At 72.8% G+C, this 96295-nt stretch carries 78 protein-coding genes, 1 tRNA gene, 1 rRNA gene and 2 pseudogenes; 29 read left to right on the top strand and 53 right to left on the bottom strand.

All coding sequences use genetic code 11. The features are described 5' to 3' along the window. The 5 genes from IE311_RS28775 to IE311_RS28755 form a co-directional block, all read right to left on the bottom strand. Window positions 1–1485: condensation domain-containing protein (locus IE311_RS28775; RefSeq protein WP_229902228.1), on the bottom strand; the 1485-nt coding region annotated here is incomplete at its 3' end. A 157-nt stretch (window positions 1486–1642) separates the two neighbouring features. Next, entirely contained in the window at window positions 1643–1960 is a 318-nt protein-coding gene (locus IE311_RS28770) for an acyl carrier protein (RefSeq protein WP_189834761.1), read from the bottom strand. Between the two features lie 51 nt (window positions 1961–2011). Next, window positions 2012–2863, bottom strand: a complete 852-nt coding sequence (locus tag IE311_RS28765) for an acyl-CoA dehydrogenase family protein (protein ID WP_189834760.1) — start codon at window positions 2861–2863, stop codon at window positions 2012–2014. After that, window positions 2860–4743, bottom strand: a complete 1884-nt coding sequence (locus IE311_RS28760; RefSeq protein ID WP_189834759.1) for an acyl-CoA dehydrogenase family protein — start codon at window positions 4741–4743, stop codon at window positions 2860–2862. Before IE311_RS28760 ends, IE311_RS28765 begins: the two co-directional genes overlap by 4 nt. Further along, the gene (locus tag IE311_RS28755; protein ID WP_189834758.1) at window positions 4740–6542 is read right to left on the bottom strand and encodes a fatty acyl-AMP ligase; all 1803 of its coding nucleotides are present in this window, start codon (window positions 6540–6542) and stop codon (window positions 4740–4742) included. Before IE311_RS28755 ends, IE311_RS28760 begins: the two co-directional genes overlap by 4 nt. Between IE311_RS28755 and IE311_RS28750 the strand changes: the two genes are divergently transcribed. From IE311_RS28750 to IE311_RS28735, 5 genes are all read left to right on the top strand, one after another. Further along, window positions 6526–6687 (top strand): hypothetical protein, encoded by a 162-nt coding sequence (locus IE311_RS28750; protein WP_189834757.1) that lies wholly within the window; start codon window positions 6526–6528, stop codon window positions 6685–6687. The two genes, IE311_RS28755 and IE311_RS28750, sit on opposite strands and share 17 nt — an antisense overlap. Before the next feature lie 337 nt (window positions 6688–7024). Continuing rightward, window positions 7025–7462, top strand: a complete 438-nt coding sequence (locus tag IE311_RS36900) for a cobalamin B12-binding domain-containing protein (RefSeq protein WP_229902227.1) — start codon at window positions 7025–7027, stop codon at window positions 7460–7462. After that, window positions 7459–8868, top strand: a complete 1410-nt coding sequence (locus IE311_RS28745; RefSeq protein WP_268257214.1) for a methylaspartate mutase — start codon at window positions 7459–7461, stop codon at window positions 8866–8868. The genes IE311_RS36900 and IE311_RS28745 overlap by 4 nt, the downstream gene beginning before the upstream one ends. Further along, window positions 8865–9692 carry an ABC transporter permease gene (locus tag IE311_RS28740; protein ID WP_189834755.1) on the top strand — a complete coding sequence of 276 codons (828 nt, stop codon included), beginning with the start codon at window positions 8865–8867 and terminating at the stop codon, window positions 9690–9692. Before IE311_RS28745 ends, IE311_RS28740 begins: the two co-directional genes overlap by 4 nt. Window positions 9693–9773: 81 nt before the next feature. After that, window positions 9774–10724: a TauD/TfdA family dioxygenase gene (locus IE311_RS28735; RefSeq protein ID WP_189834754.1), complete on the top strand. Its 951-nt coding sequence runs from the start codon at window positions 9774–9776 to the stop codon at window positions 10722–10724. Between the two features lie 77 nt (window positions 10725–10801). Here IE311_RS28735 and IE311_RS28730 read toward each other — a convergent pair whose 3' ends face one another. The 9 genes from IE311_RS28730 to IE311_RS28690 form a co-directional block, all read right to left on the bottom strand. Further along, window positions 10802–11806, bottom strand: a complete 1005-nt coding sequence (locus tag IE311_RS28730; RefSeq protein WP_229902226.1) for a GHMP family kinase ATP-binding protein — start codon at window positions 11804–11806, stop codon at window positions 10802–10804. 11 nt (window positions 11807–11817) lie between these two features. Next, on the bottom strand, window positions 11818–15147 hold the full coding sequence (locus tag IE311_RS28725) for a non-ribosomal peptide synthetase family protein (RefSeq protein ID WP_189834753.1): 3330 nt from the start codon (window positions 15145–15147) through the stop codon (window positions 11818–11820). Continuing rightward, the gene (locus tag IE311_RS28720) at window positions 15144–16526 is read right to left on the bottom strand and encodes an ATP-grasp domain-containing protein (protein WP_189834752.1); all 1383 of its coding nucleotides are present in this window, start codon (window positions 16524–16526) and stop codon (window positions 15144–15146) included. Before IE311_RS28720 ends, IE311_RS28725 begins: the two co-directional genes overlap by 4 nt. Then, a complete protein-coding gene (argH, locus tag IE311_RS28715) occupies window positions 16523–18145 on the bottom strand; it encodes an argininosuccinate lyase (protein ID WP_189834751.1) in 1623 nt (540 codons plus the stop codon). Before argH ends, IE311_RS28720 begins: the two co-directional genes overlap by 4 nt. Beyond that, on the bottom strand, window positions 18142–19218 hold the full coding sequence (locus tag IE311_RS28710; protein ID WP_189834750.1) for a cysteine synthase family protein: 1077 nt from the start codon (window positions 19216–19218) through the stop codon (window positions 18142–18144). Before IE311_RS28710 ends, argH begins: the two co-directional genes overlap by 4 nt. 141 nt (window positions 19219–19359) lie before the next feature. Continuing rightward, on the bottom strand, window positions 19360–20313 hold the full coding sequence (locus IE311_RS28705; RefSeq protein ID WP_189834764.1) for an ATP-binding cassette domain-containing protein: 954 nt from the start codon (window positions 20311–20313) through the stop codon (window positions 19360–19362). A gap of 132 nt (window positions 20314–20445) precedes the next feature. Next, window positions 20446–21177, bottom strand: a complete 732-nt coding sequence (locus tag IE311_RS28700; protein WP_189834749.1) for a response regulator transcription factor — start codon at window positions 21175–21177, stop codon at window positions 20446–20448. A 304-nt stretch (window positions 21178–21481) separates the two neighbouring features. Beyond that, entirely contained in the window at window positions 21482–22111 is a 630-nt protein-coding gene (locus tag IE311_RS28695; protein WP_189834748.1) for an HAD family acid phosphatase, read from the bottom strand. A gap of 211 nt (window positions 22112–22322) precedes the next feature. After that, a complete protein-coding gene (locus tag IE311_RS28690) occupies window positions 22323–23435 on the bottom strand; it encodes a CaiB/BaiF CoA transferase family protein (RefSeq protein ID WP_189834747.1) in 1113 nt (370 codons plus the stop codon). A gap of 156 nt (window positions 23436–23591) precedes the next feature. Between IE311_RS28690 and IE311_RS28685 the strand changes: the two genes are divergently transcribed. After that, window positions 23592–24008, top strand: a complete 417-nt coding sequence (locus tag IE311_RS28685) for an organic hydroperoxide resistance protein (RefSeq protein ID WP_189834746.1) — start codon at window positions 23592–23594, stop codon at window positions 24006–24008. 246 nt (window positions 24009–24254) lie between these two features. Here IE311_RS28685 and hemL read toward each other — a convergent pair whose 3' ends face one another. The 13 genes from hemL to IE311_RS28620 all read right to left on the bottom strand — a co-directional run bounded on the left by hemL (window position 24255) and on the right by IE311_RS28620 (window position 38834). Beyond that, window positions 24255–25556, bottom strand: coding sequence for a glutamate-1-semialdehyde 2,1-aminomutase (gene hemL, locus IE311_RS28680; protein WP_189834745.1), 1302 nt, complete (start codon window positions 25554–25556; stop codon window positions 24255–24257). After that, a complete protein-coding gene (locus tag IE311_RS28675; protein ID WP_189834744.1) occupies window positions 25553–27607 on the bottom strand; it encodes an acetate--CoA ligase family protein in 2055 nt (684 codons plus the stop codon). Before IE311_RS28675 ends, hemL begins: the two co-directional genes overlap by 4 nt. Further along, complete coding sequence (hemA, locus tag IE311_RS28670; RefSeq protein ID WP_189834743.1) at window positions 27604–28965, bottom strand: glutamyl-tRNA reductase; 1362 nt, start codon at window positions 28963–28965, stop codon at window positions 27604–27606. The genes IE311_RS28675 and hemA overlap by 4 nt, the downstream gene beginning before the upstream one ends. Before the next feature lie 4 nt (window positions 28966–28969). Continuing rightward, window positions 28970–29989 (bottom strand): porphobilinogen synthase, encoded by a 1020-nt coding sequence (gene hemB, locus IE311_RS28665; RefSeq protein WP_189834742.1) that lies wholly within the window; start codon window positions 29987–29989, stop codon window positions 28970–28972. A gap of 97 nt (window positions 29990–30086) precedes the next feature. Beyond that, entirely contained in the window at window positions 30087–30887 is an 801-nt protein-coding gene (locus tag IE311_RS28660; RefSeq protein ID WP_189834741.1) for an aspartate/glutamate racemase family protein, read from the bottom strand. After that, entirely contained in the window at window positions 30856–32106 is a 1251-nt protein-coding gene (locus tag IE311_RS28655; RefSeq protein ID WP_189834740.1) for an FAD-dependent monooxygenase, read from the bottom strand. The genes IE311_RS28660 and IE311_RS28655 overlap by 32 nt, the downstream gene beginning before the upstream one ends. Beyond that, window positions 32103–32924, bottom strand: coding sequence for a maleate cis-trans isomerase family protein (locus IE311_RS28650; RefSeq protein ID WP_229902225.1), 822 nt, complete (start codon window positions 32922–32924; stop codon window positions 32103–32105). The genes IE311_RS28655 and IE311_RS28650 overlap by 4 nt, the downstream gene beginning before the upstream one ends. A 193-nt stretch (window positions 32925–33117) precedes the next feature. Continuing rightward, window positions 33118–33600, bottom strand: a complete 483-nt coding sequence (locus IE311_RS28645) for a tautomerase family protein (RefSeq protein WP_229902224.1) — start codon at window positions 33598–33600, stop codon at window positions 33118–33120. 92 nt (window positions 33601–33692) lie between these two features. Then, complete coding sequence (locus IE311_RS28640; RefSeq protein WP_229902223.1) at window positions 33693–34250, bottom strand: LuxR C-terminal-related transcriptional regulator; 558 nt, start codon at window positions 34248–34250, stop codon at window positions 33693–33695. A gap of 235 nt (window positions 34251–34485) precedes the next feature. Further along, on the bottom strand, window positions 34486–35511 hold the full coding sequence (locus IE311_RS28635; protein WP_229902222.1) for a DMT family transporter: 1026 nt from the start codon (window positions 35509–35511) through the stop codon (window positions 34486–34488). 194 nt (window positions 35512–35705) lie between these two features. Then, window positions 35706–36641, bottom strand: coding sequence for a LysR family transcriptional regulator (locus tag IE311_RS28630; protein ID WP_189834738.1), 936 nt, complete (start codon window positions 36639–36641; stop codon window positions 35706–35708). A gap of 31 nt (window positions 36642–36672) precedes the next feature. Continuing rightward, window positions 36673–37590 carry a TIGR03619 family F420-dependent LLM class oxidoreductase gene (locus tag IE311_RS28625; RefSeq protein ID WP_189834737.1) on the bottom strand — a complete coding sequence of 306 codons (918 nt, stop codon included), beginning with the start codon at window positions 37588–37590 and terminating at the stop codon, window positions 36673–36675. Next, window positions 37587–38834 carry an MFS transporter gene (locus IE311_RS28620; protein ID WP_189834736.1) on the bottom strand — a complete coding sequence of 416 codons (1248 nt, stop codon included), beginning with the start codon at window positions 38832–38834 and terminating at the stop codon, window positions 37587–37589. The genes IE311_RS28625 and IE311_RS28620 overlap by 4 nt, the downstream gene beginning before the upstream one ends. Window positions 38835–39029: 195 nt before the next feature. Between IE311_RS28620 and IE311_RS28615 the strand changes: the two genes are divergently transcribed. Beyond that, the gene (locus IE311_RS28615) at window positions 39030–40679 is read left to right on the top strand and encodes a glutamate--tRNA ligase (RefSeq protein ID WP_189834735.1); all 1650 of its coding nucleotides are present in this window, start codon (window positions 39030–39032) and stop codon (window positions 40677–40679) included. Between the two features lie 59 nt (window positions 40680–40738). Here the strand turns inward: IE311_RS28615 and IE311_RS28610 are convergent, their stop codons facing one another. The 3 genes from IE311_RS28610 to IE311_RS28600 form a co-directional block, all read right to left on the bottom strand. After that, a complete protein-coding gene (locus IE311_RS28610; protein WP_189834734.1) occupies window positions 40739–42124 on the bottom strand; it encodes a hypothetical protein in 1386 nt (461 codons plus the stop codon). Between the two features lie 18 nt (window positions 42125–42142). Beyond that, window positions 42143–43105 carry a hypothetical protein gene (locus tag IE311_RS28605; RefSeq protein WP_189834733.1) on the bottom strand — a complete coding sequence of 321 codons (963 nt, stop codon included), beginning with the start codon at window positions 43103–43105 and terminating at the stop codon, window positions 42143–42145. A gap of 69 nt (window positions 43106–43174) precedes the next feature. Beyond that, window positions 43175–43660, bottom strand: coding sequence for a hypothetical protein (locus IE311_RS28600; RefSeq protein WP_189834732.1), 486 nt, complete (start codon window positions 43658–43660; stop codon window positions 43175–43177). 663 nt (window positions 43661–44323) lie between these two features. On the opposite strand from IE311_RS28600, the gene IE311_RS28595 reads away from it, so the two are divergent. The 4 genes from IE311_RS28595 to IE311_RS28580 all read left to right on the top strand — a co-directional run bounded on the left by IE311_RS28595 (window position 44324) and on the right by IE311_RS28580 (window position 49222). Continuing rightward, window positions 44324–45550 (top strand): RCC1-like domain-containing protein, encoded by a 1227-nt coding sequence (locus IE311_RS28595; protein ID WP_189834731.1) that lies wholly within the window; start codon window positions 44324–44326, stop codon window positions 45548–45550. 14 nt (window positions 45551–45564) lie between these two features. Continuing rightward, on the top strand, window positions 45565–46752 hold the full coding sequence (locus IE311_RS28590; RefSeq protein WP_189834730.1) for an RCC1 domain-containing protein: 1188 nt from the start codon (window positions 45565–45567) through the stop codon (window positions 46750–46752). 44 nt (window positions 46753–46796) lie between these two features. Continuing rightward, a complete protein-coding gene (locus tag IE311_RS28585) occupies window positions 46797–47972 on the top strand; it encodes an RCC1 domain-containing protein (RefSeq protein ID WP_189834729.1) in 1176 nt (391 codons plus the stop codon). Between the two features lie 251 nt (window positions 47973–48223). Further along, complete coding sequence (locus tag IE311_RS28580; RefSeq protein ID WP_189834728.1) at window positions 48224–49222, top strand: TAXI family TRAP transporter solute-binding subunit; 999 nt, start codon at window positions 48224–48226, stop codon at window positions 49220–49222. Window positions 49223–49475: 253 nt separating this feature from the next. Here the strand turns inward: IE311_RS28580 and IE311_RS28575 are convergent, their stop codons facing one another. Together IE311_RS28575 and IE311_RS28570 are read right to left on the bottom strand one after the other, a co-directional pair. Further along, window positions 49476–50939: a sensor histidine kinase gene (locus IE311_RS28575; RefSeq protein WP_189834727.1), complete on the bottom strand. Its 1464-nt coding sequence runs from the start codon at window positions 50937–50939 to the stop codon at window positions 49476–49478. 18 nt (window positions 50940–50957) lie between these two features. Beyond that, window positions 50958–51671 (bottom strand): response regulator transcription factor, encoded by a 714-nt coding sequence (locus IE311_RS28570; RefSeq protein ID WP_189834726.1) that lies wholly within the window; start codon window positions 51669–51671, stop codon window positions 50958–50960. A gap of 284 nt (window positions 51672–51955) precedes the next feature. On the opposite strand from IE311_RS28570, the gene IE311_RS28565 reads away from it, so the two are divergent. From IE311_RS28565 to IE311_RS28535, 8 genes are all read left to right on the top strand, one after another. Then, on the top strand, window positions 51956–52741 hold the full coding sequence (locus IE311_RS28565) for an amino acid ABC transporter ATP-binding protein (RefSeq protein ID WP_189834725.1): 786 nt from the start codon (window positions 51956–51958) through the stop codon (window positions 52739–52741). Window positions 52742–52795: 54 nt separating this feature from the next. Then, entirely contained in the window at window positions 52796–53617 is an 822-nt protein-coding gene (locus tag IE311_RS28560) for a glutamate ABC transporter substrate-binding protein (protein WP_189834724.1), read from the top strand. 120 nt (window positions 53618–53737) lie between these two features. Then, entirely contained in the window at window positions 53738–54412 is a 675-nt protein-coding gene (locus IE311_RS28555; RefSeq protein ID WP_189834723.1) for an amino acid ABC transporter permease, read from the top strand. Next, on the top strand, window positions 54409–55299 hold the full coding sequence (locus IE311_RS28550; protein ID WP_189834722.1) for an amino acid ABC transporter permease: 891 nt from the start codon (window positions 54409–54411) through the stop codon (window positions 55297–55299). The genes IE311_RS28555 and IE311_RS28550 overlap by 4 nt, the downstream gene beginning before the upstream one ends. Window positions 55300–55525: 226 nt before the next feature. Next, a complete protein-coding gene (locus IE311_RS28545; protein WP_189834721.1) occupies window positions 55526–57235 on the top strand; it encodes an FAD-dependent monooxygenase in 1710 nt (569 codons plus the stop codon). 32 nt (window positions 57236–57267) lie between these two features. Then, window positions 57268–57354: a putative leader peptide gene (locus IE311_RS37385; protein ID WP_311605579.1), complete on the top strand. Its 87-nt coding sequence runs from the start codon at window positions 57268–57270 to the stop codon at window positions 57352–57354. A gap of 92 nt (window positions 57355–57446) precedes the next feature. Further along, window positions 57447–58034 carry a cupin domain-containing protein gene (locus IE311_RS28540; protein WP_189834720.1) on the top strand — a complete coding sequence of 196 codons (588 nt, stop codon included), beginning with the start codon at window positions 57447–57449 and terminating at the stop codon, window positions 58032–58034. A 71-nt stretch (window positions 58035–58105) separates the two neighbouring features. Beyond that, window positions 58106–58498, top strand: a complete 393-nt coding sequence (locus IE311_RS28535; protein ID WP_189834763.1) for a rhodanese-like domain-containing protein — start codon at window positions 58106–58108, stop codon at window positions 58496–58498. Between the two features lie 80 nt (window positions 58499–58578). Here the strand turns inward: IE311_RS28535 and recX are convergent. Both recX and recA read right to left on the bottom strand, forming a co-directional pair. Beyond that, a pseudogene (recX, locus tag IE311_RS28530) lies at window positions 58579–59223 on the bottom strand (recombination regulator RecX); the annotation flags it as partial. After that, window positions 59150–60249, bottom strand: a pseudogene (gene recA / locus IE311_RS28525) (recombinase RecA). The pseudogenes recA and recX, both read right to left, overlap by 74 nt. Before the next feature lie 313 nt (window positions 60250–60562). Between recA and IE311_RS28520 the strand changes: the two are divergent. Continuing rightward, window positions 60563–61252: an SMI1/KNR4 family protein gene (locus IE311_RS28520; RefSeq protein WP_189834718.1), complete on the top strand. Its 690-nt coding sequence runs from the start codon at window positions 60563–60565 to the stop codon at window positions 61250–61252. A 180-nt stretch (window positions 61253–61432) separates the two neighbouring features. Here IE311_RS28520 and IE311_RS28515 read toward each other — a convergent pair whose 3' ends face one another. The 3 genes from IE311_RS28515 to IE311_RS28505 form a co-directional block, all read right to left on the bottom strand. Beyond that, entirely contained in the window at window positions 61433–61987 is a 555-nt protein-coding gene (locus IE311_RS28515) for a Clp protease N-terminal domain-containing protein (RefSeq protein WP_189834717.1), read from the bottom strand. Continuing rightward, window positions 61987–62196, bottom strand: coding sequence for a helix-turn-helix domain-containing protein (locus tag IE311_RS28510; RefSeq protein ID WP_189834716.1), 210 nt, complete (start codon window positions 62194–62196; stop codon window positions 61987–61989). The genes IE311_RS28515 and IE311_RS28510 overlap by 1 nt, the downstream gene beginning before the upstream one ends. A gap of 118 nt (window positions 62197–62314) precedes the next feature. Continuing rightward, the gene (locus IE311_RS28505) at window positions 62315–62725 is read right to left on the bottom strand and encodes a hypothetical protein (protein WP_229902221.1); all 411 of its coding nucleotides are present in this window, start codon (window positions 62723–62725) and stop codon (window positions 62315–62317) included. A gap of 199 nt (window positions 62726–62924) precedes the next feature. Between IE311_RS28505 and IE311_RS28500 the strand changes: the two genes are divergently transcribed. The 4 genes from IE311_RS28500 to IE311_RS28485 all read left to right on the top strand — a co-directional run bounded on the left by IE311_RS28500 (window position 62925) and on the right by IE311_RS28485 (window position 67299). After that, on the top strand, window positions 62925–64226 hold the full coding sequence (locus IE311_RS28500; protein ID WP_189834715.1) for a sensor histidine kinase: 1302 nt from the start codon (window positions 62925–62927) through the stop codon (window positions 64224–64226). Next, entirely contained in the window at window positions 64223–64891 is a 669-nt protein-coding gene (locus IE311_RS28495) for a response regulator (RefSeq protein WP_189834714.1), read from the top strand. The genes IE311_RS28500 and IE311_RS28495 overlap by 4 nt, the downstream gene beginning before the upstream one ends. A 161-nt stretch (window positions 64892–65052) precedes the next feature. Then, window positions 65053–66351, top strand: coding sequence for a cytochrome ubiquinol oxidase subunit I (locus IE311_RS28490; protein ID WP_189834713.1), 1299 nt, complete (start codon window positions 65053–65055; stop codon window positions 66349–66351). A gap of 168 nt (window positions 66352–66519) precedes the next feature. Beyond that, window positions 66520–67299, top strand: a complete 780-nt coding sequence (locus IE311_RS28485) for a cytochrome d ubiquinol oxidase subunit II (protein WP_189834712.1) — start codon at window positions 66520–66522, stop codon at window positions 67297–67299. A gap of 64 nt (window positions 67300–67363) precedes the next feature. On the opposite strand, the gene IE311_RS28480 is transcribed toward IE311_RS28485, so the two are convergent. Together IE311_RS28480 and IE311_RS28475 are read right to left on the bottom strand one after the other, a co-directional pair. Next, a complete protein-coding gene (locus tag IE311_RS28480) occupies window positions 67364–68539 on the bottom strand; it encodes an AI-2E family transporter (protein WP_189834762.1) in 1176 nt (391 codons plus the stop codon). Window positions 68540–68925: 386 nt separating this feature from the next. Then, window positions 68926–69120 carry a DUF3046 domain-containing protein gene (locus IE311_RS28475; protein ID WP_189834711.1) on the bottom strand — a complete coding sequence of 65 codons (195 nt, stop codon included), beginning with the start codon at window positions 69118–69120 and terminating at the stop codon, window positions 68926–68928. A 79-nt stretch (window positions 69121–69199) separates the two neighbouring features. On the opposite strand from IE311_RS28475, the gene IE311_RS28470 reads away from it, so the two are divergent. Then, a complete protein-coding gene (locus IE311_RS28470) occupies window positions 69200–70129 on the top strand; it encodes a hypothetical protein (protein ID WP_189834710.1) in 930 nt (309 codons plus the stop codon). A 9-nt stretch (window positions 70130–70138) separates the two neighbouring features. Here the strand turns inward: IE311_RS28470 and IE311_RS28465 are convergent, their stop codons facing one another. Genes IE311_RS28465 through IE311_RS28455 form a run of 3 tightly spaced genes read right to left on the bottom strand, consistent with a single transcriptional unit; the run spans window position 70139 to window position 72076 of the window. Beyond that, complete coding sequence (locus IE311_RS28465) at window positions 70139–70447, bottom strand: AzlD domain-containing protein (RefSeq protein ID WP_189834709.1); 309 nt, start codon at window positions 70445–70447, stop codon at window positions 70139–70141. Further along, the gene (locus IE311_RS28460; RefSeq protein ID WP_189834708.1) at window positions 70444–71196 is read right to left on the bottom strand and encodes an AzlC family ABC transporter permease; all 753 of its coding nucleotides are present in this window, start codon (window positions 71194–71196) and stop codon (window positions 70444–70446) included. The genes IE311_RS28465 and IE311_RS28460 overlap by 4 nt, the downstream gene beginning before the upstream one ends. Window positions 71197–71206: 10 nt before the next feature. Beyond that, window positions 71207–72076 (bottom strand): AraC family transcriptional regulator, encoded by an 870-nt coding sequence (locus IE311_RS28455; protein ID WP_189834707.1) that lies wholly within the window; start codon window positions 72074–72076, stop codon window positions 71207–71209. A gap of 214 nt (window positions 72077–72290) precedes the next feature. On the opposite strand from IE311_RS28455, the gene IE311_RS28450 reads away from it, so the two are divergent. The 3 genes from IE311_RS28450 to IE311_RS28440 all read left to right on the top strand — a co-directional run bounded on the left by IE311_RS28450 (window position 72291) and on the right by IE311_RS28440 (window position 78792). Continuing rightward, window positions 72291–76940, top strand: coding sequence for an Lhr family ATP-dependent helicase (locus IE311_RS28450; RefSeq protein ID WP_189834706.1), 4650 nt, complete (start codon window positions 72291–72293; stop codon window positions 76938–76940). A gap of 95 nt (window positions 76941–77035) precedes the next feature. Next, window positions 77036–77857 carry an Fpg/Nei family DNA glycosylase gene (locus IE311_RS28445; protein WP_189834705.1) on the top strand — a complete coding sequence of 274 codons (822 nt, stop codon included), beginning with the start codon at window positions 77036–77038 and terminating at the stop codon, window positions 77855–77857. A 32-nt stretch (window positions 77858–77889) separates the two neighbouring features. Continuing rightward, the gene (locus IE311_RS28440; protein ID WP_229902219.1) at window positions 77890–78792 is read left to right on the top strand and encodes an SDR family NAD(P)-dependent oxidoreductase; all 903 of its coding nucleotides are present in this window, start codon (window positions 77890–77892) and stop codon (window positions 78790–78792) included. Here the strand turns inward: IE311_RS28440 and IE311_RS28435 are convergent. The 9 genes from IE311_RS28435 to IE311_RS28395 all read right to left on the bottom strand — a co-directional run bounded on the left by IE311_RS28435 (window position 78740) and on the right by IE311_RS28395 (window position 93109). Beyond that, window positions 78740–79009 carry a hypothetical protein gene (locus tag IE311_RS28435; protein ID WP_189834704.1) on the bottom strand — a complete coding sequence of 90 codons (270 nt, stop codon included), beginning with the start codon at window positions 79007–79009 and terminating at the stop codon, window positions 78740–78742. The two genes, IE311_RS28440 and IE311_RS28435, sit on opposite strands and share 53 nt — an antisense overlap. 237 nt (window positions 79010–79246) lie before the next feature. Further along, window positions 79247–79633, bottom strand: coding sequence for a helix-turn-helix domain-containing protein (locus IE311_RS28430; protein WP_189834703.1), 387 nt, complete (start codon window positions 79631–79633; stop codon window positions 79247–79249). Window positions 79634–79742: 109 nt separating this feature from the next. Then, window positions 79743–80264, bottom strand: coding sequence for a CinA family protein (locus tag IE311_RS28425; RefSeq protein ID WP_189834702.1), 522 nt, complete (start codon window positions 80262–80264; stop codon window positions 79743–79745). Continuing rightward, window positions 80261–80935 (bottom strand): CDP-diacylglycerol--glycerol-3-phosphate 3-phosphatidyltransferase, encoded by a 675-nt coding sequence (pgsA, locus tag IE311_RS28420; RefSeq protein ID WP_189834701.1) that lies wholly within the window; start codon window positions 80933–80935, stop codon window positions 80261–80263. Before pgsA ends, IE311_RS28425 begins: the two co-directional genes overlap by 4 nt. Further along, complete coding sequence (gene rimO, locus IE311_RS28415) at window positions 80932–82422, bottom strand: 30S ribosomal protein S12 methylthiotransferase RimO (protein ID WP_189834700.1); 1491 nt, start codon at window positions 82420–82422, stop codon at window positions 80932–80934. The genes pgsA and rimO overlap by 4 nt, the downstream gene beginning before the upstream one ends. A 114-nt stretch (window positions 82423–82536) precedes the next feature. Further along, the gene (locus IE311_RS28410) at window positions 82537–83364 is read right to left on the bottom strand and encodes a helix-turn-helix domain-containing protein (protein WP_189834699.1); all 828 of its coding nucleotides are present in this window, start codon (window positions 83362–83364) and stop codon (window positions 82537–82539) included. A gap of 290 nt (window positions 83365–83654) precedes the next feature. Next, complete coding sequence (locus IE311_RS28405; protein ID WP_189834698.1) at window positions 83655–86489, bottom strand: DNA translocase FtsK; 2835 nt, start codon at window positions 86487–86489, stop codon at window positions 83655–83657. Window positions 86490–86625: 136 nt separating this feature from the next. Next, complete coding sequence (locus tag IE311_RS28400; protein WP_189834697.1) at window positions 86626–87300, bottom strand: response regulator; 675 nt, start codon at window positions 87298–87300, stop codon at window positions 86626–86628. A gap of 325 nt (window positions 87301–87625) precedes the next feature. Further along, a complete protein-coding gene (locus IE311_RS28395) occupies window positions 87626–93109 on the bottom strand; it encodes a HAMP domain-containing protein (RefSeq protein WP_189834696.1) in 5484 nt (1827 codons plus the stop codon). 269 nt (window positions 93110–93378) lie between these two features. Between IE311_RS28395 and IE311_RS28390 the strand changes: the two genes are divergently transcribed. Further along, entirely contained in the window at window positions 93379–96024 is a 2646-nt protein-coding gene (locus tag IE311_RS28390) for a SpoIIE family protein phosphatase (protein ID WP_189834695.1), read from the top strand. 95 nt (window positions 96025–96119) lie between these two features. Here the strand turns inward: IE311_RS28390 and IE311_RS28385 are convergent. Together IE311_RS28385 and rrf are read right to left on the bottom strand one after the other, a co-directional pair. After that, window positions 96120–96195 (bottom strand) — tRNA-Thr (locus IE311_RS28385). Between the two features lie 4 nt (window positions 96196–96199). Continuing rightward, a 5S ribosomal RNA gene (gene rrf / locus IE311_RS28380) occupies window positions 96200–96295 on the bottom strand; the annotation flags it as partial.

Here is a 96295-nt window from a genome sequence, read left to right as displayed (position 1 = left end):
CGTCCGCGCCACCTGCTCCGCGAACAACACCGGCAGCGACACGTCCCGCACATCACGGACCTCACCGTTCCACCCCACCAACACCCGCTCCCGCTCCTCCGGAGCCAGAACGTCCACGTCCCCCACCCGTTCGGCGGGGTCGGCGGCTATCCGCTCCAGGACGCGCACCAGGCGGTCCTGGTGGGCCTCGATCTCGCGGGCGTCGTAGAGGGCGGGGTCGGCGTCGAACTCGACGCGGATGCCCCCGCGCGAGGTGGCGGTGCCGTAGAAGTTGATCTTGAGGTCGTTGACGGGACCCGTGGAGAGCGGGTGCACATGGGCGGGGCTGTCGCCGAAGGCGAGTTCGCCGGCGAAGGCCATGACGTTCACGGTGGGGCCGAGACGGGCCTGACGGCCGCCGGACATGCCCAGCTCCCGGACGAGGTCCTCGCCGCGGAAGCGCTGGTGGCGGATGACGCCGGCGAGAGAGCGGGAGACCTCCGCGGTCAGTTCCGCGACCGTGCGGTCCGGGTCCGGCTGGACGCGGATGGGCAGCACATTGACGAGGGCGCTGGGCGTGGTCAGGCCGGTCCGTCCGGTGCGGCCCGCCAGCGGCAGCGCGAACGTGACGTCCGTACGGCCGGTCATGCGGTGGTAGAAGACGGCCGTGGCCGCGATGGCAAGGGCCGGCCACGGGACGCCGAGCCGCTCCGCGAGCGCGGTGAGCCGTTCGGCCAGGTCCTGCGGCAGCGCCCGGATCCGACGCAGGCTGCTGTGGGTGCTGCCGGCGGCGCGGTCCGCGAGGGAGAGAGGCTCCGGAACGTCCTGGAAGAGGTCGAGCCAGTGGGCGCGGTCCCGTTCCCTGCGACGCGAGCCCGCGTAGGAGCTCTCGTCGGCGACCAGTCGGTCGAGGGAGACGAAGGGCGTGGGGGCCGGGGTCTCCCCGGCCAGGAAGGCCCGGTAGAGGGCGGCGACCCTGGCCGTGTAGACGGTGTGGCCGAAACCGTCCAGGACCGCGTGGTGGTAGCGGTGGACGTAGAAGGAGCGGTCGTCGGCGAGGAGCAGCAGGGTCTGGGCGCTGAGCGGGCCCCGGGAGAGGTCGAAGGGCCGGGCCATCTCGGTGGCGGCCCAGCGGTGCGCCTCGGCCTCCGGGTCCGCCGTGCCGCGCAGGTCGACGACGCTCAGCGGCCGGTCCTCGGCCGGGGTGACCACCTGCCAGAGCTCCGGTCCTTCGCCGTCCCCGTCCCCGTCCCCGTCGGCGCCGGTGCCGTGGTCGGCGTCCGCGCCGGTGCCGTGGCCTTCGGCGAAGTACGACCGGAGGGCCTCGGTCTCCTCGACGCCCCGGTGGACCGCGCGGGCGAGGACGTCGACGTCCACGGGGCCGTCGATCTCGTAGTAGCCGCCGCAGTTGTAGAGGGGGCTGTCCGGCTGCAGTTGCTGGGCGACCCAGATGCCCAGCTGGGCGGCGGTGGTGGGTCGACGGAGCGTACGGGCGTCGTCGGACATGGACGAGCGGTCCTCTCGGGTCTGCGGAGTGGCGGCCTGCGGGGGGCGGGGGGGGCGGGGCCGGGCGGGAGATCAGGTGGAGGCTCAGGTGGGGGGGGATCGAGTGACGGGCCGGTGGGGCGCGGCCGGCGGCGGCCGGCGGGGCCCCGCGGCCCGGTCAGGCGTCCTGCACGGCCAGTTCTTCGATCAGTGCCTCGCTCAGCGCGTCGATCGTGGGGTTGTCCCACATGACGGTCGGGTCGAGGGAGATGTCGAGGTAGTCCTCCAGCTCGGCGGCGACGGCGAGCACGTAGAGGGAGTCGAGGCCGTAGTCGGAGAGCTTGACGGCGGGGTCGACGGTGTCGGCGGGCCGCTCCAGGTGGGCGGCGACACAGTCGACGAGCCAGGTGCGGAGGCTGTCGACGGTGTGGGTGTCGATGCCGAGACCGGCGTCGGCGACGTCGGTGGTGGCGGTGGCGATGTCTGTACCGGACATGGGTGCTCCTCGGGGAAGGTCGGAAGGGGGCCGCACAGGGGCGGGCGCGGCTCAGGGGCGGTCGGGGAGGGGCCTGCGCGTGTGGTCGAACGTCGTGCCCGCCTCGTAGCGGGCGACGAGCTCCTCGTACAGGCGTTCCTGTACGGCTCCGCCGGGCTGCGGGACCCGCCGGGAGCTGCCGGTGAGGGCGAGCCCGGGGGCGGCGGCGAGCAGGACCGGGTCGGCGGACCCGACGACGGCCGGGGCCGCGAGGAGCGCGGCGAGCGGGACGGGCTCCGGGTCCAGAACGGGCCGGTCGGCTCCGAAGAGCGCGCGCTGGGTCTCGTACAGGAGCCGCTGGAAGGAGGAGTGGGCGCCCTCGCGGATGTAGAAGCGCGAGCCCATCACGACCGACAGACGGTCCATGGCGCCCTGCAGGGCCCGGGGGGCGAGCGCCTCGGCCGCGTGGGCGAGGGCTCCGGGGCGGTCGGGCAGCGGCTCGGTGCCGCGTACGGCGAGGGTGGTGAGGGTGTCGCAGAGGAGGAGGTCGGCGTAGGCGCCGGCGAGCAGGGTGCGCAGGGCGGGCAGGTCGCTCGCCGGGGCACCGTAGAGGTGACGGCTCCGCAGGTGGCGCAGGGTGATCCGAAGCGCGGAGTCGAGGGCGCCGACGCTCGCGCCGACGACGGTGGCGGCCGGGGCGCCGGCCGGGGGCGCCGGGGCGAGGGCGGGCGAGCGGCGGTGGAGGGCGCGCAGTGCGTGCAGCACGGACTCCGGGTCGCCGTCGGGGAGGTGCCAGGGGGCCGCGTCGAAGGGGCGGCGGCCCTCGGCCGTGTCGACCAGGGCGTGGAAGCCGTGCGGGTTGGTGGCGTCGAAGGGGTCGCCGAGGGTCTCTTCCACGGTGTCGGCGAGGGTGGTGGTGATCACGAGGCGTTCGCCTCCAGGTGGTCGAGCAGCGAGACGAAGGTCCCGGGCGGGCCGTCGAGGAGCAGGTCGGTGAGCTCGTCGAGGACGTCGGTCTCGGCGGCGGTGACGGGTTCGCCGAGGTCGGTGAGGGCCTTGACGAGGCAGCCGCGCAGCCAGGTGGTGTCCGCCGCGGTGGTGGTCGTGCCGTGCAGCCAGAGGTGCAGGGCGCCGGCGGCGGCGAAGCAGAGTTCGTACCGTTCGGCGAGGTCGAAGGCCTCCCCCGGGACGGCCCGGGGGGTGAACCGGACGGTCGCCATGGCCTCGTGGAGGCGGTCGGTGGCGTCGAGGAGCCGTTCGGCGAGGGACAGCAGCGGGGCGAGGCTCCGGGCCGGGACCTCGTCCGCGGCCCGTGCCCGCAGTGCCTCGACGGCCGCCGGGAGGCCCGCGAGGACCGAGCAGCCGCTCGTGGAGAGGAGGCTGAGTCCGGCTGGGCGGAAGGGGCGCGGCGCGGTGTGCGGGGACGCGGCCTCGGCCAGTGCCTCCGCGTCGGCGCGGCCCTTGCGGTAGCCGCGGGCGATGCGCGGGAACTGCTCGATCAGGGCGTTGCGGTTGACCAGGCTGCTGCCGTCGAAGATGCCGATGATGCGGTGGTCGCGTTCGGCCTTGGCGAACTGTCCGTGCGGGTCGCCGGGGCCGAGGAGCCCGTGCGGGCCGAGCAGCTGCAGCAGCCGGGCGACGAGGGCGTCGACCTGGGCGGGGACGTACGCCTTGGCGACGGCGGAGATGACGCTCATCTCGCCGGTGAGGGAGTGCAGGGAGCGTACGGCGATCAGTCCGGTGGCCTCGGCGAGGAGGAGCCCGGCGGTGGCCTCGCCGAGTTCGCGCCGGATGTGCGGCTGTCGGGCGAGCGGGGCGTCGTGAGCACTCCCCGGGGCGTCACCGGGCCCGGCGTCGTGGTGCGTCGCCGCGAAGTCGGCCGCGAGGCGCAGGGCGTGGTCCCCCGCGCCGAGCGACATCGCGGCGCAGCAGGTGCGGGTGATGTGCAGGGCTTTGACGATGATCTCGACGCCCTGTCCGACGGCGCCGATGAGGGCGTCCTCGGGGAGGTGGGCCGCGTCGAAGGAGATGCCGCTGATGTCGGCGCCCCGGATGCCGTACGTGGGCACCTTGGGCAGGGAGGTCCAGGTGCCGGGTTCGAGGCGGGCCTTGTCGACGAGGAAGAGGCTGAAGCCGCGCGGGCCGCCCTCCTCGTCGGTGCGGGCGAGGACGGTCACGAGGCCGGCCCGGGTGACGTTGTTGATGAGCCACTTCTCGCCGTCGAGGAGCCAGCCGCCGCCGGGGGCGGGGCGGGCGGTGACCTCGCCGGAGAGCAGGTCGCTGCCGTGGTCGCGTTCGGTCAGGGCGCAGGAGACCACCTCGCCGTCGGCGATACGGCCGCCGAGCCGCCGGGCGGCCTCGTCGTCCCCGGCGATCCAGGTGGAGACGGCGCCGAGGTAGGTCTTGCCGTGGGCGGCGGCGACGGTGAGGTCGATGCGTGAGACGGCGCGGAGCAACCGCAGGACGACGGTGAAGTCGGCGAGGTCGCCGCCGTGTTCGGCGGGTACGTACGAGCGGGGCAGTCCGGCCTCGTCGAGGGCGCGGCAGGCCGCGGTGGGGAAGGCGTCGGCGGCGTCGAGGGCGGCGAGCTCCTCTGCGCCGAACGGGAGAGCGGGGCCGGTGAGTTCGCGCAGTCGCCGGGTGAACGCGTTCACGGAGCGGGTGGGGAGGTCCTGACCGGCCGCGGGGCCGGTGGCGGGGCCGCGACCGTCCGCGGGGCCGTCGGTGACGCGCTGCCCGTCGGCCGCTCCGGCACCGGCGTCCTGCCCGTCGACCGCTCCGGTCGGGAGTGCCGCGGTGGTCATACCGAGGCCTTTCCGGTGCCGGCGAGGGCCTCCTGGCCGACGGCGGGGGCCGGGCGCAGCAGGTTCTCCTGGTAGTCCGCGTAGGTGGGTTCCAGGGCGCCCGCGCGGAACAGTTCGCGCATCGCGGAGCGCTGGATCTTGCCGCTGGTGGTGCGGCGCACGCCGCCGGGCCGCAGCAGGAGGACGGCGCCGACGGGGGCGCCGAACTCGCGGGCGACGGTGAGGCGCATGTCGGCGGCGAGCGCGCGCAGCCGCTCCTCCTCCTTGATGCCGCGGACCTCGTGGGTGACGACGAGGACGTCCTCGTGGCCCGGGTCCTGTCCGGGGACGGCGAAGCAGGCGCCGACGAGGCTGCCCAGTTCGGTCTGCTGGGCGCGGAGTTCGTGCTCGATGTCCTGGGGGTAGAGGTTGCGGCCGCGGAGGATGAGGACGTCCTTGATGCGGCCGGTGATGAAGAGCTCGCCCTCGTGGAGGGTGCCGAGGTCGCCGGTGCGCAGGTGGCCGGTGATGCCGTCGGCGGTGGTCGCGCCGAACTCGGCGGCGTTGGTGGCCTCGCGGTTCCAGTAGCCGTGGCCGATGACGGGGCCGCGCAGCCAGATCTCGCCGACGCCGCCGTCCGGCAGGACGCGGTGGGTGTGGGGGTCGACGACGCGGAGTTCGGCACCGGTGACGACACCGCAGGAGGCGACGGGGCGGCCGGGCTCGCCGTCGGCGACGGGCCGGAACTCGTTGCGTTCGAGGGCTTCCACGTCGACCCGGCGGGCGCTGTGCGGGACGTCGAGGGCGCCGGAGACGAAGAGGGTGGCCTCGGCCATGCCGTAGCAGGGACTGAGGGTGTCCTGTCGCAGGCCGTACGCGGTGAAGCGCTCGCGGAAGGCGTCGAGGACGGAGGCGCGGACCGGCTCGGAGCCGTCGACGCCGAACCGCCAGCGCGAGAGGTCGAGGCCCGCGATCTGCTCGTCGGTGACGCGGCGGGTGCACAGTTCGTACGCGAAGTCGGGGGCGGCGGAGGTGTGGATGCCGAACCGGTCGATCATGTGCAGCCACAGATGGGGCCGCTTCAGGAAGGTGGAGGGGCTCATCAGGACGGTGCCGGCGCCGCTGAGGACGGGCGGCAGGATGATGCCCATCAGGCCCATGTCGTGGAAGTGCGGGATCCAGCCGCCGAGCGGGGTGTGCTCGTCGAGTCCGAGGACGCCGACGAGGTTCTCGCTGTTGTGCAGCAGGTTGCCGTGGGTGATCACGACACCCTTGGGGTCGCCTGTGGAGCCGGAGGTGTACTGGAGGACGGCGAGGGTGTCGTGGTCGGTGGCCGGCATGGTCCAGCCGTCGGGGGCGGGCCCGGCGCCGTCGTCGGTGACCAGCAGGGGAAGTCGGTCGAGTCCCTCCTCCCGGATCCAGCTCTCGACGTCGCCGCGGGTGACGGTGTCGGTGAGGATCGCGGCCGCGCCGGCGTCGTCGGCGATGCGCACGACCCGGTGCCGCTCGTGGCGGTACCGGCCGGGGAGCGAGGAGGGGACGGCGACGGCGCCGGCGTAGAGGCAGCCGAAGAAGGCGGTCAGGAAGGCGAGTCCGGCGGGGTAGAGCAGGACGACCCGGTCGCCCTGGCCGATGCCGGCGGCTCGCAGCCGCACGGCGATGCTCCGGGCCTCGGCGTCGAGTTCCGCGTAGCTGAGCCGGCTCGCGCCGTCCTCGCGGAGCGGGTCGGTGACGAAGGTCGCGGCGGTCCGGTCCGGGTCGCTCTGCGACCGCCCGACGAGAACTGCCGTGACACTGGGGGCGGTGACGATTGCCGCCATATTCGATGCCCTGCCCTTCGCGTTCGCTGATTCGTGCGCCGAATCGCTTGCCGAATCGCTTGCCGATTCGAAATTCCTGCCGCACCTGTCCGGCACGGCGGGATTCTTTCTAGCGATGTCGGCGAGGTGCGGGGAAGGCGCCTGACAGCAAACTGCACGGTGCGGCCACCGGGTCCGCGGCAGGGCCCGGATTGACCGCCCGGGCTCCGTCACGACCCCTCGCGGGGGTCCAGTACCGGCCATCCGGAGGCCCGTTGGGGCAGGCCCACGGCCAGTAGAGTCGGTGCGCGGGGGTCTGTCCGTGGCTGATCCACCGGACAGGGCCCCGGGCCGGCGGGCCGCTTCGCGGGCGAATTCCCGGGGCCCTGCCGCCGTTTCCCGTATTCCTTCCAATCCGCCGAGCGATCGGCGTACCGGTCCTGACGCCGGAATACGCCGGCGCTCCAGAGACCGGATGTCCCATGAATTCCACACCTGGCCCCATGAATTTCTCACATGCCGGTGCGGCGCCTTCCGTGCTGCTGACCGGAACGTCATCCGACGCCCACACCTGGAATCTGGTCTATCTCCAGCTCGTCCTGGAGGAGATCGGCCACACCGTGGCGAACCTCGGGCCCTGCCCACCGGACGAGCTCGTGGTGCGCTCCTGCCTCGACCTGCGTCCCGGACTCGTGGTGGTGAGCAGTGTCAACGGACACGGCTTCAACGACGGGCTGCGGCTGATCCGCGCGCTGCGGGCGGATCCCGAGCTGGCCGGTACGACCGTCGTCATCGGCGGGAAGCTGGTGACCGACGGTCTGCGCAACGTGGGCATGGTCCGCCGGCTGACCGCCGCCGGATACGACCGGGTCTTCGACGACGGGGAGCTCGCCGACTTCCGGGCGATGGCGGCCCGGTCGCCGTACCGAGCCGTGTCGTGACGACGGCGCCCCCGTCCGCGGGGTCACCCGGCGCCCCGGCCGCAGGCTCCGCGAGTTTCGGCGCGTTCGTCGCCCGGGCGTACGCGCGGGGCGAGCTGGTCGTGCAGCCGAGGATGGGGTTCGGCGACCCCGGGCTCATGCGTGAGGGGCTCGAACGCACCCGGGCCGCCGAGGCCGTGACCGTCGGCACCCTGACCCTCGACAGCTACACCCGGGTCAACGACCTTCCCGCCGCCCGGCGGGCCGTCGCGGAGGGGGTGCCGCTCAACGGCTATCCCCTCTGCACCCACTCCCCCGCCGTGTCCCGGGACCTCCTGGACGGGGTCCACGGCCCCCGCTTCCCCGTGCAGGTCCGGCACGGTTCGCCGAAGCCCGAGCACATCGTGGCGGCCCTGCTGTCGGTGGGGCTCGACGCGACCGAGGGCGGCCCCGTCTCGTACTGCCTGCCCTACGGCCGTACCCGGCTCGACGAGGCGGTCGCCAGCTGGCGCACCGCCTGCGCGATGCTCGCCGCGGCGGGCGGAACGACGCCGGACGGAAGGACGGCCGGCGGAGGGACCGCCGCCGGGAGAGCGGCGGACCGGTGGCGGGCGGACCCGAGGCCGGCGGACGACGAGCCGGCCTCCCCGGGCGACCCGGTCCGGCTGCCGCACCTCGAAAGCTTCGGCGGCTGCATGCTGGGGCAGCTGTGCCCGCCGTCGATGCTGGTGGCGATCAGTGTCCTGGAGGGCGTCTTCTTCGCCCGGCACGGGCTGCGCAGCATCTCCCTGAGCTACGCCCAGCAGACCAGCCCGGCCCAGGACCTGGAGGCGATGGCGGCGCTGCGGGCGCTCTCCGACGAGCTGCTCCCGGACATCGACCGCCATCTCGTCGTCTACGCCTACATGGGCGTGTACCCCACGACCCGCTCCGGGGCGCTGTCGCTCCTGGAGGCCGCCGCGCGGCTGGCGGTGGAGTCGGGCGCGGCACGGCTCATCGTGAAGACGGCCGCCGAGGCGCACCGTATCCCGACGATCGCCGACAACGTCGAGGCCCTGGAGACGGCGGCGCGGGCCGCGCGGTCGGCCGTCCGCAGGCCGCCCGTCGCGTCCGACCTCGACACCGAGGTGTACGCGGAGGCCCGCGCGCTCGTCCACACCGTGCTCGGGCTCCACGAGGACATCGGCGAGGCGCTGTTGCTCGCCTTCCGGCAGGGGCTGCTCGACATCCCGTTCTGTCTGCACCCGGACAACGCCGGCCTGGCCCGGAGCTTCATCGACTCCGACGGGCGGCTGCGCTGGTCGGACACCGGGCGGCTGCCGCTGCCCGTCACGGCGGTGGCGGCCGCCCGGAAGCTGACCTCCGCCGATCTGCTGACCGCGCTGACCCGTGTCCAGAGGACCTACGACCCAGGAGGCATCCGATGACCGTCCCGACCCCGCTGCCGCACCGCCCGGCCGGCGCGCTCTGGCAGGGCAGCAGCGCTCCGGCGCAGCTGTTCATCCTCACCGGCCGTTCGGTGCGCGCGCATCTGACCCATCGCAGGGCGATGGTGCTCAGCATGCTCCAGCCGGTGTTCATGCTGCTGCTGCTCAGCCAGGTCTTCGGCAGCATCGTCGACCGGGGGCATCTTCCGGCGGGCGTGGGCTACATCGACTATCTGCTTCCGGCGCTGCTGGTGACCACCGGCATCGGTCCCGCGGTGGCCTCGGGCATCGGTCTGGTGCGGGACATGGACAACGGGGCGGTGGCCCGGCTGCGTACGCTGCCGATCCACGCCCCGCTGCTGCTCATCGCCCGCAGCTTCGCCGATCTGCTGCGTACGGCCGTCCAGTTGGTGATCCTGCTGGTGGTGGCCGTGGTGCTGCTCGACGCCGATCCGGCGGGCGGGCCGCTCGGTCTGCTGGCGGCGCTGCTGCTCACCTGCGCGGTGGTCTGGGCGATGACGTGGATCTTCCTGGCGCTCGCGGCCTGGCTGCGGAACGCCGAGGCGATGCAGAGCGCCGGGTATCTGGTGACGTTCCCGCTGATGTTCGCGTCCAGCGCGTTCGTGCCGGTGGACCGGCTGCCGGGCTGGCTCCAGCTGCTCGCGCGGCTCAACCCGCTGTCGTACGCGATGGACGCGGCGCGGGCGCTCGCCCTGGATCTGCCGCTGGGCACCCAGGTGTGGGCGGCGCTCGGCACGAGTCTGCTGGTGGCGGTCGTCGGTTCGGCCGCGGCCGTCCGGGCGTTCCAACGCCCGGTGGTCTGACCCGCCCCCGTCCCGGCGGCCGCCCACCCTTCCCCTTCCGTTCCCCCGCATCCGAACCCTTCACGAAACGGAGAGCACACCATGACCGAAGTGCGCACCGACTCCCCCACCCGTCCGGACCTGGCGCCCCCGCCCGGCGCCGACCCCGCCGCATGGGCGGCGGAGCACCGCGGCGAGATCCGGGAGCTGGTGGCCGTGCACGGTTCCGTCCTCGTCCGGGGGCTGGGACTGGACGGGCGCGAGCGGGCCGCCGCGACCGTCGCCGCCGTCCTCGGCGAGGAGGGCATGGCGGAGCGGGAGGGCTTCGCCCCGCGCGACGCCCTCGGGCCGACGGGTGTCTACTCGTCCTCGCACTGGCCGGCGGACCAGCCCATGTGCATGCACCACGAACTGAGTTACGCGGCCCGCGCCCCCCGGCTGCTCGCCTTCGCCTGTGTCACGCCTCCCGCCTCCGGCGGGGTGACGGCTCTCGCGGACGCGCGCGCCGTGCTGGCGGATCTGCCGGCCGAGCTGGTGGAGCGGTTCGAGCGGGAGGGCTGGCGGCTGACCCGTCACTACAACCCGTTCGTCGGCATCGGCTGGCAGGACGCCTTCGGCGGCGCGGACCGCGACGAGGTCGAGCGGTACTGCGCCGAGAACGGCGTCGAGACCCACTGGGACGCGGACGGGGGGCTGCGGACGGTGCAGACCCGGCCGGCGGTCGTCGCCCATCCCGGGACGGGCGAGCGCTGCTGGTTCAACCAGATCGCGTTCCTCAACGAGTGGACGATGGCCCCCGAGGTACGGGAGTTCCTGACGGCCGAGTTCGGGCCCGAGGGGCTGCCGTTCAACACCTTCTACGGCGACGGCACCCCGCTGGACCGGGCGACGGTGGACCTGGTGAACGAGGTGTACGAGCGGCACACGGTCCGTGAGCCGTGGCGGCGCGGTGATCTGCTGGTGGTCGACAACGTGCGTACGGCGCACAGCCGTGAGCCGTACCGCGGCGAGCGGGAGATCGTCGTCGGCCTCGGCGAACCGTTCCGCCCCTGACGCCCGCGGCTCCGCACGAGGAAGGGCCGCACCCGGTGTCCGGGTGCGGCCCTTCCTCGTTGCTGTGCCGGGGACGGTCAGTCGAAGCTCAGCGTGCGGTACACGGTGACGTTGCCGACGAGTTCCTGGCAGGCCTGGGCGGCCGCGGCGAGCTGCGCCGGGCAGTCCGGCGACGCCGTGTCGAGCAGGATGCCGAGCGTGGTGCCGCTGTGGCCGACGACGACGCCGAGCCCGCCGACCTCACGGCAGATGTCCGTCATGCCGTCCAGGGACCACTTGTGGCGCAGGACCTGGTTCATCCGGGCGCTGGCGGTCGCGACCCGGCCGACCTCGGCGAGGTCGCGGCGGGCGATCGCGTCGGTGATCCGGTCGAGGAGCCGGGCGTACTCCCGCTTGTCGGCGACCGTGAACGGCTTGGGGATGCTGTTGAAGGCGACCGTGTCCACGGCGCCGCCCTCGTCGGCGCTCACCACCGCCATGGACGGCAGCGAGCCGAGCACGGCCCGCAGCCGCACGGTGCGGTGGTGGAAGGCGACGATCGAGGAGTAGAGCACCCCGTCCGTCGGTTCGATCCTGGCGAGGTACGCCTCGATCCGGCGCGGCGGCATGGCCTCGTCCAGGGCGTTGGCGACGGCCCGGGCGGTGGCCACGAGGTCGGCCGAGGAGCTGGCGAGGCCCTTGCCCTCGGGCAGGCTGCTGTGGATCTTCAGGAGGCCGCCGGCGGGCAGCCCCGCGTCCTCCATGATCATCGAGGTGAGGGCGAGGGCCTTCTTCTTGTGCGGCGGCCAGACCTGGAGCACGTCGGTGCCGGGGTCGGGTTCGAAGCGGGCCATGGCCCAGCGGGCGACGGGCAGGGTGACGAGGAAGTCCCCGTTCTCCTCGGGGAGGACCCCCTGGAGCAGCTCGCCGAAGGTCCCGAAGGCCGTACTGACCCCGGTGGTGACCGCCCCGCGGCCGAGCCGGGAGCCGATCGCCCCGGGTGCGACGATCGCGGACACGGCCCCGGCGGCTCCGGGGCCCTCCTCCTCGGTGACCGTCGCGGGGTGCGCGGCCGGGGTGAGCAGGTCGGTTGTGGTCGTCACGTGACTCCCTCCTAGTCCTGTCGCCCGGACGGCGTGCAGGCGGCGCGCACCACGTCGGCGGTCTCGGCAGGGCGGGTGCTGATGAAGTAGTGGCCGCCCTGGGCGAGTTCGCGCAGGGTGATCCGGTCGGACACGGCCTTCCAGTCGCCGTGCGTGGCGGCGTACCCGTCGGTGGTGGGGTCGTCGACGGCGACGACGACCTCCACCGGCGCGTCGATCCGGTACCGCTCGCCGTCCTCGCGGATGCGGGCGAGATGGCGGTCGGAGGTGACGACGTCGTGCCGGTAGGCGCGGCCGACGACCTCGGCGCGCTCGGGCTTGAGGGCGTCGAGTTCCACGTACGCGTTGTCGGCGCGCAGCCGGGCGAGCAGCGTGGCGGTGTCGGCCGCCGAGGTCTCGGCGATCTCGGCGCGCAGCTCCTCGGTGTCGGGGAGCAGCAGCGCCCCGAGGAAGACCCGCTCGGCGGGGCGGCCGGCCTCCTCCAGGAGGCGGGCGGTCTCCAGGGCCGCGGCGGCGCCCGCGCAGTGGCCCCAGATGAGGACGGGAGTGTTCACGCGTTCGATGATCTCGTCCGTGATCCGCCGGGCGAGCTCGGGGACGTCCGGCATCTCCTCCGCGGCGCCGCTGAAGTCGTGGCCGGGGAGTTCGACGGCCTCGACGGCGAAGCCGTCCCGTTCCAGTTCGGCGGCGAGGGAACGGTAGTTGACCGCGTTGCCGCCGGCGTAGGGGAAGCAGACGAGGGTGTGGTGGGGGGCGCGGGCGGCGGACAGCGGCTGGAGGAGGCCGGTGGCCGCCGGGGCCGCGCCGCCGCGGCCGCGCTCGTCGAGGGCCGCGGCCAGGTCGGCGAGGGCGGGCCTGGCGACGAGGTCCTTGAGGGACAGGGCACGGTCGAGGCGGACCAGGAGCCGTACGGCGGCGAGGGAGGTGCCGCCGAGGTCGAAGAAGTTGTCGGAGCGCCCGATGCGTTCGAGGGGAACGCCGAGGACCTCGGCCCAGAGCATGGCGAGGCGCTGCTCGGCGGGGGTGACGGGGGCGGTGTACGGGGCGCCGCCGTGGCCGAGGGTCCCGGCGAGCCGGACGAGGGACTTCTTGTCGATCTTGCCGTTCTCGGTGAGCGGCAGGCGCTCCATCTGGTGGAAGTAGGTGGGCACCATGTAGTCGGGGAGCAGGGTGGCGAGGAAGTCCCGGACGCGGCCGGCCGGCAGGTCCTCCTGGCCCGCGAAGAAGGCGACGAGGTTGCGCAGGTCGCCCGCCCCGCCGTCGATGACGACGGCGGCCTCGTGGACCCCGGGCATGCTGAGGAGCTTGTTCTCGATCTCCCCGATCTCGATGCGGAAGCCGCGGATCTTGACCTGCTCGTCCCGGCGGCCCAGGTACTCGATGCGGCCCTCGGGCAGCCAGCGTCCGAAGTCGCCGGTGCGGTACATGCGGGTGTTGGCCCGGAACGGGTCGGCGACGAAGGCCTGGCGGGTGCGTTCCTCGTCGTTGATGTAGCCGCGTCCGACGCAGATGCCGGAGAAGGCGATCTCGCCGGGCGAGCCGAGCGGCACGAGCGCCAGGTTCTCGTCGAGGATGTAGGTGTTGACGTTGCGCAGGGAGCGGCCGACGGTCACGAAGTCCCGTTCGGGCAGCCCGTCGAGGACCTCGTGCATGGTGTCGTCGGAGACCTCGGTGGCACCGTAGGCGTTGACGAGCTTGACGTCCGGGTGGGCGGCGAACCAGCGCTGCACCAGCTCGTACTTGAGCGCCTCGCCGGTGACCGAGATGGTGCGCAGGCCGCCGAGCGGACGCGGGTGGTGCTCCAGATGGGTCAGGAGCACCTCCAGGTAGGAGGGGACGATCTGGACGACGGCGACCGCGCCGTCGGTGATCTCGTCGAGGAAGGCGTCGACGTCGAGCTGGGTGTCGGTGTCGATGATCCGTACCGCGCCGCCGACGAGCAGGGGCGCGGTGAACTGCCACAGGGAGATGTCGAAGCACTGGGAGGCGGTCTGGGTGACGACCTCCCCGGCGGCGATCTCCATGTCCTCGATCTTCATGTACAGGTGGTTGAGCATGCCGACGTGCTCGCACAGGGCGCCCTTGGGGGCGCCGGTGGAGCCGGAGGTGAAGTAGATGTACGCGGCCTGCCCGGGGTCCACGGTGACGGCGACCGGGCCGGTGGCTGCTCCCGGCCGGCTCAGGATCTCCGGTACGGAGAGGGCGACGGGCGCGTCCGTGACGGCGTCGGACGCCTCGCGTACGAGGGTTTCGGCGCCGGGCGCGAGGAGCGCGAAACGGCAGGCGCTGCGCTCGAACTGGGTCGCGACCCGCTCGGTGGGGAAGTCGGGGCGGACCGGCAGGTAGACGGCGCCGGCCTTGAACACGCCCAGGGCGGCGGCGATCCAGTCGAGGGTGCGGTCCATGACGACGGCGACGACGTCCTCGGCGGCGGCGCCCGCCTCGACGAGGGCGTGCGCCACACGGTCGGCGCGCTCGTCGAGCTCCCGGTACGTCCACCGCACCCCGCCGTGCTCGGCGGCGAGCGCGTCGGGGGTGGCCCGCGCCTGCTCCTCGAAGAGCTCGTGGAAGGTGCGGTCGGGCAGCTCCGCGCGGGGTCCCGCGAGGCCGTACAGCTGCTTCTCGGTCTCGCGCTCCGAGAGGAGGCTCTGCCGGTCGTGCCGGTCGGCGGGGTCGGCGGCGAGGTGCCGCAGCGCGGCGAGGTGGTATCCGGCGAGGCGGTGGGCGTGGTACTCGTCGAGCGCGGCCCGGTCGTGGAGGATCCGCAGGGCGAGTCCGTACTCGTCGCGGCTCCAGACGACGCGCAGGACGGTGCCGTCGGCGAACACGGGGGCGGCGCCGGGGTCGTCGGTCCCCTCGGCGGTGCGGGTGCTCGCGCCCTCCGTGGTCCGTGTGCCGTCCGTGTCCTCCGGGGCGTCGGTGAGTCCCGACAGGTCCAGGACGACCTCGGGGCGCGCGTCGGCGGGCGGGGCCGACCGCGTCTCCGGGTCCGCCGGGTTCCGGGTGGCCTCCGGCGCGGCGGCGGCGTGCTCCACCAGTTCCGCCCAGGTCGAGTTCGCCACGTGCAGTCGCAGCGGCAGGACCTCGCCGGTGCCGTCGTGCGCGACGTGGCCGACGAGCAGGTCCCGCTCGGCCGTCACCGTGGCGAGGACCCGGGCGTGGGCGGCGGTCAGGAGGGCCGCCAGGTCCGTGCCGAGCTCGGCGGCCCGGCGGGCGAGGGCCCGGCCGAGGTCCTCGGCGAGCCGCGTGCCGTGCACGTCGGTGCCGGTCTCCCCGGCGGACGGCGCGGTCCACCGCGGAATCCTGGTGTACGCCTGCTGGTTGTTCGCGTGCTCGGTCATCGGCCCCCGACTCCTTCTTCCGGCTCTGCCGGCTCCTCCAGCTCGATCCTGATGAGGCGTGCGGCCGCTGCCGCGCGCTGTGCGGCCTGCGCCGCGTCCGCTCCGGTGGCGACCACACAGGCCAGCCGGTCCTGGAACGAGTGCGTGATGCCGACGGTCCGCCCGGGGGCGGTGGCGACGGTGGCCGCGACCACCCCGTCGGCCGCCCGGGCGTCGGCGAGCCCGTCGACCGCGGTGACCAGTCCTTCGCGTGCGGCGGGCAGGAACCGGATGGCGGCGTGTCCGCCGCGGTCCGTCCGCCCGCCGTCCGTCCGGTCCGTGGCGCCCCCGGCCGGGGGCGCCGCACCGTCCGCCGGGGCCGTGGCACCCACCGTGGTGCGGGGCGGCAGCCCGGCCGCGCGCGCGACGACCGCGTCGACGAGGTCGGTGCCGAGGGCGGCCCGGACGGCGACGGGGATCATGCCGCCGGCCAGCCGCGGGTTGACCTCGATGATCACCGGTCCGGTGTCGGTGAGGCGCAGTTCGGTGTGGGCGGCGCCCCAGCCGAGGCCGAGGGCGGCCAGCGCCCGGAGCGCGACCGCGCCCAGCGCCGCCGTGTCGGCGGCCGGGACCGGCGCCGGTACGTCGTGTCCGGTCTCGACGAAGTACGGCTCGGGTCCGGTGTGTTTGGCGACGACGGTCACCACGGTGTCGTCGAAGGTCTCCACGGAGAACTCGGGGCCCTGGACGGCCGCCTCGACGAGAAGCCGGGCGGTGACGGGGCTGCCGCGCTCGTCGGTGCCCCGGTCGAGCAGCCGCTCGGCCCAGGCCCGGGTCTCGGCGGCGTCCCGGCAGAGCCGTACCCCGATCGATCCGGAGCCGCTGACGGGCTTGAGGACGACGGGGTGACCGATCGCCTCGGCCGCCCGTACGGCCTCCTCCGGCAGGCCGGCGGAGGCGAAGGCGGGCACGGGCACGCCGCCGGCGGCGAGGAGCTCGCGCTGCCGCTCCTTGTCGCGGCAGCGGGCGACGGCGTCGCCGTCGGCCGCGGGGAGTCCGAGCTTGGCGGCGACGCGGGCGGCGGCGGCCACGAAGTACTCGGAGCTGGACGCGATGCCCGCGAGACCGGCCTCGCCGTCGGCGAGTTCGGCGCAGCGGTCGAGGACGGCGACCGGGTCGGCGCTGTCGAGGACCAGGGTGTCGATGCCGTCCTCGACCACATAGGGGTAGCGGTCGGGGTCCCGGGTCAGCAGGACGGGACGGAGTCCGCGGGCGCGAGCCGCCGCACAGAACTCCCGCCCCGTGCCTGTGGTGTTGCTCTCCAGAAAGGCGAACCAAGCCCCGGTCGGGGCCTGTTCGTCATGCCCGTCCGGAGGATCGGGTCTGCGGGTCGCGCTCACGGCGCACTCTCCGTTCTCTCGAATACGGCATGCACATCGGCGGGGACGGAGACGACGGCGGAGAGGGCGCTCTCGGCGGCGGCGTCGCCCGGGACGGCCTCCTCGGCAGCGGCGCCGGTGCCGGCATCCGCCGTGGCGGCGGCGCCCACGGCCCCGCCCGTGGCGACGAGGGCGCCGACGGCCTCGTCGAGGAGCCGGTCCGCCCGGGCCGCCCGGTCGCGGTGGGCCGCGAGCCGCCGACCGTGCGCGGTCAGCCGGTCGGTGAGGACATGGACGGTCCGGTCGCACTCGCCGGGCCCGCCGCCCCGGTCGTGGGAGTCGACGACCTCTCCCAGCGTGGGGAGTTCGGTGGCCGACGGGCCCGCCCCGGCGACCTCGCCGAGATCCGGCGCGGAGATCGTGGTGAGTTCGGTGGCCCCGGATTCGACCGCCACCCGGACGGCCTCGCCGACGACGTGGTGGGCGGTGCGGAACGGTACCCCCTGGGCCACCAGCCGGTTGGCGATGACGGTGGCGGTGACGAAGCCCTCTCTGGCCCGCTGCTCCATGCGCGCCGGAACCGGCCGGGCCCCGCTGACGAGCGGCTGGGTGAGCAGGACGGAGTCCCGTACGGCGGCGAGCGCGGGCCAGCCCGCGCCGACGGCCTCGGTGCCGACCTCGATGGAGTTGGTGAACGGCGTCGACTTCATGGCGGCCGCCGAGGCCGTCCAGGCGCCGACCGCGAGCGCGGCCTTCGCCTTGACGTGCTCCAGGAGGAAGGCGTTGCGCTTCTGCGGCATCGCGGAGCTGCCGCCGACGAGCCGCTCGGGGAACTCCACGAACCCGAACTCCTGGGTGCTCCACAGCTGGAGGTCGGTCGCGAGTCGGCTGAGCGTGAGGGCCGCCGACGCGGCCGCCGCCACGGCCCGCAGCATCGTGTCGCGGGCGGCCACGGCGTCGGTGGCGTGCAGCGGGCCGTGCGGGAAGCCGAGGAGGGCGGCGGTGCGGTCCGGGTCGATGGGCAGGTCGGTGCCGGCCACCGCGCCGGCGCCGAGGGGGCACCGGTCGAGGTGGTCGAGGACGTGCCCGAGGGCGTCGATGTCCCGGTCGAGGGCGGTGGCGATGCCGGCCAGGTAGTAGCCGTAGCTGACGGGCATCGCGGGCTGGAAGTGGGTGTAGACGGGCATGACGACGGAGCGGTGGGCTCGGGCCCGGGAGAGCAGCACCGCCTGGAGCCGCAGCACCTCGCCGAGGAGGTCGGTGAGTTCGGCGCGGAGCCGGAGCGCGGTGATGGTGGCCTTGATGTCGTTGCGGGAGCGGCCGGTGTGGAGCTTTCCGCCGATCTCCGCGCCGAGTTCGGCGACCAGATGGCCCTCGTACATGAGGTAGAGGCCGCGAGGGGCCGGCAGGTCGTGGAGGGCTCCGAAGCCGTCGGCCCGCAGCGCGGTGATGCGGCGCAGCAGGGCGGCGGCCGCCTCGCGGGGCAGCAGTCCGCGTTCGGTGAGCATCACCACGTGGGCCAGGTCGACGGTGGTGGTGGCGCCGAGTTCCTGGCGGATGTCCTCGGGGCCGGACTCGCCGTACACGACCCGCCGGGTGCGGGGGCCGAGGGTGCCGGTGAGGCGTCCGGTGCCGCTCACGAGAGGGCCCGCTCGGGGAGCGCCCTGTCGGTGCGCGGGACGGCGCCGGACACGTCGTCGTAGGCGCGGCGGTCCCAGGCGAAGCGGGCCCAGCGCTCTCCCGCGTCGGCGGGGGAGGTGACGGTGACCGGCTCGGTGGGCGGGCCGTCGAGGCGCAGGCCGTTGTCGGTGAGCCAGGCGTCGTCGTAGACGGTGGCCTGGTAGCGGTAGCCCTCGTCGGGCAGCATCACGACGCACAGCTCGTCGGGGTGCTGATCGGCCCACCACTGGGCGACGAGGTGGGCGGCGCCGCTGGTCGGTCCCTGGAAGAGGGCGTGGCGGGCGTGCAGCGAGCGGGTCTGGGCGTAGGCCTCGGCGGCCGAGCACCAGTGGATCTCGTCGAAGACCCCGTGGTCGAGGTTGGCGGGCCAGAGGCTGTTGCCGAGGCCGCGCAGCCCGCGGGGCCCGTCGGGCTGGCCGAAGAGGACGCTGCGGTGGCTGTCGACGCCGATGGCACGGGTGCCGGGGGTGTGTTCGCGCAACCCGCGGACGGTGCCGCACATGGAGCCGCCGGAGCCGACGGGTCCGACGAGGCAGTCGACGTCCCCGAGGGTGCGGTGGAGCATCTCGGCGACGACGCCGTAGGAGCGCGGGTTGTCGGGGTTGCTGTACTGCTCCGGGCAGAAGGTGTCGGGGAGTTCGGCGCGGATCTCGGCGAGGCGGCGCAGCCGCGCCTCCTGGAAGCCGCCGACGGCCGCGGGCTCGTGGCAGATCTCGACGCGGGCGCCGAGGTCGGTGAGCCGGCGGTACAGGTTGGGGTCGATCGCCGGGTCGCTGACCAGGATCAGCTCCCGTTCCATGAGGGCGCACTGCATCGCGAGGGCGAGGCCGAAGGTGCCGGAGGTGGTCTCGACGACGACGGTGTCGTCGCCGAGTTCACCGCGCCGGTCGGCGCTCTGGAGGATGTAGTGGGCCGGGAGCAGCTTCATCAGGGTGAAGACGGCTCCGTAGAGGTTGGGGCCGAGGCGGACGAGGCGCGGGATCATCTGCGCCTCCGTGATCGAGGGGTACGTCGCGGTGGTCACCGTCGTCATGGGAGCTCCCAGGGGATGTGGCGCGGGCCGGCGTGCCAGGTCCCGAATCCGGGGGCGGGCCGACGTGGCCGGGGGGTCGGGTCGAGATCTGGTAGAGGATCCAGAGGTTCATGGGGCGGCGGCCTCCCGGCCGTGGCGGCGTCAGGAAGGAACGGGGACGCCGGGCCGGGGAGCCGTGGTGTGTTCGGCCAGGGCGAGGTACACGTCGTCGAGGGTCGGCTCGATGAGGGAGATCTCCGTGATGCCGACGCCCGCCTCGTCGAGGGCGCGGACGACCTCGGCGAGGGCGGCGGAGGCCCGTACGGGCACGAGGACCGTGCCGTCGGGTTCGCCGGTACGGCAGTCGAGACCGGCCCGGCGCAGTGCCTCGGTGGCGGCCGCCTGATGTCCGGGGTCGGCGAGCTGGGCGCGGACGCTGGCGCCGCCGAGCCGTGCCTTGAGCTCGGCCACGGTTCCGTCGGCGATGGTCCGGCCCTGCCCGAGCACGATGACCCGGTCGGCGAGCTGTTCGGCCTCCTCCAGGTACTGCGTGGTGAGCAGGACCGTGGTGCCCTCGGCGACCCGGGCGCGGACGAGGTCCCAGAGGGCGCCGCGGCTCACCGGGTCGAGTCCGGTGGTGGGTTCGTCGAGGAAGAGCACCTGGGGGTCGCCGACGAAGCTGCTGGCGAGGTCGAGACGGCGGCGCATGCCTCCGGAGTACGTGCCGGCGGGGCGGCCGCCGGCGGCGGTGAGGCTGAACGCGTCGAGGAGTTCGTCGGCCCGGCGGCGGGCCTCGGCACGGTTGGCGCCGAGGAGCCGGGCGACGAGGATCAGGTTGTCCCGGCCGGTGAGGCCCTCGTCGACGGCGGCGAACTGACCGGTGAGGCCGATGCGCCGGCGTACTTCGCGGGCCTCGCGCACCACGTCGTGCCCGGCGACGCGGGCGGTGCCCGAGGTGGGGGGCAGGGCGGTCGCGAGAATGCTCACCAGGGTGCTCTTTCCCGCGCCGTTGTGCCCGAGGAGACAGAGCACCTCCCCTTTTCCAATACGGAAGCTGACTCCTCCGAGTGCCTGCGTGCTGCCAAAGGACCGGCTGATTTCCATCGCTTCGATCATCACGCTGTTCACCGGATGTCATTCCTCGCAGAGAGCGGTTGGATACGGAATGGAGATGCCTCCGAATTCCTACATTCCCCGGCCTTTGCGCGGCAAGGAGCGTTACAGCAAGCTGCCATTCGGCCCGTGGGTTCAGCCGGCGGCGCGGGCCGGGCGTTCCGCCGTGACGGGCGGCAGCAGTCCGAGTTCGACGGCGCGGGCGCCCGCCTGGAAGCGCGAGTTCGCGCCGAGCTCGCGGGTGATCTCGGCGACGTTCCTCCGGTAGGTGCGCACGGACATGCCGAGCTCCCGGGCGGCGACCTCGTCGGTCCGTCCGGAGCTGAGGGCGAGCAGGATGCGGCGGGCGACGTCACTGCGGGTGCGGTCGCTCAGCCGGCGGTGGTCGGAGAGCGGCGCGCTGCCGTTCCAGGAGGCCGTGAAGAGGGTGCGCAGATTGCGCAGGACGGCCGGGGAACGCATCAGGACGGCCTCGCGGGTCGGCCCGTTGGTGCGCGACCACACCACGCTGACCAGGCCGTCCGAGAGAACGGTGTCCTGGAGGGGCGCGCCGACGAGCCGGACGTCGACCCCGGGCGCGTACTTGTCGAGGCGCTCCAGGAGCAGGCGGTTCTCGAGGATGCTGATCCGGGCGAGGAGTTTGACGTCGACACCGCGGGCGGCGGCCCGGCCGAGGGCGGCGACGAGCCGTGCGGTCTCCTCGTCGTGGTGGCCGGAGAGGGCGACGGCGAGGGACCGGGCGGCGGAGCCGACCACGCGCTCGGCGGTCTCGGTGCCCTCGTCGGGTTCGAGGGCGGTCAGCAGCCGGCCTTCGGTGCGGTGCCGGTCGACGGCGGTCTCGACGAGGCGGCGCGCTTCGAGAAGCATGCGCTCTATCTCACCGTCGGACATTCCGCGGCCGGTGACGTCACCGCCGGGTATCTGGTTGCCGCCGATTCCCCTGGGTGCGGGAATGACAGCCTTGGGATCATTGACAGAAATACTCGGCACAGCTCCCCCTGATGTTTGAGTTCATCCGCAACGAGGGCCACATTAGGAGTGGCTTTCCCGGCGGGTCAAACAGTTGCAGGACGGAGCAAACGACTGGTGCGGGAGGGCGCGGGGCGCCGGGTGTCGTGGCGAGGAGGGGCCGGCGCGGGGCGGGGGGACGTCGCCCGCGCCGACACCGGTCTCAGGAGAGCTGGCCGTCGTAGTTCGGCAGCTTGACGTCGCGCTCGGAGTGCCCGCCCTCGAAGTCCGTGGCGTTGTTCCCGATGTTCGCGATGATCGTGTAGCCCTTGGCCTCGATGTCGGCCCGCTTCGCCGCCTTGTACTCGCCGGTGCTGCCGAACAGGTCGGAGAGCGACCGCTGGTACAGGCCCGTCACCGGGTAGCCGGCGTGGGTGAGGTTCGCCTTGGTGACGAGCTCGATGATCCCGGGCCGGGCGGTGACGAAGAAGACGGCGACACCGCGGTCGTGGGCGTAGCGCGCGAGGTCCAGCACGGGCGCGACGGCCGGGGTCGGCGGGAACGGGTGGAAGTGCGTCTCCAGGGACGTGTTGTCGATGTCCAGGACGATGGCCTGCTTCTGGCCGCCCTGGGCTATGCGGTTCTCGATGTGGGGACGGGCCTCACCGACGACGGCGCGGACATCGGCGTCCCAGGTGGCGTAGTCGACGCCGGCGGCGGCCGTCACGGCCACCGTGCGCTGCTCGGCGCCCGCCGGGGCCTGGGCGACCGCCGTGCCGGTCGCTCCGAGCACCGTCAGTGCCGCCGCCGCCAGAACGGTGCCCAGACGCGTCTTCCGTGTTGCCGCAGTCATGCTTCCTCCGTGTTTCGGGCCACGGCCGGGCGGCCGTGGTCACGGCAGGACGCTAGGACGGGAGCGGCGGGCGGGGCGACGCCCGTGACCACAAGCGGTGACGGTCCGTCGTCCCAAAGGCTGAGATGGTGCGGGCGGGTGTCCGGTTGTGCTCCGGATGGGCGTCCGCTGACAGCTAGCTGCCAGGTGGCGGGGCGCGGTGGCGGGCTCGTCACCGCCACTCGGCGAGGACCTCTTCGGTGTGCTCGCCGGGGAGCGGGGCGCGGCCCGGGGTGCCTGCGGGGGTGCGGCCGAAGCGGGAGGGCGGGGCGGCCTGGCGGGTGCCGCCGATCGTCACGAAGGCCTCACGGTCGGCGAGTTGGTGGTGCTCGGCGGCCTCGGCGGCGCTGAGGACCGGGGCCACTCCGGCGTCCACGGCGTCGAAGAGCTTCACCCAGTGGTCGCGGTCCCGGCTCGCGAACCGGGCGGCGATCAGTGCGCGCAGCGCGGGCCAGGCCGCCGGGTCGGCGCGGTCGGGGAGGGGGTCGCCGTCGGTTCCGGCGTCGGCGCCCGTGTCGGCGCCGGCGAGGCCGAGCTGCTCCAGGAGGTTGCGGTAGAGCCGGGGTTCGATGGCGGCGACCGCGAGGTGGCGGCCGTCGGCGGCCCGGTAGAGCGCGTAGTGCGGGGCGTCGGTGACGGTGTGGTTGCCGGGGACCTCGCGCCACTGGTGGATCAGGGTGGAGATCAGGGCGGCGCCGTCGGCGAGGGCGGTGTCGACGACCTGGCCGCGGCCCGAGCGCTCCCGCTCGTGGAGCGCGGCGAGCAGTCCGTGGACATGGGCGTTGGCACCGCCGGCGAAGCTGGAGAGGTACGCGGTCGGCGGCGGCACCGGGTCTCCGGTTGCCGGGTCGGTGTCGAGGGCTCCGGTGAGGGCGAGTACCGCCAGGTCGTGGGCGGCGCGTCCGGCCCACTCGCCCTGCTGGCCCCAGCCGCTGACCCGTCCGTACACCAGGCGGGGATTGCGGGCGAGAGCGGCCTCGGGGCCGATGCCGAGGCGGTCGGCGACGCCGGGGCGGAAGCCCTCGACCAGGATGTCGGCGTGCTCGGCGAGCGCGAGGGCCTGCTCGACGCCCTCGGGGCTCTTGAGGTCGAGGGCGACGGAGCGACGGCCTCGGGAGAGCGGGTTCTCCGCCGGGCGCGGGTCGTCGGGGCCGGGGGCCGCGCCGGGCGTCCGGTCGATCCGTACGACATCGGCGCCGAGCCCGGACAGGACGGTGCCGACGAACGCGGTGGGCGCCGAGCCCGCGAATTCCAGTACACGCACTCCGGTCAGCGGTCCGGGCATGGCCAACTCCCTTGATCTGCATGGTCTACGACGCGTTCCACGCTATTGCGGGCGCGGGTGGAAGGGACTGCGGAGATCCGTAGCGCCCGGAATTCGGCGGCGCCCGAGACTGGGGGAATTCCCTTTCTCCTTCTCCGATTCCGAAAGGCATGACACATGGCCGTCGTCTACACCGCCGAGGTCACCTCCACCGGAGACGGGCGCAACGGCGCCGTGCGTTCCTCCGACGGGCTGCTCGACCTTCCGCTGTCGAGCCCCAAGGCCGTGGGAGGGTCCGGCACCGCCACCAACCCCGAGCAGCTCTTCGCCGCCGGCTATGCCGCCTGCTTCCACAGCGCGCTCCGGGTCTCCGCGCGCGAGTCGCGGACCGCGCTCACCGACGACACGGTGGTCGCCGAGGTGGCGCTGCACAAGGAGGAGAGCGGATTCCGTCTGTCGGTCGTGCTCACCGTCGGACTTCCCGGTCTCGACGCCGCGGAGGCGCGTCGGCTCGCCGAGGCGGCGCACGGACGGTGCCCGTACTCGAAGGCGATCCGGGGGAATGTGGAGGTGCGGGTGAACCTCGCCGCGTAGTCCTCGCGGAAGAACGCAGAAAAGCCCCCGTGGTCCGGCACGGGGGCTTTTCTGCTTTTCCGTTGTGTACGCCCCGGGGCCGGATCGCGGACCCCGGGCTGCCGGAGAAACGGGTGAGTGTCCCCGGGCCTGGGCCCTGGGCCCCGGGTCGGGACCCAGGGCTCAGGGATCGGGGCTCAGGGATCGGGGCTCAGGGATCGGGGCTCAGGGATCGGGGCTCAGGGATCGGGGCTCAGGGATCGGGGCTCAGGGTGTCGCCGCCGCCGCGGCGGCCGCCGCGGCGGGCAGCGCCTCGACCACCCGGCCGACCGCCCGGTCGTCGTGGGAGGCCGAGACGAACCAGGCCTCGAAGGGCGAGGGCGGCAGATAGACACCGCGGCGCAGCAGCTCGTGGAAGAAGGGCGTGTAGCGGTACGACTCCGTGGCGCGGACCCCGTCGAAGTCGACGACCTCGTCCTCGGTGAAGAAGACCGAGAACATGGTGCCGGAGTACTGGACCCGGTGCGCCACACCCTCCTTGGTCAGGGCGGCCGAGACCTCGCGGCCGAGGGTGGCCGAGACCTCGTCGAGCCGCTCGTACACCTCGGAGGTGCTGTGCCGGAGGGTGGCGAGGCCGGCGGCCGTGGCGACCGGGTTCCCCGAGAGGGTGCCCGCCTGGTAGACGGGTCCGGCGGGGGCGAGGTGCGCCATGACGTCGGCCCGTCCGCCGAAGGCCGCCGCGGGGAAGCCGCCGCCCATCACCTTGCCGAAGGTCAGCAGGTCGGGGGCGACACCGTCCCGCCCGTACCAGCCGGAGCGGGTGGCCCGGAAGCCGGTCATCACCTCGTCGGAGACGAAGAGCGCGCCGTGGCGGGCGGTGATCTCCTTGAGGCCCGCGTTGAAGCCGGGCAGCGGCGGGACGGCGCCCATGTTGCCGGGGGCGGCCTCCGTGATGACGGCGGCGATCTCGTCGCCGATCTCCGCGAAGACCTTCTCGACGGAGGCCAGGTCGTTGTACGGCAGGACGATCGTGTCGCTCGCCTGGGCGCCGGTCACCCCCGGGGTGTCGGGCAGGGCGAAGGTGGCGAGGCCGGAGCCGGCCGAGGCCAGCAGCGCGTCCACATGGCCGTGGTAGCAGCCGGCGAACTTCACGACCTTGCCGCGTCCGGTGAAGCCCCGCGCAAGCCGGATCGCCGACATCGTCGCCTCGGTCCCGGAGCTGACGAGGCGGACCTGCTCGACGGGGGCGACCCGCTCGACGATCTCCTCGGCGAGTTCGACCTCTCCGGTGGACGGCGCCCCGAAGGAGGTGCCGTGCTCCAGGGCCCCGGTGACCGCCTCGACGACGGCCGGGTGGCGGTGGCCGAGGATCATCGGGCCCCAGGAGCAGATCAGGTCGACGTACTCGTTGCCGTCGCTGTCGGTGAGGTACGGGCCCTGGGCGGAGGCCATGAAGGGCGGGGTGCCGCCGACGGCGCCGAAGGCGCGGACCGGGGAGTTGACGCCGCCGGGGGTGACCCGGCGGGCCCGCTCGAAGAGTGCCTTGCTGGCCGTTCCTCCGCCGCTCATCGGCCGGCCTCCTCGGGGGTCTCGAAGCCGAGGGCGGCGTCCAGGACGACGGCGCCGCGCGGCAGGACACGGACCGGGTTGAGGTCGAGGGCGAAGCCCGCGGGCCAGTCCTGGACCAGCTCGCCGACCCTGTGGAGGAGTTCGGCGGCGGCCTCGACGTCCACGGCGGGGCGCCCCCGCGTCCCGGCGAGTATCTTCGCGCCGCGCAGCCCGGCGAGGAGTTCGGCCCCCTCGCCGGGGGCGAGCGGCAGGAGCCGGTGGCCGACGTCGTCCAGGACCTCGGTGAAGATCCCGCCGAGTCCGGCGGTGAGCACGGGGCCGAGGTCGGTGGTGTGGACGCCGACGATCAACTCGACCCCCTCCCGGACCAGTTCCTCGACGAGCACCTGGCCGCCGAGCGCGGCGAGCCGGGCGAACGCCTCGGGCGCGCCGTCGGCGGTGACGCCGATCTCCACGCCACCGGCCTCCGTCTTGTGGAGCAGGCCCGGTACGACGGCCTTGAGCACCGCCGTGCCGCCGGCCTCCGTCACGGCCCGTGCCGCGTCCTCGGCGTCCTCGGCGATCCGCCCCTTCGGCACGGCGATCCCGGCCTCGGCGAGGAGCCGCTTGAGCTCCGGCTCGGTCGTCCCGGCGCCGGGGCCGGGCACGGTCCCGGGACGGGGGGCGTCCGGCAGGGTCCGGGGCCGGCTGACCTCCCAGAGGGCGGCGGCGGCCCGCAGGGCGCGGGCCGGCGTCGGGTATTCGGGGAGTCCGGCCTCGCGCAGGTCGCGCGGGGCGTCGGGGGCGAGGAAGTCGGCGCCGGTCCGGGCGACGAGGATGGGCTTGCCGCCCTTCACGGCGGCCCGGGAGAGGGCGTTGACGGCCTTCTCGACGTCCGGTCCCGCCATGACGCAGAAGGCGGCGACGATGATGTCGACGGTCTCGTCGGCGATGAGGACGTCGAGGGAGCGGTCGAAGAGCGAGGGGTCGCTGAGGACGGTGGCCGTGATGTCGACGGGGTTGTCGATGGCCCCGAAGGCGGGGACGATCTCGGCGAGCGCCTCCTTGCTGCGCGGTTCCAGGGCGCTGAGCTCCAGGCCGTGGGCCTCGACGGCGTCGGCGGCGAGGATGCCGGAGCCGCCGGAGGTGGTGACGACGGCGACACGGTTGCCGGCGGGGCGCCGCTCGGACTCGAAGACCCGTGCCACGTCGAGGAGTTCGTCGATGTCGTCGACCCGGACGATGCCGAGGCCGCGCAGGGCCGCGTCGAGGACGCGGTCGTCGGTGGCGAGGGCGCCGGTGTGCGAGGCGGCGGCCCGGCCGCCCGCCTCCGTACGGCCCGACTTGAGCAGCGCGACGGGCTTGCCCGAGCCGGCCAGCTCACGGAGGGTCCCGATGTCCGGGGTGTCCTCCAGGTAGCCGAGGAGACCGCTGACTTCGGGGACGGCGGCGAGTTCGCGCAGGACCTCCAGCGCGGTGACATCGGCGTCGTTGCCGGTGCTGACCACCCAGCCGGGTCGCAGCCCCCGCTCCAGGGCGAGGCTGGCGGCGCCGAAGCCGAGGGCGCCGCTCTGGCTGACGAAGGCGAGGGTGCCGGGCTCGAAGGGCACGGACTCGGCGCCGAAGAGGGGGCTGAAGGTGGCGAGGACCCGGTTCTCGTAGGCGACGGCGCCGATGCAGTTGGGGCCGATGATCCGCAGGCCCCCGGCGCGGGCCCTGGCGACGACCTCCGCCTGGAGGCGGGCGCCCTCCTCCCCGGTCTCGGCGAAGCCGGAGGAGGCGATGACGGCGAGCTTGACCCCGGCGGCGACGCAGTCGTCGACGGCGCCGGGGACCCGCTCGGCGGAGACCATGATCAGCGCCAGGTCGACGGGGCCGGGGGCGTCCTTCACGCTGGGGTACGCGGGAACGCCGAGGATCTCCGGGGAGCGCGGGTTGACCGGCAGGACGCGGCCCTTGTAGCCGTAGCGGAGCAGGTAGTCGAGCGGCTTGCGGCCCAGGGCGCCGGGGCGCTCGCTGGCGCCGATGACGGCGATGGATCCGGCTTCCCAGAGAGCCGAGATGTCACTCATGCGATGGCCTCGATCTTCTTCTCGTTCGGGTCGTGCTCGTGGGGTTTCTGCGGGGTGTCGCCCTCGGCCTCCGCCGCCGCGAAGAGGCGGGTGAAGGCGGCGATGTGCCGGGCGCCGTCCGGGTCCGCCGCCAGCTCCCGCACCAGGACGGTGGGCTGGTGCAGCGCCTTGTCGACGATGCGCCGTACGCTGCGGTCGATCTCCCGCCGTACCGCGCCGTCGACGCCCTCCAACCGGCGCGCCAGCCGGTCGAGTTCGGCTTCGGCCGCCTCGGTCGCCGCGGTCCGCAGCGCGGTGAGCACCGGCTTGGCCCCGGCGAGGCGCAGTCCGGTGCGGAACTGTTCGACCTCCGCGTCGATCAGCTCGTGCGCGGCCTGGACGCTGGCCGCCGAGATCTCGTCCTCCTGGCCCTCCTCCGCGATCCGGCGCAGGTCGACGAAGGTGACGCCGGGCAGCTCCGCCGCGCCGGGCGCGATGTTGTGCGGCAGCGACAGGTCGAGCAGGAACAGTTCGCGGCCGTTCCGGGCGGCGAGCGCCTCCTCCACCTGCCGGGCGGTGACGAGATGGCCGGTGGCGGCCGTCGCGCCGACCACCACGTCCACCTCGGTGAGCAGCCGGGGCAGATCCGTCAGGTCGTACCCCACTCCCCCGGTGGTCTCGGCGAGCCGCTGCGCCTTCTCCGGCGTGCGGTTGGCGACGTGCACCCGGTCGAGGCCGGAGCGGCGCAGCGCGGCCACGACGACCCCGGCGAAGGCGCCGGCGCCGATGACCAGGGCCGTCTTGCCGTGCAGGGAGCCGACGCGGCGTTCGAAGAAGCCGAGTCCGGCGGTGGCGAGCGAGCGGCCCGCCTCGTTGAGTCCGGTCTCGTTGCGGGCCCGCTTGCCGACCCGCAGGGCGGTCTGCACGGCCTTGGCGAGGACCCGGCCGGTCCGGTCGAGCCGCTGGGAGCGTTCGAGGCCGAGTTTCACCTGCCCGAGGATCTGGTCCTCGCCGACCACGACCGATTCGAGTCCGGAGGCCACGGCGAAGAGGTGGCGCACGGCCCCGTCCGCGTGGTGGCTGTAGAGGTGCGGGGCGATCTCCTCGTGGTCCACGCCGGTGTGCTGGGCGAACAGCTCGCCCAGGCCGGTGAGGCCACCCGGGTCGCCGGCGCCGTCGGGGCCGCCCCGGGTCTCGGCGTAGATCTCCAGTCGGTTGCAGGTGGAGACGACGACGGCGGCGTCGATGCCGTCGACGGAGGTCACGTCGGAGACGAGGTCCTCGGCCGGCCGGTCGGTGCCGGCGAGTCTCTCCAGGAGGTCGAGCGGGGCGCTGGCATGGCTGATGCCGAGGACCAGCATGGTGGAGGAGGGGCTCACCGGGTCACCGGTCCAGCGTCTGGGCGAACTCGGAGGCCCAGTAGGTGATGATCTGGGTGGCGCCCGCCCGGTGGATGGAGGCGAGGCTCTCGCGGACGACCTGGTCGCGGTCGATCCAGCCCTTGGCGGCGGCCGCCTCGACCATCGAGTACTCGCCGGAGACCTGGTAGGCGGAGACGGGCACCTGCACGTGGTCGGCGATCAGCCTCACGATGTCGAGGTAGGCGAGCGCGGGTTTCACCATCACCAGGTCGGCGCCCTCGGCGACGTCCAGCGAGACCTCCAGGAGGGATTCGCGGATGTTGCCGGGGAACTGCTGGTAGCCCTTGCGGTCGCCGCGCAGGGTGGACTCGACGGCGTCCCGGAAGGGGCCGTAGAAATGCGAGGCGTACTTGGCGGAGTAGCCGAGGATGGCGACGTTCTGGTGGCCGGCCCGGTCGAGTGCCTCGCGGATGCGGCGCACCTGGCCGTCCATCATGCCGCTGGGGGCGACGATCTGGGCGCCCGCGTCGGCCTGGACGACGGCGGCCCGGGCGTACAGCTCGATGCTGGCGTCGTTGTCGACGTCGCCGTTCGCGTCGAGGACTCCGGTGTGGCCGTGGTCGGTGTACTCGTCGAGGTTGATGTCGCCGATGATCACGGTGGAGTCGCCGACCTCGGCGACGACGTCGCGCAGGGCGACCTGGAGGATTCCGTCGGGGTCGACGGCGCCGGTGCCGGTGGGGTCCTTGTGCTCGGGGATGCCGAAGAGGATGAGTCCGCCGACCCCGTTCGCGACCGCTTCGGCGGCGGCCTTGCGGAGGGTGTCGCGGGTGTGCTGGAAGACGCCCGGCATGGAGGGGATCTCCCGCGCCTCGGTGAGGCCCTCGCGGAGGAAGAGGGGCTGGACGAGGTTGGCGGGGCCGACGCGGGTCTCGGCGGCGAAGCGGCGCAGCGCGGGCGTGCGGCGCAGCCTGCGGGGGCGGTAGTAGGGGGCGGCGGGGTCGGTGGCGGCGGTGTTGCGGCCGTAGGCGTCGTACGTCATGGGCGTGACTCCTTCGAGGGCGTGGCGGCGTGCGGGCGCGCGTGGGGGTGCGGGTGCGGGACGGCGAGGGCGCACAGGGCGGCGGACACGGCATCTCCTAGAGGGCCTCGCCGAGGAAGACCTGTTCCAGGTGCTTGGCGACGGGCTCCTCGGGGCGGCTGAACCAGTAGCCGTGTCCGCTGCGCTGGAAGAGCTTCAGCTCCCCGAGCTGGACGAGGGTCTCGGCGAGCTTGACGGCGAGCCCGGCCGGGTCGATCACGGGCAGGCCGTGCAGCTCGTGGATGCCGAGGTGCCAGAGGATCTCGTTGGGGATGCCCTCGGCGGGGATGATGACCTCGGCCCCGGCCCGGGCGGCCCGCTCGGCGGCGGCCGAGTACACCTCGACGAACTGGTCGAAGTCCCCCTCCAGGGAGCGGTGCACGGAGTCCCAGCCGCCGGGGACGACCTCGTAGGAGCTGAGCGAGGACTCCAGGCGGTACTGCCGGATGTTGGCCCGGATGGGCTCCTCCAGCGGCGGCATGAAGCCGAGGACGCCGAAGCGCTGCCCGGTGAGCGCCGACAGGAAGAAGGCCGTCTCGCCGTACCCGAGGGTCGGGATGGAGGCGAGGTGACGGGCGTCGCGCAGCCCGGGGTCCTGGCCCGCGGCGATCACCCAGGCGTCGTAGCCCTCCCGCTCGGCGACGAGCGCGGACTCGGAGAAGTGCCGGCTGAAGAGCACCTGGGCGGAGTGGTGGCCGACGAGCCCGAAGGGTGTGGCGTCGGGGTAGGTGTCGGCCGGCAGGGTCTTGATGTCGACGGTGGTGCCGGGTGCGGCGATCGCGTCCAGGTGCGTGCGATACCACTCGTCGAGCAGCGGCAGGCGTCCCTCAACGGTGTGCTTGTGAAACCAGATCCGCATGTGCCTCACCTTTCAGTGGTCGTGGTGCGACGTCGAGAAGTGATGCCTTGAACAGGTAGTCGGCGGCCGCGTGGGGGTCTTCGGCGGTGCGCCGCAAGGAGGCCAGCCGGGACGGGAGTTCGGCCGCCCTGTCCAGTCCGGCCGTACGGGCCTCGCTGCGCGGGATGACGGCCGTCTCCACGACGGAGCGGCGGCGTTCGAGGGCCGCGTCGAGCGCCGTCTCGCCCTGGGCGTCGCCCCGCAGGACGGCGGCGAGCGCCCGGCCGGTCTCCACGGCGTCGTGCAGCCCGCAGTTCATGTTCAGGCCGCCGGCGGTGGAGGTCAGATGGGCCGCGTCCCCGGCGAACAGCACCCGACCCGCCCGGTAGCGGGGCAGCAGGAACCGGGCGAGCCGGTAGGTGTGCGCGTCGGCGACGCGCACGGCGCGCCCCGCCGCGCCCGGCAGCGCCTGCTCGACCCTGGCCCGTACGGCGTCCGGTGCGAGCACGGCGTCACGGTCCGTGCCGCGCGGGATCCGGAAGATCAGCCGCCAGTGGTCGGGCATCCCGAGCGCGCTGAACGAGGCCCGCGCGTCCCGGACGTACGCGAGGGCGGCGAGCCCGGGGACCAGCTCGTCGAGCGGTGTCCCGGTGACCACGCGGAGCGCGTAGTCCGGGTACTCCTCGGCCGTGCCGGGGAGTCCGGCGAGCTCGCGCAGCCTGCTGCGGCTGCCGTCGGCCGCCAGGACGTACGGGTGGCGGGTGACGGTGGTCCGCCCCGCCGCGTCCCGGGTGCGCAGCCGCACCCCGTCTCCGCCGTCCTCGGCCCCGGTGACGGTGGCCCCGAACCGGATGTCGGCGAGACCGGTCGCGTGCAGCTCGGCGAGCAGCAGCGGGGTGAGCCGGGCCTGTTCGACATGGAGCCGGTACGGGTGGCCGGTGTGCCCGGAGAGCACGGAGTAGTCCAGCTCGGCATGGACGAGGCCGTCCAGGTCGCGCCACTGGACGCGGTCGACGGTACGGCCCTGGCGGCGCAGGGCCGCGGCGACGCCGAGTTCGTCGAGGAGGTCGAGGGTGGAGGGGTGGAAGGTGGACGCCCGGGACTCGGTGGCCAGGGTCTCCCGGGACTCCAGGAGGGTCACCGGCACGCCGGTTCTGGCGAGGACGAGCGCGGCGGTCAGTCCCACGGGGCCGGCGCCGACAACGGCGACGGGTCCGCGGGAGGCGGAATCGCCGCTCACGACACGGCCACGGCATCGAGGCCGGAGGCCGGAGCGCCTTCCCGGGCGGCGGCCGGCCCGCCGGTCCGCGTGCCGGCCCGGGCACCGGTGCGCTCGGCCAGCCGGCGCAGCAGCGGGTGGGCGTCCGGGCCCTCGGCCGGCAGACCGAGGGTGTCCCGGGCCCACCAGGCGCTCGCCAGGTTGGAGGTGAGCAGGACACGTCCGCTGTCGCGCCCGAGTTCGGCCAGCGCGTCGAAGGTGAACATCCCGGTGCCGGTGAACAACAGCGTCGCGTCCTCCGGGAGTTCGGCCTCCCGGACCTGCGCGACGAGCTCCTCGGTGGTCACGTCGTACGGGGAGAAGCGGGCACCGGCCCGGATCTTGACCACCCGGTCGACCGTGAGGCCGGCCGACTCCCAGTAGGCCTCGGACAGTTCGGTGAGCCAGGGCTCGTACGGCGAGATCAGGACCAGCCGCTCGGCGCCCACCGCCCGCGCCGTGTCGAGGATGGCCAGCGCCGCCGACCGTACGGGGGCTCCGGCGCGCTCGGAGAGCTCCGCGCAGAGGGCGCGGTCGCCGTCCGGGGTCAGCAGGTAGTGCGATCCGGTGCAGGAGACGACGGCCGCGTCGAGGCGCAGCCCGCCGAAGTTCCCCAGCACCTCGGGGAGCACGTCGTTGTACTTCTCGAGCCGGCCTCGCAGGTCTTCACCGGGAAGTACCGGGAATCGCGAGGTGTGGACATTGAATGCGGGACTGACGAGGCTGCCGATCTCGGGTTCGGCGGCGGCATTTCCCGAAGGAACCACCACACCGAGTCGCGGCGCCGAATGCAGAGCCATGAACGAGTCTCTCCCATCCGTCGGTGCCATTGACATCACCGTATGGCCGGAACGGCTCGCACATCGATACGGGAATCCGCACCCGCGGCCGGATCCCGATCCGGCCGTGGAAATACGAACGGCGTCGCACCGTGAATTACGGTGCGACGCCGTGCGTCCGGAATGGGGAATCCCCGGGAATACCGAAACGAATTCAGTCGGCCTGTACGGCGGCGACCCCGGAGGCTTCGGCGGCCCCGGCAGGCCCGGAGGCCCCGGCAGCCTCGGCGGCCTCGGCGATGAACTCGTCGATCTTCGCGCGGCGGGTGAGGCCTCCGTTCACGGCCCAGTTCCCCTCCGGGATCTCGTTCACGACGAGCCAGACGACGGTGTCGGGACCGGTCGCGTCCCGCACGTGCCGGGTCACCTCGACGGAGAGGGCCTCGTTGCGCTCCGGAGTGAGGAAGCCCTTCAGGGGGGTGACGACGACCAGGACGCCCGGGCCCGTGCCGGCCGCCGCGGTGGTCGCGAGCCCCTTGGCGGCCTCCCGGACGTACACCCAGGTCGCGGCGGCGAAGAAGTCGGTGCGAGGCAGCCCCATGGCCGTCAGTACGGACTCGGCGACCTGCTGCTGCAGGACCTCCGCGGCGGCCTCGGAGAGGGTGCCCTCGGGAACGGTTATCTCGACCAGCGGCATGACGACTCCCCAACATGTGTGCGTACGGATACGGGTGCGCGTGCGGTGTGGGCGCGCGCGAGTGCGGGTGCGGGCGCGGGTGCTGCGGAGAGTCAGCAGGCGAGCGCGGCCTCGAAGCGGTCGATGGCGGCGGCCAGCTGGGCACGCCGGCGGATGTCGAGCTTCCGGTAGATCCGGGTGATGTGCAGCTCCACGGCCCGCGTCGACACCGTGAAGGACTCGGCGATCTGCTTGTTGGTCAGTCCGTCGAGCATCATCGTGGCGATGCGCCGCTCGTGGGCGGTCAGTTCCTCACGGACGGCGGCCTCCTCACGGACGACCGGCGGGGCGGGCGCGGTGACGGCCGGCGGGACGAGGGCCGTGACGCCCCCGCGTATTCGCTCATGGGTCCCGGCCCCTCCGGTGGTCCGCTCCAGGCCGGCGAGCACCACGTGCCCCATGACCGCGTTCCACTCCCGGACCCGTAACTCGCCGAAGACCTGGGCCTGTGCGTACGGGTCGGCGTAGAGGACCCGTAAGAGCGTGCGGCGGTCCGGTGCCTCACAGACCAGGAGTTCCCCGGTGCCGTCCCGCCAGGGGCCGCCACCGAGCAGGATGCCGCGCGCCGCCATCCTTTTCCAGTAGGTCCGGTGAGCCTCTCCGAAACTCAACCGGTCCGTCTCATTGCCACGGAAAACGAGTTCGACCACAAAAGCCACGTACGACTCCCCCATAAAGGCCGGGTGTTTCCACTTCTGACGCTACCATCCACCACCCGTCCCATTAATGAACACAATGTTGCGGGTGGTGGCCCGGTATTTCCTGAGGGAATGACGCCGGCCCGGCCGCCGAGGACGGCCGGGTGGCGCACTGCGCACTGCTGTGCCGGTGTTCGGCGCGGGCCCGCTATTCGGCCGCCGCCGCACTCGATACGGAGGCGGCCCCGGACTTCGACGCGGACCCGTCCCCGGGCGCCGGCCCGGACCCGTCCCCGTGCTCCGCCCCGGCCGCCGGCTCGGGCGTCCGATCGGGCGTCGCCGCGGCCGCCGGCTCGGCCGCCGGCCGCGGCTTGCGTCGCAGCAGACCGGTGGCCGCGAGCACCGCCACCGCCCCGAGCCACACGGTCCAGCCGAGCGGCTCGCTCAGCACCACGGCCCCCAGGACGACGGCGACCGCGGTCATCAGATAGGTGACGGTGGAGGCCACGGTGGGCCCGTCCTTGATGATCAGCTCGAAGTTGAGCAGCGCGGCGAAGCCGGTGCAGACCACACCGAGGACCAGGACGGAGATCACCGAGTCGGTGCGCCAGGTGACGGCCTGGAGCCCCAGGAACGGGAAGGCGACGAGCAGCAGCACGGTGGCCGCGCCGAGCTGTCCGCCCGCGAGCATCAGCGGCGGAATGCCCCTGCCCACCAGGTACTTGCCCATGTACGCGAAACTGGCGCCGAAGCTGATGGAGCCGAGGACGAAGCAGAGGATGCTCCAACCGGTCCCGGCCGAGGTCGAGTTCCACGGTGAGGCGATCAGCGCGGTGCCGCCGAGGCCGAGCAGCACACCGCCCGCCTTGAAGCCGGAGACCTTCTTCTCCTGGCCGAGCAGCAGGGCGGCGGCCAGGGTCCAGATCGGCGCGCTGCCGTTGACCACGGCGGCGACGCTGCTCGATCCGGCGATCTCCCCCTCGGCGTAGAGGGTCCACGGGACGGCGTTGCCGAGCAGCGCGGCGACGGTCAGATGGCCCCAGGTGGCGGCTTCCCTGGGGAGCCGGAGCCCCTTCGCGTAACCGATGGCGAGGATGACGACGGCGCCCAGCGCGAGCCGGATCAGCACCATCTGCACGGGTGAGAAGCCGTACCCGGCGATCTTGATCCACAGGAAGACGGAGCCCCAGATGAGGCTCAAAGCGGCGAGCCGCGTGTAGGTGGCTTTGGACATGGGTGATTCCCGCTCTCCGAAGACAGGGCTCGGCCGGCTCGGCCAGGAGTTGGAAGAAGAAGTGAGGGGACGCGCGGAGCTCTCCGCGGCACGGGAACGAGCCTCGCAGCGGCGGTCGGACGGGTCCAGCAACGTCTGGTGGACGGTACCGTCCACGAGCCGTGGCGGATCGGGGACTCTCCCCCGGCCGCGGGTCAGCCCGCGACGGCCGCCCTGGCCGCCGTGCGGAGCGCGTCCAGGACGGCGGCGATCTCCGGGGAGGTCTGGCTGCCCTCCCGGACGGCCGCGAAGACCGTACGGGAGGGTGCCCGCTCGCTGAACGCGCGGATCGTCACCTCGGGCCGCGGGACCGGCTTGGCCAGCCGCGGCACCAGCGCGACCCCGAGGCCGAGCCGCACCGCCGCGAGCGTGGCGTCCCAGTCGCCGATGGCGTGGGAGGCCTGCGGGGTGAACCCGGCCGCGGTACACGCGGCGACGCCGATGTCGTGACAGAGGCCCGTGGTGGCGAAGATCCAGGTCTCGTCGGCGAGGTCGGCGAGGAGGAGCCGCTCGCTGCCGAGCAGCCGGTGGCCGGCGGGCAGGGCGATGTCGAAGGGGTCGTCGCAGAGCGCGATCCGGTGGAAGCGGCCGTCGGAGCGGCCGTCCTCGCCCGCCGCGCCCGGGGTGCGGGTGGTGTCGGCGGAGATGACCACATCGGTCTCCCCGCGCTGGAGCAGGGAGAAGCTCTCCGGCGGGTCGACCTCGGTCAGTGAGGTCCGCAGCAGCGGCCGGGTCTCCCTCAGCCGGGCCACGGCGGGCAGGATGAGCGCCGACAGGGTGGTGGAGAAGCCGGCGACGGCCACTTCCGCGTGGTCGCCGCTCCGGTGGGCGGCGAGCTCCGCGCGCATCTGCTCGACCTGGGTGAAGACGGCGTCGGCGTGCCGGAGCACGATCCGTGCCGCGCCCGTGAGCCGCAGCCGGCGCCCGGACGGTTCGGTGAGCGGCACGCCCAACTCCCGCCCCAGGGCGCTGATCTGCTGCGAGACGGCCTGCGGGGTGAGGTGGAGTGCCTGGGCGGCCGCGCTGACGGTGCCGCGTTCGCTGAGTTCCCTCAGCACCCGCAGCTTCCTCAGGTCCGGATAGTCGGTCACGCCCGCACCTCCTCCCGCCGCCGCCGTCCGGTCATCGTACGCAGCCGGCGTCCACGTCGATGACCTCCTTGGCCAGTGTCTCCAGGACGTCGAGGTCCCGGGCGGTGCGGCCCGCCTCGCGCCGGTCGCCGGGGTAGGTGGGGTCGAGGACGACGGACCGCGCACCCAGGTCCTGGAGGAGTCCGAGGTCGTCGGCGATCTGTGCCGGGGTGCCCTCGCCGAGGAGCCGTCCGGGGCCGAGGGGCCGGGAGGTGACGCGGAGTTTGATGCGGGGGCAGAGGTCGGGCACGGGCCGCTCGTGTTCCTCGGCGACCTGCCGGAGCGTGGGCAGCCCGACGCCGAGGAGCCAGTCGCCGGAGACGGAGGTGGGGTGCCAGGCGTCGCCGAGGCGGACGGCCCGGCGGAGCGCTCCGTAGCTGTGGCCGCCGACCCAGACGGGCGGCCCGGGTCGTTGCACGGGCAGCGGCCCGGTGTGGACCTCGCGGAAGGAGACATGGGCGCCGTCGAAGGAGGCGACCTCGTCCGCCCAGCAGGCCTTGATGGCGGCGAGGTACTCGTCGCTGATGGCGCCGCGCTTGCGGTAGGGGACGTCGAGGACGGCGAACTCGCGTGCGGCCCAGCCGGCGGCCGCGCCGAAGACGAGGCGCCCGTTGCTGAACCGGTCGATGTTGGCGGCGACGCGGGCGGTGTGCACGGGATGCCGGTACGGGAGGATCGTCACCGTCGTACCGAGGCCCACGGTCCTGGTGATCCCGGCGAGCCAGGCGAGGGTCGCGAAGGGGTCGTAGAACGGGGCGGGGAAGAGGTGCTGCACGTCGGGGGTGAGCGCCACGTGGTCGGAGACCATGGCGTAGTGGTACCCGATCGACTCGACCCGCAGCGCCCAGTCGGCGAGGGCGTCGGGGGTGGCCTCGGGCCCGTAGTTGGGCAGATTGACGCCGAATTTCATGGGGCGTTCCTTTCCGGGGCCCCGGCCGCGGTCGCGCCGCCCGCGGCTCCGGTCCCGTTGGCGTGGTCCGTGGTGCGGCGGCCGGTCCGGGCGTCGCGCCGGGCGGGGCCGCGCACCGCGGTGAGATGGAAGAGGACTCCCGCGAGCGCGACCCCGGCGGCCGGGAGCGGAAGCCAGCGGGCGTCGAGCCCGTGGGCGAGGGCGAGGCCGCCGAGCGCGGAGCCGACGGCGCCGCCGAGGTAGGTGGCGGAGCTGTTGAGGCCGACGGCGGCGGCCCCGTTCCCGCCGTCCCGGGCGAGCAGCCGGTGCTGCTGGGGGACCACGAAGGCCCAGCCGACGGCGCCCCAGACGAGGAGGGGCACCAGGACGAGGCCGGGGACGGATCCGGTCCACGGGAGCAGGGCCAGCGCGCAGCCGAGGGTGCCGAGGAGGGCGACGGCGAGGGCGGCGGGTTTCCCGGTCCGGTCGACGAGGGTTCCGGCGAGGAGGCTGCCGCAGACGCCGCCGATGCCCCAGACCCAGAGGTACGGCACGGCGCTGCCGACGCCGGCGGTCCGGTGCAGGACCGGTTCGAGGTAGGTGTAGAGCCCGAGGCTGGCGACGGTCTGGGTGAAGGTGACGGTGACGACCACGGCGACCCGGGGCCGGGCGAGGGCGCCGAGCCGGGCCCGCAGGGAGGGCGCGGCGGCCCCCTCGACCGGGGGGAGCGCGGCGGCGACGCCGGTCAGGGCGACGACGCCGAGGCCGGTGATCAGCCAGAGGGTCGTCCGCCAGCCGGAGTCGGCGGCGACGAGCAGTCCGAGCGGCACGCCGAGGACGGTGCCGGCGCTCATCCCGCCGAGGACCAGCCCGAGGGCGCGTCCGCGCCGCTCGGGCGGGACGAGGGCGACGGCCGCGGTGGCCGCGGCCGGGACGAACAGTCCCGCTCCGGCTCCGGCCAGGGCGCGGGTGCCGAGGAGTCCGGCGTACGAACCGGTGAGCGCGGTACCGGCGTTGGCGAGGACGAAGACGACGAGTGCGGTGACGAGGACGGTACGGGTCCCCCAGCGGGCGAGAACGGCGGAGAGGAGCGGCGCGGCCAGGGCGTAGCAGAGCGTGAAGGCGGTGACGGACTGGCCGGCGAGGGAGACGGAGACATCGAGGTCGGCGCCCATGCCCGGGAGCAGTCCCGCCATCGCGTAGGCGTCGGTCCCCACGGCGAAGGAGCCGAGTGCGAGCAGGGCCACCCCGCGTGTGCCGCCCATCGCGCCTCTCCTTCTCCGGGTCCGTCCGAGCCGTTCGGAACGCTCCTGGGGACGCTACTGACCGCGCGTCCCGCTCGGGGCGCCCGACGCCGAAGAGGGTTCGGGGTTCCGCAGCCTCGCGTCTCCGCTCCTCTCGAATCGGCCGGTCACGGCCCTACGGTGGATCGATCGAGGAACCCCAGGAGGGAGTCCACCGTGCTCGACCTGTCCGTCATCAACGCGATGTTCCCGCCCGATCTCCCGGAACCGGCCGACTGGGAGCGCCGCTTCGCCCCGCGTGACCTGCCGGCGGGTGCCGAGGTGACGCGCTTCGCCCCGAGCCCCACCGGTCATCTGCACATCGGCGGTCTGTACACGGCGGCCGTCGCGCGCGCCCTGGCCCACCAGTCGGGCGGCGTGCACGTGCTGCGCGTCGAGGACACCGACCGGTCGCGGCGGGTGGCGGGGGCGGCGGAGGCGTTCTCCCGGCTGCTCGGCGCGTTCGGGCTCGCCCCGGACGAGGGCGGGGCCGCCGGGGACGGCGCGTGGGGCCCGTACCTCCAGTCGGAGCGGCGGGACGTCTATCTCAGCCATGTGCGCGAACTGCTGCGGCGGGACCGCGCGTACCCCTGCTTCTGCGACAAGGACCGGCTGGCCCGGAGCGCGGTGGAGCAGCGGGCGGGGCGCTCCCCGCTCGGCTACTACGGCCGGTGGGCGCCGTGCCGGACGCTCGCCCCGGAGGAGGCCGCGCGGCGGCTGGCCGCGGGCGAGCCGTACGTGGTGCGGTTCCGCTGCCCGTACGAGTTCCCCGGGCGGGTCCGTTTCACGGACCGCATCCGTGCCTCGGTGACCATGCAGGACAACGGCAACGACATCGTGCTGCTCAAGTCCTCGCGGGAGGAACTCCCGCTGCCCACCTATCACTTCGCGCATGTCGTGGACGACCGTCTGATGCGGGTGTCACTGGTGGTGCGGGGCGAGGAGTGGCTGTCCTCGACGCCGGTCCATCTCCAGCTGCACGCGGCCCTGGGCTTCGAGCCGCCCGCGTACGCGCATCTCGCGCCGCTGATGAAGGCGGAGGGGCCCTCGCGCCGCAAGCTCAGCAAGCGCAAGGACCCCGAGGCGTCGGTGGACTACTACCTGGCCGCCGGGTATCCGCCGGCCGCCGTCCAGCACTATCTGCGCGGTCTCGCCAACATCCGGCTCATGGACGTGCCCACGGCCGAGGCGCTCGCCGCCACCGTCCGGCTCGACGGCATGCGCCCGTCGGGCCCCCTGCTCGACCTTCCCAAACTGCACTCCCTGAGCCGGGAGTTCATCGCCTCGCTCGGCCCGGACGAGCTGTACGCGCAGCTCCTCGCCTGGGCGGAGACCCACGACCCGGAGCTCGCCTCGGTTCTCGCCCGCCACCGGGCCCTGGCCCTGGCGGCGGTGGCCGTGGGCCGCCCTGAGGGCGCGCCCGCCCGGAAGGACCTGGACCGCTGGTCCTGCTTCCGCGACCGCTACGGCTTCTTCTTCGCCGAGCTCTTCGGCCCGGCGCCGGGCGCCGACGACGACCGTTACGGCGGCCTGGACCCGCGGCTGGTGCGCCGGATCGCCGCCGAGTTCGCCGCGGAGGCGGCCGGGGCGGCCACCCCGCAGGAGTGGTACGGCACGCTCCGGACGCTCGCCGCGCGGCACGGCCACGCCCCGGACACGGCCTCCTGGCGGCGGGACCCCGGGCGCTGGGCGGGACCGCCGAGGGAGATCGCGAACGTGGTGCGGGTCGCGCTCACCGGCGCCACCCGCAGCCCCGACCTGTTCGCGGTGGCCCGCGCCCTGGGCCCGGACGAGGTGCTGCGCCGCCTCACCGCCGTGGCGGGGTGAGGCGGCCGGATCCGCGGGCGCGGGTCGGTCCGGCCTCATGCTCCGGTCCGAGGCGCGGGTCAGTTCAGCGGCATGCTCCGGTCCGAGGAGCGGGCCCCGGGCGCGGCCGGCGCCGGGATCTTGAGGAGCCCCTTGTCGCTGGAGCTCGCGGGCGCGTCCGCGCCCACCGGGGTGGTCGTCATGGGCCGGGCGGCGGCGCAGCGCTGCTTCTCGGCCTCCGACATGGGCCCGGTGCGCTGGAGCAGCCGGTCGGGCACGGCCCGCGAGGGTCCGTCGACGACGGCGTGCAGCCGGTAGTCGTCCTTCTTACTGACGAACCAGCCCTCGACGCGCTCGCGGCTCGGCTGCATCTCGACCCAGCTGACCTCACCGGGCTGGATCTTCTCGACGACGGTCCGCTGGTCGCTGCTGAACCACTGCCAGGGCCGCTGCCAGCCCTTCTCGTACGCGAGGGCGAACTGGGCGGCCATGGGCCGCTCCTTGGCCCGCTTCTCGTCCTCCGTCCGGTCTCCCGAAGTGGGCAGCCTGGCCACCTCGTTGAGCGCGAGGCCCGCGTCGGCGTACGTCTGGGAGATGCTGTCGTGCGCGCGCTCGGAGTACGAGAGGAGCCGGGAGTGCTCCAGGGCGTTGCGGGTGCAGTTGACGAAGGCCTCGCCGACGACCCGGGCCCGGTCGTAGTAGCGGAAGGACATTCGGCTGTCCGGCCGGAAGACGCAGGCGTTCTCGCCGTTGCAGGCGGCGGCCGCGTTGTGGAGGGTGCTCTCGCGGTCGTTGCCCTTGTACGCCTCCGAGGTCCCGAGCGCGGTCTTGCTCACGGTCCTGTCGAGTTCCGGCGGCACCTCGACCGCGCGGACGCGGGCGATCATCGGTGAACAGGTCACATGGGTACGGGAGTCGGTGACCCGGGAGGTGAAGGTGAGCAGCGGCTCGTTCTCGCTCGCGGTGAAGACGTAGGCGCGTCCGGTCCAACGACCCTTGCCCGGCGTGCCCTTCACCCGGTCCGGATCGCCGGCGGTGGTGACCTCCTGGACCGCCCCGCCGGAGGCGACGACGGCGTACGGCTGGCCGGCGACGACCTGTTCGCCGGTGCACTCCTTGGAGACGGCGGGGCTGTCCTCGTATCTCACGGTGACCCTGGCCCCCGCGCGGACTCCGCGCAGCCGCTGCTGAAGGGTGTTGCCGTCCTTCTGGAGGGCGACGCCGTGGGAGGCGTCGGTGCGTCCCGAAGCGGTGGGCGAGTAACGCTGGTTGAGGCCGGTCCAGTGGTCGATCCCGACGGTGGTGGGACCGTCGCCCTTCATGACGGGGTCGGCGAAGTCGCCGTTGAGGACGGGGACGGCCTGCTCGGCGGCGGCGGCCGAGGCGAGGGAGGAGAGGGGGGCGAGGGGGAGCAGTAGCCCGGCGGCGCCGAGGACGGCGAGGGCCGGGAGCACGGTGCGGTTCATGGTGGCGCTTCTCCCGGTTCAGTGGGCGGCGGGCAGGACGACGACGCTCTTCGGCTCGGCGCCCGGGGGCACCGCCCGCGCGGCGGGGACCTCGGCGGCGGAGACCGGGCCGGGGCCGGGAGCGGGAGGGACGCCCGGGCCGGGAGCCGGGGTGGGTGCGGTGTTTCCGGTGGGCCGCGTACCGCCGCAGACGCCGCTGGCCGCGGCGTACGTCTGGGCGATGAACGTGCTGCTGGTGACCGTCGAGGGGCTGTCCACGACGATGCCGATGATCCGTTGCCCGGTGTCGGCGACGAGGCTGCCGGCCACGCGTCGCATGGCGGCGCTCGCGCCGAAGACGAGCATGTCGTGCGGCTTGACGGTGGTCTTGTAGGCGGTCACCTCGGTGGTCTCGACCGTCCACGACTTGGAGTACGTGGCCTTGAAGGCGGCCTGGAAGGCGAGGCGCGCGCTCAGCGAACCCGAGGCCGTGGCGCCGCCGGCGACCGAGGTCTTGGCGGTGTTGGTCGACGTGGGGCCCTTGGAGAGGTCGGGCGTCTTGTTCTCGCTGGAGACCTCGCCCGTGAGGTTGGTGCTGACCGTGCCGGTGGCGCCGACGGTTCCCTCGGCGGTGATCTGACCGGAGATCTCGCCGCCGATGTTGTCGGTGGTGCCGGTCCTGAGGGTGACGGTCCGCTCGACGGCCATGTCGCTCTGGGTGCAGTTGATCACCGCGTTGCCGAGGGACTTCACGGTGGTGACGTACTCGCGGCCCAGCTTGCGGTCGATGGCGAAGGTGCAGGCGTCGCGCTTGGTTCCGCAGTACTTCAGGACGTCGCCGATCTCGGCCGGGCGTCCGTCGGCGGTGAGGGCACGGGGTACGGGGGTCTCGCCGGGCCCCTCCTCGGCGGCACCGGCGGGCGGTGCGAGGGAGACGGCGGCGAGGCCGAGGAGGACGGAGAGGGCGGGCAGCAGGGCGGCGCGGCGATGGCACGCGGGCATGACGGGGAATCCCTTCGGGACGGAGGGGAGGGAGGGGAGAAAGGAGCGGGGACGCGCGCGGGGAGCGGCTCAGTCGCCGAGGAGGCTGCAGAGCTGGTCGACCGGGAAGGGGGACTGTCCCGGGTCGGTGGACCCCTGCGGCAGCGAGCCGGGGAAGGACTCGCAGGTGGAGGTCACGGCCTGGGCCGCGTTGTTCGTCGGCTCGGGCTCGTTCGCGGAGATGGTGTCGGTCATGTCCTTGACGCCCTGCTCCTCGGCGGCGCCCTTGCCGCCGGTCAGCTTGCCCATGCAGGAGGACGAGCCGGGCGGGCACTCCTTGAGCTTCTCCCCGGCCGCCTTGATGTCCTTGTCGGCCTGGCCGGCGGCCTCCTGGGTCTTCTTCTGCTGCTCCTCGATCTCCTTGGCCTCCTTGGCGTTGGCCTCCTTGTCCAGGCAGGCCTGGTCCTCGGGCTTGCACTCCTCCGCGTACGCGAGGGGGGCCAGGGGCAGCGCGAGGGCGGCGACGAGGACTCCGGCGCCCAGCAGTCGGCGCGCGAAGGTCTTCCGTTCGGGCATGGGAACTCCCTTGGGACAGGGGTGATTTGGTGGGCTCGGCAGGGGATGCCAGGGGCGGACAGGGGACTGTCCTCAAGATCACCGAGCGCAACCAGACGCTAGCCGCCGGGGCCCCGGCGCCCCGGCAGGACACACGGTGCGGCGCGCTCCCCGGGGGCCGCTCACCACTTCGGCGGAGCGCACTCGGAGCCGCCCGGACCGGCCCCGGCGGAGGCTTCGCGGGGTGGGCCGCGCCACGCCTCCGTACACCCGTGGGCATGGAATCCGGCGCGGAGCCGAGACGGTCGGCGGCCGTGCGCGGCAGGGTTCCTCACTCCCCCGGCCGCCGCCGTTCGGCGGCCCGCCGCGGGCGCCGTCCGCGGCTCGTCCCGGGGCTTGTGGAGGGGCGAATGCGCCCCTGCGGCGGCGCCCCGAACGGAGGTCCGGCAAACGGGTGTTTCAGTGATTCCGGCTCGCCTCGGTGATCATTCTCGGACAGTCTGCTGATGTGCCCGGCGGCCCGTCCCGGCCGCCGCACCCGGCCGTGGGCGCCCCATGCCCAAGGGCCCGGCACGACGTGTTCGCATGACCCGCGACCGGCCCGTGCACGCCTCCGCGCTCCCCGCGGACGCCACCGGCCGGACGCAGCCCTCCCGTATGTCCCCGTCGAAGGAGAGCAGAGCCATGTCCCGTTCACGACGCAGTCCCTCGCGCACGACGCCGCGCGCCCGGCGCTTCGCCGCCGCCGCCGTCACCGCGGCGGCCCTCACCGCCCTGCCGGCCCTCGCCCCCGCGGCGAACGCCAACGAGGGCAATCCGACCGTGCTGAGCTGGGGTGCCGGCCGCACCGGCCAGCTCGGCAACGGCACCCTCGCCGACAGCCTCAGCCCGTCCTCGGTCACCAGTCTCTTCCGCGGCGACGTCGACCAGCTGTCGGGCGGCGGCACCTCGTCCGCCGACTCGTTCGCCCTGGCCCGTACCGACAAGACGGTGAAGTCCTGGGGCCACAACTCCTCCGGCCAGCTCGGCAACGGAGGCAACACCAACCAGACCGTGCCCACCACCGTCCCCCGCCTCACCAACATCAAGGACATCGCGGCCGGCGGGAAGCACGCCCTCGCCCTCGACACCGGCGGCCAGGTCTACTCCTGGGGCGACAACGCCTACGGCCAGCTCGGCAACAACCGCACCGGCGACAGCCGTACGGTCCCCGACCGCGTCCAGGGCATGCCCAAGGTCAAGCAGATCTCGGCCGGCTGCGACTTCAGCCTCGCGCTCCTGGAGAACGGCAAGGTGTACGCCTGGGGCCGCGGCATCCACGGCCAGCTCGGCAACGGCACCCGCGCCACCAGCTCCGTACCCCGGCAGGTCCTCGGCCTGGAGAACATCGTGGAGATCGACGCCGGCTGCCACCACGCCCTCGCGCTGACCGCCGACGACACGGTCAAGTCCTGGGGCTACAACCTCTACGGCCAGCTCGGCAACTCCTCCACCAAGTCCGCCACCCTCCCCGTCGACGTGGACTGGATCGAAGGCGTCTCCGACATCGAGGCGGGCGCGTTCCACAACTACGTCAAGACGAGCGACAGCCATGTCTGGGGCTGGGGCAACAACCAGTACGGCCAGCTCCTGGAGGGCGACGAGGCCTTCGACTCCAACGTCTCCCGCACCAACCGCACCGCCCCCGTCGAGATCCCCCGCCTCGAAGGCGTCCAGCACCTCGCGGCCGGCGCCCGGCACGGCGTCGCCGTCACGGCTGACGAGGTCTTCACCTGGGGCCACAACGGAGAGGGCCAGCTCGGCAACGGCACCACCGTCGCCCGCTACGAGTCGGTGAAGATCCTCAACGAGGGCTCGGCGATCAAGGCGGTGGCGGTCTCCCTGGGCGGCAACACGACGTACGCGTACTGAGGCCGGTGAACGGCATGTCGCACCTGTCGTACGTACGGGCCGCGGTCGCCGCGGCCCTCGCCCTGACCGCCCTGGCGGCCTCGCACGCACCCGCACACGCCGAACCACGTGATCCGTGGGTACGGGCCTGGGGGCTGAACGTCGGCGCCCAACTGGGCAACGGCACCACCCTCGACCAGACCACCCCGGGCTCCGTCGCCGGGGTCGCCCGAGGCGACGTGCGCGAGCTCTCCGCCGGAGGCTTCAACAGCAACCTCTCCTTCGCCCTCGCCCTTCTCCAGGACGGCACGGTCCTGTCCTGGGGCGGCAACACCTCCGGCCAGCTCGGCAACGGCACCACCACCGGCCAGGGCTTCCCCGCGAAGGTCGCCGGTCTCTCGGGCGTGACCTCGATCTCCGCCGCCGGGGGCCCCTTCGCCCTCGCGGTGCGCGGCGGACGCGTCCTGGCCTGGGGCACCAACGCCTACGGTCAGCTCGGCAACGGCCTCACCACCCCCGACGCCTCCGGCCCCGCGACCCGCCCCGTCGCCGTCCAGAGCCTGAACAGGGTCAAGGACGTCTCGGGCGGCTGCGAGCACTCCGTCGCACTCCGGGAGGACGGCACCGTCTGGACCTGGGGACGCAACCACCTCGGTCAGCTCGGCATCGGCATACGTTCCGATCGGAACACGCCCCAGAAGGTGCCCGGCCTCGAGGACGTGGTGGCCGTCAGCGCCGGCTGCGCCCACTCCCTGGCCCTCACGGCCGAGGGGACCGTCAAGGCCTGGGGCCGCAACAACACGGGCCAGCTCGGCGACGACAGCACCGAGGACAGTCCCGTGCCCGTCGACGTACGGCATCTGGACGGCGTCACCAAGGTCTTCGTGGGCGCCTACCAGAGCTACGCGGTCCTGGACGACGGCACCGTGCGCGCCTGGGGCTGGAACGGCCAGGGCCAGCTCGGCGACGGCAGCACCGCCGACCGGACGACACCCGTTCCCGTCCCCGGCCTGAGCGACGTCCAGGAGTTGGCCGGCGGCTGGCAGCACACCCTCGCCGTCCTCTCCGACCAGTCCGTCCTCGCCTGGGGCAACAACAGCAACGGCCAGCTCGGCAACGGCACCACCGACTCGTCCCCCACCCCGGTCACGGCCCTGCCGGCCGGCAGCGGCGTCACCCGCGTCGCCGCCTCGGTCGCGAACAAGTCCAGCTACGCCTACTGACCCCCACGACTCCCAAGACCCCTCATGAAGCGAAAGGCACGCAGATGACCCCACCCCTGCGTCTCACCCTCCTCGCCGCACTGTCCCTCGCGGCCCTCACCACGTCCGTCCTCCCCGCCGCCGCCGGCACCGACCCCTGGGTCCGCGCCTGGGGCGAGAACGCTCAGGGGCAGCTGGGCAACGGCAGCGTCCTCGCCCAGCAGACCCCCGCCGCCGTCCTCGGCATCACCCGTGACGACGTCCGCGAGCTCTCCGGAGGCGGTGGCGGCGCCGCGGCGGCCGCCAACGGCTTCGCCGTCGCCCTCCTCAAGGACGGCACCGTGAAGAGCTGGGGCAACAACGCCACCGGCCAGCTCGGCAACGGCACCCTCGTCGCCCAGTCCTTCCCCGCGACCGTGGCCGGACTCTCCGGCGTCAGCGAGGTCTCCGCGGGCCTCAACCACGCGCTCGCCGTCAAGGGCGGCCGGGTCCTCGCCTGGGGCGGCAACGCCTCCAAGCAACTGGGCACCGGCCAGGACACCACCAACCCGTACAAGGTTCCGATCCCCGTGCAGAGCCTGGACAAGGTCAAGGACGTCGGGGCGGGCTGCGACTTCAGCGTGGCGCTCCGGCAGGACGGCACGGTCTGGACCTGGGGCAAGGGCGACAACGGACGCCTGGGCACCGGCAACAACTCCACCCGCGAGACCCCGCAGAAGGTCCCCGACCTGGTCGACGTCGAGTCCGTCGCCGTGGGCTGCGACCACGTCCTCGCGCTCACCGCCGACGGCGTCGTCAAGGCCTGGGGCAAGGGCGCCGAGGGCCAGCTCGGCAACGACACCACCACCGACAGCAACAAGCCGGTGGACGTCGCCTACCTCGACGCCGTGGCCAGGATCTTCGCCACCTCCGCGTCCGGCTTCGCCGTCCTCGACGACGGCAGCCTGGCCGGCTGGGGCAAGAACACCGACCGGCAGCTCGGCGACGGCACGAACGCCAACCGCACCACCCCGGTCGTCCTGGACACGCTCAAGGGCGTCCAGAGCATCTCCGGCGGAGCCGACTTCACCGTGGCCGCGCTGGACGACGGCTCGGTGATCGGCTGGGGTGCCAACGCGGCCGCCCAGCTCGGCGACGGTACGACGACCAGCCCCACCGGCACCACGGTGGCGCTGCCGCCCGGCAGTGGCATCACTCACGTCGCCACCACCGTGACGGGCAAGTCCGCGTTCGCCTACTGACCCGGCACGGCCGCGCGGGACCCCTCCCCGGGCCCGCGCGGCCGCACACGGCCCTTCCCGGATCGCGTACCCGCCTCGCGCGGACCTCTCGCCGGGTCCCGCGCGGGACGCCACCCCGGGCCCGCGCGGGACCCCACTCCAGCCCCACTCCAGCCCCACGCGGCGCGCCACCCCGGCCCCGATCCCCGCCCCGGCCCCCTCACTCGATCGAACCTGGCCAGACACGGCCGTGGCCTGGCAGGATCGCGACCATGTTCGCCTCCCTCTCCCGTGCCGTCCGCCGCCGTGTCCTCGCGGTCTCGGCCACGCTGCTCGTGGTGTGCGGGATGCTGGCGTGGTGGCTGGCGCCCTTCGGCGCCCCCGCCCCGAGCGGCTCGGTCACGTTCAGTACGGGTGTCCCCAGCGGCGTCTACCAGCGCTACGGCAAGCTCCTGAAGCAGGCCCTCGCGCAGGACCTGCCCGAGGTGTCGATAACGCTCACGGACAGCGAGGGATCCCAGCAGAACCTGGCCCGGGTGGCTTCGGGCAAGGCGGACTTCACCATCGCGACGGCCGACGCGGTGGCCCAGTACCAGCGGGAGCGCAGGCCCGGCTTCGAGCGGCTGCGCGGCTGCGCGCGGCTCTACGACGACTACGTCCAGCTCGTGGTGCGCAAGGGCTCCGCGATCCAGAAGGTGCAGGACCTGCGCGGTCTGAAGGTCGGCGTCGGCCAGGACGGCTCCGGTGTCCGGCTGATCGCGGACCGTGTCCTCGCGGCGGCGGGCCTCGCCCCCGTACGGGACATCCAACCGGTCTCGATGGGCATCGACACCATGCCGCGGCTCCTGGAGCGCGGCGAGCTGGACGCGTTCTTCTGGTCGGGCGGGCTGCCCACCGCGGCGGTACAGGAGCTGTCGGAGCGCTTCCCGGTCCGGCTGCTCCCCCTCGACACGGCGCTGGTCGACCGGCTCCACGACGTCGGCAGGTCGACCCGCCACTACCGGTCGGCCCTGATCCCTGCGGACGCGTACGCCAAGGCGCAGGACGGCCGGCAGATCGAGACCCTGGCCGTGGCGAACCTCCTGGTCACCACCGCCGAGGCCGACGACGACCTGGTGGAGGGCTTCACCCGTACGGTGATCAGAAGCCGGGACCGGATCGGCAACCAGGTCCACCCGGCGCAGCTGGTGGACCTGCGGACCGCCGTCTACACGGAGCCCCTGCCCCTGCACGACGGCGCCAGCCGCTACTACCGCTCGGTGAAGCCCTGACCGGTGCCGGTCACCCTTCCCCCGACCGCTCCCACCACCCGGTACAGCCCGGCCCCTCCACGACGGCGCCGACCGGTCCTCACGTCCGGTGAGGCCCCGACCGCTGCCGGTCGCCTTCGCCCCCCGCCGGTCCCACCCGACCGCCCCGGGTTGCCTTCGCCCGCCGGTCCCACTGCCCGGCGAAGCCCCGACCGCCCCGGCCGCTCCCACCACCCGGTGAGGGCCGGGCCCTGAACGACAGGACCGCCCGGCCCTACCGCCCGGCGAAGCCCCGACCGCCCTGACCGTCCCGACCGCCCCGGTCCCCCGTCGCCGTCCTGGCGACCGGAGCGTTCCGCGGCACGGTGACCGTCACCCGCAGCCCGTGCGGCGCGTTCGGCGCGAACGCGATGCCGCCCCCGCCCGCCGTCAGCAGGACCCGGGTGATCGAGAGGCCGAGGCCCGACCCCTTGATGTTCTGGTGGCGGCCCGAGCGCCAGAAGCGGTCGCCGACCCTCCCCAGCTCCTCCTGCGTGAGACCGGGCCCGTGGTCGGCGACGACGACCGCGACGCTCTCCCCGCCGGGCCGGGCCTTGGCCGTGACCGAGACCTCCTCCCCGGCCGGGGTGAACTTCAGCGCGTTGTCGATCACCGCGTCGAGCGCGCTGGAGAGCGCCACCGGGTCCGCCCAGGCCGTGACCGCCCCGCACTCCCCGGTCAGCACGACGCCCTTGTCGTCGGCGACCGGCCGCCACGAGGCGACCCGCTCGGCGGTGAGCGCGCCGACGTCGACGAGCCTCAGCTCGGCCGCCGCGTGCTCGGCGAGGGCCAGGTCGAGGAGGTCGTCGAGGACCTGTGAGAGGCGCTTGCCCTCGGTCCGTACGGAAGCGATCTCCTCGTTGCCCTCGGGGAGCTCCATGGCGAGCAGCTCGATCCGCAGGAGCAGCGCGGCCAGCGGGTTGCGCAGCTGGTGGGAGGCGTCGGCGACGAAGGCCCGCTGCTGTTCGAGCGCCTCCTCGACGTTGTCGGCCATCTCGTTGAACGAGAGCGCGAGGCGTCGCAGCTCGGGCGGCCCGCCGGTCGCGGCGACGCGGGAGTTCATGCGCCCGGTGGCGATGTCGTGGGTGACGGAGTCGAGGACGCGGACGGGTCGCAGCACCCAGCCGGTGAGCCGGATGGCGGCGCCGATGGCGAGGAGCATGGCCGCGGCCTCGCCCGCGAAGATCACCAGCCAGCCGCGCAGGATGCGCATGCGGAGCTGTCCGGTGGGCGAGTCGGTGACGACGACGGCGACGACGTCCCCGTCGCGGACGACCGGGGAGGCGATGGTGAGCCGGGCGTGGGGCTGCCAGGGCCACACCTGCGGCGGATCGTGGCTGCGTCGGCCCAGGAGCGCCTCGCGGAAGGCGCGGCGGCCCTCCCCCTCGTACGGGACGACCCAGTCCTCGGGGGCGGCGGCCATGGAGCGGTTGTTCCGGTAGAAGATGCCGGCCCGGATGCCGTACACGTCGTGGTAGCTGGCGAGTTCGCCGCCGAGGGTGGTCCGCCGCTCGTCGATGGAGGGGTTCGTGTCGCTGACGAACTGGGCGAGCGCGGCGAAGCGCGCGGCGTCGTCGAGCCGGTCGACGACGACCCGCTGCTGTTCGGAGGCGGCGAGGCTGGCGGCGAGCGGGAAGCCGAGGGCGAGCAGGACGCCGGCCATCAGGACGATGAGCAGCGGAAGGAGGCGGGTGCGCACGAAGGGGCCGTCCGGCGGTTACGCGGCGGGGGCGACCAGGCGGTAGCCGACGCCCCGCACGGTCTCGATCAGGGCGGGCATCCGCAGTTTGGAGCGCAGGGACGCGACGTGCACCTCCAGGGTGCGGCCGGTCCCCTCCCAACTGGTGCGCCAGACCTCGCTGATGATCTGTTCCCGGCGGAAGACGACTCCGGGCCGCTGGGCGAGGAGGGCGAGCAGGTCGAACTCCTTGCGCGTCAGGGCGACGCTCTCGCCGTCGACGCTGACGCGGCGGGTGGGCAGCTCGATGACGACGGAGCCGAGCTGCAGCTGGGTTCCGTCGGCGTCCGCGCCGGTGCCCGCCGTCTCCTCGGTGCCCGCGTTGCGCCGGCTGACGGCGTGGATGCGGGCGAGGAGCTCGCCGGGGTCGTAGGGCTTGACGACGTAGTCGTCGGCGCCGAGGTTGAGGCCGTGGATCCGGGAGCGTACGTCGCCGCGCGCGGTCACCATGATCACCGGGGTGGTGGTGAGCTTCCGGATGCGGCCGCAGACCTGGTAGCCGTCCTGGTCGGGGAGGCCGAGGTCGAGCAGGATCACCCCGTAGGAGGGGCGCACGCCCTGCGCGGTGGGCAGGACGGCCTGCAGGGCCTCCTCGCCGCTGCGGGCGTGGGTGACCGTGAAGCCGTGCTTGGCGAGGATCGCGGAGAGGGCGGCGGCGACATGATCGTCGTCCTCGACGAGCAGCAGTCGCATACGTACCTCCTCCGGGGTTGTGGCGTGATCGACGGCTCTCTGTGTACCAGGTGGTACCGGGGCATGAACACCGAACATCGGTGGCGATCGGTGTTGCCGTCAAGTGTCGCCCGGTGACACCGGTGTTTCTGTTATGCAGCCGGTACGGCCCGGGGTGTCCCGTTCACACACTGTGTCCGGTTGCGGCCGGATCGTTATCCTCAATTTCCGCTCAGATGTGATGACGGGCATCACATCGGATCTCTAGTGTCCTCCCCAACCGAGGAGGACGGAGCTAGAGCCCGATGAGCGGAGAGTCAGTGTCCAAGGGTCCCGCGGACACCCCGCACGCCACGGACGACCTGGTCGTACTGTCCGGCGTGAACAAGCACTTCGGCGCACTGCATGTCCTCCAGGACATCGATCTGACGATCAGCCGCGGCGAGGTCGTGGTCGTCATCGGACCGTCCGGGTCCGGCAAGTCGACGCTGTGCCGCACGATCAACCGGCTGGAGAGCGTCGACTCCGGCACCATCACCATCGACGGCAAGCCGCTGCCGGCGGAGGGCAAGGAGCTGGCCCGGCTGCGTTCCGACGTCGGCATGGTCTTCCAGTCCTTCAACCTCTTCGCGCACAAGACGGTGCTCGAGAACGTGATGCTGGGCCAGATCAAGGTCCGGAAGACGGAGAAGAAGGCCGCCGAGGAGAAGGCCCGCGCCCTGCTCGACAGGGTCGGGGTCGGCACCCAGGCGGACAAGTACCCCGCGCAGCTCTCCGGTGGTCAGCAGCAGCGTGTGGCGATCGCCCGCGCGCTCGCGATGGGCCCGAAGGTCATGCTGTTCGACGAGCCGACCTCCGCGCTCGACCCCGAGATGATCAACGAGGTCCTCGAGGTCATGCAGCAGCTGGCGCGGGACGGCATGACGATGGTCGTCGTGACCCACGAGATGGGTTTCGCCCGCTCCGCCGCCAACCGGGTCGTCTTCATGGCCGACGGACGCATCGTCGAGCAGGCGGCGCCCGAGGAGTTCTTCAGCAACCCGCGCAGCGACCGGGCCAAGGACTTCCTCTCCAAGATCCTTCACCACTGAGCGAGTTCGGGCCTATCCTTCCCAACTCACTTCTAGACCAAGGGACATTCCACGATGAAGCTTCGTCGCACCCCCGCCGCCGCCGCGGCCGCCGTCGTCCTCGCGCTGACCGCCACCGCCTGTGGCGGCGGCTCCGACTCGGGCAGCAACGGTGACAAGATCAACGTCGGCATCAAGTTCGACCAGCCCGGCCTGGGCCTGAAGACCCCGGACGGCAAGTACGCCGGCTTCGACGTGGATGTCGCCCGTTACGTGGCCAAGGAGCTCGGCTACGCCGAGGACAAGATCAACTTCAAGCAGGCGCCGAGCGCCGAGCGCGAGAACCTGATCAAGAACGGTGACGTGAAGTTCGTCGTCGCCAGCTACTCGATCAACGACAAGCGCAAGAAGGAGGTCGACTTCGCCGGCCCGTACTTCCTGGCCCACCAGGACCTGCTCGTGCGCGCCGACGACAGCTCGATCACCAAGGTCGAGGACCTCAACTCCAAGAAGCTCTGCTCGGTCACCGGCTCGACCTCCGCGCAGAACGTCAAGGACAAGCTCGCCCCGAAGGCCGACCTCCAGCAGCTCGGCGGCTACTCCGAGTGCCTCACCGGTCTGGAGAACAAGGCCGTCGACGCCCTGACCACCGACGACTCCATCCTCGCGGGCTACGCCTCGCAGAAGGAGCACGCGGGCAAGTTCAAGCTCGCCGGTCTCCGGATGAGCGACGAGAAGTACGGCATCGGCGTCAAGAAGGGCGACGACGACCTCCGCGGCAAGATCAACAAGGCGCTGGAGAAGATGGTCTCCGACGGCACGTGGGAGAAGCTCGTCAAGCAGCACTTCGGCCCCTCGGGCTACAAGTACGAGCCCGCGCCCAAGGTCGAGAACTGACCTGACCCGCTCCGGCCGTGACGGCCGCCCCCACCCGGGGCGGCCGTCCGCACCGGCACCGGCCGCTGCCCACGCACCGGCCTTCCAACCGACCGACCACCAGGGGAGAGCGCGGGCATCGTGTTCGACTTTCTTGATTCCGGGCAGTACGACCTGCTCGGCGCCTTCTGGGTGACGGCGAAGCTCGCCCTCTACTCGGCGATCGGCTCGCTGATCTGGGGCACGGCCCTGGTCGGCATGCGGGTCAGCCCGGTCCCCGCGATGCGGGCCTTCGGCACCGCGTACGTGAACCTCGTCCGCAACACCCCGCTGACCGTGGTCCTCGTGGCCTGCTCGTTCGGGCTCAACCAGACCCTCGGCATCACGCTCGGCGGCGGCAGCTTCGAGGACATCGGCTTCCGGCTCGCGGTCCTCGGCCTCAGCGCGTACACCGGCACCTTCGTCTGCGAGGCGCTGCGCTCGGGCATCAACACCGTTCCGCCGGGTCAGGCCGAAGCCGCCCGCGCGCTGGGCCTGAACTTCACCCAGGTCCTCACCCTGGTGGTGTTCCCGCAGGCCTTCCGCGCGGTGGTGACCCCGCTCGCCAACGTGCTCATCGCCCTCACCAAGAACACCACGGTGGCCTCGGCCATCAGCGCCGCGGAGGCGGCCGTCCTGATGAAGGAGATGGTCGAGAACGAGGCCGACGCGCTCTTCGCCGTCTTCGCCGTCTTCGCCTTCGGCTTCATCCTCCTCACCCTCCCCACCGGCCTGCTCCTCGGCTGGGCGGCCAAGCGTCTGGCGGTGAAGCGATGAGTTCCGTCCTGTACGACACTCCCGGCCCCCGCGCCAAGCGGCGGAACGTCGTCTACACGATCGGCTTTCTCGCCGTCCTCGGACTGGCGGCGTGGTGGATGCTCTCGGCCATGGCCGACAAGAACCAGCTGGCCGTCGAGAAGTGGAGTCCGTTCGTCACCGACTCCCGCGTCTGGACGACGTATCTGCTGCCCGGCCTCACGGAGACCCTCAAGGCCGCCGTGCTGTCGATCCTGATCGCGCTGCCGCTCGGCGCCCTCCTCGGCATCGGCCGGCTCTCCGACCACCGCTGGGTGCGGGTGCCCGTCGGTACCGTCGTGGAGTTCTTCCGCGCCATCCCGGTGCTGCTCCTGATGATGTTCGCGAGCGGCATCTACCGCGAGTACACGACGATCAGCTCCGACTTCCGCCCGCTGTACGCGGTCGTCACCGGCCTGGTGCTCTACAACGCCTCCGTGATCGCCGAGGTCGTTCGCGCCGGTGTGCTCTCGCTGCCCCGCGGCCAGGGCGACGCCGCCGAGGCGCTCGGCATGCGCAAGGGCCAGACCATGATGTACGTCCTGCTGCCGCAGGCCGTGACCGTCATGCTCCCCGCCCTGGTCAGCCAGCTCGTCGTGATCGTCAAGGACACGGCGCTCGGCGGCGCCATGCTCGGATTCACCGAGCTGCTCAGCCAGAACCGGCAGATCACGGCCAACTACGGCGCCAACACGATCGCCACCTTCACGGTCATCGCACTGATCTTCATCGTCATCAACGCGCTCCTCACCCACCTCGCCGGCCGCCTGGAGCGGCGCCTGCGCCAGGGCAAGAAGTCCGCGGCGGTGAACATCCCGGCCCAGCCCGGAGCGACCGAGGTGAAGAGCGACGCCATCAGCGGCGCCTGACTCCCGGACAGGTCCCACCACGGTGAACGGTGGGGCCCGACGGGGTCCGTGGGACCACAGGGGTGGGCCGGAGCGGCACCGACTTCAGGTCGGCCGCACCGCGCCCACCCCGTCGCTTGACGCAAGCACCCTCAGTGGGTTGCATACGGTCTGTGATCAAGCACCGGGCTCGTGCCACACTCAGATGTGCTGCCCCCATGACCGTCCGGCCTTCAGGAGCCGCGCCGTGGACCCGGTGATCATCGTGGGCGCGGGGCCCGTCGGCCTCGCGCTCTCCCTCGCGCTCGCCGCGCAGGGCGTGCCCAGCGTCGTCCTCGACGAGGGCTCGGGCAAGGAGGAGTCACGCCCCGCCCGCAGTGTCGTGCTGCGCGCCGACACGGCCGCGATGGTCGAGCGGCTCGGCTGCACCACCCTCCGTGACGAGGGTGTCCGCTGGGTCGGCTGGCGTGGCATGCGCCGCCGCCAGGTGGCCCGCCACCTGGCCCTCGACCTGGGACTCGGCGGTACGGAGGAGTGGTCCGAGGACCCCGACGCGCCCTCCGCCCCGGCCGCGCCGCTGCACATCCCCCAGCACGCCCTGGCGCGCGGACTGCGCGACGCCATCGCCCACCAGAAGCTGATCCGGCTCGTCACCGAGGCCCGGCTCGACACCATCGAGCAGGACCCGGACGGCGTCATCGCCCATACCCGCGGCCCGGCGGGCACCTGGTGGCGCGGGAGTCATCTCGTCGGCTGCGACGGCGCCCGCTCGACCGTGCGCAAGCTGCTCGGGATCCGCTTCCCCGGCCGGACCGCGGTGGAACGGCACGCGGTCGCCGCGCTGCGCACCGAACTCCCCTGGCCCGGCGAAGCCCTGTTGCACCGTCAGCCGCCGTGGCGGGGCGCCGCCGAGGAGATCACCGCCCGTCCGCTGCCCGACGGGGTGTGGCGGATCGACTGGCTGCTGCCGCCCCGGGGCGACCTGGTCACCCCGGACGCGCTGGTCGCCCGGATCCGCGAGACCCTGGCCGGCTGGTGCGACGGGGTGACGCCCCCGTACGAACTCATCGACACCGGCGTCCACACCCTGCACCACCGGCTCGCCCGGCGCTGGCGGGTCGGCCGGGTCCTCCTCGCCGGGGACGCGGCCCATCTGCTGGGCGCTGTCGGCACCCAGGGCCTCGACGAGGGGTTCAGGGACGTCGACAACCTCGCCTGGAAGCTCGCCCACACCTGGCACCACGGCGCCTCCGAGCGGCTCCTCGACAGCTACCAGAGCGAGCGGCGGGCGGCCGTCGCCTCCCGGCTCCGCGCGGCGGACCAGTCGCTGCCGGCCCTGCGCGGCGGCGGAGGCCTGCGGACGTACCTCCCGGGAGCCATGCGCGGTCACGACGCCCTGCTGGCCGACGGTCATGTGGGGCGCGGCCCGCTGGGCGCGCCCCCCGCGTACCCGCACTCCCCCCTCGCACCTCAGTACAGCGGCGGCCGGACCCCCGTCGGCACCCCCGAGGGCGCCCCGGTCGAGGACGTCCGCGTGACGGCCCCCGACGGCACGACCGTCCGGCTCCGGGACCGGCTCGGTCAGGGCCGCCTCCTGGTCCTCCTGGTCGCCCCCGGCACCGGGGTCTGGGACCCGCGCCACTGGCGCGGCGCGGGTGTCATGCCGCGACTCGAAGAGGCGGTCGACGCGCTCCCCGCGAAGGCGGAGGTCCTGGTGACGGAGGCCTACCCGGGCGCCCCCGCCCACGCCGTCCTGCTCGTGCGCCCCGACGGGCACCTCGTCGCCGCCTTCGCCGGAGTCCACCCCGAGGAGCTGTACGCGGCGGCCGACGCGGCGCGCGGCGGCTCCCCGACCGAGGAGACCGACGGGACGGACGGGACCGACGGGGCCGCCCGAACCGCCCGTGCCGGCGCCGAGGTGTCCGCGGAGAGTGACCGCACAGCGGACATCCATTGATTCCCACAGGCGCACATGGTGTACTCCGGAGCGTGACCGACACCGATGTGCGCCTGTGGCGGAGGGTCCATATGGACCTCGTCCGCTACGCGGGCTGCGTGTGTCGCCCGTCCTGCTGATCTCGCCCTTCCCCCGCGCGCGCCCCGCCACCGACGTTCGTCGGTGAGCCGTGCTGCCGTCGCGCGCTCTCAGCGAACCAGGACGGACACCCGTGTCTCACCCCACCCCCGCGCACCCTCTGAACGCCCCCACCGCCCCCGTCCCCCCGGCCGGCTCCCCGGCCGCCGCCCGGACCGCTCCGTCCGGCGCGCCGACGGCGGCGGCCCTGCTCGACTTCGTCCGGCGCACGGCGGCGGACCGGGCCCTGGTGGATTCCCTGCCGCTGGACCCCGAGGGCCGCACCTGGGTCCGGCTCGAAGGCCCCGGCGGCAGCGAGGCCTGGCTCATCGGCTGGCCGCCCGGCACGGGCACGGGCTGGCACGACCACGCCGATTCGCTCGGCGCCTTCGCCACGGCACGCGGCACGCTGACCGAGAACGCGCTGGCGGTCCGGCTGCCGGCGAGCGGCTGGAAGACCCTGGAACTGGCCGACGGCCTCGACCGCTCCCGCCGTCTCGGCGAGGGCGGCAGCCGCGCTTTCGGCCGCCATCATGTGCACGAGGTGCTCAACGAGTCCCCGGACACCCACGCGGTGTCGGTGCACGCCTACTATCCGCCGCTCCCGCTGATCCGGCGGTTCAGCCGGACGGGCGCGGTACTCCGCCTTGAGCAGGTCGAGCGCCCGGAGGACTGGCAGTGAGCGAGCGACACGAGAGCACGACGAGCACCACGGAGGGTGCGGGCGGTACGGCACCGGCGGAAGCCGGCCGGATCGGGATCGACGACCTCCTGGAGCAGGTCCGGTCGGGCCTCGACAGGATCGGGCCCCGGGCCGCCCACGAGGCGTACGAGGCGGGCGACGCGCTCCTGGTGGACACGCGCTACGCGGCCCTGCGCGAACGGGACGGGCTGATCCCGGGCGCGCTGGTGGTGGAACGCAACGAGCTGGAGTGGCGGCTCGACCCCCTGGGCAGCCATCGGGCGGCGGAGGCGGACAGCCATGATCTGCGGGTGGTGGTCCTCTGCAACGAGGGCTACGCCTCCTCCCTCGCCGCCGAGTCCCTGCGCCGCCTGGGCCTGCACCGGGCGACCGACGTGATCGGCGGCTTCCAGGCGTGGAAGGCGGCGGGCCTCCCGGTCCTGCTCCCGACGCCGCGCGGCTGACGCGACGAGGTCAGCACCACCCGCTGGCGCGGACGGCCACGCCGGGACTCGGACGGAGTCCTTCTGATCTCCCCCGGGGATCAGAAGGACTCGTCGAGCCCGTCCGTGTCCTCGCCCTCGGCCTCCAGCGCCTGACGGACGACGCGGAGGGCCATCCCCTCGGGATATCCCTTGCGGGCGAGCATCCCGGCGAGCCGTCTCAGACGCCGGTCACGGTCGAGACCTCGGGTGGAGCGCAGCTTGCGCGCCACGAGCTCGCGCGCGGTGGCCTCCTCCTGGTCGGAGTCGAGCTGCTCCACCGCCTCCTGGATGAGGCTCGGCTCGACGCCCTTGGTCCGCAGCTCGCGGGCGAGCGCCCGGCGGGCGAGGCCCCGGCCGTGGTGGCGGGACTCCACCCAGGCCCCCGCGAAGGCGGCGTCGTCGATGAGCCCGACGTCCTCGAAGCGGGAGAGGACCTCCTCCGCCACCTCGTCGGGGATCTCCCGCTTGCGCAGCGCGTCGGCGAGCTGCTTGCGCGTGCGGGGGTTCCCGGTGAGCAGGCGCAGACAGATCGCCCGCGCCCGCTCAGCCGGATCCTGGGGTGACAGCTCCTTCTCGGCCCTCGACGAGTCGGGGCTGTCACCCGGCCATTCGGTGCGACCGGTCACCGGTTCAGCTCTTGACCGCGGTGGCCTTGGTCGCCTTCGCGGTCTTGCTCGCGGGTGCCGGGACGCTCTTGGCTGCGTCGTCCGTGCCGGCCGCGTCCGAGGCGCTCGCCCCGTCCGTCGCCGTCTCGGCCTTCGCGGCCTCGGGCCGGACGCCGACGCCCAGCTTCTCCTTGATCTTCTTCTCGATCTCGTCGGCGAGGTCGGGGTTGTCCTTCAGGAAGTTGCGGGCGTTCTCCTTGCCCTGGCCGAGCTGGTCGCCCTCGTACGTGTACCAGGCACCGGCCTTGCGGACGAAGCCGTGCTCCACGCCCATGTCGATCAGGCCGCCCTCGCGGCTGATGCCCTGGCCGTAGAGGATGTCGAACTCGGCCTGCTTGAAGGGGGGCGCGACCTTGTTCTTGACGACCTTGACGCGGGTGCGGTTGCCGACCGCGTCCGTGCCGTCCTTGAGGGTCTCTTCAGGGCGCGGCCACCGGTCGTGGTCTCCGGCGAGCCGAACATCACGCCGATCTTCTCGCGGAGCTGGTTGATGAAGATCGCGGTGGTCTTGGACTGGTTGAGCGCGCTGGTGATCTTCCGGAGGGCCTGGCTCATCAGTCGGGCCTGGAGACCGACGTGCGAGTCACCCATCTCGCCCTCGATCTCCGCACGCGGGACGAGCGCGGCGACGGAGTCGATGACGATCAGGTCGAGGGCGCCGGAGCGGACCAGCATGTCGACGATCTCGAGGGCCTGCTCGCCGTTGTCCGGCTGGGACAGGATGAGGTTGTCGATGTCGACGCCGAGCTTCTTGGCGTACTCGGGGTCGAGGGCGTGCTCGGCGTCCACGAAGGCCACCTGGCCGCCGGCCTTCTGGGCGTTGGCCACGGCGTGCAGGGTCAGGGTCGTCTTACCGGAGGACTCCGGTCCGTAGACCTCCACGACACGGCCGCGCGGCAGGCCGCCGACGCCGAGGGCGATGTCGAGGGCGGTCGATCCGGTGGAGATCACCTCGATCGGCTCCTGGACGCGGTCACCCATGCGCATCACTGCGCCCTTGCCGAATTGGCGTTCAATCTGTGCGAGCGCGGCGTCGAGCGCCTTCTCGCGGTCGGTTCCTGCCATGGGTTCCACCCGGTTTGCTTGAGTCGATCGCTTCATGTGAAAGACGCTAACCCCTGCCACTGACAATGGGCCCCGACGTCCCCTCCGGCCTGTGGACAACTCGGCGACAACCCCGAGATTCCAAGGGCCGGGCTTCCATGAGAATGGATGTTCGATTTCAGTGTCAAGCGCACCACGCCGCCGACACAGGGCGACATCGTCACCGAACGTGACGGACCAACGACCGAACGCCTCGATCGACGGGCGAGCGCGCCGGTAGGCCGTTCCTTCCCCGGCGGCCTCCGCTGTCACAGGCTCCGCGTACCGTCGGCGCATGTTTGAGCAGCAGTGGAGCGGTGTTCGCCGGCGCCTGGCCGAGCTGGGTACCCGGCCGTCGAGCGACCAGGTGTTCGGCTCGCACGGGCACAGGTGGGCCCTGGAGGACCCGCTGTCCGATGACGGGCTCGCCGAGCTCGAAGCGCAGCTGGGCGTGAGGCTGCCGGAGGACTACCGGAACTTCCTCACCCGCGTGGGCGCCGGCGGCGCGGGTCCCGCCTACGGCGTCTTCCCCGTGCGCCGCGTACAGGGCCGCTGGCGCTGGGAAGGGGACGGGGCCGACCTGGCCGACCCGACCATGCTCGCCCGCCCCTTCCCCGAGCACGGCCCGGACCCCGAAGTCCTCGACGCGCTTCTCGCCGAACGCCCCGAAGAAGAGGACTTCGACGAGATCGAGGACTTCGACGACGCCGCCGAAGCATGGGACGAACGCTGGGGAGCCCTGATGTTCGCCCCCGAGCGCACCGCCGGTGCCATCGTCATCTCCCACCTCGGCTGCGCCCAGCGGGAGTGGCTGATCATCAGCGGTGCCCACCGCGGCACGGTCTGGTCCGACTGCCGGGTGGACGACACCGACCTCGCCCCGCTCCTCGATGACACGGGGACACCGGTCACCTTCGCCCGCTGGTACCTCGACTGGCTGGAGAAGGCGGAGCTCACCGCACACCAGCCACGCACGAAGGCGTGACGCCGGGCACCTTCCCGGGATCGGCGGAAGGCGGTTCGCGGCCACTCAGTCCTGGCGGGTGCAGCGGTCGATCCGGCCGACACCGAGATCAGGGGCCGGCCCCGGCAGGAGCCGGTGCTCGCGGGCGTACGCGTGGACCGCAGTCGACCGGAAAGGCCAAGGAGAGCGAGCGGGGTGGAGTCAGCCGGTCGGCGCGCCGGAGAGTGCGGTGTCGACCGAGGCGTACGAGACGCCGTGGTCGGCCAGCACCTCCGCGACGACCCCGCCGGTGCTGGTGAGCGCCAGGAGGATGTGCTCGTCGCCGATCTCCCGGTCCTTGCGGGCCAGCGCCATCCGGAGCGACTTCTCCAGGATGCCCTTGGCCTCCCGCGAGAAGGGCCGGCGGCCCGAGCGCCGCCCGGTGTCCCTGCGGTCGCCCGCGAGCGCGCCCGCGCCGTGCGTCTCCTCCACCCGTGCCACGATCGCGCCGACGTCGATGCCGAGGTCCGCCAGGGCCTCCGCGTCCGCCCGGGACAGCCCCGCCCGGCGCCGGGCGTCCGCCAGGTCCGCGGCCAGGGAGGGGCGACGTTCGGTCGGACAGAGCGTGCGCAGCGCCTCCGCCGCCCGGCTCTCCTCCCGGTCGAGCAGGGCCAGGAGCAGATGCTCCTCGGTGACGGCCGTCGCGCAGCCCCGCTCGGCGTGCTCGACCGCCCCCTTCACCACGGCGCGTGCGGATTTCGTGAACCGCTCGAACATCACTGCCTCCCGTACTTCTTGTGGACGGCCTGACGGCTGACTCCCAGTTCGGTCGCGATCTCCTGCCACGACCACCCCTGGTTGCGCGCACTGCGCACCTGGACGGCTTCCAGCTGTTCCAGCAGTCGCCTCAGGGCGGAAACGGCCCGCAGCCCGATTCGGGGGTCGCGGTCACCCGCCCGCACGGCGAGATCGGTCGCATCGCTCATGGTGTCAACTTACGTTGACACTCACCCTCTCGTCAACCTTGGTTGACAAGAGGGTCGCGGCAGGGGCGCACGCACCGAAGGTCGCCGAAGGGGCCCGCAGCACGCGTACATAAGCGCGCTACGGCTCCGTGGGGCCCCGCTCCCCCTCCGGCCCCGGCCCCGGCCCCGGCTCCGCACGGGTCTCCGACTCCGGCTCCCGACGGCCCCTCACCGCCCGCACCGCCCTCGTGATGCCGTATCCGAGCACCCACGGCAGCACGGTGATGCCCAGCACGTACACGAGGACATAGCCCAGGAGGTCCTCGGTGTGGCCGGACTGGTCCCAGCTCTCCAGGGGCATGGTCATGGCGACGGCGGAGACCGCGACCGGCACCAGCGGCAGCAGCACGGACCAGAGCCGCGGCCACCGCCCGGGCCGCCGGGCACACCACACCCCCATGCCCGCCATGAGGAAGGGCCCGAACGGCACCCACAGGACCACCGGCACGAACAGCAGGACCCACCACTCGTCCGAGTACCCGTACATCATCGAAGCCCCCCGAGGCCGCCCGATCCGACGTTCCCACCCACCCAAGCCGTACGAGGACGACCCGACCGTACGAGGGCGACCCCGGCCGTACGAGGACGACCCGCCCGCGGGACCGCGACCCCTGCCCCCGCGCTCACCCCCGCCGCCCCACGAGGCCACACGCACACCCCGTCGCCGTCCCCCGCCTATCCTTCGACGCATGTCCCTCCCCCTCCGTTCCCCCGGCGGCGGGCGTCTGTCGTCGCGGGCCTCCGACGCTCTCGTGGCGGGTGTCGTCCTGGTCGTCGTCGCCGTCTGGACACTCGTCTCCGCGCGGTACGCGACCGAGCCCGTCGCCCGTACGGTGATCGGCTGGGCGCTCATCCTGGTCGGGTGCGGGGCGCTGTACTTCCGGCGGCGCCAGCCGGTCGCCGTCGCCGTCGTCACGCTGCTGGCCTGCGTCGTCTACTACCCGCTGTCCTCCCAGGACGGCCCGCTCATGATCGCTTTCGCGCTCGCGCTGTACACGACCGCCGCCGAGGGCCGCTTCGCCGCCTCCGTCGCCCTCGCCTCTGTCACCCTGCTCGCGGTCGGGTTCGGCGAGTTCCGGCAGCGGCCGGGGCACCGGCAGATCGACGACACCTCGCTCGTGATGCTGGCCGGGTGGCTGATCAGCCTCGTCGCGGTGGGCCGGGCCCAGCGCACCCGGATCGCCTACCTCCACGAGGTGGAGCAGCGGGCGCTCGCCGCCGAACGGGAGCAGGAGGCCCGCGCCCGTCAGAGCGCCACCGAGGAGCGGCTGCGGATCGCCCGTGAGGTGCACGACGTCCTCGGCCACAGCATCTCCCTGATCAACGTCCAGTCCGGCGCCGCCCTGCACCGACTCGGGAAGGGGCCCGCCCCCGAGGCCGGGCTCGTCACGGCCACCGAGGCGCTGGAGGCGGTGAAGGCCACCAGCAAGGACGCGCTGCGCGAGCTGCGGGCGACCCTCGGGGTCCTGCGGAGCGCCGACGAGCCCACGCCGACCGCCCCGTCCCCCTCCGGTCTCGCGCTCCTCGGCGATCTCGTCGATCGCGCCCGGAGCGCCGGTCTCGACGTACGAACGGAGACGTCGGGCACTCCCGTGCCGCTGCCGCCTCCCGTGGACCTCGCCGCGTACCGGATCGTCCAGGAGGCGTTGACGAACGTGACCCGCCATTCGGGCGCGCGGACGGTCCGCGTCTCCCTCGACTGGGGCACGGACGCGGTGCGGCTGGTGATCGCGGACGACGGCGGGGGCGCTCCGGAGGGCCGGCCGCCGGGCAGCGGTATCCGGGGCATGGCGGAGCGGGCACGCGCCTTCGGCGGTGAGCTGACCGCCGAGAATGGTGAGGCCGGCGGTTTCCTGGTGGACGCCCGGCTGCCGCTCCCGGAACCGCGCACGTCCACACCCGCCACATCCACCGCACCCACCACATCCACCACACCCACGGCGCCCACCCCACCCACGCCCACCACCCCGTCCGAGAGGGACCCCCGATGATCCGCGTCGTGCTCGCCGACGACCAGACCCTGGTCCGGGCCGGCTTCCGTTCGATCCTCTCCGACGAGGAGGACATCGAGGTCGTCGGAGAGGCAGGGGACGGGGAACAGGCGATCGGGCTCGCCCGCGAACTGCGCCCGGACGTCGTCCTGATGGACATCCGCATGCCGGTGCTCGACGGTCTCGAAGCCACCCGCCGCATCACCGCCGACGAGCGGCTCGAAGGGGTGCGGGTGGTCATCCTCACCACCTTCGACGCCGACGACCATGTGTACGGGGCGCTGCGTTCGGGCGCGTCGGGCTTCCTCGTGAAGGACACCGAGCCGATGGAACTGCTGCACGCGGTAAGGGTCGTGGCGCGCGGCGACGCCCTGATCGCCCCGGCGGTGACCCGCCGTCTGATCGCCGAGTTCGCGGGACGGGCCGACCGGCAGCCGGATCCGAGCCCCCGGCTGAACGCCCTCACCGAACGGGAGCGCGAGGTCCTCGGCCTGGTGGGGGCGGGGCTCTCCAACGACGAGATCGCCGGCCGTCTCGTCCTCTCCCCCGCGACGGCGAAGACCCATGTCAGCCGGATCATGACCAAACTGGCCGTACGGGACCGGGCCCAGCTGGTGATCCTGGCGTACGAGTCCGGAATGATCACGCCCGGCTGGCTGGCCTGACGCCCCCGAGGCCCGGTGCCCGGGACCGTCCCCTAGGGGACGGGGGCCGGACGGCACAACCCACGGGGTACGCGCGCGTGGACCGGCGCAACCGCCGGGGTACGACCGGTGTCCACCCGGGGGTGACGCCGGACCCCTGACCGTACGCCGACGCTGATCGGGTGAACCAGGACGTACTCGATCTCGCGCGGCTTCAGTTCGCCCTCACCGCGGGCGGCCACTTCCTCTTCGTCGCCCTCACCCTGGGGCTCGCCACCGTCGTGGCCGTGCTCCAGACCAAGGCGACGTTCGGCCGGAAGCCGCTGGACGCGCGCATGGTGCGTTTCTGGGGCCAGCTGTACGTGATCAACTACGCGGTCGGCATCGTCACGGGCCTCGTGATGGAGTTCCAGTTCGGCATGGCGTGGAGCGGGCTCACCCACGAGGCGGGCAACGTCCTCGGGGCCTCGCTCGCCGTCGAGACGATCGTGGCGTTCTTCGTCGAGTCGACCTTCCTCGGACTGTGGATCTTCGGCTGGAACCGGCTCAACCGCTGGGCCCATCTGGCCGCGATCTGGATCGTCGTCCTGACCGCCTACCTGTCGGCGTACTGGATCCTCGTCTCCAACGGCTTCCTCAACCACCCCGTGGGATACGGCTCCGAGAACGGCGAGCTCGTCCTCGACGACCCGATCGCGGTCCTGACCAACCCCTCCGCGCTGCTCGCCTTCGGCCACATCGTCGCCGGGGCGCTGCTGACGGCCGGCTTCTTCATGGCCGGGGTCAGCGCCTACCACCTGTTCCGGCGCAGCCCGGAGTGGGAGTTCTTCGGCCGGAGCCTGCGGATCGGGGTGTTCCTCTCGGCGCCCGCGCTGATGGCGGCCGCCGTGTTCGGCGGTGTGCAGTTCGCCGTCCTCGACAGCTTCCAGCCGATGAAGTCGGCCGTGTTCAGCGGGAAGGCGGCCGAGATCGCGCGGGTCCAGGCGGAGCTGACGGAGCGCTTCGGCCCCGGCGACTACGTGCCCTCGGAGGCCTGGACCCGGGGCGGTGCGCTGCTGATGCTGATCAGCTTCGCGCTGATGATGTACCTGTGCTTCGCCGGGGTGATCCTGGCCGCCTTCAAAAAGGCCGTCTTCCGGTTCCGGTTGTGGCACCTCGTGCTGATGGCGGCCGTGCCCCTGCCGTACATCGCGATGATCAGCGGCTGGGTCTTCCGGGAGTCCGGACGGCAGCCCTGGGTCGTCTACGGGCTGCTGAGGACGGAGGACGCGGTCTCGGACCTCTCCCCCGGCACGATGCGTCTCTCGCTCACCGTCTTCACCACGGTCTTCGTCCTGCTCGCCGTCCTCAACGCCTGGCTTCTCACCCGGCACGCCCGCCGGGGCCCGGTGGAGTCGGGCCTCGGCCACGACGACCGCCCCGCCGAGGCGCGGGACACGGCACCCGACCCGGCGGACACCCTCCCGGCCCCCCGCTACTGACCCCCACCGCACGCCGCACACCCGACCCCAACGCACGCCGCCCACCGCACACCCGAGCCCACCTCGCGCCGCCCACCCCCCGCACACCCGACCCGCCGTACTCGGAAGCCCACCCGACGCCGAGCGCCCTTCCGCCCGCACCACCGAGAAAAGCCCGAGGAGCCCCCCGTGGAGACCCTGGCCATCGCCCTGCTCGCCTTCTTCGCGGCAGGCTGGTTCGTCCTCGCGGGGGCGGACATCGGCACCGGCATGCTCACGCCCTGGCTGGGCCGGAGCGACCCCGAGCGGCGCCTCGTCCTCACCTCCTTCGCCCCCTTCTTCCTGGGCAACGAGGTCTGGCTCGTCGCCACCGTCGGGGTCCTCGTCGGCTGCTTCCCCGCCCTCGAAGGGGAGCTCCTGAGCGACCAGTTCCCGGTCCTCGTGGCGCTGCTGACCGGCTGGATCGTCCGGGACGCCGGGCTCTGGTCACGCGGCCGCGGTCCGGGCCCCCGCTGGCGCGCCGGCTGCGACGCGGCCGTCACCTGCGGAAGCTGGACCGTCGCGCTGTCCTGGGGGTGGCTGCTCGCGGCCCTGCTGACCGGACGGCCGTACACCCCGGCGACCGGTCTCACGAGCGTCCTGACCGCGCTCGCCGTGGCCGCGCTGTTCTGCGCGCACGGACTGGGGTTCGCCACGCTCCGGCTCACCGGACTCCCCTACGAGCGGGCCCGCCGGCTCGTGGGACGCGCCGGGCGCCCGTGGCAGCCGTTCGCGCTCACGGCGGTCCTGATGGGCGGGCTGCCGCTCTGGGCGGGGACCGCGCTCCCGCTCGCCGGGCGGACGGCCGACCCCGCCACGCTCGGTCTGCTCGTACCCGCCCTGCTGGTCGTCACCCCGCTGCTCGTGACCGTCCAGGCGTGGATCTGGCACACCTTCCGCCACCGGGTCTCAGGACCTTCGTACGTCTGAGCGGGTCCTCTGAGCGGGCCTTCGGAGCGAGGCCCGGTCTCCGCCGGGCGTCGGCGCCGCCGGTTCAGGACTCCCCGGGCGGCCGGGGGCCCTCCGGCTCCGAGCCCTCGTCGGGCTCCTCCGAGGCGGCCTCCTTCTTGTGGTGGAGGGCCTTCTGCAGCCGGGCCACCACCGCCTCGCCGTACCGCCGGTGGCCGTGCACCCGCGGGTCGTCCGTCACGTCGTACCGCTTCACATAGGCGCCGAGGAAGGCCTGGAGGGTGGCGACGGCCGGGATGGCGATCAGCGCGCCGACGACGCCGAGCAGCGCCGTCCCCGCGATGACCGAGCCGAAGGCCACCGCCGGATGGATGTCCACCGTCTTCGACGTGAGCTTCGGCTGGAGCAGGTAGTTCTCGAACTGCTGGTAGATCACGACGAAGCAGAGCACCCACAGCGCGTACCAGGGGTTCACGGTGAAGGCGATCAGCATCGGCAGCGCGCCGGCGAGATAGGTGCCGATGGTGGGGATGAACTGCGAGACCAGGCCGACCCAGACCGCGAGCGCGGGCGCGTAGGGCACATGGAGGATCTCGAAGAGCACGAAGTGCGCGACACCCGAGATGAGGGCCATGAGACCGCGCGAGTAGAGGTAGCCGCCGGTCTTGTCGACCGCGATCTCCCAGGCGCGCAGCACCTCGGTCTGCCGGGCGGGGGGCAGGACGGAGCAGAGCGCGCGCCGCAGCCGGGGCCCGTCGGCCGCGAAGTAGAACGAGAACAGGAAGATCGTCAGAAGCCGGAACAGACCGCCGAGGACGGTGGCGGAGACGTCGAGCACGCCGGAGGCGCTGTTCTGTACGTACTTCTGCAGCCAGTCGGAGCTCAGGACGCTGTCCTGCACCTCGACGCGGGAGAGTTCCGTGTCGAAGGTCTCGTTGATCCAGTTGATCACCGAGTCCAGGTACTGGGGGAAGTTCTCGACCATGTCGACGATCTGGCCGGCGAGCATCGAGCCCAGGAGGACGACGAAGCCGACGCTGAAGATCAGGACGGCGATGAAGACGAGGAAGGTGGCGAGGCCCCTGCGCATCCCGCGCGCCGCCATGCGCCCGACCGCCGGTTCGATGGCGAGGGCGAGGAAGAAGGCGAGCAGGATGTTGACGAGGAGGCCGACGAGCTGGTGGAAGGCCCAGCTGCCGAGCAGGAAGCAGGAGTAGAGCGCGAGGGCCAGGACGAGCGCGCGGGGCAGCCAGCGCGGCATCCGGGCGGCCGGAGCGGCGGAGGCCTGAGCGGCGGGGGGCGCCGGCGTGCCGCCGCCCCCTCTGCCGGACGACGCCGGGGAGGCGGTCGGTCCGGTCGAATCGGTCGATGCGGTCAGGTCGGTCGCGTCGGTGTCGTCAGTCGGGGCCACCCCGCCAGTCTCGCGTACCGCACGGACATTCCACCCGGGACCCCACACATCCTCTCCGGGCACCCCACCGCCGGCGGTGCACCGCCCGTGCGCTCCGGGTGGTGCCTTCCGGTCACCGTCGGCCGGTACGCGGAAAGAACTCACCGCTCGTCCGCCGATACCCGGGAGCCACTCAGCGCTCGTCGACCGGTACGCGGAAAGAGCTCACCGCCCGTCGGCCGGTACGCGGGAGGCAGTCACCGCTTGTCGGCCGGTACGTCGACGGCCGCGCAGACGGCCCGCCAGACGTCCTTCGCCTCCCAGCCGGCGTCCAGCGCCTCGCGCACCGTCCGCCCTCCGAGCTCGGTCATCACATGGTCCCGCGCGAAGGACTCGGCGTAGGACACACCGAAGTGGTCCTCCATCCGCTCCCAGAAAATCGTCAACCGCATGACTTCAGTATCCCGCTCCCAAGAGTGCAGCCCGCTCCGTAGGCCTTGTCACCGCGACTTTCCGCCCTACCGTCGGAGCATGGCCGAAAAACCCCTCTCCTCACCGCCCGCGACCCCCCTGGCCCGAGCCGAGCGTTTCGTCTGGCTGACGGCCCGTGTCCTCGAACAGCGCCGGTTCGCCTACCACTTCCTGCGCGGTGGCGCGGATCAGGTGGAGACCGCCCTCGCCGCCTACCTCGACGAGGACGGCGGCTACGGCCACGCGCTCGAACCCGATCTCCGCGGACCGGTCAGCCAGCCGCTGCACACGGCGCACGGGCTGCGGGTCCTGGACTCCATCGGCCGCTGCGGCGGGCTGCGCGTGGAGCGGATCTGCCGCTACCTGACGGACGTGTCCACCCACGACGGCGCGCTCCCGGCGATCCATCCGTCCCAGCGCGGCTACCCGTCCGCGCCGTTCGTCCCCGTCGTGGACTCGCCGCCGAGCGCGCTGCTGACGACGGGCCCGGTGGTCGGGGTGCTGCACCGCAACCAGGTGTGGCACGCGTGGCTGTTCCGGGCCACCGAGTTCTGCTGGTCGGCGGTGGAATCGCTCGAGACGTCGCATCCGTACGAGATCGAGGCCGCCGTCGCGTTCCTGGACGGGGCGCCGGACCGCTCGCGCGCGGAGGCGGCCGCCTACCGGCTCGGGTGTCTGGTCCGTGAGCAGCGGCTCGCCGTCCTGGACCCGGACGAGGAGGGGGACTACCCCGTCGCCGAGGGGTACGCGCCCGGGGAGCTCCACTTCCCGCACGACTACGCGCGCGTGCCGGACTCGCTGGCCGCCCGCTGGTTCACGGACAAGGAGATGGCCCGTTCCCTGGACCGGCTCGCGGCCGACCAGCAGGAGGACGGCGGCTGGCCGATCCGCTGGCGCTCCTGGGCCCCCGGCTCAGCCCTGGAGTGGCGGCCGATCGTCACGATCGAGGCCCTGCGCACCCTGCGCGCCCACGGTCGCCCCGTCGGCTGACCCGGGCGGTCACCAGCCCAGGGCCCGTACCCCCGCCGTGACGGCGACGGCCGCGCCCACGACGACCAGGAAGGGGGCCCGCAGGACGAGCGCGACGGCGGCCGCGGCGAGTCCCGCGGCGCGGGCGTCCAGGACGACGGCGTCGCCCGCGCCGAACGTCTGCTGTGCGGTGAGCGCGGCGAGCAGCGCGACGGGGAGCAACGCCGCGAGCCGCTGGACGAGCGGCCGCTCCAGCGCTCCGGCGGGTACGAGCAGGCCGACCAGCTTCACCAGGTAGCAACCGGCGGCGGTCAAGGCGATCGCGATCCAGATGTTCATCGGGAGTCCTTCTCTCGTCCGGCGGGAGTCGTCCGGCGGCCCCGGAACCAGAGCACGAGGGGCGCGGCGAGGGCCGCCGCGAGGACCGGGACGCCGGCGGGCAGCACGGGGAGCAGCCCGAGGCCGAGCAGGACGGCGATCCCGGCGGTGGCCCGCTCGGTCGCGGACTTCAGCATGGGGGCGAGCAGGGCGAGGAAGACGGCGGGGCCCGCCGCGTCGAGCCCCCAGGCCTCGGTGTCGCCGATCGCCTCGGCGCCGAGCGCCCCGAGCAGGGTGGTCGCGTTCCACAGGACGTACAGGGTGAGTCCGGTGACGGTGAAGCCGATCCTGGCGGCCCGCCGGGACGGCTGGGCGAGGGCGACGGCCGTGGTCTCGTCGATCACCCAGTGCGCGGCGAGCGGCCTGACGGCCTTGGGCACGGCGAGGAGCTGGGAGAGCCGCAGGCCGTAGAAGGCGTTGCGGGTGCCGAGGAAGAAGGCGCCCGCGGCGGCCGTGAAGGGGTTGCCGCCCGCGGCGAGCGCTCCGACCAGGGCGAACTGTGAGGCGCCGGTGAAGACGAGCAGGCTGAGGAGGCAGGTCTGGAGGACGCTGAGTCCGGCGCCGGCCGAGGTCACGCCGAAGGCGAAGCCGGAGAGGCCGACGGCGATGCCGACGCCGAGGGCGTCGCGGACGACGGCCGCGTCGGGTTTGGCCGGGGCCGCGGGCGGTGAGTTCTCGCGTATGACGGGAGGTGCTGTCTGTTCTGCCACGTCAGGGACGTTACGGCAGCTCCGGCGGCCCGGTCTTGTACGTTCTTGCGGCGGGCCCCGCGCTGCCCCGCGCGCGCTGGTAGGCCCCCGGAGGCACCCCGACGCTGCGGGTGAAGTGCCGGTTGAGGTGCGACTGGTCGGTGAAGCCGACGACCGCCGCCGCCTCCGCCGGAGGCGTCCCCGCGTCGAGCAGCTGTCTGGCCCGGCGCACGCGCGCGTCGGTGAGCCAGGTGTGCGGCGGCATCCCGTACGCGTCACGGAAGGCCCGGAGCAGGGCGAACGGGCTGGTGCCGAGATCGGCGGCGAGCCGTTCCAGGGTCGGCGGCTCGACCATGCGGTCCTCCAGGAGCGCACGCGCGCGTGCCGCGTTCCTCGCGCCCGCGGAGCGGGGCGGGAGCGGGGCGACGATCCCGCCGTGGCTGCGCAGCATCCGGGCGGTGACCAACCGGAGCAGGCTGTCGGCCGCGAGCGCGTTGCCCTCCTCGGCGGCCCGGTGGACGCCGACGACGAGCCGGGCGGCGTACGGGTCGTCCACGACGGGCGAGGTGAAGCCGACCGAGCCGCGCAGGGCGAGGGTGTCGGCGGCGATGGAACGGACGATCTCCGCGTCGGGGTAGATCGTGCGGTAGGTCCAGCCCTCGGGCACGCCCGCGTGTCCGGTGTGCGGGGTGTCGGGGTTCACCAGGGCGATCTGGCCGGGGCCCGCGTGGACGAGGTCGTCGCGGTAGTGGAAGGCCTCGACGCCCTCGGTGATCGCGGCGAAGACGAAGGTCTCGTGGGTGTGCCGGGCGAAGGCCTTGCGGATGTAGTGGGCGTGCAGCAGGTCGACCCCGGGCAGCTCGGCGTACTGCCAGTACCGTGCCCGCTCCCCGCTCGCCATGCCTCCATTCTGCGACAGGCACCCGGGCAGCGCCGTGGGGCCGGGCACGCCGAGGCCAGGCACCGGTCCGGGGCCGCACCGCCCACACCATCGCCGCCCGTACCGCCCACGCCGCCCGCCCCATCCTCGCCCTCCGCACCGGACGCGGCTCCGGCCGCCGCCGAATATCCCCAGGTCCCGGCGGTTGTCAGTGCTCGGGTGCACGATGGGGGACATGGTCAGGTCCGCGCTCGACTCGTTCTCCCCCGCGACCCGTGGTTGGTTCACCGGGGCCTTCACCGCGCCCACGGCGGCGCAGGAGGGCGCCTGGAAGGCCATCGGGGCGGGTTCCGACGTGCTCGTCGTCGCTCCGACCGGCTCGGGCAAGACACTGGCCGCGTTCCTCGCCTCGCTGGACGGGCTGGCCTCCTCGCCCCCGCCGGCCGAGCCGAAGAAGCGCTGCCGGGTGCTGTACGTGTCGCCGCTGAAGGCCCTCGCCGTGGACGTCGAGCGGAACCTGCGCTCGCCGCTGACCGGTATCCGCCAGGAATCGGTGCGTCTCGGTCTGCCCGAGCCGGACATCCGGGTCGGCATCCGGTCCGGAGACACCCCGCCCGCCGAGCGCCGGTCGCTGGCGACCCGGCCGCCGGACATCCTGATCACCACTCCCGAGTCGCTGTTCCTGATGCTGACCTCCGCCACCCGTGAGGCACTCGCGGGCGTGGAGACGGTCATCCTGGACGAGGTCCACGCGGTCGCGAGCACGAAGCGGGGCGCGCACCTGGCCCTCTCCCTGGAGCGGCTCGACGAGCTGCTGCCGCGTCCCGCGCGCCGGATCGGCCTGTCGGCCACGGTCCGCCCGGTGGACGAGGTGGCCCGCTATCTGTCGCCGGGGCGTGCGGTGGAGATCGTCCAGCCGCCGTCGGGGAAGGAGTTCGACCTCTCCGTCGTCGTCCCCGTCGAGGACATGGGGGAGCTGGGCGGCTCCCCCGCCTCCGAGGGCAAGGACGGCGGCGACAAGCCGTCGATCTGGCCGCATGTCGAGGAGCGGATCGCCGACCTCGTCCAGGCCCACCGTTCCACGATCGTCTTCGCCAACTCCCGCCGTCTCGCCGAGCGTCTCTGCAACCGGCTGAACGAGATCGCTTTCGAGCGGGCGACCGGCGAACCCCTCCCCGAAGGGACTCCCCCGGCCGAGATCATGGCCCAGTCGGGGGCGGCCCTGGGCGCCCCGGCGCTGCTCGCCCGCGCCCACCACGGTTCGGTGTCGAAGGAGCAGCGCGCCCAGGTGGAGGAGGACCTGAAGGCGGGCCGACTGCCCGCCGTGGTGGCCACCTCCAGCCTGGAGCTGGGCATCGACATGGGCGCGGTCGACCTGGTCGTGCAGGTCGAGTCCCCGCCGTCGGTGGCCTCCGGGCTGCAGCGCGTCGGCCGCGCCGGGCACCAGGTCGGCGCGGTGTCGACCGGCGTGGTGTTCCCCAAGTACCGGGGCGACCTGGTGCAGGCGGCCGTGGTCACCGAGCGGATGCGAGCGGGCGCGATCGAGTCGATGCGGATCCCCGCCAATCCGCTGGACGTCCTGGCCCAGCAATTGGTCGCCGTCGTCGCCCTCGACACATGGCAGGTGGACGACCTGCTGGCGCTGGTGCGCCGGGCGGCCCCCTTCGCCTCGCTGCCCGAGTCGGCGTTCACCGGTGTGCTCGACATGCTCGCGGGCCGCTATCCGTCGGACGCCTTCGCCGAGCTGCGCCCGCGCGTGGTCTGGGACCGGGTCGCCGGGACGGTCACGGGGCGGCCGGGCGCGCAGCGCCTCGCCGTCACCTCGGGCGGCACCATCCCCGACCGGGGCCTGTTCGGGGTGTTCCTCGCGGGCTCGGACCCCAAGAAGGGCGGGGGCAGGGTCGGGGAGCTCGACGAGGAGATGGTGTACGAGTCGCGCGTCGGCGACGTGTTCACCCTGGGCACCACCTCCTGGCGGATCCAGGACATCACCCGGGACCGCGTCCTCGTCACCCCCGCGCCCGGCGTTCCGGGCCGGCTGCCGTTCTGGAAGGGCGACCAGCTGGGCCGTCCGCTCGAACTGGGGCGGGCGGTGGGCGCGTTCCTCCGCGAGGTCGGCGCACTCCCGGACGAGGACGCCCGGCTGCGACTGCTCGCCGCGGGACTGGACGCCTGGGCCGCGGAGAACGTCCTGGCGTATCTCAAGGAGCAGCGCGAGGCCTGCGGTCATGTGCCGGACGACCGCACGATCCTGGTCGAGCGCTTCCGGGACGAGCTGGGCGACTGGCGGGTCGTCATCCACTCGCCGTTCGGGGCGCAGGTCCACGCGCCGTGGGCGCTGGCGCTCGGCGCCCGGCTGGCCGAGCGGTACGGCATGGACGCGCAGGTGATGCACGCGGACGACGGCATCGTGCTGCGCCTGCCGGACGCCGATCTGATGGGCCTGGACATGGGCCTCGACCTGCTGGACCACGAACCGGTCGACCCGGGCCGACATCTCGACACGACGTACGACGCCGACAAGGCGCCCGTCGGCGCGGCCGACGCCCTCTTCGACAAGGGCGAGATCGAGCAGATCGTCACCGACCAGGTGGGCGGCTCCGCGCTGTTCGCGTCCCGCTTCCGCGAGTGCGCCGCGCGGGCCCTGCTGCTGCCCAAGCGCAACCCGGGCAAGCGCACCCCCCTCTGGCAGCAGCGGCAGCGGGCGGCCCAGCTCCTCCAGGTGGCGAGCGAGTTCGGCTCGTTCCCGATCGTCCTGGAGGCGGTCCGCGAGTGCCTCCAGGACGTCTTCGACCTCCCCGGTCTGAAGGAGCTGATGGGGGACATCGAGGCCCGCAGGGTCCGCCTGGTCGAGGTCACCACCCCCGAGCCGTCCCCGTTCGCCCGTTCCCTGCTCTTCGGCTACGTGGCGCAGTTCCTGTACGAGGGCGACTCCCCGCTCGCCGAGCGGCGGGCGGCCGCCCTCTCCCTGGACTCCCGTCTGCTCGCCGAGCTGCTCGGCCAGGCGGAGCTGCGGGAGCTGCTCGACGCGGACGTCCTGGCCGAGCTGGAGCGGGAGCTCCAGTGGCTGACGGACGACCGGCGGATCAAGGACGTGGAGGGCGTCGCCGACCTGCTGCGGGTCCTGGGCCCGCTCACCGACGCGGAGCTGGGCGAGCGCGGCGCCGACGCGGGCTGGGCGTCCGAGCTCGGGACGGCCCGCCGGGCGATCCGGGTGCGGATCGGGGGTCGGGAGCACTGGGCGGCCGTCGAGGACGCCGGACGGCTCCGGGACGCCCTGGGCACGGCCCTGCCGGTCGGCGTGCCGGAGGCCTTCACCGAGCCGGTGAAGGACCCGCTGGGCGACCTCCTCGCGCGGTACGCACGCACCCACGGCCCGTTCACCTCCTCCGAGGCCGCCGACCGCTTCGGTCTGGGCGCGGCCGTCACCGGCGGCGCCCTTCAGCGGCTCGCCGCGTCGGGGCGGGTCGTCCAGGGCGAGTTCCACCCGTCCGGCATCGGCCAGGAGTGGTGCGACGCGACCGTGCTGCGCCGGCTGCGCCGCCGCTCCCTCGCGGCCCTGCGCCACGAGCTGGAGCCGGTGCCCCCGGCGGCCCTCGCCACGTTCCTGCCGCAGTGGCAGCACCTGGGAGGCAACAGCCTGCGCGGGATCGACGGTCTTGCCCGCGCGCTCGAGCAGCTCCAGGGCGCGCCCGTCCCCGCCTCGGCCCTGGAGAAGCTGATCCTGCCGTCGAGGGTCCGGGACTACTCCCCGGCCCTCCTCGACGAGCTGACGACCACCGGCGAGGTGGTCTGGGCGGGAGCCGGGGCCCTGCCCGGCAAGGACGGCTGGGTGTCGCTGTACCTCGCGGACGCGGCGCCGCTCCTCCTCCCGCCACCGCATCCGCTGGAGCTGTCGGCCCTCCACGAGTCGGTGCTCACCACCCTCTCCGGCGGGTACGGCCTGTTCTTCCGCCAGATCGCCGACCAGGTCCGGGCCACCACCCACCCGGACGCCACCGACCCGCAGCTCGCCGACGCCCTCTGGGACCTGGCGTGGTCGGGCCGGCTCACCAACGACACCCTGGCCCCGCTGCGCGCGCTCCTCGGCTCGGGCCGCACCGCCGGATCCACCGCCCACCGGGCGCGCCGCACGGTCCCGCGGGGCCGGTACGGCACGCTGACGGCCGCCGCCCGCCCCGCCTCCCGCACGGGCCCGCCCACGGTCTCCGGCCGCTGGTCGCTGCTGCCCGCACTCGAACCGGAGCCGACCCACCGGGCGCACGCCCTCGCCCGTACCCTCCTGGACCGGCACGGTGTGGTGACCCGGGGCGCGGTGGCCACCGAGGGCGTGGAGGGCGGCTTCTCGGCCGTGTACCGGATCCTGGCCGCCTTCGAGGACAGCGGACAGGCCCGGCGGGGCTATGTGGTCGAGGGACTGGGCGCGGCCCAGTTCGCGATGGACGGGGCGGTGGACCGGCTGCGGGCCGCGTCGACCGCCCGGGACCGGGGCGTGGAGTCGGCGGCGGGTCCGCGCGCGCTGGTGCTGGCGGCGGCGGACCCGGCGAACGCGTACGGGGCGGCCCTGTCCTGGCCCGAGCCGCCGACCGGCGCCGGGCACAAGCCGGGACGGAAGGCGGGCTCCCTGGTGGTCCTGGTGGACGGCGAACTCGCGCTCTACATGGAGCGGGGCGGCAAGACGCTGCTGTCCTGGCCCTCGGACCCGGACGACCCGACGCTGACGGCGGCGGCCGAGGCCCTGGCCGCGTCGGCCCGGGCCGGCACTCTCGGCACGGTGACGGTGGAACGGATCAACGGCGCGACGTCCCTCACCTCCCCCCTGGCCCGCCCCCTGGAAGCAGCGGGCTTCCTGGCCACCCCCCGGGGCCTCCGCCTCCGCGCCTGAGGCCCTGCCGACCCGAGCACCCGCCCCCGCCCGCACCCACCCGCCCCGAGCGCCTCCTCCACCCGCACGCGCACCCCACCGAGCAGAATGGAACCGTGCCCGAAGGAGACACCGTCTGGCAGGCCGCCCACCGCCTGCACACCGCCCTGGCCGGGCGGGTCCTCACGCGCGCGGACCTGAGGGTGCCCCGGTTCGCCACCGCCGACCTCACCGGCCGGACGCTCCTCGACGTCACCCCGCGCGGCAAACACCTCCTCGCCCGGATCGAGGGCGGTCTCACCCTCCACTCCCATCTGCGGATGGACGGCGCCTGGCGGGTGTACGCCACAGGGGAACGTCCCCGCGGCGGCCCCGCCCACCAGATCCGGGCGATCCTCGGAAACGCGGAATCCACGGCGTACGGCTACCGGCTCCCGGTCCTGGAGCTCATCCGCACCGCGGACGAGCCGGGCGCCGTGGGCCACCTCGGCCCGGATCTGCTGGGACCGGGCTGGGACGCCGAGGAGGCGGCCCGACGGCTGACCGCGGACCCCGCCCGGTCGCTCGGCGAGGCCCTGCTCGACCAGCGGAACCTGGCCGGCATCGGCAACGTGTACAAGTCGGAGCTGGCCTTCCTTGCCGGTGTGACGCCCTGGCTCCCGGTCGGCGATCTGGACCCCGAGGTCCCCGCCCGTCTGGTGGCGACCGCCCACCGCCTCCTGGACGCGAACAAGGCCCGCCCCGACCGGCGCACGACCACCACGCGCCGACCGGGCGTCCCCCTCCACGTCTACGGCCGGGCGGGACACCCGTGCCTCCGCTGCGGCACCCCGATCCGCAGGGCGGAGCTCGGCGACCGGGTCACGTACTGGTGCCCCGGTTGCCAGCGGGGCCCCGACGACAGCACCCCGACCTCCGCGCATCCGCCCACTAATTGACGGACCGTCAGATCCGGTCGTACGGTCCGACCATGACGAACACGACGGGCACGACGAACACGACGGGCGCGGCGGTCACACCGGACGGGACAGGCCCGACGAACACCACGGGCACGAACACCACGGGCACGAGCGACACGACGACCCACCCCGTCGAGGCCCGCACCACAACACCGCTCCCCGCATACGACCTCACCGGCCGCACCGCGTTCGTCACCGGCGCCGCCGGCGGCATAGGCCGCGCGACGGCGCTCCTCCTCGCCCGGGCCGGCGCCACCGTGCACGGCGCGGACCGCGACGAGCAGGGCCTCGCGGAGACCGCGCGCCTGATCGCCCTCGACGGCGGCACCGCGCACGCGCACCCCCTCGACGTCACCGACCGGCCCGCCCTCGCCGCCGCCGTCCGCGCGGCGGGCCCGCTCCACGTCATGGCCGCGGTCGCCGGGATCATGCACACCAGCTCGGTCCTGGAGACCCGCGACGAGGATCTCGACCGTGTTCTCGCCGTCAACTTCAAGGGCGTGCTCTACGCGTGCCAGGAGGCGGCCCGTTCGATGATCGCCGCCGGCGTCCCCGGTTCGATCGTCACGATGGCGTCGGGTGCGATGGACACCGCGAGCCCGGGGCTGCTCTGCTACAGCGTCACCAAGGCGGCCGTGGTCCAGCTGACGAAGACGCTGGCGACGGAGGCGGGCCGACACGGCATCCGGGTGAACGCGGTGGCTCCGGGCTGGGTCCGCACCCCCATGACGGACCGGCACGAGCCGGCCGCCCAGCAGCAGGCGGAGGCCGCGATGATCCGCCACTCACCGTTGGGCCGGGTCGGGGAGGCCGAGGACATCGCGCACGCCGTCCTGCACCTCGCGTCCGACGCCTCCGCGTTCACGACAGGCCAGATCCTGCGCCCCAACGGCGGCGTCGCGATGCCCTGGTGACGTGCCGGGCGAGCAGGCCCGGCCGCCCCGACGAGGCGGCCACGTGCACCGGCAGCAGACTCAGCCCCCAGCCGCCCGCGGCGACCGCTCCCTCGATCGGCCCGGTCTCCCCCGGGGCGAGCAGCAGGCGCAGCACCGCCCACCACCAGAGCCCCCCGGCCGCCAGCCCGATCGCGACCAGCGCGAGCGTTGCCGGCGGCAACCGTCGCCGTACCATGGCCGCCTCCTGCCGTCGACGCTAGACCGGCAGGATCACCCTGCGGGAGGGCGCACCGGAGGCAAGCCCGGCGCACACGGCCCAGTCGTACGTTCCCCACCATGGCACGGCACACCGGAACCCGGCATCTCAGACAAATCGCCGCCCGCTCGGGAGAAAAGCGAAAAGCCCCGGTCAGCGCCTCACCTGGAGGCACCGACCGGGGCTCTTCCCCGCTTCGGTTCGGGCAGCGACGGATCAGGCGGCAACGACGTTGACCGCTTCCGCGGGCGCCTTGATGGTCACCCGCCCGGTGGTGGACACACCTGCCACCGATGTCACCGACACCGAATTGAGCATCGGGCGTACCGGCGTCGGCACCGGTTCGCTCGCCGCTGCCGACTCGGCCAGTTCGGCCAGTGACAGCTCGTCGCTCACTTCACGCATGAGCTCGGACATCCGTACGTCCAGCGCGTCGCAGATCGCGGAGAGCAGTTCGGAGGAAGCCTCCTTCTGCCCCCGCTCCACCTCGGAGAGATAGCCGAGCGAGACTCGGGCGGACGAGGAGACTTCGCGCAGAGTACGGCCTTGGCGCTGGCGCTGCCGACGCAGCACGTCACCCAACAGGCGACGGAGCAGAATCATCGGTGGCTCCCTCCTCGGACCGCGTAGCCGCATCCTTCACGCCCCACCGTACCGCCTCGCGCTGCGGCCGTGCGGGGAGCGATGTCGTGTTCACTCAGGGCTGCAAACATCAATTCCCCCCGTTGTGTTCCGTATCCTGTGCCCGCGCATTTCCCGAGAGTTCCTCATGGAGCAGCTCCAGCACGCTCCGTACGCTCTCTCTACGGATGTCCGCACGGTCGCCGTTCAACCTCAACGAGACCACTTTCCCGGCGCGGGCGCCCGTCTCGACCGGTCCCGCGACGGCCACGTAGACGGTTCCGACGGGCTGACCGTCCTGCGGTTCGGGGCCCGCGACGCCGGTGGTCGAGATCCCCCAGTCGGCGCCGAGCGCGGCCCGTACACCGGCCGCCATCTGCAGTGCGACCTCGGGATCCACCGCTCCGCGCTCCGCGAGCAGGGCCGCGTCGACACCGAGCAGATCCTGCTTGAGGGCCGTGGCATAGGCCGTGACGGACCCGCGGAAGGAGGCCGAGGCACCGGGCACGCCGGTGAGCTCCGCGGCCACCAGACCACCCGTGAGCGACTCCGCCGCGGCCAGCGTGTGACCACGCTCCGCGAGCAGCGCCAGCACCCGGGCGGCCCCGTTCATCGCGTCGCCGCCTCCGACCGCGCGGCGGCCCGCTCGTCGGCGAGGCCCTTGCGGCGGAGCACGACCGCCTGGCGTACGTAGTCGAGTCCGGTGACGACCGTCAGCACGACGGCCAGCGCCATCACCCAGAAGCGCAGGGTGGCCAGCGGTCCGGTGAGCATCAGCACGTACATGCCGACCGCCGTGCCCTGGGCCAGCGTCTTCATCTTCCCGCCCCGGCTGGCGGGGATGATCCCGTGCCTGATCACCCAGAACCGCATCAGGGTGATCCCCAGCTCACGGGCGAGGATGACCCCGGTGACCCACCAGGGGAGATCCCCGAGCAGGGAGAGCGAGACGAGTCCGGCCGCCATGATCGCCTTGTCGGCGATCGGGTCGGCGATCTTCCCGAAGTCCGTCACCAGGTTGTACGTCCGGGCGAGGTGTCCGTCGAAGACGTCCGTGATCATGGCGACGGCGAACGCCGCCCACGCCCAGGCGCGCCACGCGGGGTCGTGACCGCCGTCCTGGAAGAGGAGCAGGACGAAGCCCGGCACGAGCACCAGCCGGATCATGGTCAGGATGTTGGCGATGTTCCACAGGCTGGCCTGATTGACGGCCGCCGAGCCCAGCTTGCCGCGGGGCGCCGGCCTACCGGTCCCGTTCGTCGCGGATGCCGGGACTCCGGTCATCTGGCTGCCTCCTCGAAAAGACACTCGGCCACCAGGTCGACGCCTTCCGTGCCGACGACCTTCGCCATGACCATACGGCCCGGGGTCAGGTCGGGGCTCGCGCCGCCGGCCGTGGTGAGGACCACCTGGCCGTCGGTCTCGGGCGCCTGGTGGGCGGCCCGGCCGATCACGCCGTCCTCCTCGTCCACGGATTCGACCAGTACCTCAAGGGTCTCTCCGATCCGCTCCTCCGCGCGCTGGGCGGTGAGCTCCTCGGCGAGCCGGGAGAGGTGGGCGAGGCGTGCGTCGACGACGTCCTGGTCGAGCTTGTGCTCGTACCCGGCGGCCTCGGTGCCGTCCTCGTCGGAGTAGCCGAAGACGCCGATGGCGTCGAGCCGCGCGTGGGTGATGAAGCGTTCCAGCTCGGCGAAGTCCGCCTCGGTCTCGCCGGGGAAGCCGACGATGAAGTTGGAGCGGGCACCGGCCGTCGGGGCCTTGGAGCGGATGGTCTCCAGGAGCTCCAGGAAGCGGTCGGTGTCACCGAAGCGGCGCATGGCCCGCAGCACGTCGGGGGCGCTGTGCTGGAAGGACAGGTCGAAGTACGGCACGACCTTCTCGGTCGACGTGAGGACGTCGATCAGGCCGGGGCGCATCTCGGCGGGCTGGAGGTAGCTGACGCGGACGCGCTCGATGCCGTCCACGGCGGCCAGCTCGGGCAGCAGGCTCTCCAGGAGCCGGATGTCGCCGAGGTCCTTGCCGTAGGAGGTGTTGTTCTCGGAGACCAGCATGACCTCCTTGACCCCCTGCTCGGCGAGCCAGCGCGTCTCGTTGAGCACGTCGGAGGGACGGCGCGAGACGAAGGAGCCGCGGAAGGAGGGGATGGCGCAGAAGGAGCAGCGCCGGTCGCAGCCGGAGGCGAGCTTCACGGAGGCGACGGGGCTGGCGTCCAGCCGGCGGCGGAGCGGCGCACGCGGCCCGGAGGCGGGCGCGAGACCGTCCGGCAGGTCGCTCGGCACGTTCTCGGGGGCGTCCACGATGCCGTGTCCCGGGAGGGCCACCGCGGCGGCGGCCTCCTGGCGCTCCACGGGCGAGAGCGGCAGCAGCTTGCGCCGGTCACGCGGGGTGTGCGCCTCGACACTGCCACCGCTGAGGATGGTCTGGAGGCGGTTGGAGATGTCGGAGTAGTCGTCGAAGCCGAGGACGCCGTCGGCCTCCGGGAGGGCTTCGGCGAGCTCCTTGCCGTATCGCTCGGCCATACAGCCGACGGCGACCACGGCCTGGGTTCTGCCGTGGTCCTTCAGATCATTGGCTTCGAGGAGGGCGTCGACGGAGTCCTTCTTGGCGGCCTCGACGAATCCACAGGTGTTGACGACGGCTACATCCGCGTCCTCGGCGTTCTCGACGAGCTCCCAGCCGTCCGCTGCCAAGCGGCCTGCGAGCTCCTCCGAGTCCACCTCGTTACGGGCGCAGCCAAGAGTGACAAGGGCGACGGTACGGCGTTCGGGCATGGACTCAAGACTACTTCGTCCCGGCCGTTCCCCCGTCGCGCAGGGTTCACCTGCGCGACAGAGGTCACATCACGGGCCGCGGCGGCCTTCGCTCCGACCGCCGCGCCGCGGGGCTCAGCCGGCCTCGGGGTCGCCCTTGCTGTACGAGAGCCGCTCTACCTGGCCGGATTCGAAGGTGTCGGCGACCTTCTTGCCGTTGACGTAGAGCTCGATCGCGCCGGCGTTGCCGAGGACGAGGTCGACCCGCTCGTCGTCCTGGAAGGTCTTGGACTCACCGTCCAGGAGCAGCCCGTCGAAGAGGAGCTTGCCGTTCGCGGCCTTGGCCGAGATCCAGCTCTTGCCCTCGGTGGCGGTGAGCTTCACCGTGACCTTGTCCTGCGGGACCGCGGCGATCGCGCTCTCGGTGGGCTTCGGTGCGACGGGCTTGACCGGCTTCGGCTTGGCGGCGGACGTCGCCTTCTCGGGCGCGGGCGCCGGACCGCCTTCGGCGGTGGCGGTGCCCTTCGTCGCCTCGTTGCCGTCGAACATCGTGAAGCCGACGAAACCGACGACGGCGACGATGGCCGCGACCATCGCGGCGGTCCAGTTGGGCCGACGCGGCTCGGGGCGGATACGTTCCGCCTCGAACAGCGGGGCGGCGGGGGTGGGCGCGGGACGACCGCCGTGCTCGGCGTCGTACTGCTCGATCAGCGGAGCGGGATCGAGGCCGACGGCGCGCGCGAGGGTACGGATGTGCCCGCGGGCGTAGACGTCTCCGCCGCAGCGCGAGAAGTCGTCCTCCTCGATCGCGTGCACGATCGGGATCCGGACACGGGTGGAGGCACTGACCTCTTCGACGGTGAGACCGGCGGCGATGCGGGTCTGCTGGAGAGCGCGACCGATCGAGTCCCGGTCGTCTGCCGGGAAGATCCGGTCGTCTTCGGGGGAGTTGCCGATGGACACGAGAGCGCCTTTCGAGCGTGTAGCCACCTGCTGGACGTTCAGTCTATGGGTGGTACGAAAGGGTGGGGCAACCGGGCGGGTGCTGTTTGTACGCCATGAGGCTGGGACATCCTTCTGTCCCACCGCTCAACTTGACGTACGGCCAGGGGAAACGGTTGCCCTCCGTTCCCTTACGAGTGAGTCTCGGCCAGGTCTCGATCGGGTACCCCGCTCCCCGGCCCCTACTCCCACCGCCGCCCGGGTCGCCTCTTCCGGACCTCGCGGGTCGGGCGAGATCCGGGAGAGACGGCCTAGGGGGTGTCCGACTCCCCGCGGATGACGGCGAGGACCGCGTCCAACTCGTCGGGCTTCACGAGCACGTCCCGCGCCTTGGAGCCCTCGCTCGGCCCGACGATGTTCCGCGACTCCATGAGGTCCATCAGACGTCCGGCCTTCGCGAAGCCGACGCGCAGCTTCCGCTGGAGCATCGACGTGGAGCCGAACTGTGTGGAGACGACCAGTTCGGCGGCCTGGCACAGCAGATCGAGGTCGTCGCCGATGTCCTCGTCGATCTCCTTCTTCTGCCGGGTCCCGACGGTGACGTCCTCCCGGAAGACCGGGGTCATCTGGTCCTTGCAGTGCTGCACGACGGCCGCGACCTCGTGCTCGGTGACGAAGGCGCCCTGCATGCGGACGGGCTTGTTGGCACCCATCGGCAGGAACAGACCGTCACCCTTTCCGATGAGCTTCTCCGCGCCCGGCTGGTCGAGGATGACCCGGCTGTCGGCGAGCGAGGAGGTCGCGAAGGCGAGCCTGGAGGGCACGTTGGCCTTGATGAGGCCGGTGACGACGTCGACGGACGGCCGCTGGGTCGCGAGCACGAGGTGGATGCCGGCGGCGCGCGCGAGCTGCGTGATGCGGACGATCGAGTCCTCGACGTCCCGGGGCGCCACCATCATCAGGTCGGCGAGCTCGTCGACGATGACGAGCAGGTACGGGTACGGGTTGAGCTCCCGCTCGCTGCCCTCGGGCAGCTTGATCTTCCCGTCCCGGATCGCCTGGTTGAAGTCGTCGATGTGCCGGTAGCCGAAGGCCGCCAGATCGTCGTAGCGGAGGTCCATCTCCTTCACCACCCACTGGAGGGCCTCGGCGGCCCGCTTGGGGTTGGTGATGATCGGGGTGATCAGGTGCGGGATGCCCTCGTACGCCGTGAGCTCGACCCGCTTGGGGTCGACGAGGACCATCCGGACGTCCTCCGGAGTCGCTCTTATCATGATCGAAGTGATCAGGCAGTTGATGCACGAGGACTTGCCGGAGCCGGTGGCACCGGCCACCAGGACGTGCGGCATCTTCGCCAGGTTGGCCATCTCGTAGCCGCCCTCGACGTTCTTGCCGAGCGCCACCAGCATCGGATGGTCGTCCTCGGCCGCGGCGGCGAGCCGCAGCACGTCGCCGAGGTTGACCATCTCCCGGTCACTGTTCGGGATCTCGATGCCGACCGCGGACTTGCCGGGGATCGGCGAGATGATCCGTACGTCCGGGGAGGCCACGGCGTACGCGATGTTCTTGGTCAGCGCCGTGATCTTCTCGACCTTCACGGCGGGGCCGAGCTCGACCTCGTACCGCGTGACCGTCGGCCCCCGGGTGAAGCCGGTGACGGCCGCGTCGACCTTGAACTCGGTGAAGACATTGGACAGGGAGTCCACGACGGCGTCGTTGGCGGCGCTGCGCGTCTTGCCGGGCCCTCCCCGCTCCAGGAGGTCGAGCGACGGCAGGGAGTAGGTGATGTCGCCGGACAGCTGGAGCTGCTCGGCCCGGGACGGCAGATCGGTCGGCTCGGGCGCCGGCTTGGTCAGATCCGGTACGCCTCCGCCGGGCCGCCGCTCTCCCCCGCGGGCCGGCGGTACGGGAGCGGCCGGCGCCGCCGTCTCCGCCGCCGTCTCCGCGGCCTCGGCGGCGGCCTTCGCGGCGGCGGCCACGGCGGCCTTCCGGTCGGCGGTGACGTCCCTGGTCAGGTCGGCGACGATCGGGGAGGGCGGCATGCCGTTGAGCACCGCTCCGTCGAGCGCGGCGGCCGCGGCCGCCGCGACGTCCACCGGGTCCAGGCCGTGGTCCACGTCGGAGCGTTCGGCCGTTCGGCGTGCCGAACGGCTCCGCCGGTCGAGCATCTCGGCCTCGGCCCGGTCCACGTCGTACGGCTCCGCCGGACCGCGGCGCCGTACGGGCCGGGGCTGCGGCCGGGCGTCCCGCCACTCCTCGTCGTACCCCTCGTGGTCCTCGTGGCCCTCGTAGGCCTCGGCTCCGGCCGGGTCCTGGGCGGGTTCGACGAGACCGAGCTTCGCGCCGAGGGCGCGCAGCCGCTGCGGGATCGCGTTGACCGGGGTGGCGGTGACGACGAGCAGCCCGAAGACGGTGAGCAGCACCAGCATCGGTACGGCGAGGACCTCGCCCATCATGAAGACGAGGGGCTGGGACGCGGCCCAGCCGACGAGGCCGCCCGCGTCCTGCATGGCCTCGCTGCCGTCACCGCGGCCCGGTGAGCCGCAGGCGATGTGCACCTGTCCGAGGACGCCGATGACGAGGGCGGAGAGGCCGATGCTGATCCGGCCGTTGGCCTCGGGCTTCTCCGGGTAGAGGATCAGCCGGATGCCGATCGCGCCGAGGAGCAGCGGCACGAGCAGGTCGAGGCGGCCGAAGGAGCCGGTGACCAGCATCTCGACGAGGTCGCCGACCGGGCCGCGGAGGTTGGACCAGGTGCCCGCCGCGACGATGAGCGCGAGGCCGAGCAGGAGCAGCGCGAGCCCGTCCTTGCGATGGGCCGGGTCGAGGCCCTTGGCGCCACGCCCTATCCCCCGGAACATCGCCCCGACCGCGTGGGCGAGGCCGAGCCAGGCGCCGCGCGCGAGCCGGTAGATGCCCCCGGTCGGGGACGGTGCGGGCCGGGGCGCGGCCTTCTTCGCGGTCGTCTTCCGCGCGGGCGCCCGCTTGGCGGGCGCGGCCTTCTTGGCCGGCACCTTCTTCGCGGGCGGCTTGGCGGGGGACTTCGCGGGTGCCGCTTTCTTCGCGGCGCCCGCCGTACGGCCGGCGCGCGGCTTGGCGGTGCCCGCCGTGCCCTGGGAACCCTTGCCGGACGTACGTGAAGCCATGATGCCGAGGTTACCGGTGTGGGGAGCGGCTGTCCGCCTCACCCGTTCGTGTCGCCCCTGCCGGGGCGCAGGGCTGACGCCGTATCACGCGGTTTCCACCGGATCAGGACGGCCCCGAACCGTCGGTGACGAAACGTCAGCCCTGGGCGGGCAGGGTGGGCGCGGCGCCGGTACCCGGCTCCAGGGCGTCCAGGGCGCGTCGCAGCCCGGTCAGCTTGCGCTCCAGATGCGCGGCGGTGGCGACGGCCGCCGCGTCGGCGGAGTCGTCGTCGAGCTGCTTGGACAGCGCCTCCGCCTGCTCCTCGACCGCCGCGAGCCGCGCCGAGAGTTCGGCGAGCAGACCGGCGGACTCCTTGCCCTGGCCGCCCTCGCCGCCGCCCTCCAACTGCAGTCGCAGCAGCGCGGCCTGCTCGCGCAGCTTGCAGTTCTTCATGTACAGCTCAACGAAGACGGAGACCTTGGCGCGCAGCACCCACGGGTCGAACGGCTTCGAGATGTAGTCGACCGCCCCGGCCGCGTACCCACGGAAGGTGTGGTGGGGACCATGGTTGATGGCGGTCAGGAAGATGATCGGAATGTCCCGGGTCCGCTCGCGCCGCTTGATGTGCGCGGCGGTCTCGAATCCGTCCATCCCCGGCATCTGGACGTCCAGCAGGATGACCGCGAAGTCGTCCGTCAACAGCGCCTTGAGCGCTTCCTCCCCGGACGATGCCCGCACCAGCGTCTGATCGAGCGCGGAGAGAATGGCCTCCAGCGCCAGCAGATTCTCCGGCCGGTCATCGACCAGGAGGATCTTGGCCTTCTGCACCATGCCCCGTCCTCCTCGCCCCGGCAACGGTTCTCCCCGGCTGTCGAAACCGGGGGTGGCACCGGGCGCCGCCCCAGAAGACGACTCCCTGACGCCGTCCGTCCTTGTGCCGGTCATCGTAGCCGCACCCCGCCCGTCGCCACACCCTGTCACCGCGATGTCACTGTGCACGTACCGGAAACGCGGTGGGAGACCAGAAGGTTCCCCGTATCCCGCCCTCTCACACCCCCCTGGCGACAGCCCGTCAGAGAGGGCCCCGGGCCCGTGGAACACCCCGGGACGGGCCCGTGGAGCTGAGTCACCCCCTCGCCACGGGCCCGCCGAACGGTCACTCCCCCCGCATCCACTGCTCCATGACGGACAGCAGGTGATCGGGGTCGACCGGCTTGGTCACATAGTCCGAGGCACCGGACTCGATGGCCTTCTCCCGGTCGCCCTTCATCGCCTTCGCCGTCAGAGCGATGATCGGCAGCCCCGCGAACTGCGGCATGCGCCGGATCGCGGTCGTCGTCGCGTAACCGTCCATCTCCGGCATCATGATATCCATCAGGACGATCGTCACATCGTCGTGCTGCTCCAGGACTTCGATGCCCTCCCGCCCGTTCTCCGCGTACAGCACCGCGAGCCCGTGCTGCTCCAGGACGCTGGTGAGGGCGAAGACGTTACGGATGTCGTCGTCGACGATCAGCACCTTCTCGCCGGAGAAGCCGAAGGTACGGCGCGGCGCGGGCTCCGCCTCCGGCTCGACCCGGTCCGCCGCGACCTGCTGGCCCGGCTGCCCCGGCGCAGCGGTCCGCGCCCCGGTCGACTCCGCCGCGGCCTTCCGCCGGTGCCTGAACAGCGCCCCGGCCCCGGACCGCGCCTCCGTCCGCACGGGCGGCGGCGGGAAGTGCGGGAAGGGGTGGACGGCCGCGGCCGACCCCTCGATGCCCTGCTGCGGGTCGTCGACGTCCTGCGACTCCTGCCCGTAGGCGCCCACCGGAAGCTCGGTCGGGCTCAGCGGCAGATAGAGGGTGAACGTGGAACCACGGCCCGGCTCGCTCGCCGCGAAGATCTCGCCGCCGAGCAGCCGCGCGATCTCCCGGCTGATCGAAAGACCCAGACCCGTACCCCCGTACTTCCGGCTGGTCGTGCCGTCGGCCTGCTTGAACGCCTCGAAGATGACCCGCATCTTGCTCGCCGCGATCCCGATCCCGGTGTCGGTGACCGAGAACGCGATCAGATCGGCCTCCGGATCGCGCAGCGAACCGGCCTCAAGGAGCTGCTCCCGGATCGACTGCGGCACATCCGCGCCGGAGGGCCGGATCACCAGCTCGACCGCGCCCGTGTCGGTGAACTTCACCGCGTTGGACAGAAGGTTGCGCAGCACCTGGAGCAGTCGCTGCTCGTCGGTGTGGAGCGTGGCCGGCAGCTCGGGCGAGACCCGCACCGAGAAGTCGAGCCCCTTCTCCGCCGTGAGCGGCCGGAAGGTCGCCTCCACGTAGTCGACGAGCTGGACGAGCGCGATCCTGGTCGGCGAGACGTCCATCTTGCCCGCCTCGACCTTGGACAGGTCGAGGATGTCGTTGATCAGCTGGAGCAGGTCCGAACCCGCGCCGTGGATGGTCTCCGCGAACTCGACCTGCTTGGGCGTCAAGTTGGTCTCGGCGTTGTCGGCGAGCAACTTGGCCAGGATCAGCAGGGAGTTGAGCGGGGTCCGCAGCTCGTGCGACATGTTGGCGAGGAACTCGGACTTGTAGCGCATGGAGACGGCGAGCTGTTCGGCCCGCTCCTCCAGCACCTGCCGGGCCTCCTCGATCTCGGTGTTCTTCACCTCGATGTCGCGGTTCTGCCGGGCGAGCAGCTCGGCCTTCTCCTCCAGCTCCAGGTTGGAGCCCTGGAGCTCCTTCTGCCGGTGTTCCAGCTCGGCCGAGCGCTCCTTGAGCTGCTCGGTGAGTTCCTGCGACTGCTGGAGCAGAACCTCGGTCTTGGTGTTGACGCTGATCGTGTTCACCGTGGTGGCGATCAGCTCGGCGAGCTGGTTGAGGAAGTCCCGCTGGATCTGCGTGAACGGCTGGAACGACGCCAGCTCGATCACACCGAGGACCTTGCCCTCGAAGAGCACCGGAAGCACGATCACATGCGCGGGCGCGGCCTCGCCGAGCCCGGAGGAGATCTTCAGATAGCCCGGCGGCACATTGAGCTGGATGGTCCGCTTCTCGTCGGCCGCCGTCCCGATGAGGGTCTCGCCGGGACGGAACGAGGTCGGCATGGAACCGGCGGAGTACCCGTAACTCCCGCGCATCCGCAGCTCGTACGAGCCGTCGCCCTCACCGACGAGTTCGGCGTCGCTGTGGGCGGAGCCGGTCGGCATCGCCACGAAGAACGCGCCGTGCTGGGCCGAGACCACCGGCGTCAGCTCGCTCATGATGAGCGAGGCGACGTCGTCCAGGTCCCGCCGGCCCTGCATGAGGCCGGAGATCCGGGCCAGGTTGCCCTTGAGCCAGTCCTGCTCCTCATTGGCCAGGGTGGTGTCGCGCAGGTTGGCGATCATCGTGTTGATGTTGTCCTGGAGGGCCTGGATCTCGCCCGCCGCGTCGACACCGTCGATCTTGAGGTTGAGGTCGCCCCGGGTGACCGCCGTGGCGACGGCCGCGATGGCCCGCACCTGGCGGGTCAGGTTCCCGGCCATCTCGTTCACGGACTCGGTCAGGTCCCGCCAGGTGCCGTCGACGTCCCGGACGCGGGCCTGGCCGCCGAGGATGCCCTCCGTACCCACCTCGCGGGCCACCCGCGTGACCTCCTCGGCGAAGTTGGAGAGCTGGTCGACCATCGTGTTGATGGTGTTCTTCAGCTCCTGGATCTCACCCCGCGCGTCGATGTCGATCTTCTTGGTGAGATCGCCCTTGGCGATGGCGGTGGTGACGGCCGCGATCTGACGCACCTGACCGGTCAGGTTGGAGGCCATCGAGTTCACCGACTCGGTGAGGTCCTTCCAGGTGCCCGAGACTCCCGGCACCCGGGCCTGGCCGCCCAGTTCGCCCTCCGTACCCACCTCGCGGGCCACCCGCGTGACCTCGTCCGCGAAGGACGACAGGGTCGTCACCATCGTGTTGACGGTCTCGGCGAGCTCGGCGACCTCGCCGCGCGCCTCGACCGTCACCTTCTTCGTCAGATCGCCGTTGGCCACCGCCGCGGAGACCCGGGAGATGTTCCGCACCTGACTGGTCAGGTTGTTGGCCATCAAGTTGACGTTGTCGCTGAGGTCCTTCCAGGTGCCGGTGACGCCCCGCACCCGGGCCTGGCCGCCAAGGATGCCCTCCGTACCCACCTCGCGGGCCACCCGCGTGACCTCGTCCGCGAAGTTCGACAGCTGGTCGACCATCGTGTTGACGGTCGTCACCAGCTCCAGGATCTCGCCCCGGGCGTCGACGGTGATCTTCTTCGACAGGTCACCCTTGGCGACGGCCGTCGTGACCTCGGCGATGTTCCGCACCTGGATGGTGAGGTTGTTCGCCATGAAGTTCACGGACTGGGTGAGGTCCTTCCAGGTGCCGGAGACACCCTGCACCTCGGCCTGACCGCCGAGGATGCCCTCGGTGCCCACCTCGCGGGCCACCCGGGTCACCTGCTCGGCGAAGTTGGAGAGCTGGTCCACCATCGTGTTGAGGGTGTTCTTCAGCTCCAGGATCTCGCCCCGCGCGTCCACGTCGATCTTCTGCGACAGGTCACCCCGGGCGACCGCCGTGGCGACCTGCGCGATGTTACGCACCTGAGTGGTCAGGTTCCCGGCCATGCCGTTCACCGAATCCGTCAGATCACGCCACACGCCGGCCACACCCGGCACCTGCGCCTGACCGCCGAGCCGCCCGTCGGTGCCCACCTCGCGGGCCACCCGGGTCACCTGGTCGGCGAAGGCGGAGAGCTGGTCGACCATCGTGTTGATGGTGTTCTTCAGCTCCAGGATCTCGCCCCGCGCGTCCACGTCGATCTTCTGCGACAGATCGCCCCGGGCCACGGCCGTCGTCACCTGCGCGATCTGCCGCACCTGCGAGGTCAGGTTGCCGGCCATGAAGTTCACCGAGTCGGTGAGCTCCCGCCAGCGCCCCGAGACACCGTCCACCCGCGCCTGACCGCCGAGGCGGCCCTCCGTGCCCACGTCCCGGGCCATCCGGGTCACCTGGTCCGCGAACGACGACAGCTGCGACACCATCGTGTTGACGGTGTTCTTCAGCTCCAGCATCTCGCCGGCCACGTCGACCGTGACCTTCTGCGACAGATCGCCGTTGGCGACCGCCGTCGTCACCTGCGCGATGTCCCGCACCTGGCCGGTCAGGTTGCGGAAGGCCGTGTTCACCGAGTCGGTGAGGTCCTTCCACGTTCCCGCGGCCCCCGGCACCTCGGCCTGACCGCCGAGGAGACCCTCGACACCGACCTCCCGGGCCACCCGGGTCACCTCGGAACCGAAGGCCGACAGCTGGTCGACCATCGTGTTGACGGTGTTCTTCAGCTCCAGCATCTCGCCGGCCACGTCGACCGTGACCTTCTGCGACAGGTCACCGTTGGCGACCGCCGTCGTCACCTGCGCGATGTCCCGCACCTGCGTGGTGATGTTCCGGAAGACGGTGTTGACGGAGTCGGTGAGGTCCTTCCAGGTCCCCGCCGCCCCCGGCACCTGCGCCTGACCACCGAGCAGACCCTCCGCGCCGACCTCGCCGGACACCCGGGTCACCTCGTCGGCGAAGATCCGCAGCGTCTTCGTCATCTGGTTGATGGTGTCCGCCAGCTGCGCGATCTCACCGCGCGCCGACACCCGTACCTTCTGCGACAGATCACCGTTGGCGACCGCCGTCGTGACCTCGGCGATGCCCCGCACCTGGTTCGTCAGGTTGCCGGCCATCGTGTTGACGGAGTCGGTGAGGTCCTTCCACACACCGGCGACGCCGGCCACCTCGGCCTGGCCGCCGAGCTCGCCCTCGGTACCCACCTCGCGGGCGACCCGGGTCACCTCGGAGGAGAACGACGACAGCTGGTCCACCATCCGGTTGACGGTGTTCTTCAGCTCCAGCATCTCGCCGGCGACGTTCGCCGTGACCTTCTGCGACAGATCACCGTCCGCGACCGCCGTCGTCACCAGCGCGATGTCCCGCACCTGGGCCGTCAGCCGGTTCGCCATCGTGTTGACGGAGTCGGTGAGGTCCTTCCACGAACCGGAGACCCCGCGCACCTGCGCCTGCCCGCCCAGCTTGCCGTCCGTACCCACCTCGACGGCGACCCTGGTCACCTCGGAGGCGAACACCGACAGCTGGTCCACGAGGTTGTTGGCGGTACGCGCGACCTTCAGGAACTCCCCGCGCAGCGGCCGCACCGCCCCGTCGGCACCCTCCGAACGCAGATCCATCCGCTGGTCCAGATCGCCCTCGGCCACCGCCGACAGCACCCGGCCCACCTCGGACACGGGCCGCGCCAGATCGTCGACGAGCGCGTTCGCGGCTTCGATCGCCGCCGCCCACGCTCCTTCGACGGCCCCCGCCTCCAGACGCTCGGACAGCTTGCCCTCACGCCCCACCACCCGGCGGACCCGCGACAGCTCCCCCGTCACATGCATCTGCCGGTCGGCGACCTCGTTGAACACGGCGGAGATCTCCGCCATGACCCCGTCACCGGACACCGTCAGCCGCCTGCGGAGGTTTCCGTCCCGCATCGACACCAGCGCACCCAGCAGACGCTCCAGCGCCGCCGAGTCCACCTGCACCGTCCCCCCACGGGAACGCCCGCCCCTCGTGCGCGTACCGCTGCCTCCGCCGCGACGCGCCGCCGTGCCAGGTTCCACCGTGTCCCTCCCGAAAGGGGTCGACCGTACCGCTCCGGCTTCCGCCGGTAGCCTGCCCAGTGTTTCACCGCGACCGAACCAGGCGATAACAGTTCGGCAGCTTCGTACAGCGTCCCTACCCCCTGGGGACGGATTCAGCGATGACCGGCATCCGCTCGGACAGCGAAGGTAAGTAACCTGGCTTCCGGCTGTCCAACCGCCCCGGTCCGCCCGGCGGGGGCGGTGTGGTGCGCGCACGACCACCGGGCAGTGGGAGGGACAGACCGAGCATGGCAGAGCCGGGCGTCGAGACGCGTACGAGGAGTGCTGTGATCACCGCGCGGGCGACTGCCAGCTTCGAGCCCGTCGGGCGGTCCGTCGCGGCCGCCCGCGCCTTCGTCCGGGACACCCTCCAGGGCTGGGGACACCCCGAACTCGTCGACGACGCCGTCGTCCTCACCAGCGAGCTCGTCACCAACGCCGTCATCCACGCCGGCACCTCCGCAGAGGTCCTCTGCCTCCGTGCCGAGGACAGCATCCGCGTCGAGGTCGCCGACCGCTACCCCGAGCGCGAGATCCCCGTCCAGAGCGGCCGCACCCTCGGCAGCCCGGACCGCGAGAACGGCCGCGGGCTCCTGCTCTGCGCCGCTCTCGCCCACCGCTGGGGAGTCGACTACTCCCCCACCCGCAAGCATGTCTGGTTCCACCTCGACCTCGCCCAGCGCCCGGTCGGCACCCGCTCCGCGGGCCCCGTCCTCCCCGACGCGCTCCTCCCGGTCACCGACAGCCGCGTCCGCGTGGCCGTCGTCCAGATCGACCGCGGCGGAGCCATCTCCGCCTGGAACGAGGACGCCGAGGAACTCTTCGGGTACGACTCCGAGCAGGTCACCGGCAAACCCCTCGGCGACCTCGCCGCCTGGCCCCACACTCCCGGCATCGGCACCGGCCTCGCGGAGGCCCTCCGCCTCTCCCGCTGGGAGGGCAGTTACGGCATCCGCTGCGCCGACGGCCGCGTCATCCCCGTCTACGCCGCGCACCTCCGGGTCCGCGACGCCCAGGGCGAACCCTCCACCGTCTGCCTCCTGGTGCGCGAGCACGAGCGGGCCGTCCTCCAGACCCCGCAGCGCCCCGCCGCCGAACCGGGCTCCGAGAGCCGCAGCGTCGACCCCTTCGAGGTCTTCATCGGCTCCCCGGCCCCCGACGACCTCGACGGCCTCCTCCAGCGCACGGTGGAACGCGCCCGCGACATGCTCGACGGCGACGCCGCCTTCCTGCTCCTCGCCACCGACGACGAGACGGAACTGGAGGTACGGGCGACCACCGGCCTCCCCGCCGCCCGCCAGCGCTTCGCCCGGGTCCCCGTCGAGACCGGCGCCAGCCGCTACGGCTCCGCCCGGATGCCCGCGGTCCACGAGGACCTGGCGGCCGTCCCCGGCGCCGTCCCGCTCCTCGAAGCCACCGGCATGCGCTCGGTGGTCACCGTCCCGCTCAAGGTCGAGGGCCGCCTCACCGGCTCCCTGGGCGTGGCCGCCGAGACCGCGAACCGCTACTCCAACGAAGAGGCCCTCCGCCTCCAGTTCGCCGCCGACCGCATCGCCCTGGCCGTGGAGTCCGCCCGCCTCGGCGAACTCGAACGTCTGCGCCGCGGTTCCCTCAGCTTCCTCGTCGAGGCCTCCGACCTCCTGGCCGGCACCCTCGACCGCGACCAGACCCTCGCCCTGATGGCCCAGATGACGGTCCCGACCCTCGCGACCTGGTGCGCGGTCTACACGATCGCCGACCAGACGTCCGACCCGTACCTCTCGTACGTGCTCCACGAGGACGAGGACCGCATCGACGGCCTCAAGGAACTGCTCTCGTCCATCGCCCCGCCGGACCCGGTGCCGACCCCCGGCGCCCGGGTCTGGACCGCGCCGGGTGACGCCGCCCACCGGGCGGCGCTCAGCGCCTCGGTCCGCGCCCTCGGCCACCCCACGAGCCCGCTGTCCTCCGGCATCGACACCACCCTGGCCACCGCGAGCGCGGTCGCCGGCGAGACGGTCGTCCTGCCGCTGGTCGCCCGCAACCGGGTCATCGGCATGCTGACCCTCGGCAGGCCCTCGGAGGACCACTTCCGCCAGGAGATCCTGGAGCTCGCCGAGGACCTCTCGCGCCGGGCCGCCCTCGCCCTGGACAACGCCCGTCTGTACTCGGAGCGCATGGCGATCAGCCAGTCCCTCCAGCGCAGTCTCCTCCCGCCCGGCCTCCCCGAGATCCCCGGCGTCGAGGTGGACGTCATCTACCGCGCGGCCGGCGAGGGCAACGAGGTCGGAGGCGACTTCTACGACCTCTTCCCGATCCGCGACGGCGCCTACGGCTTCGCCATCGGCGACGTGTGCGGTACGGGTCCCGAGGCCGCCGCCGTCACCGGCCTGGCCCGCCACGCGCTGCGCCTGCTGGCCCGCGAGGGCTTCGGCGGCCCCGCCGTCCTGGAGCGCCTCAACGCCGCGATCCTCGACGAGGGCGCCCGCAGCCGGTTCCTCACTCTCCTCTACGGCGAGATGCGCCCGCAGGAGGACGGCTCCGCGATCCTCAAGGTCGTCTGCGCCGGCCATCCCCTCCCGCTCCGCCTCCGCCCGGACGGCTCGGTCAGCTCTGCGGCCGAACCCCAGCCGCTCCTCGGCGTCATGGAGGACCTGGAGCTGTACGAGGAGACCATCACGCTCGACCCCGGGGACGTCCTCCTCTGTGTCACGGACGGCGTGACGGAACGCCGTGAGGGCACCCGTATGCTGGGCGACGACGGCCTGGCCGAGGTCCTCAAGACCTGTACGGGCCTGACGGCCGGTGCGGTGGCCGCCCGGGTGCTCCGCGCGGTGGAGCGCTTCGCCCAGGCTCCGGCCTCCGACGACATGGCGATCCTCGCGATGCGCCTCCGCGAGCCGGACAACCGCTGACGATCCCGGCGGTCCCCGAAAGGGGACCGCCGGCCGTTGCCCGGCCGTCCGGGAACGCAAAAAGGCCCCCGCCACAAGGCGGGGGCCTTCTTACTTGGAGCCCTTTAACGGAATCGAACCGTTGACCTTCTCCTTACCATGGAGACGCTCTACCGACTGAGCTAAAAGGGCGGGTGTTCGGCGGCGTCCTACTCTCCCACAGGGTCCCCCCTGCAGTACCATCGGCGCTGAAAGGCTTAGCTTCCGGGTTCGGAATGTAACCGGGCGTTTC

Source organism: Streptomyces zaomyceticus, assembly GCF_014656215.1.
Taxonomy (GTDB): Bacteria; Actinomycetota; Actinomycetes; order Streptomycetales; family Streptomycetaceae; genus Streptomyces; species Streptomyces zaomyceticus.
The sequence above is the reverse complement of the archived record's forward strand: the minus strand, read 5'-3'. Positions and strand labels throughout refer to the sequence as shown.

What these genes read in the sequence shown, in the direction of transcription:
- hemB (WP_189834742.1), bottom strand. Translation starts at nt 29,989, where the DNA reads ATGACGTACGACGCCTACGGCCGCAACACCGCCGCCACCGACCCCGCC.
- IE311_RS28660 (WP_189834741.1), bottom strand. Translation starts at nt 30,887, where the DNA reads ATGCGGATCTGGTTTCACAAGCACACCGTTGAGGGACGCCTGCCGCTG.
- IE311_RS36900 (WP_229902227.1), top strand. Translation starts at nt 7,025, where the DNA reads ATGAATTTCTCACATGCCGGTGCGGCGCCTTCCGTGCTGCTGACCGGA.
- IE311_RS28505 (WP_229902221.1), bottom strand. Translation starts at nt 62,725, where the DNA reads ATGATGTACGGGTACTCGGACGAGTGGTGGGTCCTGCTGTTCGTGCCG.
- IE311_RS28725 (WP_189834753.1), bottom strand. Translation starts at nt 15,147, where the DNA reads ATGACCGAGCACGCGAACAACCAGCAGGCGTACACCAGGATTCCGCGG.
- IE311_RS28435 (WP_189834704.1), bottom strand. Translation starts at nt 79,009, where the DNA reads ATGGTACGGCGACGGTTGCCGCCGGCAACGCTCGCGCTGGTCGCGATC.
- IE311_RS28465 (WP_189834709.1), bottom strand. Translation starts at nt 70,447, where the DNA reads ATGAACATCTGGATCGCGATCGCCTTGACCGCCGCCGGTTGCTACCTG.
- IE311_RS28565 (WP_189834725.1), top strand. Translation starts at nt 51,956, where the DNA reads ATGAGCGGAGAGTCAGTGTCCAAGGGTCCCGCGGACACCCCGCACGCC.
- IE311_RS28735 (WP_189834754.1), top strand. Translation starts at nt 9,774, where the DNA reads ATGACCGAAGTGCGCACCGACTCCCCCACCCGTCCGGACCTGGCGCCC.
- pgsA (WP_189834701.1), bottom strand. Translation starts at nt 80,935, where the DNA reads ATGACCGGAGTCCCGGCATCCGCGACGAACGGGACCGGTAGGCCGGCG.
- IE311_RS28520 (WP_189834718.1), top strand. Translation starts at nt 60,563, where the DNA reads ATGTTTGAGCAGCAGTGGAGCGGTGTTCGCCGGCGCCTGGCCGAGCTG.
- IE311_RS28600 (WP_189834732.1), bottom strand. Translation starts at nt 43,660, where the DNA reads ATGCCCGAACGGAAGACCTTCGCGCGCCGACTGCTGGGCGCCGGAGTC.
- IE311_RS28510 (WP_189834716.1), bottom strand. Translation starts at nt 62,196, where the DNA reads ATGAGCGATGCGACCGATCTCGCCGTGCGGGCGGGTGACCGCGACCCC.
- IE311_RS28760 (WP_189834759.1), bottom strand. Translation starts at nt 4,743, where the DNA reads ATGACCACCGCGGCACTCCCGACCGGAGCGGTCGACGGGCAGGACGCC.
- IE311_RS28700 (WP_189834749.1), bottom strand. Translation starts at nt 21,177, where the DNA reads ATGCTTCTCGAAGCGCGCCGCCTCGTCGAGACCGCCGTCGACCGGCAC.
- IE311_RS28570 (WP_189834726.1), bottom strand. Translation starts at nt 51,671, where the DNA reads ATGCGACTGCTGCTCGTCGAGGACGACGATCATGTCGCCGCCGCCCTC.
- IE311_RS28695 (WP_189834748.1), bottom strand. Translation starts at nt 22,111, where the DNA reads ATGACTGCGGCAACACGGAAGACGCGTCTGGGCACCGTTCTGGCGGCG.
- IE311_RS28450 (WP_189834706.1), top strand. Translation starts at nt 72,291, where the DNA reads ATGGTCAGGTCCGCGCTCGACTCGTTCTCCCCCGCGACCCGTGGTTGG.
- IE311_RS28675 (WP_189834744.1), bottom strand. Translation starts at nt 27,607, where the DNA reads ATGAGTGACATCTCGGCTCTCTGGGAAGCCGGATCCATCGCCGTCATC.
- IE311_RS28455 (WP_189834707.1), bottom strand. Translation starts at nt 72,076, where the DNA reads ATGGCGAGCGGGGAGCGGGCACGGTACTGGCAGTACGCCGAGCTGCCC.
- IE311_RS28635 (WP_229902222.1), bottom strand. Translation starts at nt 35,511, where the DNA reads ATGTCCAAAGCCACCTACACGCGGCTCGCCGCTTTGAGCCTCATCTGG.
- IE311_RS28755 (WP_189834758.1), bottom strand. Translation starts at nt 6,542, where the DNA reads ATGGCGGCAATCGTCACCGCCCCCAGTGTCACGGCAGTTCTCGTCGGG.
- IE311_RS28500 (WP_189834715.1), top strand. Translation starts at nt 62,925, where the DNA reads ATGTCCCTCCCCCTCCGTTCCCCCGGCGGCGGGCGTCTGTCGTCGCGG.
- IE311_RS28440 (WP_229902219.1), top strand. Translation starts at nt 77,890, where the DNA reads ATGACGAACACGACGGGCACGACGAACACGACGGGCGCGGCGGTCACA.
- rimO (WP_189834700.1), bottom strand. Translation starts at nt 82,422, where the DNA reads ATGCCCGAACGCCGTACCGTCGCCCTTGTCACTCTTGGCTGCGCCCGT.
- IE311_RS28650 (WP_229902225.1), bottom strand. Translation starts at nt 32,924, where the DNA reads ATGGCTCTGCATTCGGCGCCGCGACTCGGTGTGGTGGTTCCTTCGGGA.
- IE311_RS28705 (WP_189834764.1), bottom strand. Translation starts at nt 20,313, where the DNA reads ATGATCGAAGCGATGGAAATCAGCCGGTCCTTTGGCAGCACGCAGGCA.
- IE311_RS28560 (WP_189834724.1), top strand. Translation starts at nt 52,796, where the DNA reads ATGAAGCTTCGTCGCACCCCCGCCGCCGCCGCGGCCGCCGTCGTCCTC.
- IE311_RS28475 (WP_189834711.1), bottom strand. Translation starts at nt 69,120, where the DNA reads ATGCGGTTGACGATTTTCTGGGAGCGGATGGAGGACCACTTCGGTGTG.
- IE311_RS28430 (WP_189834703.1), bottom strand. Translation starts at nt 79,633, where the DNA reads ATGATTCTGCTCCGTCGCCTGTTGGGTGACGTGCTGCGTCGGCAGCGC.
- IE311_RS28480 (WP_189834762.1), bottom strand. Translation starts at nt 68,539, where the DNA reads ATGCCGCGCTGGCTGCCCCGCGCGCTCGTCCTGGCCCTCGCGCTCTAC.
- IE311_RS28620 (WP_189834736.1), bottom strand. Translation starts at nt 38,834, where the DNA reads ATGGGCGGCACACGCGGGGTGGCCCTGCTCGCACTCGGCTCCTTCGCC.
- IE311_RS28390 (WP_189834695.1), top strand. Translation starts at nt 93,379, where the DNA reads ATGGCAGAGCCGGGCGTCGAGACGCGTACGAGGAGTGCTGTGATCACC.
- IE311_RS28590 (WP_189834730.1), top strand. Translation starts at nt 45,565, where the DNA reads ATGTCGCACCTGTCGTACGTACGGGCCGCGGTCGCCGCGGCCCTCGCC.
- IE311_RS28470 (WP_189834710.1), top strand. Translation starts at nt 69,200, where the DNA reads ATGGCCGAAAAACCCCTCTCCTCACCGCCCGCGACCCCCCTGGCCCGA.
- IE311_RS28685 (WP_189834746.1), top strand. Translation starts at nt 23,592, where the DNA reads ATGGCCGTCGTCTACACCGCCGAGGTCACCTCCACCGGAGACGGGCGC.
- IE311_RS28580 (WP_189834728.1), top strand. Translation starts at nt 48,224, where the DNA reads ATGTTCGCCTCCCTCTCCCGTGCCGTCCGCCGCCGTGTCCTCGCGGTC.
- IE311_RS28495 (WP_189834714.1), top strand. Translation starts at nt 64,223, where the DNA reads ATGATCCGCGTCGTGCTCGCCGACGACCAGACCCTGGTCCGGGCCGGC.
- IE311_RS28400 (WP_189834697.1), bottom strand. Translation starts at nt 87,300, where the DNA reads ATGGTGCAGAAGGCCAAGATCCTCCTGGTCGATGACCGGCCGGAGAAT.
- IE311_RS28610 (WP_189834734.1), bottom strand. Translation starts at nt 42,124, where the DNA reads ATGAACCGCACCGTGCTCCCGGCCCTCGCCGTCCTCGGCGCCGCCGGG.
- IE311_RS28645 (WP_229902224.1), bottom strand. Translation starts at nt 33,600, where the DNA reads ATGCCGCTGGTCGAGATAACCGTTCCCGAGGGCACCCTCTCCGAGGCC.
- IE311_RS28770 (WP_189834761.1), bottom strand. Translation starts at nt 1,960, where the DNA reads ATGTCCGGTACAGACATCGCCACCGCCACCACCGACGTCGCCGACGCC.
- IE311_RS28515 (WP_189834717.1), bottom strand. Translation starts at nt 61,987, where the DNA reads ATGTTCGAGCGGTTCACGAAATCCGCACGCGCCGTGGTGAAGGGGGCG.
- IE311_RS28605 (WP_189834733.1), bottom strand. Translation starts at nt 43,105, where the DNA reads ATGCCCGCGTGCCATCGCCGCGCCGCCCTGCTGCCCGCCCTCTCCGTC.
- IE311_RS28740 (WP_189834755.1), top strand. Translation starts at nt 8,865, where the DNA reads ATGACCGTCCCGACCCCGCTGCCGCACCGCCCGGCCGGCGCGCTCTGG.
- IE311_RS28625 (WP_189834737.1), bottom strand. Translation starts at nt 37,590, where the DNA reads ATGAAATTCGGCGTCAATCTGCCCAACTACGGGCCCGAGGCCACCCCC.
- hemL (WP_189834745.1), bottom strand. Translation starts at nt 25,556, where the DNA reads ATGAGCGGCGGAGGAACGGCCAGCAAGGCACTCTTCGAGCGGGCCCGC.
- IE311_RS28595 (WP_189834731.1), top strand. Translation starts at nt 44,324, where the DNA reads ATGTCCCGTTCACGACGCAGTCCCTCGCGCACGACGCCGCGCGCCCGG.
- IE311_RS28690 (WP_189834747.1), bottom strand. Translation starts at nt 23,435, where the DNA reads ATGCCCGGACCGCTGACCGGAGTGCGTGTACTGGAATTCGCGGGCTCG.
- IE311_RS28710 (WP_189834750.1), bottom strand. Translation starts at nt 19,218, where the DNA reads ATGACGACGGTGACCACCGCGACGTACCCCTCGATCACGGAGGCGCAG.
- IE311_RS28585 (WP_189834729.1), top strand. Translation starts at nt 46,797, where the DNA reads ATGACCCCACCCCTGCGTCTCACCCTCCTCGCCGCACTGTCCCTCGCG.
- IE311_RS28425 (WP_189834702.1), bottom strand. Translation starts at nt 80,264, where the DNA reads ATGAACGGGGCCGCCCGGGTGCTGGCGCTGCTCGCGGAGCGTGGTCAC.
- IE311_RS28550 (WP_189834722.1), top strand. Translation starts at nt 54,409, where the DNA reads ATGAGTTCCGTCCTGTACGACACTCCCGGCCCCCGCGCCAAGCGGCGG.
- IE311_RS28405 (WP_189834698.1), bottom strand. Translation starts at nt 86,489, where the DNA reads ATGGCTTCACGTACGTCCGGCAAGGGTTCCCAGGGCACGGCGGGCACC.